Raw genomic sequence first — 115,343 nt, forward strand, 5'->3', positions numbered from 1 at the left:
CAAACATTTTTTTGTTTCGAATATCTGGCTCAACAACTATTCTATTAATTGCTGAATTTGTAAAAACAAAATCCATAATTGTTCGAAACATAAACCATGTAAAGTTGGGTATTCTAGGTTCTTTAGGTGGTGCAACTATTATATGTACTCCACAATCAGACTCTTCTGTTTTATAAAAATTATTGATAACATCTAATCTCGGATTGTATCTTTCTAAAACAAATGCTGGCTCATTATTAAACATTCCTACAAAAACATCGTAATGCTCTGGTGTTGTAAGCTGTTTATATTCTTCCTCAACATCTTTCAGTGTTGCATTTTGCATTCCCCAAAAAACAGCATATTCTTTAGTTACCCATTTTTGTAAAAAGATACTATCTTCTTTTACCTGAAAAGGTCGAATAATAACCCTTCCAAAGTCTTTATATTCTTTTGAAAAAACTGCAGTGTTTATTTTTGACATTTCTTAGGCTTTTGCTAATTGTTTATGAACTCTTCGTACCGATTTAAACACAAAGAAGTATAATACTAAGGTTACTAAAAATCCTCCTAAGGCAATTGCAAAAGGCATTCGTAAACCAAAGTTATCTACTATAATTCCAACATTTAAAGAAGCCAATAAAACGCCTAAATTTTGAAAAAAATGTATTTTACTATAGTCTACCGAATACGATTCTGGAGTACTTAATTCAAATAATAAAATATCGAATTTTACGACTCCTTGAAAAATTGCCCATCCATAAATAACACGTCCTAAAACAACGACTGCTTCATTTGGTATTCCTTGTAATACAAGACCTATTAAGCCAATAAATAGTGCATTTATAATTCCTTGATGTCCATGTGATTTCCGTTTATTATTAATCCACAAAGCTACTAGAGCAACAAAACCAGGTATTGCATAAATAGTTCCTGATACGAACCTGCTTTTATAAGCAGAGATACTTTCCCAGTACAACGAAAAAAATGGTCGTATTAAAAAATCACTGAAATAAAGTATTAAGGTTATAAACCCTAATTTTAAAATAAACCCTTTAGGTATAATTTTCTTATCTACATTCTCAGGTTCTTCAGAAATAATTAAATCGGTAGCATACTTTTTACTTTTTAATAAATAAGCACTCATACTCATTTGAATAAAATCTCCTGCGGCCATTATTAAAAAAATACTGCTTGGTGCTATATAATCTACTGTGATTCCTCCTAATACTGCTCCTAAAATTCCTCCCAAGTGTACCACAACAGAAAGTAATCCAATTGTACTTGGGTGTTCTTCTTTGGTTATGATTTTTAAAATGTAAGGGTATACCAATAAATAACTTCCTTTAAATAGTACCATGATTAATGATACCATCCAAAAATTAATATACGACGTTGTATAATAGCAATACAGGGCTAATACACCAGCAATAGCTTGTGTATATATTAAAATGTTTAGTTCTGAAACTTTCTTAGATACATATGCCCAAAACGGAAACGCTATCATTACCATAAAACAAATAGCTGCAAAATAATATCCTACATTTTTGGGATTTGTCATTCCAAAACGAAGCTCAAAAAATTGAGGATAAAATGGATGCAGTAAATAATCGCTTACCACTGCAACCAATGTCATTACTATTAAAAATGTTTTTAGCTTCATCTTTTTATGCTAAAACATTTAATTGAATTTCTTCCTCTTGTGAAACATCAAACTGTTGAAATGCTATTTTTTGCTCAATAGGGTAGTGCTCTATTCCTGTTATTTCTTTAATTATATAAGAATTTCTATAAGCAACCATTCCTAAATCTGGAGTTACAAAACCATGTGTATGTAGTTCTGCATTTTGTACAAAAATTTCATTGTTGTTTTTGTCAACACTATAATTCCTATTTACATCAAAACGACTTTGTTCATCCCATTGAATTCTATCTGAAATTCCTTCAATAAATTCTGGTAAATAGTAACCATATCCTGTAGCTAATACTAAACCTTCGGTTTCGTGTTTAAAATATTTATCTTGTTCTACTTGATGCAATTCTAAACTAATTGAATCTTCTTTTAATTCCGTTTCTTTTAACTCAGTATTTGTACGTAAGGATACTTTTAAAGGCTCTGTTGCAATTACTCTTTTAGCATATAAAGTATCGTGAATTGCTCCTATTAAATCTTGATTTACTCCTTTGTATAAATGTTTTTGATTTTTAATAAGATGATCTCTTTTTTGAGGTGGTAAATTGTAAAAGTAATCCACATACTCAGGAGAAGTCATTTCTAATGTTAACTTAGAATATTCTAGAGGGAAGAAACGTGGAGAACGTGTAATCCAATTTAATTCATACCCCTTTGTATCTATTTCTTGTAATAAATCAAAAAATATTTCGGCAGCACTTTGTCCACTTCCTAAAATAGTAATTTTCTTTTGCTCTTGTAAGTTCTCTTTATTATCTAAATACTTTGATGAGTGTATTGCCTTACCTTTTAACTTTTTACTACACGCTGGAATATATGGTTGAGTTCCTGTTCCTAATACTAATTTTTTTGCTTTGTATATTTTAAGTTCATCTGTTTTTGTACAAACACTTGTTACAATATAAACTCCTTCTTTTTCATCATAATTTATATGCGTAACATTTGTATTAAAATGAACATTCGGTAATTTTTTAATTGCCCATTGACAATATTGATTGTACTCATTTCGCAATAACAAAAAGTTTTCGCGTATATAAAAAGAATAAATTCTTCCTTGTTCTTTTATATAATTTAAAAAACTAAACGGATTTGTTGGATCTGCTAATGTTACTAAATCTGCCATAAAAGGAACTTGCAATGTTGTATCTTCTAACAACATACCTGGATGCCAATCGAACTTCTCTTTTCTATCTAAAAAAACACCATTTAAATCCTCAATAGGTTCAGTTAAACATGCCAATCCTAAATTGAAAGGTCCTACTCCTATAGCTATAAAATCTGCGATTGTACTTTTCATTATAATAATTCTGTTTTAGGTTGATATTTTTTCCCTGTTTCCTCAATCATTTCAATAATATTTAGAAGATTATTTATTGTGTTCTTCGGATTCAACAATGTGAATTTTAAATAAATACTACCATTTAATTTTGTACTTGCTATTGAAGCTTTTCCAGATGCAAACAATGTGTTTTTAATATGTAGATTTACTTTATCATGAGTTGGTTCATGTGCTGCTTCCGAGTTTTTATACCTAAAAACAACAGTACTTAATTCAGGTACATGTGCTAATTCAAAATTTGGATTAACACTCATTTTCTCATGCACTCGCTTCGTTAGATTATGTACTTCTTCTAAATAAGACGTTATTGTTTTTGTTCCTAATGTCTTAAGCGTTAGCCAAACTTTTAGAGCATCAAACCTTCGAGTGGTTTGAATTGATTTTTCAATTAAATTTGGACGTTGTTGATCTTTATTTTCAAGAGGGTTTAAATAATCAGCATAATAAGATACATACTTAAAATGTTGTTTGTTCTTCGCTAAAAAGGCACTACAACTTACCGGTTGAAATAATGTTTTATGAAAATCTATTGTAATAGAATCTGCAATTTCCGATCCTTTAAAATAGTGTTTATGTGTATCTGTAAGCACATAACATCCTCCGTATGCTCCATCTATGTGCAACCACATTTTATGCTCTTTAGCAACCCTACCTATGGTTTCTAACGGATCAAAACTACCATAATCTGTAGTTCCTAACGTAGCTACAACTGCAATAGGAATATTACCTTCTTGTTTTGTTTTTTCTATAGCCAAGACTAATTCATTAGCGTCCATTCGCATTTTAGCATCTGCTTTTATAGGAATTACTGCATCATAGCCCATTCCTAACAAAGCAGCATTTTTTTGTATGCTAAAATGTGCTTTCTCAGAGCAAAAGATTCTAAATTTACTTATCTCATCAGACCAACCATTTTGTTTAATATTGATTCCAAAATTTTCAAATGCATAATCGTCACGAGCCATTAACAATGCCATAAAGTTCGATTGTGTTCCTCCACTTGTAAACACACCATCTGAACTTTCTGGAAATTCAAAAGCATTACAAATCCAACGAATAACTTCTTGCTCTATAAAAGTTGCTGATGTACTCTGATCCCATGTTTCTACCGCAGTATTAATAGTCGTGGCTATCATTTCTGCAACAATTGACGGTAATGTTATTGGGCAATTTAAGTGGGCTACATAATTTGGGTTATGAAAAGCTATTGCTTTCTTTATATACAAATCATTTAACTGCTCTAAAGCATTATCTAATGATTGTATTCCTTCAATATTATCTAGCTTTGCAGCAAGTTTGTCATTTTGTATTTCTACTAACTCATCTCCTTTATAAAATTTTCTATTCGATAAAAATTTTTGAATATAAGTAAGTGTTTTTAGCGTATACTCCTCGTATAATTTTACTGACTCATCATTAAACAAATGGTTATTTAATGACAATTCTTTTAATGAAGGGCTTTCTTTAAGAATCATTATTTTTATTTAGTCTTAATAGTTTCTATATTGCAAAAATATATTCCGCTTCATGAAAAAAATGACGCGATTAGAAATTAAAAAGACGCAAAACGAAAAGAATTTTAGTCTTAAAAATAAAAAAATGGATACAAATATTGGTTTAATTTATGGCTCTGATACTGGTATGACGGAAGAAGTTACGCATACTATTGTTGATGAATGGAATGAAAGTGAAATAGAAGTAATTGAAGTATCGCAAGTAACTAAATCTGACTTTGAGAGGATGGATATTCTCTTTTTAGGATTATCTACTTGGTATGATGGTGATTTACAAAGCGATTGGGAATCTTATTTTGATGAGTTCAAAACCATTGATTTTTCTAACAAAAAAATTGCTTTATTTGGCTTAGGAGATCAATATGGTTATGGTGAATATTTTATTGACGGTGTAGGTATGCTAGCTGAAGTTATTATAGAAAACGGTGGAGAAATAATTGGGCATTGGTCAACAGATGGCTATGATTATACAGAATCAAAAGCTAAAATAGACGGAGAGAATTTATTTTATGGGTTGGCGTTGGATGAAGATAATCAGCCAGAATTAACGCAAGAAAGACTATCGACTTGGTTATCGATATTAAAAGAAAAATTAATAGCTTAAGTTTAATAAAACTTAAGCTATTCTGTATTTTTAACTTTCTGGAGCTAGTTCTACTTCTAGTCCTTCCAATTCGGGTGTCATTTGTATTTGACATCCTAATCGGCTATTATCTTCTACATAAAAGGCTTCAGCTAACATTGCGTCTTCATCATCTCCCATTTCTGGTAATTCATGATCAGATTTCACATAACATTGGCACGATGCACACATTGCCATACCGCCACAAATACCAATTGTACCCTCTGGTGCCAATTCATAAGAACGAACTACTTCCATTAAGTTCATTGCCATATCTGTTGGCGCTTGTATTTCGTGTAAAACACCGTCTCTATCTGTGATTTTTATAGTAATGTCTTGTTCCATATTACAAATTCATTTCTTTACGTAGTGTCTTTGCTCTCTTATCTTCTCCGTCATGAGTCCAACCTGGAGAATTAAAAATATAATTCAACTTATCAGAAAACTTATCTGCTCGCTTTACATCTTTCCAAATAGCACTATATTCGTGGGTAGCGACTTTTATTGGATTATAGGTTTCAATATTAACAGTTAATCCAAAAACTGGTTTATCTACTTCAATCAATTCTTCTGAAAACGTTCCAAACATACGATCCCAGATAATTAACATTCCAGCATGATTACAATCTAAATAACGAATATTTGATGCATGATGTACTCTGTGGTGTGAAGGCGTATTAAATATAAGCTCTATAGGTTTTGGCAATTTATTTACCAATTCTGTATGCACAAAAAACTGATAGATTAAACTAATTCCCATCATGGTAAACATCATTAAAGGATCAAAACCTAGTAATGGAATCCATAACCAAAAAAAGAATTTATGAATACGTTCTCCTACTCCTTGGCGTAATGCCGTTCCTAAATTCATGTGTATTGATGAATGATGCGGAACATGACCTGCCCAAAATAAACGTACTTCATGATTTAATCGGTGAAACCAATAGTAAGCGAAATCATCTGCAAAAAACAATAAAATCCACGCCCACCACTGTCGTTGTACTATTCCTTTTAATGGACTTAATTCATACAAATAGAAAAAAACAATAAAAGCTACAATTTTAGGTATAAATTCTATAATTGCTGAAAATACCATCATCATAAGCGATACTCCTGTATCTTTTCCATGGTACTTTTCTTTCGCTATTTTGTATTCTACCAACATAGAAATAAAAAACACTGGCAATGCAAAATATAGAAGTTTATCTTCTGATAATTGTTGTATGTAATCAGTTATAGTCATTTACTATTTAAAAAGATTATTCAATTTTTTTAACAACTGCCTTTGGTGCTTCTTTCTTAGTTCCATCGAAACCTGTAACTCCACCTACTGTTGTATATTTCATTACATATTTTTTATCTGGAAAAATACGTTGAAACGCACTTTGACACATTAGCGTTGCCTCATGAAATCCACATAAAATTAACTTTAATTTCCCCGGATATGTATTTACATCACCAATTGCATAAACACCTGGGATATTTGTTTGATAATCTAAAGCATTATTTACTTTAATTGCATTTTTTTCTATTTCTAATCCCCAATTTGCAATAGGCCCTAATTTAGGTGCCAATCCAAATAATGGAATAAAATGATCACATGCTAATGTAAATTGTTCTTTATCTTTTGGTGCTACTATAACTCCTGTTACTTTATCTTCTCCTGCAATTCCTTTAACTTCTGCTGGTGTAATTAAATTAATTTTACCTGCATCTTTTAATTCTTGCACTTTATCTACAGAATCTAAAGCTCCTCTAAATTCATTTCTTCTATGAATTAATGTTACTGAAGATGCTACATCTGCTAAAAAAATAGACCAATCTAAGGCCGAATCTCCACCACCTGCAATTACTACATCTTTATCGCGATACAATTCTGGTTCTCGAATCATATATTCTACTCCTTTATCTTCAAAATTTGCGATATTAGGAATAGGTGGTTTACGTGGTTCAAAACTTCCTAATCCACCAGCAATAGCTACTACTGGTGCTTGGTGTTTTGTTCCTTTATTCGTAGTTACAATAAAAGATCCGTCTTCTTGTTTTTCAATAGTATCAGCACGTTCTCCTAAAGTAAACCCTGGTTCAAACTGTTTTATTTGTTCCATCAATTTATCAGTTAAATCTCCTGCTAAAATTTCTGGATATGCTGGAATATCGAATATTGGTTTTTTAGGATATATTTCTGAACATTGACCTCCTGGTTGTGGCAATGCGTCAATTAAATGACATTTTAGCTTTAATAATCCTGCTTCAAAAACGGTGAATAATCCAGTAGGACCTGCACCGATAATGAGTATATCTGTCTTAATCATTTTAAAATAATAAAATCGGGTAAATGTATTACTTGCAACCTTTATATAAACTGATATTTATCAGTTATCCTATATTAATTACTTCTTCAATTTCTGGTGCATACTTTTTTATCGTTGCCTCAACTCCGTTTTTTAACGTCATTTGGTTTACTGAACAACCACTACATGCTCCCTCTAATTGTACCTTTACTGTATTATTTTCAATAGATAATAACTTAATATTTCCGCCATCACTTACTAAAAATGGGCGAATTTCTTCTAAAGCCTTTTCTACATTGTTTTTTGTTTCTGTTGCTGTCATAATCTTTGATTATTTAGTGCTGCAACCACTCATTGTTGTAATACGTACTACTTCTGTTGGTGGTAAATTTGCATTTCTTTTTAATAATTGAGAAATCATTTCTTTAGTTACATCGGTAAATGCTTTTTCTAAAGGTGTATTATCTTGTAAAGCAACTGGATGACCAGCATCTCCTGCTTCACGAATACTTTGAACCAATGGAATTTCTCCTAAGAAACTAGTTTCTATATCTTCAGCCAAATTTTTAGCGCCTCCTTCTCCAAATATATAATATTTGTTATCTGGCAATTCAGCTGGTGTAAAATATGCCATGTTTTCTACAATACCTAAAACTGGCACATTAATATTTTCTTGTTGAAACATTGCTACTCCTTTCTTAGCATCTGCTAAAGCAATGTTTTGTGGTGTACTTACAACTACTGCTCCGTTAATTGGAACTGCTTGTACTATTGATAAGTGCACGTCTCCTGTACCTGGTGGTAAATCGATTAATAGAAAATCTAACTCTCCCCAATCTGCATCAAAAATTAATTGATTTAATGCTTTTGAAGCCATAGGTCCACGCCAAATTACTGCTTGATTTGGATTTGTGAAAAAACCTAGAGATAATAATTTAACTCCGTAATTTTCTACTGGTTTCATTTTAGAACGCCCGTTTACATTTACAGCTAATGGCTTTTCTTGTTCCACATTAAACATTAAATGTTGTGATGGTCCATAAACATCAGCATCTAAAATCCCTACTTTAAATCCCATTTTAGCTAAAGACACAGCCATATTAGAAGTAATTGTAGATTTCCCTACTCCTCCTTTTCCTGATGCTACTGCTATAATGTTTTGAATATTTGGAATTTCTTTTCCTCTAATCTGGTTTGGATTTTCTTTTTGCTGAACCTCAACCTTAACATTCACTTTAACATCAATCTTTTGACCGACATGTTGGTGAATTGCCTTCATTATTTCTACTTCAACTTTCTTTTTTGCTTGTAATGATGGATTTGAAATTGTTACATCTACTATAACCTCTTCACCAAAAGCTACTACGTTTTTTATATTCTCGTTTTCTACTAAACTTTTACCTTCTCCAGGTGCTGTAATAGTTTCTAACGCCTTGTATATATCTTGTTTCTTAAAACTCATTAGAGTAATTAATTATATTAATTCTAAATTACAAAGATACGCTTTAGCCCTCATAAAATAAAGTCTTTAGATTGTGATTATTTATAGATTTATAAGCAATATTTATTTTTAGTATTTTCGCTAATCTATGGATCTTATTAATCAAATAAACTCATTAGCATATCCGCTTGCAATTCCAATATTTGTTCTATTAATTTTAATAGAAATTTACCTTGGTTGGAAAGATCGAAATCAAAATCATGAGCTCAAAGATTCTAGTGTAAATATTATTTCTGGACTAGTATTTTTTGTTATTTCTCTACTAACAAAATCATTAAAACTTTTAGTTTTCTTTTATGTTTATGATAATTTTAGATTGTTTACAATTGAATACAATACATGGATTTCTTGGATTGTTCTATTCTTTTTAGATGATTTTGTTTTTTATTGGGGACATAGAATTTCTCATACAGTATCATTTTACTGGGCAAGTCATGTAGTGCATCATTCTTCTGAGCGTTTTAATTTTTCAACAGCTTTACGAAAAACATGGACCTACGATGTTACAGGTCATTTTCTATTTTGGGTTTGGTTGCCTTTTGTAGGTTTCCATCCTTTGCAAATTTTTGCTATTAAAACTTTAAATTTTATTTACCAATATTGGATTCATACTGAAAAAATAAAAAAACTTCCAAAATGGTTTGAATTTGTTTTTAATACTCCTTCACATCATAGAGTACATCATGGCTCTAATTTAAAATATTTAGATAAAAATCATGCTGGTGTGTTAATTATTTGGGACAAAATATTTGGTACTTTTCAAAAAGAAGAAGAAACGCCTACTTATGGTTTAACTTCAAATATTAAAACTCATAATTTATTTAAAGTTGAGTTTCACGAGTGGAAAAGTATGCTAAAAAGAGTTTTTAATAGTAGTAGTTTAAGTAATGGAATTAAATACTTATTAATGCCTCCAGGTTGGAGTCATGATAAAAGCAGCCTAACTACTAAAGAATTAAGAACTAAAATTAAAAAGGATTTATAATTCTCCTGAAGGATTCCAAAAAATCTTATCGAAATCTTGAATCTGATTTTCTATTACTACTATACCTTCACTTTCTAATAATTGTTGCATAAGGTTTGTACCATCGAAGTGTTGCTTTCCTGTAAGCAATCCTATTCTATTTACAACCCTATGTGCTGGTACATTTTTTGCTCCTGAATTGTTCATTGCCCAACCTACCATTCTTGCAGAACGTGCAGCTCCTAAATAAGTTGCAATTGCTCCATAACTTGTTACTCTTCCATGCGGTATTAAACGTGCAACTTCATATACCTTTTCAAAAAAATTATCTGATTTTTCCATTTATTAAAAGTATAATTTTATTGCTGAATATATTGCTATAAAGCCCGTTATTAATCCTATTAAAATAGTAAAGTATTTAGAATATTCTATTAATTTATTTTCAAATTTTTGTGCAAAAAAAAGGTAACTACTTAAAATAGCAAAAGTTCCTAAAACTGTACCTATTCCAAAAACCGACGTACAGATAAGTCCAGACATTGCCCAGCCATGCATTACAAATGATGAATGCGCTACAGCAAAAAAGGGTATAGCAAACATATTAACTGAAGAAAGAGACAAACCAAAAAAGAATCCATTTTTTATAGGCTTACTTTCTTTTTGCTTTGTTTTAGATATTCCTTTGTATATAAAAGTTACAGAAATTATTGCAAAAACGAATATTGCTATCTTTTTCACCCAAATTATTATCTGAGGATAGTCATTAATAAAAGTAGATAGTAGTACTGCTAACAATACTTGAAGCAATACAATTACTGAAGCTCCAAAGGCAAATTGATATGCTATTTTTCTATTGTTTTCTATACAAATTTTACTCGCAGTGATATTTAACATACTTGGCGGTGTATAACCTATATAGGAGGTTACAAATCCTAAAGCCAAATGTGATAATATCATTTTTGCGAGTTTTATACTTTACTTTAAGTTTGACGAAAATAGTAGGTTTTCCTTTCGGAAAAATAGTTTAAAAAATTCTTTATAAATTTTAAATCAACTAGTATTTTAACTTAAAACGTATATAAGTAATTGGTTTTCCAACTTCTAAATATTGTTTTTCATAAAAAGTTTGTGTTGATGTTACTTCTTCTGGAGCTCCTTCATTTTTATACACATTATGATTTGCATGTATTATTTCATGGCCTTCTCCATGTAACAAACCTAACGTATACCCATGCATAAATTCGCTATCGGTTTTCAAATTCATAATACCATCTTCTTTTAAAATATGATGGTATTTCTTTAAAAAAGTAGCATTCGTCATTCGATGCTTAGTACGTTGGTATTTTATTTGTGGATCTGGGAAAGTAATCCATATTTCATCAACTTCATTTTCTGCAAAAATATAATCAACTAATTCTATTTGCGTTCTAATAAAGGCAACATTTTGCATGTTGTTTTCAATAGCAGTTTTAGCACCACGCCAAAAACGAGCTCCTTTAATATCTATACCAATAAAATTTTTATTTGGATTTTTTTCTGCTAATGCAATTGTGTATTCTCCTTTACCACAACCTAATTCTAAAACAATAGGATTATCGTTTTTAAAAAAAGTATTCCATTTTCCTTTTAAAGGAAAATCACCAGTTACTTCTTCCCTTGATGGTTGAAGTACATTAGCAAACGTTTCATTTTCTTTGAAACGTTTTAATTTGTTTTTGCTTCCCAATGTATATAGAAATTAAGCTCTATCTTCTGTTCCTTCACGTGAAAACCTAGCAGCTTCTTTCATCCAGTAAGCAAATAGCACTACTAATATTGCTAAGAAAAACCAGTTTACTGCATTTGAAGTCCACCATCCTGCACTTCCTTTAGCTACTTCTAAACGTAACCATTTAAAAGGAACGAATAACAACTCAAAAAAATTTCCTATTAATCTAAAAATATTTAATCCTAACATAACTTGATTATCTTTACGTTTGCAAAAATATAAAAAGAAACGATGTTAGCCAATTTTTTCGGTAAATCTAAACCTGTAAATTTTGTAGTGCTTTTTGCACTCTTTTTAATTTACTTTTCTTTAGGTCTATTTTCTAAAGAATTATCTTTTAACCTTTTTAAGGAACTACTTTGGTTTATTGTTGTTTTTTCTGTTTACAATTTTATTATTGCTAAGAATCAATTAACTTTTGATAATTCTTATGCTTTTCTATTTTTTGTAATACTTTTAGGTTTTTTCTCTGATACTTTAACTATTAACAATACTTTTTTTGCTTGCTTAACTGTATTGCTTTTTTTACGTAAAGTATACAGTATACAATCATCAAAAAACACTTTTCATAAATTATTTGATGGTGGTTTATGGCTTGGTATTTCTTTTTTAATTGAGCCTTATACAGCTATATTCATTGTTTTACTGTATTTGTCAATTTATTTACACCAACGTTTTACTTATCAAACCTTATTAATTCCTTTAATTGGTTTTGGTAGCCCTGTTTTTTTATATTATACGTATTGCTTTTGGTACGATAAAACTCAAGATTTTTATCTTCTTTTTAACTGGAACTTTTCTTTCGATTTAGATTTTTATTTACAGACTAAATATTTGTTTCCTGTAATTTTTGTTTCTTTTTTCACCCTATCAGCAATACTACTAAAAAGCCCTAAAGCTTTAGCCGTTCTTAATAGTTTTAGAAAAAATTGGATATTAACTTTAACCCACTTAACAGTTTCTTTATCAATAATATTTTTAATTAAAGATAAAACTGGTAGCGAATTACTATTCTCTTTCTTCCCCATCTCTATAATCTTAGCAAATGGTTTAGAATTATTTCAAAAAAAGTGGTTTGCAGATTTAATAATAATAGCAGCGCTCGCAAGCTCTATAATTGCCAATTTTATTTAAAACTACATTTTAGCTCCAAAAGCTAAATCTCCGGCATCTCCTAAACCAGGAATTATATAACCTTTATCGTTAAGGTTTTTATCAATATCAGCGATCCATAAATCAGTGTCTTTGGGAAAAATTTCTTTAATATAATCTACTCCTTCTGATGAACCTATTACTGATACTATTTTAATTTCTTTAGGCGTTCCGTATTTTTTTATAGCTTCATAAACTGCGACTAAAGAGCGTCCTGTTGCTAACATTGGATCTACCAATAATAATGTTTTACCATCTATTGATGGTGAAGCAAAATACTCTACAACAATTTCAAATTCTTCATCATTATTTGGGTGGTGACGGTATGCAGATATAAAAGCATTTTCAGCGTCATCAAAATAGTTTAACAATCCATTATGCAAAGGTAATCCTGCTCTTAATATTGAACATAAAACAACATCATTAACTGGCAATTTTGTAGGCTTAACACCTAAAGGAGTTTTAACATCCTTATTTTCAAAAGGTAACTTCTTACTTAATTCATACCCTAGAACCTCTCCTATTCTTTCTATATTTCTACGAAAACGCATAGAATCTTTTTGTACGTTAACGTCTCTAATTTCTGCTAAGAACTTATTAAGTATAGAATTTTCTTGGGCTAGGTGATGAATGTGCATATTTTAGTTATTTCCTGCGAAATTACAAAAAAGAAAAACTCCATCTGATGTGATGAAGTTTTTTAATTTTTTTAAAAAATGACATAAGAGAATTTAAGTCCTACTGCTGGATAAATCGTTGTGCTATCTAACCATTTTGGAATATCAAAATCCTTAGCAAAGCCTAATCCAAAATGTACATTTAGTAACCAATTACCTCCCAAAGATCTTTGCATTCCCCAATGAACTTCGTTCATTAATACATTATTCCCTGGTTTTTCTCCAATTGCTTCAGAGAACCTTTTTGTAGTATACTTTGTTTGAAAAGCCCAGTAATTTCCTGAATTATTTGAATTGTTTTTTCCGTCTTTAAATCGTTTTTCTCTATTATAGATGTACTTGAATTCAGATTTAAAATATGCTGATGGTGCTTTATTTATAGTCCAATTAGCTTCCATTCCATTACTTACACGATATGATGCTCCAATACCTGTACTTAAATCTACAGTCCATTTTTTCGCTAGCGGTACTTCATAGGAAATTCCTAACCCTGAAAAATTAAAGTCTGTTTTAAATAATGATTTTAAATTGGTGTTTTCTTGTGAAAACGTTGAAAAAGATACTAAGAAGATTGTTGCAATTGATAGTAGTAATTTGTTCTTCATAACTTAATGTTTAGTTTAAATTTAAGCTACCTCAAAAACAAGTTTTATGCCACTAATTATTTTACAAATATCTTTAACATTTTTATAACCTCTTCTCTATTTTCAATATAGCTCATATGACCATTTGATAAAAATTCAATTGGTGTATTTGTATTTTCTGCTTCGTTAGTTATTGACTTTATATCTATTACAGAGTCTTTTTTTCCATTTATAATCAAACGTTTATTTATTTGCTGTAAAACATTTTCTTTATTCTTTCTTAAGCACATTCCTTTGGTTGCAGCAATATATCCTTGAACTGGCGTTTTTATAGCTTCTTGTTTTATTTGTTCTATTTCTAGAGAAAATTGTTTTCTAGTTTCTTCTACAAATAAATTTGCAATAGACATTTTTACTAAATTAATATAATTAGTTTGAGCTAATTTACATGCTTTTAAACGTAATTCTTTGCGTTCCTCCGAATCTGCTTGCGATGTTGAGTTTAGTAAACATAACCCTTTTACACACTCTAAATATTTCTCTGCAAATGCTAAAGACACATACCCTCCCATTGAATGCCCTATAAATATTGACCTTCGGATTTTTAACTCTTTTAAAACAGCTTTTACTGCATCTGCCATATCCTCCATTGAATGTACATAACCTATACATTCTGAATTTCCATGACCTAATAAATCAATACAAATTATACGATTACTCTTTTTTAACTTCTCTACAATATCATTCCACATTGTAGAGTTTTCGAGAAATCCGTGAAGTAAAACAATCGCACTTCCTTTACCCACATCCGAATACGCTATTTTACTATTTTTATAAATGATAAATTCTTGCATCTTGCAAAAATATGTATCTTTCGCTAGTATTTATTCTAAAAACCATGCTTACCTCTCCATTTCCTCAATTATCTAAAAAAGCAGAAAAAAAAATCACTTTTTTTTTAATTTTTTCTACCATTATAGTTGGTTTCTTTATGATCGTTTTAGATAGTTTTTTAACTAATGAAACTTGCAAACACGGAATCATCTCTTTTGAATTAACTAATAATTTGGATTCTTCTAAAGCTATTATAAGTTCTTGGGATATTCAATCTAAAATTAGTGCTGGTATAAGTTTAGGCTTAGATTTTTTATTTCTAATTCTCTACTCATCATTAATTGCTTTATTAATTCATAAATTAAATAAAAAACTATGGACCAACCGTTCTTTTTATTCAATAGGAGTTGTAATTATTTTTGGTCAGTTTCTAGCTGGTATTTTTGATGCTATTGAAAACATTGGATTAATACAATTACTTTTAGGTAATCTTAGTCAGTTTTGGGTATCATTAGCTTATTATTTTGCTTTTACAAAGTTTATAATCATTAGTATTAGCTTCTTATATATAATAATTAATTTCATATTTCTCTTAATAAAAAAATCAACTAAAAATGAATAAAACTAAAGAGATATTTATCACTGGGTTTGCTCTTTTTTCTCTATTCTTCGGAGCAGGAAATTTATTATTACCGCCTTTATTAGGTTATAATGCAGGTGAAAATTGGTTTTGGGTAATTATTGGTTTTATGGTTACATCTGTTATAATTCCAATTATTGGGATTTTAGCACACTCAAAACTACAAGGAACTTTATACGATTTTGGTAAAAAAGTATCTCCCACTTTTAGTTTAATATATTCTATTATTATTTATATAATTTCTATTGCAATTCCATCGCCTAGAACTGCATCTGCAACACATGAAATTGCTATTCATCCATTTTTTGGCACAAGCCCATTGCTAACAAGTTGTGTTTATTTTTTGTTGGTTTTAGTTTTTGTTTTAAACAGATCTAAAATCTTAAACCTTATTGGTAAATATCTAACACCTTTTATAGTCTTGATTTTAGTTTTAGTAATTGGTATTGGATTATTCTCGAGTGATATGCTTATGAATCCGAGCACATATACTACACCAATTGTTGCAGGATTACTAGAAGGTTATCAAACTTTTGATGCTATTGGAGCTGTAGTAGTAGGTGGTGTAGTTATTATTTCTTTAAAATTGAAAGGACATGATTCTTTTGAAGATAAAAAAGAACTGATAAAAAAAGCTGGAATCATTGCTGGTATAGGTCTTTTTATAATTTATGCTGGATTGATTTCTGTAGGAGCATTTTATGGTTCAGAAATTTTAGTTGATAACACATTAAGTGGCGATATGCAAAGAGCCAATTTACTCCGTGGAATTAGTATTGCAACCTTAGGAAATATTGGGAATGCATTTTTAAGTATTTTGATTGCATTAGCTTGCTTTACAACTGCTGTTGGTATTATAACTGGTACTGCTGATTATTTTAAAGGATTATTTAAAGACTCTCAAAAAGTCTATATTATTACTGCTGTCACAGCGTGTATAATTGGTGTTTTGGTTGGGCAAATGGATTTCCATTCTATAATTGTAATTGCTTTACCAGTCTTAATGTTTATTTACCCAATAACAATCGTATTAATTTTATTAAACGTATTACCTGAAAAATGGACTTCACCAATAGTTTTTAAAACTGTAGTAATAACGACTTTTATATTTAGTATTCCTGATTTTTTAGGATTTGTAATTCCACGAGAGAATTTAGTTGGAGTTAAAAATTTAATTCCCTTTGCGAATGAAAGTTTAGGTTGGGTATTACCAGCAGTTTTGAGTTTTATTGGGATTAACCTAACAAAAAAAACCAGAATCAGAACTTAAAGCTGAATAACAAAAAATGTTTTTAATAACTCATTAACGTTTAAAAATCAAACAATTAACTATTTTTGATGAAAATCAAAAATCATGAAAGCTTTATATTATTTAATCATTTTACTTTTTACAATTCAATTATCTGCACAAAAAAAAGAGCAAGCAATTAAAGATGTTAAACAAGCTGCTTATAATTATATTGATACTTTTTATAAAGCTGATACGACTTTAGCTTATAAAAGTGTCCATAAAGATGTTAGAAAAGTTGGCTGGTGGTTCGATAAAAAGAAAGGGAAGTTTTCTAATAAATCTGAAATGCCTTTTGATAAATTAATTGCTTTAGCTAAACGCTGGAATGCAAAAGGTAATAGAGCCAATGAAAAATCAATTAGAGAAGTTAATATTTTAGAAGTTTCTGATAAAATTGCAGTTGCAAAAGTTACTGCTGTTTGGGGTATTGATTATTTGAATATGGTAAAAACTAAAGATGGTTGGAAGTCTATCAATATCATCTGGCAGTCTAAACCTAAATTCTCTTTAAAAGATTAATCTTTTTCATAAAAAGAATACCCAAACTAATTAAAGTTCGGGTATTTATATTTTTAATTTAAGAAGTAAATTAAAATCTATAACCTAAATTAATACCAACTCTTGGTACTACAGAACGAGATTCTGAAGAAAACATATTTCTACCTAATCCACCATAAACATCAACCACAAATCCTCCTCCAGAAATATATTTAGATCCTATAGCTATACCTAAGGCTCCATCTGTATATTCTTTATATTGTTTTAAGTTACTACCAACTATATCAATTTCTTTTTCTCCGGTATTAATTCCTAAAAAAACTTCACCAAAGTAATTCCAGTTTCTATTATTTGTAAAATAATGACGAAAGTATGGTGTAATCATTCGTTTTTCATTATAGCGAAAATCAGCTGATCTTTTCTCAAAATTAAACAAAGCCGAAACACCAACTGATGATCTTTCACTTGTATAATACTCATAAGAAACCTCTAATGTTTTAAATGCTAATGCATCTAGTAAATCTACTTTTACTTCTTGCTGAGCTTGTGTAAATGAGCTGATAAAAAGTACTGCTCCTAAAAATATTTTTTTCATATTTAACTTTTTATTAATATTTTAAATAGTACTATCAATTATAGTACCACAAACATACATTTTTTGTTGAAATACACACACAAGAAAGTATTACTTTAATTTTAAGAACAGTTACAATCTGTATTGCAATTTTTATCGTTTTTTGTTTTGAAAAAAAACTTCTTTACCAAAAAAAACACTGCTAAACCAACGAATATATATGTAATTATTTCTTGCATCATTTTAATATTTGATATGCTATAAAAGCGGATAAATATGCTAAAGCTCCCATACCAACTAATTGTATCATTGGCCATTTCCAACTTTTAGTTTCTCTTTTTACTATCGCTAAAGTTGCCATACATTGCATTGCAAAGGCATAAAACAATAATAAAGAAATTCCTGTTGCAAAATTAAACTGTTTCTCTCCTGTAAAGGTATTTACCTCAGAAGCCATTTTTTGTTTAATGGTAGATATATCTTCATCATTATTTTCAACACTATAAATAGTAGCCAAAGTTCCTATAAACACTTCTCTTGCTGCAAATGAAGCTATTAATCCAATTCCTATTTTCCAATCATATCCTAAAGGTTTCACTACTGGCTCTATAGTTTTACCCGCTATACCAATATAAGAATTCTCTAATTTTGCCGAAGCTATTTTTTGCGCTAATTCTTGTTCTGACAACTGTTGATTAACTGTATTTTCAGTTATGTTTTTTTCAACATTATCAAATGATGAAGGACCATGCGACGCTAAAAACCATAAAACTATTGATATCGCTAGTATAATTTTACCCGCTCCAAAAACAAAAGCTTTCGTTTTTTCTAATACATCCAGAAATACATTTTTAGCAGATGGTAGCTTATAGTTTGGCATTTCTATAACAAAAAACGAATTACTTTTAATTTTTAATGTCTTATGTAAAATAAATGCAGCAATAATTGCAGCCCCAAAACCAAGAACATACAGGCCTAGCAACGTTATTCCTTGTAAACTTATAAAACCTAAAACTTTAGTATCTGGGATAATTAAAGCTATTAAAATAGCATATACTGGTAAACGTGCCGAACATGTAGTAAACGGTGTTACCAAAATTGTAATTAATCGTTCTTTCCAACTAGAAATAGTACGAGTTGCCATAATTGCTGGTATTGCACATGCTGTACCCGAAATTAAAGGTATTACACTTTTACCACTCATACCAAAGCGCCTCATAATTTTATCCATTAAAAAGACAACTCTACTCATATAACCCGTTTCCTCTAAAAGAGCAATGAATAAAAATAAGATTGCTATTTGTGGAATAAATATAACAACCCCTCCAATTCCAGGAATAATACCATCGGTTAATAAATCTGTAAACATCCCTTCAGGAAGTTTAGATTTTGTAAACTCTGCAATGTTAGCAAACAGTCCATCAATAAAATCCATTGGTGTTGATGCCCAATCAAAAACAGATTGAAAAATCAATAGTAATAATCCAAAGAAAAAAACATAACCAAATATTTTATGAGTAAAAATGCTATCTAATTTAGATCTTAAATCTGTTGCTTGAGATGCATCTACTTTATACGTTTTCTTTAAAATTGAATTTATTTTTTGATATCGATAAATTGTTTCTTTATGCTGATACTTTTTTTGTTTAGACACATCATGTCCAAACATTTGAAGCTTCTCATTTTCTTCACTAGAAAGCAAAGATGTATATTGTTTGGTATACATCAACCACAACTCATAAACTGAAAAATTTGTGCTTTTTTCTGACAACTCATTAAAATAATCAACATCTATTTTAGATGAGATTTCATTAAAATTAGAATAGGTTGTGATCGTTTTATAATTTACTATTTCTTCCTTTAAATCATTAACGCCTTCATTATTTCTTGCAGACATTAAAATCACTTTAGTGTGCAATTCTTTTTGCAAACTATCAATGTCTATTGAAATTCCTTTTCGTTGTAATTGATCTGCCATGTTCAAGGCTAAAATTACTGGAATTCCTAAATCTTGTATTTGAGTAAAAAGTAGTAAGTTTCTCTTTAAGTTTTCAACATCGGCAACTACAACAATTACATCTGGTTTATCTTCTTCTGTTGTAGTTAATAACGTTTTTAAAACAATACTTTCGTCTATTGATGTTGGATTGATACTATACGTTCCTGGTAAATCAGTAATTATTGCAGAAGTGCCATTTGGCAACTTACATAGTCCTTGTTTTTTATCAACAGTTACCCCTGGATAATTCCCAACTTTTTGGCTTAAACCTGTTAGCTGATTAAATAACGATGTTTTCCCTGTATTTGGATTACCTATTAATGCTACTTTAGTACGTTTGCTCATCAGTTAAATTTTAGTAATTATAATTTGACAAGCTGTTTCTTTACGTATCGCCAAATGACTTCCATTCACACAAATGTAAATTGGATCTTTTAAAGGTGCAATTTGTAATAATTCCACCTCTGTTCCTGGTAAACAACCCATTTCTAATAATTTTAATGGAATAATATCTAAGCATTCTTCTGATATAATTCCTCTTTCTCCGATTTGTAAAGTTGCTATTGAATTCAAATGACAAGTATAAATTGACTCGCAAAGGTACTAAAATAGAACGATTCTAAACAATAGAACTTTAATAATCTCTTGTTCCAATTATTGATTGCGCTATATATTTGAAATCTTATATTTGTCCTATGACTTTCGACCAAATAATAGGGCAAGAACATATTAAAAAGCATTTACAACAATCTGTAAAAAATAACAGAATACCGCATGCTCAACTTTTTGTTGGCAAAGAAGGTGCTGGTACTTTACCAATTGCAATTGCATATGCTCAATATTTATTATGCAATTCATCTGCTAATCCTGATGCCTGTAATTTAAAATGTAGTAAACTACAACATCCAGATTTACATTTTGCTTTCCCTGTAACCACAAACGATTCAGTAAAAAAACATCCCGTAAGTAATTTATTTTTGAATGACTGGAGAAGTTTTATAGAAGAACAACCTTACGGAAGTTTATTTAACTGGCTACAACATATTGGTGTTGAAAACAAACAAGGTCAAATAGGAGTAGATGAAGCTGAAGATGTTGTAAAAAAATTACAATTAAAATCTTACGAAGGAGGTTTTAAAGTAATGATTATTTGGATGGCTGAAAAAATGAATATTGCTGCCTCAAATAAATTATTAAAGCTTATAGAAGAACCACCAAGTAAAACTATTTTCTTGTTAGTTACAGAAGATGAAGAACAAATTATAAACACCATAAAATCCCGTTGTCAAGCATTACACTTCCCTGTATTAAGTAACTCTGACATTGCAAATACTTTAATTAAAAACGAAAACATTTCGGAGAATGAGGCTACTAAAATAGCACATCAGTCTGAAGGAAATTACAATAAGGCTCTTCATATTTTAAATAACAATTCTAATGATTTAATTTTTGAAGAATGGTTTATTACTTGGATTCGTGCAGCTTTTAAGGCCAAAGGTAATGCAGCGGTAATTCAAGATTTAATAGGTTGGTCTGAAACTATTGCTAAATCGGGAAGAGAAACACAAAAACAATTTTTACAATATTGTTTACAGTTTTTTAGACAAGCTTTATTATTAAATTATGGAACTCCAGATTTAGTTTTTCTTGAAACAAAAACCAATAATTTCAAATTAGAAAAATTTGCTCCTTTTATAAATAGTGCAAATATTTTAACTATTGAAAAAGAAATTAGTGATGCCTTATATCATATTGAACGAAATGGTAATGCTAAAATTATTTTATTAGATTTATCAATCAAATTAACTCGACTTTTACACACAAAAGAAGAAAAAATTAAAGCATAATTATGAAAACAACTTATATTATCACAATTATTCTTTTCGGAATACTTTTTGCTGCCTGTAAACAAGAAAAAAAAGAATCTTTAAAAAATTATATGATTGGTAGTTGGCAAACTGAATATCTAAAAATTGAAATGCCGACTATTAATAAAACTGATAGCACTTCTGTTTTTGAAGATAATTTTAACAAACCTAATACAGGTAGAGCGCAATCAGCTTATAAAAATGATGGAACATTTAAAGCTTGGTTTAAACAACCTGATGGAAAAAAAGTTGGAGAAACAAATGGAAGATGGAAAACTAGAAATGATAGTTTATACGTGGATTATCCTTATTTAGGTAAACAAGTTCAAGTTTGGTACAAGATAAAAAAAACAACGGAAGGCTTTGAAGGAAAAGTAATTTATGATTGGGATAACGATGGAGAGTTTGACGATACTTTGATTATGAAAACTAAAAGAATAAAACTATAAAATTGCTGAACATAAATAACATATCCTTACGTATTAGAATTTTCTTGTCAATGATACTCTTAGTATTATTGGCTTCTGTCTTAATTGTTTTAGTTACAATTTACCAATATGGCGAACAAACTAAAGATTATAATACTCATCGTTTTGGTAGAAAAGAAACTACCATAAAGCAAGCTATTGAAATTGAATTAAAACGTAGAACAACATATCCTGTAACCACAGAAAACCTATCTAAAATTTTTCAAGATAGAATTTATGAAATGGCTGCCGTACATAAACTTACAATTACAATGTATGCAGTGGATGGGCGTTTTTTAAAATCATCAAAACCTTATAATTTTGAAAAGGTAGAAGACGCTCCTTTATCAAATGAAATAACTACAGAATTAGCCAATAATTCTGACCATAAAATTTTAAAAAGTAGAAGCGGAAAAGGAATTACTTATCAATCTTCATATACCTATATAAATGATTTACGATTTAAACGTATAGGAATACTTGAAATACAAATAGCACAAAATAACGATGAACAAAAAAAGGAATTACAAGAATTTATTTCTCGTCTTTCACTAGTTTATCTCCTTATGTTTCTTGTTGCAATTGCATTAGCATATTTCTTATCAAGTTATATTACTCGATCAATTCAAACAATTTCTGAAAAAATTAAAGAGACTCGTTTAAACAAGCGAAACGAAAAAATCACATTAAACTCTGCTAGTTCTGAAATTAACTCTTTAGTTGATTCTTATAATAACATGATAGATCAATTAGAGGAAAGTGCTGTAAAACTTGCAATGAGTGAACGTGAGCAAGCTTGGAGAGAAATGGCTAAACAAGTAGCTCATGAAATTAAGAATCCGCTAACACCTATGCGTCTTTCTGTTCAGAGTTTTGACAGAAGGTTTAATCCAGAAGATCCTAAGATTAAAGAAAAAATGTCTGAGTATAGTGAAACTCTTATTCAGCAAATTGATGTAATGAGTTCTATTGCTTCAGCTTTTTCTGATTTTGCAAAAATGCCAACACAACGTCGTGAAAAACTTGATGTGGTTGACGTTGTAAAACACTCGTTAGATATTTTTACTGAAGATTATATACATTATATTCCAAAAGAAACAGAATTGTTTGCCAACCTTGACAAAACTCAATTAATTAGAATTGTAACAAATTTGGTTAAAAACGCAACACAAGCAATAAAAGAAAATGAGCAAGCACCTAGAATAGAAGTAAAAGTTACTTCAGAAGGTAATAATGTGAAAATTTCAGTTTCCGACAACGGAAAAGGAATTACAAACAAGAATAAAGAATTAATTTTCGAACCTAAATTCACCACTAAAACTAGTGGAATGGGGTTAGGTTTACCGATGATAAAAAATATAATTGAAGCATATGACGGTTCTATTACTTTTACCTCAACAGAAGGTATTGGAACTGTTTTTAATGTAATTTTACCAAAAACATAATCAAATGAATTTCGAAAACATCTTAGTTACCATTTCTAATGGATTAGCAACTATAACCATTAACCGTCCAAAAAAACTAAATGCTTTAAATAAAATAACTATTGAAGAATTACATACAGCTTTTGAAGCATTAGAAGATGATTCGGATGTAAAAACAATTATGATTACTGGAAGTGGAGAAAAAGCTTTTGTAGCTGGTGCAGATATTTCTGAATTTGCTCATTTCTCAGTAAAAGAAGGTGCTGAATTAGCTAGAAAAGGACAAGAATCTTTATTTGATTTTGTAGAAAACCTTTCAACTCCTGTTATAGCAGCTGTTAATGGTTTTGCTTTAGGAGGAGGATTAGAATTAGCTATGGCATGTCACTTTAGAGTAGCTTCAGATAATGCTAAGATGGGCTTACCTGAAGTATCTTTAGGAGTTATTCCTGGTTATGGAGGAACACAACGTTTACCACAACTAGTGGGTAAAGGAAAAGCTATGGAAATGGTAATGACTGCTGGGATGATTTCTGCAGAAGAAGCAAAGGATTCTGGACTAGTAAATCATGTTACAACTCTAGAAGAACTAATGCCATTAGCAGAGAAATTGGCTGGTAAAATAATGAGAAATTCATCAGTAGCAATTAGCGCAGCAATTAAAGCTGTAAATGATAATTTTAAAGATGGAATCAATGGTTTTGAAACAGAAATTTCTGAATTTGGAAACTGCTTTGGCACCGATGATTTTAAAGAAGGTACTACTGCTTTTTTAGAAAAAAGAAAACCTAACTTTCCAGGAGTATAAAACATGACATTAAAAAAAACTCTTTTTATAATTCTATTTCTTTTTACCTATAGTTTTTTTGCCCAAAAAGCTATTGATAGCATCTATAAAAAGAATTTAACAACGCTCTCTGATTCTATAAAAAAAGAGAGCCGCACTAGAAAAAGAGTTGATTTAATGGGAGAAATGTTACTCCTTGCTGAAGAACAAAAAGATACCTTTAGAATAATTCAACTCTTACATGGTATTGCTAGACAAAGTCAATTTATAAATGAGCATTATACGTCTATCAAATCTTTTAAAAAAGAATTAGATTTATACAATAAATATCAATTTAGTAAGCAAGAAAAAGAAGCAATTCTATCCGCAAAAATAACTCCAATAGAAATACAAGTACAACTAGGAAATAGCTACTCTGCTATAGGTGAAACAAAAATAGGCTTAGATTATTATTCTTTAGGAGAAAACATAGCTAAAAAAGAAAATTTAGATTTTTACAAAGCTGTAATACCGGTATTAATTGGCGGAATGAATTATGCAGCTGGTGAATACAACGAGGCATTAAAACAATATAAAAAAGGGTTAAAACTTTTAAAAACAGCTAAAGACATTGATGAGTTAAATAGAAACTTTAATAGTTCACTAACCATTATAAGCATAAGTGATTCTTATGTTAAACTTAAAAAATTAGATTCTGCTAATTTCTATTTAAATAAAGGGATAGAAAGAAACTTAGATACCATAAATAATGTTATTAGGCTAAATTATTTATCACAAAAAAGTAAAATACTAATTGCTGAAAACAAAAATGAAGAGGCCCTATTAGTATTACAAAAATTAAAAGACCTAAGTCATAAACACGATGCCAATTCAGGAGAAATTTATTATTATAAAGAATTAGCAGAAGCTTATAGTAATTTAAAAAATTACGATGAGGCTATTGCTATAATGCTTAAAGGTATTGATCAGATAAAAAATAAAACCAAAGAATTTAAATTAGTAGAAGACTATAAAAAGTTAGCCAAAATTTACAAAAAAGCTGGAAATATTGAAAAATCAAATGAGTACTTTGAAAAATATATTCTAAATCAAACAGCTTTAGAAAAAAACAGAAAACATATTGTAGATTCTTTTCACAAGAAAAAAATTTCAGATTTAGAAACAGAAAAACAAAAAAATACAACTTCATTTTTACTAATAGGCGGTTCCTTAGTTTTAGCTATTTTACTTCTATTTTTATTTATCTTCTCAAAGAGAAAAACAAAAACTACTAAAAGTTTTAATGAATTATTAAATAAAATAGAATCTTTAGAGAAGCAACAAATTCTTGTAGACACCAAAGACATTCAATTAGAAGAAAAAAATGCTACATCTGATATTAATAAAGAAACCTTCGATGAAATTTTAATTGGTTTACAAAAAATAGAAGAACAGCATTATTATTTAAAACAAGAATGTAATTCTTACAATGTTGCTAAAAAAATAAAAACAAACACTTCTTACTTATCTAAAGTAATAAACGCACATCATCAAAAAAACTTTAATACCTATATAAACGATTTAAGAATTAATTATGTTATTTTGAAGCTAAAGGAAAGTAACAGGTTTAGATCGTATTCAATTCAATCAATTTCAGAAGAAATAGGTTATAAAAGTCCAGATTCTTTTACTAAATATTTTAAAAGAAGAACAGGTTTATTACCTTCTGTTTATATTAAAAAACTAAATTCTATTACCTAAAATAGTTTCTATAAAACTTAACAAAATATAATTTCAACCCCTAAATTTATAAATTTAGGGGTTTTTCATTTTTCTAAGCAGTTAAAAACATAGATGTATTTAATTACTTGTAAATCAAACGATTACATCATTAAAAACTACCCTATTTTTCTAAAAACAGGTATAGTCTCCTTGTAATAAGTCTTTTAAAGTTAAATCTTTGCTTCAGTAATCAAACTGAATTAAAAATGAAAACAACAACAAAAACAACTATTATAATAATCTTATTCTTATGCCTAGGTGTAATATTTGGCTATACGGTAACTTCATCTATAAAAGGTTATAATAGATCAGAGGATGTTTTTCAAGCCTTAAAGGATAATTGTGACTGTAAAGAAATTAACCAAATTATTTATGCTAAGGGAATTCAATATGGAGAAAATGGATTTTCAACAGAAAAAGGAGAATACCAATTAGTAGGCTGTAAATTTAAATCTGTAGAAACAGAAGTCAAAAGAATTCAAGCGTTGTTAAATTCTAAAGTAAAAGATTTTAATAAAATAGACTTATTAGAACTAGAATTTATTAACCAAAACAAAAGTAAAGTAGTCTTAATAAAAAAAGGAATCATTCAATAAAATTCAATCATCATGATAATTATAATAACAACAATAATATTAGAAGTCGCTCAGTTTATTTTAAACACACTATTAGCAATATTTTAAATGTATAAAACAGTTTTTAATGAATACCTATTTTGTTTTAAAATTAATTAAACATTTCCATTCCATTCATTATAAAACTGTTCTAAAAACAACTCCATAAATTCATGTCTTTTTTGTGCTATATTTTTACCAGTAGTCGTATTCATTTTATCTTTTAACAACAATAGTTTTTCATAAAAATGATTTAGTGTTGGAGCTGTAGATTTTTTGTATTCTTCTTTGGTCATATTTAATTTAGGAAGAATCTCCGGATTGTATAATTCTCTGTTTTTATACCCTCCATAATTAAAACATCTAGCTATTCCTATTGCACCAATAGCATCTAATCTATCTGCATCTTGAATAACTTCTAATTCTGGTGATTTAAATTTCTGCTCAAAATTACCTCCCTTAAAAGATATATTTTGAATAATCTTTTCAACATGAACTATTCCTTCTTCATTTACATTTTGAGACTCTAAAAATGTTCGTGCTTTTTTAGGCCCTATAGTTTCATCACCATTATAAAACTTACTATCAGCTATATCGTGTAACAAAGCACCCAAAGCAACTATGAATCCATCTACAATTTCTGTTTTTGCAATTAATAATGCATTTTTATAAACTCTCTCTACATGAAAATAATCATGTCCTCCTTCAGCTCCTTTTAGTGTTTCTTTTACAAACTCAATCGTATTCTGTATAATTTGCTCTCTATTCATAACCCAAAAATAAAAAACCTGTATTTAAATAAATACAGGTTTTAAAATTATATTTTATTCTTATTTAAACTGTAACAGCTTTTTCTATTAATTTATTAGCTACTAAATATTCAGCTATTTGAATCGTATTTGTAGCAGCTCCTTTTCGTAAATTATCAGACACAATCCACATATTTAAAGTGTTAGGTTGTGATAAATCTCTACGAATTCTACCTACAAAAACTTCATCTTTTCCTTCAGAATAAAAAGGCATAGGATACACATTATTCTCTACATCATCTTGTACAACAACCCCATCCGTTTCTGATAAAATTGTACGTATATCTTCTACTTCAAAATGAGTATCAAACTCAACATTTACAGCTTCACTATGACCTCCAGCTACAGGAATTCTAACAGATGTAGCTGTAATTCCAATACTAGGATCGCTTAAAATTTTATGTGTTTCACGAACCAATTTTAATTCTTCTTTAGTATAACCTGCTTCTTCAAAAACATCACAATGAGGCAACGCATTTTTATGAATTTGATATGGATAAGCCATTTCTCCTTCTATTCCATTAGTTTCATTTTCTAGTTGCTTTACTGCCTTAACACCAGTTCCACTAATTGATTGATATGTAGAAATTACCAAACGTTTAATACCATACTTTTTATGTAATGGTGCCAAAGCTAAAACCATTTGAATGGTAGAACAATTAGGATTTGCTATAATTTTATCATTTGTTGTTAATTCCGAAGCGTTGATTTCAGGAACCACTAATTTTTTAGTAGGATCCATTCTCCAAGCTGATGAATTATCAATTACAGTTGTACCCACTTCTGCAAATTTGGGAGCCCATTCTAACGAAGTGTTTCCACCTGCAGAAAACAAAGCTACATCTGGTTTCATAGAAACTGCAGTTTCCAATCCAACAATGGTATAATTTGTTCCTTTAAATTCAATTTCTTTTCCAACTGAACGTTCTGATGCTACAGGAATTAATTCTGTTACAGGGAAATTACGCTCTGCTAACACTTGTAACATTACATTTCCTACCATTCCGGTAGCTCCCACTACTGCTACTCTCATTTTTTATTATTATTTACGGTAAGTTGCCAATAACCAACATCTACCCATTTATTAAACTTATATCCAACTTCTTTAAAATGCGCTACTTTTGTAAATCCAAATTTTTCGTGTAACGCTACACTTGCTTTGTTTGGTAATGAAATCCCACCAATTAATACATGATAACCTTGATTAATTAAAACCTTAATTAATTTACTGTATAACTGAGTTCCTATTCCTTTTCCGCCAACGTTTTCATTTAAATAAATTGACACCTCAGCTGTCATATTATATGCACTTCGAATATTCCAAAAATTACCATGTGCATAACCAATAATTTGATTATCCTCTTCAAAAACAAACCAAGGAAACTTCTTTATTATATTTTCTATTTTGTTTTTAAAATATACTACAGAAACTGGAACTTCTACAAACGTAGCAATATGACTTTCTACATAATAATTGTAGATATTTGTAATTGCTTCAGCATCTTTTATGGTTACACTTCGTATCATTTCTTTGAAACACTTATACAAAGGTTCAAAAAAATGAGATTAGTTGTATCTGTTTTTCCTTTAAATTTTTAGAAAAGTTTGAATTCCTATCAATTTGATACTAAATGTATTATTTTAAACATAAAAAATAAAAATTGTGTACTTTTGCAGCGATTTTTAGAAAAATCATAACATATTTTGTTTAACTAAAGAAGTATAGCATGCAACTGTACAATAAGTTAAGCGCAAGTGAACGCGCTGCATTAATTGACGAAGCCGGAAAGGATCGTTTAACTATTTCATTCTATCAATATCATAAGATAGAAAACCCACAATTATTTAGAAATAAATTATTCCTAGAATGGGACGCATTAGAAGTCTTAGGACGCACCTATGTTTCTTTTGAAGGAATCAATGCTCAAATATCTGCACCTGCGGAAAATTTTCTAAAACTGAAAGAGCAATTAGATGCTATTTCTTTTTTAAAAGACATTCGTTTAAATGTTGCTGTTGAACACGATAATAAATCATTTTTAAAACTGAAAGTAAAAGTCAGAGACAAAATTGTTGCTGATGGTTTAAACGATGATACTTTTGATGTTACTGATAAAGGGGTACATTTAAATGCAAAAGACTTCAACGAAATGTTAGCTGACCCAAACACAATTTGTGTTGATATGCGAAATCATTACGAAAGTGAGATAGGTCATTTTGAAGGCGCTGTAACTCCAGATGTAGATACATTTAGAGATTCTTTAGATATTATTGAAGAAGATTTAAAAGACAATAAAGAAGATAAAAACTTATTAATGTATTGTACTGGTGGAATCCGTTGTGAGAAAGCATCAGCATATTATAAACATAAAGGATTTAAAAACGTTTTTCAATTAGAAGGCGGAATTATAGAATACACACGTCAGGTGAAATCTGAAGGAGTAGAAAATAAATTTATTGGAAAGAATTTTGTTTTTGACCATAGAAGAGCAGAACGTATTACAGATGATGTGATTTCTAATTGTCATCAATGTGGTGAACCTTGTGATGAACATGTAAATTGTGAAAATCAAGCATGTCATTTATTATTTATTCAATGTACATCTTGTCAAGAAAAAATGAGTACTTGTTGTTCAGAAGAATGTAAAGAAGTAGCAGCATTGCCTTTTGAAGAGCAAAAAGAATTACGAAGAGGAAAAGGCAATAGTAATAAGATTTTCAAAAAAGGAAGATCTGAAGCATTAAAGTTTAAAAAATAAGCAAATGCAAAAGATCGAATTAATGGCACCAGCTGGTAACTTTGAATCGTTACAAGCTGCCTTAGATAATGGATGTGATTCTGTATATTTTGGTGTAGAACAATTAAATATGCGAGCTAGAGCATCAATCAACTTTACACTTGATGATTTAGAAGAAATCTCGCAAAGATGCAAAGAGAAAAATGTTCGTACATATTTAACTTTAAATACAATTGTGTATGATCATGATTTATCAATTGTAAAAACCTTAATCAATAGGGCAAAAGAAGCAAATATTACTGCAGTAATTGCAATGGATCAAGCTGTAATTTCTATGGCAAGAGCAGCGCAAATGGAGGTACATATATCTACCCAAATCAACATTACAAACATAGAGACTGTAAAGTTTTATGCGATGTTTGCTGATACTGTTGTACTCAGTAGAGAATTAAGTTTACGTCAAGTAAAAAAGATTACTGAACAAATAGAAAAAGAAGAAATAAAAGGTCCTGCTGGGCGATTGTTAGAAGTTGAGATATTTGGACATGGTGCTTTATGTATGGCTGTTTCAGGCAAATGCTATATGAGTTTACACTCTCACAATTCTTCAGCAAATAGAGGTGCTTGTAAACAAAATTGTCGAAAAAAATATACCGTAATAGATCAAGAATCTGGCTTTGAAATGGAGCTAGATAATGAATATATTATGTCTCCTAAAGACTTATGTACCATTGATTTTCTAGATCAAGTTGCCGATGCAGGTATTAAGGTATTAAAGATTGAAGGAAGAGGAAGAGCTCCTGAATATGTGGCTAAAGTTATTAAATGCTATAGAGATGCTATTGATAGCTTAGCGAATGGAACTTATGACAAAGAGAAAGTAATTTCTTGGATGCTAGAGCTTGAAAAGGTATACAATCGTGGTTTTTGGAATGGTTATTATTTAGGGCAAAAACTAGGAGAATGGAGTAAAGAACCTGGTTCTCATGCTACACAGAAAAAAGTGTATTTAGGTAAAGGTGTTCACTACTTTCAAAAAGCTCAAATTGGTGAATTTAAAATTGAAGCTTACGATGTAGCTGTAGGTGATACTATTTTAATTACGGGTCCAACTACTGGAGCTCAAGAAATGGAATTAAAACAAATGTTTGTAAATGATGCTCCTGCTAAAAAAGCTACTAAAGGAGATGAAGTTACAATGAAATTAGATTTTAAAATCCGTTCTTCAGATAAGTTATATAAAATTGTAAAAACTGAATTTGCTCAAGTTTAATGGTAGTAGTAACCTTACAAAGAAAAAAATGTATTGGCTGTAATTACTGTGTAGAAGTAGCTCCAGCTCAATTTCAGATGTCAAAAAAAGATGGTAAATCTGTATTATTACATTCCTCTGAAAAAAAAGGTTTTTTTACTATAAAAACCCATGATGACTCTATTTTTGATGCATCTTATGAAGCAAAAAAGGCTTGTCCTGTTAAGATTATAGAAGTAAAACAATTATAAATACTTCTTATTATATACCAAAGCTCTCTTTTGAGAGCTTTTTTGTTTTAAATAATGTAATTTTATACTAAATATTTTAGATGTCAGGAGAAAAGAACTTAACTACCTTAATTAAAGAAATGAAACCTTTTGTTAATGAAGGTGAATATGTATTTACCACAGTTAAAAACACCTCTAACATTAATCAAGATATTATTATTGGTCAATTTAGGGAACAAGAAGGAATAACACTAATTCTTGAAAAACCTATCGCTGATGAATTAGAGTTACCTTATACTTTTATTGCTTCTTGGGTTACTTTAAAAATACATTCGGCATTAGAGGCTGTTGGTTTAACAGCTGCTTTTTCAACAGAGCTTGCAAAAAACAATATAAGTTGTAATGTTATTGCAGGTTTTTATCATGATCATATTTTTGTTTCTAAAGAAGATGAAATTAAAACTATTGAAGTATTAACAAAATTCTCAAATAGTTTATAGTACTACAAAATGGAATTACAACCACCATATCGTAAAATTATTCATGTAGATATGGATGCTTTTTATGCATCAGTAGAGCAATTAGACAATTCTGATCTAAGAAACAAACCTGTTGCTGTTGGTGGTAGTGAGATTAGAGGAGTAGTTTCTGCTGCAAGTTATGAAGCAAGAAAATATGGTGTACGTTCTGCAATGAGTGGAATGCTTGCTAAAAAAAAGTGTCCAAACTTAATATTTGTTCCCCCAAGATTTGACCGATATAAAGAGATATCTTCTAAAATTAGAAAAATATTTTATGATTATACTGATTTGGTTGAACCTCTTTCTTTAGATGAAGCATATTTAGATGTTACTGAGAACAAAAAAGGGATCTTATCGGCTAGTATAATTGCTGAAGAAATACGACAACGTATTTGGGATGAATTAGAATTAAGAGCTTCTGCTGGAATATCAATTAATAAATTCATAGCCAAAGTAGCTTCGGACATAAACAAACCTAACGGGCAAAAAACCATCAACCCGGAAGAAGTAATTCTTTTTTTAGAAGAATTATCAATAAATAAATTTTACGGTGTTGGAAAAGTAACTGCAGCTAAAATGCACAACCTAGGTATATTTACTGGCTTAGATTTAAAGAAAAAATCATTAGAAGAACTCTCAAAACTATTTGGAAAATCCGGAGTACATTATTATAATATTGTTAGAGGTATTCATAATAGTCAGGTAAAACCAAACAGAGTTAGAAAATCGATAGCTGCTGAACGTACTTTTAATGAAAATTTATCTTCAGAAGTCTTTATGCTTGAACGTTTAGATAAGATTGCGGATGAGCTTGAACGCAGAATGAAAACATCGAACACCAAAGGAAAAACTATAACCTTAAAAATTAAATATAGTGACTTTACGCAACAAACTCGTAGCAAAACGACCAATTATTACATTTATCAAAAAAGAGATTTTTACCCTATTATCAAAGAATTATTGTTTCAAGAAAACTTAAAAAACTCTGTACGTTTACTAGGAATTTCCTTTAGTAACTTAAATACTGAAAAAAAAGAACCTATATGGGTTCAACTACAATTCAATTTTTAAATTATAGGTAACTTTAAAGATACTTTTGTTCCTACCGATTTACCTTTACTATCAACCAAATCTTCGTAATCTAAAAAATAATTATTTTGATACTGATTTGCAAAATTCTTAAGTCTCTCTTTTGTTAAGTCAATTCCTATAGAATCTCTATTTAAAGATTTACTTTTCTTAATTTTTAAGGCAGCATCTCTTCCTATTCCGTTATCTGATATTTCAATTTGAATAAATTCATCTGATATTTTTTCAGCAGATAATTCTACCTTTTTACTTCCTTTTTTTGAGGATAATCCATGCCAAATAGAATTTTCTAAAAAGGGTTGTAATATTAATGGTGGTATTTTAATTCTCTCAAGCTCTAAATTAGAGCTAATATTCTCTTCATAATTTATTTCGTTCGAAAACCGAATATTTTCAATACTCATATATAAATTCATCGTTTTCAATTCTTCTCCAAGAGTAACTTCTTTTACTCTAGAAGATTCTAATATACTTCGAATTAACTTTGAAAATTTATTTAAGTAATAAACCGCATTTTTCTGTTCATTATTAATTATATAAAGTTTTATAGAATTTAAGGCATTAAATACAAAATGAGGGTTCATTTGAATCCTCAAAGCTTCTTGTTCTAAAAGTAAGATTTGCTTATCGTTTTTTAACAAACGTTGTCTGTATATTGAGTATAATAAAACTCCAAATAAGGCTATAGACACTAAGGCTATAATTAAAATATTACGATTTCTAGTTAGCTTTAATTTACCAATCTCATTTTGTTTAGCAAGGTCTTTAATTCTATTACTTTTAACCTCATTATCATATTTACTAATCAAACTATTAACATAACGAATGTTTTTAGTATTGAACGTTTTTTTCTCTAATTCAATCGACTTCTTGTAATACGCTAATGCCTTTTCATATTTCCCCTGCTTCTGATACAACTCAGATAAATGATCATATGACATCGTTAAACTAGATGGAATATTATTCTTCATCGCTATTCTAAGCGCCTTGTTTATATAAACTTTGGCTTCATTTAACTTATCTAACTTTAAAAGAACACACCCTAAAGTATTGTAGACTTCTGATAAATAATATCTATTTCCTATATTTTCAGCTACTTCTATAACTTCAGTAATATATTTATAGGCTTCATTATACTTAGTTTGCTTTATCAAAATACCACTTATACTATTATGGCAAATTACTCTTCCTAACCTATCTTTATTTAATGTATTATATTTTAATGATTTTTGATAATTTTCAAGAGCTAAATCTAAATCTCCTATGTGTTTATAAGCATAACCAATATTTTGATGGTTAATTGCTAACCCTCTTTTATCATCTAAATCTTTTTGAATAGCAATAGACTTACTAAACTTCTCTAACGCCTTTTCATATTGTTTTAAAGCTAAATAGATATTCCCAATACTATTAATTGAGATACTATTACTGATCTTAACATCTTTACCTGGGTTTTTTATTTTAGAAATAATTTCTAAAGCAGATTGATGATAGTTTAAGGCCATTCTAATTTTATCTTGCCTTCTATAAACTACACCTAATTGATTTAATGTAACTATCTCTGCCTCTAGACTCTTTATTTTTTTTGACAGTTCTAAAGCCTCTTTATATTTCTTTATAGCTTTATTATACTCTGTAACGTTTCTATGAGATCGGCCTTGGACATTTTTCGCAAATATTTCTCCTAATTTATATTTACTCTTTTTACTTTCATTTAAAAGGTAACTTAACTCTTCATTAGTAAACCTAACTCTTCTAAAATGCTTTTGAAGTTCAAAATAATTTGTTTCTTTTTTTTCAAGTGCATTAATTATCAAGCTATCTACATTTTTTTGTGACAAGCAAATGATACTAAACAGAAAAAACAATACTAATGTGAAAAAATTCTTCATTTTAAAATTTTTCTAATAAATCAGATTTTCTTTGACGTGACACAGGTATTTTATGATTATTTTCTATAATCACATAGCCATCTGACTTCAAAAATTCTTTAATTTTATTTAAGTTTATTATAAATGAATTGTGAATTCTAAAAAAGTGCTCCTCAGGTAATAGTAAATTTATTTCTTTCAACTTTTTGGTTACAACAATTTTTTTGTTGTTTGTAGTATGAATTGAACAGTAGTTACCATCAGATTCAACAAATAAAATTTCAAATTGTTCTAAAAAAATAAGTTTACCATCTGTATTTATAGTTATTTTTCTTCTGTTAAATTTTTTATTAAAACTTGAAAGTATTTTTTCAAACTTATCACTACTATTATTTTGTGAATAATGTTTTTTAATTCTATTTAAAGTTTCTTCTAAATCGTCTGTATCTATAGGTTTTAACAAATAATCTATAGCCTGATTTTTTAATGCTTTTATTGCATACTCATTATAAGCTGTAGTTATAACAACAGCGAAATCTGTTTTATTTAACTTTTCAAGTAATTGAAACCCATCCATAGTTGGCATTTCTATATCTAAAAAAAGACAGTCTATTGAATTTTCATTAATATATTTTATAGCCTTATCTGCTTCAGTAAATGTTTGTATAATTTCTAAATCATCATTAAAATTAGATAATTCCCAAAGAAGGCTTTTAATAGCTTTTGGTTCATCATCAATAATAACTGCTTTTAACATATAGTGGGATTTGTAACCAAATGTAACTGATATAATTGTAAAATTAAAATTACCAAATACAATTTAAAGCCCTATAGAGGTTTGTTTTTCTCCTAAAAAAACAAAAGAACAACCATTTACACACAATTTCATGCTATTTATACATATGTTATTTTATAAAATATATTTTCGTCTCATATTTGCACTATAATACACAAGGGGAATCATTATGATAAATTAGGGGATTAATCAATAATGATATTAAACTAAAAAGCATCACTTTAATAAAGAGATGCTTTTTTATTTTATATAAGACTTATATATGTATAAAAAAAGCTCAAACAAATTTGTTTGAGCTTTTTCTTATTTATCAAGTTGTTTCTTAAGCCTCGAAAGGAGTTATAGAAACATAAGACTTGTTGTCTCTTTTCTTTCTAAACTCAACTACACCATCAACTTTAGCATGTAAAGTATGATCTTTACCCATGTAAACGTTTTCACCTGGATTGTGAGTTGTTCCTCTTTGACGAACAATAATGTTACCTGCAATAGCAGCTTGTCCTCCAAAAATCTTTACTCCTAGTCGTTTCGATTCTGATTCTCTACCATTCTTCGAACTACCAACACCTTTTTTATGAGCCATCTCTGTAAGTTTTTAAAGTTATTATTTACTTAATGCTTCAATTAATTCAGCTTTCTTTAAAGATGTGTATCCAGTGATACCTTTTTCTTTAGCTAAAGCTTTTAATTCAGCAACAGTCATTGAACTAATATCCTTAGATTCAGACTTAACTTCTGCCTTAGGAGCTTCTTTCTTTGCAGATGCTTTTACACCTGATGCAGAAATACCTTCGATTTGAATCTCAGTTAAATACTGTCTGTGTCCATTTTTCTTTTTGTAACCTTTTCTTCTTTTCTTTTTGAAAACGATTACTTTATCACCTTTTAAGTGACCTAATACTTTTGCAGTTACTCCTGCACCTGCTATAGCTGGGGCGCCAATAGTTACGTTACCTTTATCTTCAATAAGCATTACATTATCAAAAGTTACTTTTGATCCTTCTGCCTCTTGTAAACGGTGTACGTATACTTTTTGGTCTTTTGCTACTTTAAATTGCTGCCCTGCTATCTCTACGATTGCGTACATACTTTTTGTTTTGCGTTATACTTTATTCACATCTTCTTAATGAAAATGCGGGTGCAAATATACGTTTTTTAACAGAAAAAACAACCTATAATACAGAAAATTAATCTTTTACTTATAAAAAAATAACTATTTTTATTTTTTAGTGTAACGAAAGACTTAAATTCACGTCACATATGTCAAAATCAGTCAAAAACTAATATATAAATCAATGAAAAAAAGTATTTTATCTCTTGCTTCTGCTATGTTATTTGCATTTTCTGCAAATGCGCAGAAAGTAGAGTTTGAAGAGTATGATTTAAACAACGGCATGCATGTAATCTTGCATCAAGATAAATCAGCTCCAGTAGTTATTACTTCGGTAATGTATCATGTAGGTGCAAAAGACGAGCAACCAAACCGTACAGGAATGGCTCACTTTTTTGAACATTTATTATTTGAAGGAACAAAAAACATAAAGAAAGGTGATTGGTTTAAAATTGTTTCTTCAAATGGAGGAAAAAATAATGCCAACACAACAGATGACAGAACTTATTATTATGAAGTTTTTCCTTCTAATAACTTAGAATTAGGTTTATGGATGGAGTCTGAAAGATTATTATCTCCTGTTATTGGTCAAGAAGGAGTTGACACACAAAATGAAGTTGTAAAAGAAGAAAAGCGTTTACGTGTAGACAATCAACCTTACTCTCGTTTTTTAGAAAATGTTAAGAAAAACATGTTCAAAAAACACCCTTATAAAGGAACAACTATTGGTAAAATGAAGCATTTAGATGATGCAACATTAGAAGAGTTTATTGCTTTTAATAAAAAATTCTATGTACCTAACAACGCTACATTAGTTGTTGCTGGTGATATTGATATAAAACAAGCAAAAACTTGGATTAAAGAATATTTTGAAAGAATCCCTAAAGGAGAAGACATCAAAAGAGAGTTTCAAAAAGAAGATCCTATTACGAATCAGATAGAGGCTAAAGCTTATGATCCTAATATTCAAATTCCAGCTATTATGGAAGCATATAGAACTCCGTCAATGAAAACACGTGATTCTAGAGTGTTAGACATGGTTTCTTCATATTTAAGCAGTGGTAAAAGTTCAGTTTTATATAAGAAGTTAGTTGATCAAAAGAAAATGGCTTTACAAGCAGGAGCTATTAATTTAAGTCAAGAAGATTACGGTACTTACATTATTTATGCATTACCATTAGGTAAAACTTCTTTAGCTAGTTTAGTTAAAGAAATAGATGAAGAAGTTGTAAGATTACAAACCGATTTAATTTCAGAAAAAGATTACCAAAAACTTCAAAATAAATTTGAAAACAATTTTGTAAACTCTAACTCTAGTGTTGAGGGAATTGCAAATTCATTAGCTCGTTATAATGTTTTATACGGAGACACTAATTTAATTAATACAGAAATAGATATTTATCGTTCTATTACTCGTGAAGAAATTAGAGAAGTAGCTAAGAAGTACTTACAAACAAATAAGCGTTTGTTAATGGAATATTTGCCTGAAAGTAAAAAATAACATCAAAAGACAATATAAAAGAATTATGAAGACACAAATTTTATCATTAGTCGCGATTTTAGCAATGTCTTTTGCTGTAAATGCACAACGCGATTTAAACAAACAGCCAAAACCAGGGCCAGCTCCTAAAGTAAAATTAGGAAAAGTAGAGAAGTTTAAACTTCCTAATGGTTTAGAGGTTATTATGGTAGAAAACCATAAGCTACCAAGAGCATCAGCTAATTTAACAATTGACAATAAACCAGTAGTAGAAGGTGCAAAAACAGGTTTAGCTGATCTAATGGGAGGTTTATTAGGTAACGGGACAACAACCGTTTCTAAAAACGATTTTAATGAAAAAGTAGATTATTTAGGTGCTTTTGTTAATTATAGTAAGGACGGAGCTTACGCTTCTTCTTTAAAAAAATACTTTCCTGAGATTTTAGGTTTATTAGCAGATGGTGTTAAAAACCCTGTTTTTTCTCAGGAAGAATTTGACAAACAAGTAGAACGTACTTTAGACGGATTAAAATCTAACGAAAAAAGTGTGACTGCTATTGCTCGTAGAGTAGAAGATGCTCTTACCTATGGAAAACAACACCCATATGGAGAATTCACAACAAAAGAATCTGTAAAAAACATCACTTTACAAGATGTAAAAGACAATTATAATACATATTACCGTCCTAACAATTCTTATTTAGTTATTGTTGGAGACATTAATCCTAAAGAAACAAAAAAGTTAGTTAAAAAACTTTTTTCTGATTGGAAGTCTGGTAATGTGCCAAATGTAGCATTACAAAAACCTACAAATCCTGCAACTGCAGAAATTAACTTTATTAACATGCCTAATGCTGTTCAATCAGAAATAGCAGTAGTTAATAATATTGATTTAAAGTTAGGTGATAAAGATTATTACGCTGCTTTATTAGCAAACAACATCTTAGGTGGTGGTGGAACTGCACGTTTATTCATGAATTTACGTGAAGATAAAGGATACACTTACGGGTCATATTCTAGCTTAAGACAAAGTAGAAATGCAGCAACTTTTAGAGCAAGTGCAGCTGTAAGAAATATGGTTACTGACAGTGCAATGGTTGAAATTCAAAAAGAAATCAATAAAATTCGTTATCAGAAAGCATCAGCAGATGAACTTAAAAATGCGAAAGCTAAATATGTAGGTAACTTTGTAATGGATGTTCAAAAACCAAGAACGGCTGCAAGATTTGCATTAAATATTGCTCGTTATAATTTACCTGAAAATTTTTATGAAAACTATTTATCTAATATTAACGCTGTTACTTTAGATGATGTTCAAAATGCAGCGATTAAACATTTTAAAGGAGATAAAGCTCGTATTTTTATTACTGGTAAAGGAATAGATGTTTTAAAAAATTTAGAAAAAAATTCTGATTATAAAATTAACTACTTTGACAAAAAAGGAAATGCTACCTCAAAACCAAAAATGAGTTTACCAATTCCTGCTGGTACAACAGCAACAACTGTGGTTGATAATTATTTCAAAGCAATTGGAGGTAAAGATAAAGTAGCTGCAGTAAAATCAGTAATGATTTCTTCTGACGCTAAAATACAAGGGATGCAAATAAATTTAGTTCAAAAAAATGCAGCGCCTAACAAGTCACTAGTATTAGTTTCTATGGCGGGTAATGTAATGCAAAAAGTAGTTTTTGATGGGGCTAAAGGATATCAAGAAGCTCAAGGTCAGAAAAAAGAAGTCTCTGGTGAAGAATTAATAGAAGCTAAAAAACAAGCTGCTCCATTTGAAGACTTAGCATACAAAAAAGGAAAACTAGAAAGGATTGAACCTATTGATGGTAAAAATGCTTACGTAATTAAACATGGTAAATCTGAAATTTTTTATGACATGACTTCTGGATTAAAAATAAAAGAAGTCAAAACAGCTAAAGGGCCTCAAGGAGAAATGAAAGTTCCAACAACTTTTTCTGATTATAAAGAAATCAAAGGAATTAAGTTTCCACATAAAGTTACCCGAACAAATGGCCCTATGAAAATGGAGTTTATTGTAAAAGAAGTAAAAATTAACGAAGGAGTATCTGATACTGATTTTCAGTAGATAGAATACCTTTTCTAATTACTAAAGAGCCAAAACTTACGTTTTGGCTCTTTTTATTTTGCTTTATTCACCAGCCATACACCAAGTAAAATAACACCTCCAGCTAATAATTGAATTACATTTAATTTTTCTCCATCTATAATCCCCCACATAACAGCTACGATAGGGATTAAATACGTTACGGAAGATGCAAAAATAGGTGATGAAAGATGTACCATTTTATTAAACAATACTTTTGCTATTCCTGTACCAACAACAGATAATATTGTAATATACCCTAATGCATTTGTTGTTTGAGAATTTATTTCAAAAGTTGAGAAAAAACCAGAAAATAACAAAACTAATAAAGCTGGTATTATTAATAATAAAAAATTCCCTGTTGTTATTGCCAATGCATCTAAATCAGATAAATACTTCTTTACTATATTTACATTAAAGGCATATCCGATAGAAGAAATTATAACCAGTGTAGCATACCAATAGTTCTGATTTGGATTCAAATCTGCTCCTTTTAATATTAAAATAAGCGTACCGATTAATCCAATTAATATTCCAATAAATTGTTTTTTCTTAAAGGTAAAACCAAAAACTAAAGCTCCAAAAATAAAAGTATTAAATGGTGTTAATGAATTTAAAATTGCTGAAATAGAACTATCAATTCCCTGTATAGCAAAGGCAAATAAAAAGGATGGGAAAAAAGTTCCCAACAAAGCAGTATATAAAATATAAATCCAATGTTTTTTTTGAATTCTTTGAATACTTTTAAATCCAATCATCAATAAAAAAACAGCGGTAATTAACATTCGTAATGCCCCTAATTGAATTGGTGTTAAACCAATAAGTGCTTTTTTTATTAAAATAAAAGAACTTCCCCAAACAAGTGAAAGTATAACTAAATACAACCATTTACGTTGCTTATTACTCATTTTCAATTCATTTAATGGCAAAAATCGACTATTTTCATTTATTTTTTTGATTTTATTAATAACTTTGCCAAATAACCTAATAAATAGAAATGATGAAAATTCAAAAAATAATTTTAGCCTTAACTTTTGTTAGCTTTTTAGCTGTCGGATGTAAAAACGAAGCAAAAAAAGAAGAAACTAACAAAACTCCTAAAACTGAAGTAGCTGCGAATGCTAAAGAACTTTCTTTAAACATTTCTGGAATGACTTGTGAAATAGGATGTGCTAAAAAAATAGCTTCTGATTTATCTAAAAAAGACGGTGTCTTAGATGCCAAAGTTATATTTAATGATAGCATTGCTACTGTAAAATATGATGCCAACATTACTAATAAAGCTGACTTAATTGCTTTTGTAGAAGGAATTGGAAGTGGAGATATGTATAAAGCTTCTGAAACAACTAAGGAAGCTTGTGCTGAAAATTGCAAGAAAGAAGGTTGTTCTAAAAAAGAAGGTCATAAAGACGAAAGTGACAAAAAAGCTTGCGCTACTGATTGTAAAAAAGAATGCTGTGGTGAAACTAAAAAAGCATAATTCTTTTTTAAACTTATAAAATCAAGCTCCTCAAATGAGGGGCTTTTTTTATGGATTACATTATCTTTGTAAAAACTTTTCTTCTAATGAAAAAACACTTTCCTCTTCTAGTAAAAATATCATTAATCTCGGTATATCTTATTTTTTTAGCAGGTTCGGTTGTTCGTATGACAGGGTCTGGAATGGGCTGTCCTGATTGGCCAAAATGTTTTGGTTATTATATTCCTCCTACTTCTGAAGAACAAATAACTTGGCAACCTAATACAGAGTATGAAGAAGGAATGATTATTATAAAAAGTGAAATTTTATTCGTTGCTGAAAATGATATAAAAACAACTAATAAATTCAACAGCAATAATTGGGTTAAATACACAAAGCACAGTTATGCAAAGTTTAATAAATACCATACTTGGACTGAATATATAAACAGATTGTCTTCTGCATTAGCAGGAATACCTTTCTTGCTTTTAATCTTTACTTCGCTTTCTTTTTGGAAAGAAAAAAAACAAATTACGCTATTAGCTTTTGGTGCATTTCTTTTAATGCTTTTTGAAGCCTGGCTGGGAAAAACTGTGGTTGACACAAACTTAAAACCCACTATTATAACTATTCATATGGTTGCTGGGTTAATTATTATTGCCCTGCTATTATGGCTATTACATATAGTTTCTGATCGCAAAAAAACAACATATAAATACAATTCTCTATTTAGCAAACTAGTAATTGTAGCTGCTGTTTTTTCATTAATTCAAATTGCAATGGGGACTCAAGTTCGTCAGTTTATAGACGAACAAGTAAAATTATTTGGATTCGAAAACAAACAGTTTAGCTTATTAAAACCTAGCTTTAAATTTTATTTCCACCGTTCATTTACTATCGCTATTGTATTGGTAAACCTTGGAATATTTTATTTAAATCAAATTAAAAACTTAGGTTTTAAGCTTATCAATTGGGTTATCTTCTTAATCTTTTTAGAAACTATTACAGGTATTTTAATGTACTATGCAGAATTCCCTTTAGGTACTCAAGCTATACATTTACTAGCAGGAGCTATTTTATTTGGGTTACAGTTTTATTTATGGCTACAGAGTAGGAAGCTTTAATTTATGAACCAAGAAGAAAGGAATAAAGAAAAACGAAGAATGACTTCTTTAACTACTGAAGAATGGTTAGGCTTTTTCTTTGTGCCCATTAATATCTCAAGAGGAGAAATAAGTATTTTTCCCACAAATGATTTTAATAATACTGAAGAAGATCGGTTTAAAAAATTTAATTTCGATAAAAAACTAAAACAGTCTTATACTGCGAGAGTTCTAGACATCATTTTTTATACTATTATTTTTATAGTACTTCGCTCCCTTTTTTAATCTTTCCACTCTAAAGTTTCCATCATATGAATCATATCATTTTTAATATATTCAACTGCTGGTAAAATAGAATCGTAATTAGGTTTAGTATAAAAAAACAAAGAGCCTTTTAAAAAATGCTTAGAACTATCTGTTGCATGAAACTGTACTTGAGAAGCAGCATTCCCCATTATTTGATACACACTCCCATATACTTTTTTATCGGGATTAGAATACTCTATTGGAGCTGTAATTTGATCTGCTTTAATAGCATGTTCAAAAACTAATTTCTCAGATTCTATTAACAACTCTCTTAAATTATTATCCACAGGACGATACGTAATATCAACCGAAGCTTTCAATTTAGGGTATCGTACTTTTAACCAGTTTTGAGGCAAGTTTTTAATTGCAGTGTTTTTTGCCACATCAAAACGATACGGTCTACTATTATTTAATCTATTATAACCCAATTCTGGATATTCTAAACTTAAATACCCTTTAGGTTTTGGCAAAGTTTCATCACCACAACTTACTAATAATACCAATAAAACTAGCACTAAAAATTTATGCATTCCGTGTTGCTTTTATTTGTTTTATACGTTTCTTATCAATCACTTCAATAGTAAACGTATACTTACTAAAATTTATTTTCTCTCCTTTCTTAGGAAACTTACCTGATATTTCTAAAATGAAGCCAGCTATCGTTTCACTTTCTCCTTTTGCATCTTCAAATTTATCAACATCCTCATCTTCTAAAACCCTGCAAAAATCTTTAATCGTTATTTTTCCTTCAAAAATATAATTGTTTTCATCTAGTTTAGAATAAGTCAAATCATCATCATCAAATTCATCGTTTATATCCCCTACAATTTCCTCAATTACATCTTCTAATGTAACAATTCCACTCGTTCCCCCATACTCATCAACAACAATAGCTAAGTGCTTTTTTTGTTCTTGAAATTCACTTAATAAATCATCAAGTTTTTTATTTTCAGGAACAAAAAAAGGTGCTCTAATTAACTTTTGCCATTTAAATGTTTTTTTATTCAAATGTTCTAATAAATCTTTTGCATATAAAACTCCTCTAATATTATCTATATTCTCATGGTATACAGGATTTCTTGAATACCCATTCTTTAAAATTATTTTTAAAACATCTTCATATGAAGCGTCGTCAGGTATAGCACAAACATCTGTTCGTGGCTTCATGATTTGTACAGTTTCTGTATTCCCAAAATTTACAATTCCTTCTAGTATTTTTTGCTCATCTTTAGTTGTTGCTCCTTCAGATGTTAACTCTAATGCTTGTGACAACCGTTCTACTGAAAGATTATTGTTTTTGTTTCCTAATTTATTTTCAACAACACTTGTTAATTTAATTAAAGGAGTACTTAACGGAGTTAAAACAACATTTAAAAATTGTAATGGTCTTCCCATAAAACTAGCAAACTGCATTGATTTTCTACTTGCGTATACTTTTGGCAACACTTCACCAAATAACAAAATTAAAAACGTTACAAAAACTACTTCTACAAAAAATTTCACTCCTCCAGAAAGTCCTTTAAAAAACACCTCTCCTAAAGACGCAAATATTAAAACAATTAGAATATTAATAAAGTTATTTGTTATTAAAATAGTTCCTAATAGTTTTTTTGGCTTTTTAAGAAGCTTCACTACTATATTTTCACTTTTTGAAGTAGAATTTAACTCATCAAGTTCTGTTTGTGATATAGAAAAAAAAGCAATTTCTGTACCTGAAATTAAAGCTGAACAAACTAACAAAAAGAGTAGTAATACACAGTTAAGAGTTGTTAATAAATCGACACTTGATAATACTAAAAATAAATGTTCGGGTTCTGGATCCAATTTTTAAATTTTAATTAAACTAAAATGGTAAATCATCATCTTCTTGTGGAGCCACATTTGGAGCTTTGATATTCTCTTGAGTTGGATTTACATTTGGTGGTGCATCATTAGGATCCTTTTTGGTTGATAAAAAAGTCATGTCTTGCACCTGTATTTCTGTGGTATACCTCTTCTGACCATCTACTTCGTATTGACGTGTTTTAATACGTCCTTCACAATACACACGATCTCCTTTTGTTAAATATTTTTCACAAATTTCTGCTAATTTATTACGCACTACAATATTATGCCATTCAACATTTGTAATTCTCTCTCCCGTTTGACGATTCGTATATGTTTCATTAGTGGCCAAAGGAAAACGCCCTACAGAATTACCTCCTTCAAAGTAATGCATTTTTATTTCATCTCCTAAATGACCTATTAAAATAACCTTATTAATTGTTCCTGCCATAGCTAAAAAATTTGTGTAAAATCAAATATACAAAATTTACTATTTCATATTTAGATATTCATTTAAAAACTTATCTATCAATATAGGTGTTGGGTACTTTTTAATCTCATTCCACTCTATAGTTTTCTGACTCACTTTCTTTGTTTTTATAATCCAAAATTTCGTAAATAAATGCTGATGTGATAATTTATGTACAATATCTTCATTGTTAAATAATGACATTGTTGTTTTATTTGGAAACAAAGTTAAAAACTGTTCATCTTCCACTAATTCTTTTTCTGAAACAGCTTTTTTAGTCTCAATAAGAGGAAACTCATACAAACCTTGCCAAATTCCTTTCCCTATTCTTTCATTAAATAATGTTTTCTGATTTTCAGTAACAATTACTAAATAATTAAAATAACGTTTTTTAATTTTAAGCTTTTTTTCTTTTACTGGTAGTTCTTTTACTAAGTTTTTTTCTAAAGCTACACAACTTTCTGACAATGGACATGCATTACATAATGGATTTTGAGGCTTACAATGTAAAGCTCCAAAATCCATAATTGCTTGATTATATGTTCCTGGTTGAGATGCATCAATTAGAGTTCCTGCTAACTCCTTAAATTCTTTTATTCCCTTAGTACTATTAATTGCTGTATTTATTCCAAAAAAACGAGACAAAACTCTATATACATTTCCATCAACAACAGCTACTGGTTCGTCATAACAAATAGAAGCAATGGCAGAAGCTGTATAATCCCCTACTCCTTTAAGTTTTAATAACTCTTTATAGTTATTTGGAAAAATACCATTAAGTTCATCACTTATATATTTCGATGTAAAATGTAAGTTTCTTGCTCTTGAATAATACCCCAATCCTTGCCATAATTTTAACACTGTACTTTCTTTAGATTCTGCTAAATCAAATACCGTTGGAAATGCTTCTACAAACTTTAAAAAATACGGTAAACCTTGAGCTACTCGAGTTTGCTGAAGCATAATTTCACTTAACCAAACCTTGTATGGGCTCTTAGTTTTTCGCCAAGGCAAGTCTCTTTTATTTTGTAAATACCAGTATATTAATTGGTTAGATAAAATCATTTGTGTAAATTGGGTAGACGAAAATAGTGCATTTTATTTAGATTTTTTTATTCTTATTTTTTTCGGAATAGATTAATTATCATATATTTGCACCCTCATTTTTAAAAATAAATTCAAAATATATATAGAATGACAAAAGCAGATATCGTATCTAAAATTTCAGATAAGAGTGGAATTGAAAAAGCAGATGTTTTAGCAACTGTTGAAGCATTTATGGACGAAGTAAAAGATGCATTAGAGAGTGGAGATAATGTATATTTAAGAGGTTTTGGTAGCTTTATCATCAAAACTAGAGCAGAAAAAACTGGTAGAAACATTTCTAAAAACACTACCATTAAAATACCTGCACATAACATTCCAGCTTTCAAACCTTCAAAAGTATTTACAGAGGGTGTTAAGACTAAAGTATCTGTAAAAGAATAAAACAATATTAACCAAAACCTTTAAAATAGAGGTTTTATAAAACATTTTAACTATGCCAAGTGGTAAGAAAAGAAAGAGAGCAAAGATCTCTACGCACAAAAGAAAGAAAAGAGCAAGAGCAAATCGTCATAAGAAAAAGTAAGCTAACGCTTACTTTTTCGTTGCTTTTATAGCTTACGTTCATTGACATTAATTAAGGTTTAACACCTTAAATGGTATATAATATATACCTGTTTACAAATTTAACCCGTCTACGTTAATTCGTTGGCACAAAACCATATTCAGAATGAAAACAGAATTAATAATTCGTTCAAATTCTTCTGATATTGATTTCGCCTTATTAAGAGATGGTAGACTTATTGAATTAAATAAAGAAACAAGCGATAATAAATTTTCAGTTGGTGACATTTTCCTTGCTAAAATAGGAAAAGTAATGACTGGATTGAATGCTTCTTTTGTAAATGTTGGGTATCCTAAAGATGGTTTTTTACACTATCATGATTTAGGACCACAAGTACAATCTTTGAATAAATTCATTAAGAAAGTAAGCACAGGTAATTATAAAGAATTCACTTTAAAAAACTTCCGTTTTGATGATGACATCAACAAGGACGGAAGTATTAATGATGTACTAAAATCAGGTCAAAATTTATTAGTACAAATTGTAAAAGAACCAATTTCTACCAAAGGTCCGCGTATTAGTTCGGAACTATCAATAGCTGGTAGATTTTTAGTTTTAGTTCCTTTTTCAAATAGAGTATCTGTATCTCAAAAAATAGCAGATCCAAAAGAGAAAGAACGTTTAAAGAAATTAGCAAAAAGTATCAAGCCAAAAGGGTTTGGACTTATTTTACGTACTGTTGCCCAAGGAAAGAAGGTAGCAGAACTAGATAAAGATTTACAAAATTCACTTGATCGTTGGAAAACAATGTGTAATAGCATTGCTAATCAAAACACACCAACGAAAATATTAAGTGAGTTAAACAGAGCATCTTCTATATTAAGAGATGTAATGAACGATTCTTTTACAAGTATAGTAACCAATGATGAAACCTTAAAGGTTGAAATTAAAGAATATTTACAAGAAATATATCCAGAAAAGGAAAACATTGTAAAACTTCACAAATCTGACACACCAATTTTTGAGAAATTTGGTATTGAACGTCAAATAAAAACATCATTTGGTAAAACAGTTTCTATGAGCAAGGGAGCCTATTTAGTTATAGAGCATACCGAAGCATTACATGTTATTGATGTAAATAGTGGAAATCGCTCAAATAAGGCTTTAAGCCAAGAGGAAACTGCTTTAGAAGTCAATTTAATAGCCGCTAGTGAAATAGCTCGTCAATTACAGTTACGAGATATGGGTGGAATTATTGTTGTTGACTTTATTGATATGAAAACTGCTGAAAACAGACAGAAATTGTATCAACATTTAAAAGACGCAATGTCTTTAGATCGTACTAAACATAAAATTTTACCTCCGAGTAAATTTGGTTTAGTACAAATTACAAGACAACGTGTACGACCTGAATTACACATAAAAACACGTGAACCAAATCCAAATAAAAACGGAGAGGTTGAAGCTCCTATTGTTTTAGTAGACAAAATAGAAGCTGAATTAGAACGCTTAGTTAATAGCGGTAAAAACTATAAAGAAATCACATTAAATGTACATCCTTTTATAGCTGCTTATTTAACAAAAGGCGTAAACTCTATTCGTTTTAAATGGTTTGTGCAACACAAAAAGTGGATTAAAATATTACCTAGAGATGCTTATCAATACCTACAATACAAGTTCTTTTTAAAAAAGAAAAAAAGTAAGTAAGGCAATCTTATTATGAAATAAAACCTCATTCTTAAAAAAGAATGAGGTTTTTTTATATCCTAAAACCAAAACCCAAGATTAAACAACCAGTATTTCTTACTATGATCTGGAGACCAAGTATACTTTAATTCAACTGGCCCTATAAGTGTTTCTACACTGTATCCCAAAGCATAACCTGACTTTGTATTATCAAACAAACTTCCTCGTTCAAAAACATTTTCTTCAACACGAGCATAGTTTGCAATAAAAGTAGCATAATGTTTATAATTATTAAAAACCTTATATCTAAAATTAAACTCCGACCTTAAAAAAGATTGATCATTTAATGCTCCAGTATCATACCCATAAAAAGGAGTAAAATTGTTTATATAGTTTTGATTGTATCCTCCTAAACGGAAATCAAACATTTGAGAAGATTTTTTACCTAATGTAAACCCAGCTTCAGAAATATATTGAAAAGTTAATTTCTTATAAAAAGTAGTTGCAAAACCTAACGTTCCTTTTACTTGTGAAAACTGGCGAAAAGGGTCGCTCCCTACTGCTAATTTTGAAAGTCTATGGTTTCTATCCGACCAAACAAACCACTTAAAACCTATGTCTGCATAAAAGCCTTCAGTAGGAAACATTCTTTTATTGTATGTATCTAATTTTAAAAAAGAGTAACCACTTACATAATTACTAAAATCAAAAACAGTTTCTTGTCCACTTGTTAAAATGTTCTCTGAACTTACTTTAATGTTTTTATGTTCTAAACCTACCCCTATAGCAAATTTTTTATCCATGGTGGTTTGCAAATAAAAAGCATTACTAAAATCTGCATACCTAATATTAATTAAATTATTATCAAATAAGAAATCGCTATTAAAAGTATTATATCTGGACTTAAAGCCATAACTAGGTGCTAAACCATTATCTACAAAATATTGAAAATCGTATCTTATCTTATCTCCAATACCAAGATCTACTGATAATTCATCGTTTTGTAAGAATAGTTTTTTATAATTATAATTTAACAAAACTGCTGATTTATAAAGTAAGTCATAATGCAAACCAAATCGTAAATAAGACTGTATTTCTTCTTCTTTTACTGTAAGTACTAATCTTTTTCCTTGAAAGGATTTTTCAAAGTGATAATCTACTCTTTTAAAATTTTTAGATGCAGTTAGTGTATTAATTTTCTTAGAAATATCTTTATACGAAACACTATCTCCTTCCGTTAATTGCAATTTTCCTAAAATATTATTTATAGTATAATTCTTATTCCCTTTAATAATAACTCTATCTATCTGGAACTTTTCTTTACTTAGTTTTAGAACTGGTCTTTTCTTTTTATGTAATTGAAGTTTTGCAATACTATCAAAAACTACCTTATATGTTTTTGCTTTTTCAATTCCTTTTCCTATAATTTCTCCTTTTTTATCAAAAGAGATCACACTGTATTCTAGGATATCTGGACGTAAAAAAACATTTACTAATCGTGTTTGTTCATCAGACTTTTTATACATCTGAAAATTGACAATTTGCATTAATAAAGATGCTATTGAAGATAATTCTTCTCTTTTTAATAACTGCCCTTGTACACTTACACCTATAATTAAATCTAAGTTTTTCTTCCTCATTATGTCCACAGGGAAATTATTTACTACACCACCATCAACCAACAGTTTTCCATTTATTTCTACAGGATTTAATAAAGATGGAAAAGCTGCACTAGCTCTTAACGCCAATGGTAAAGATCCTTTTTCTAAAATCTCCTCTCCGCCTGTTTCAATATTCGTTGCAATACAGTAAAAAGGTATAGGAAGTTTAGAGAAATCATTTATCTCATCAACTGGAGCTAATAATTCTGTTAAATAATTAAGTACATTTTGCCCTTTTGACAAACCTAACGGCAAACCAATACTACCCCCTTTAATTGGTAATGTAATTGCATATTTCTCACCGTGTTCTTTACTAAAAAGTGCTTTTTCTCTTCTTGAGATTTTATCTTGAAGTAATGTTACAAAATCTGTATTAAGAACTATTTCTTCTATTTGATTCGCAGAATATCCAGAAGCATACAAACCACCAACGATTGCCCCCATACTAGTACCACCAATATAATCTACCTGCAAACCAGACTTTTCTAGTTCCTTAAGAACTCCAATATGTGCAAATCCTTTAGCTCCACCACCACTTAGCACTAAACCTATTTTAGGTTGATTTTGCGATAGCATTAGCGTTGGTAAAAATAATAACAGTAACAATTTTCTCATTCTTTTTCTTTTTGATAGTATTGATAAATCTTTTGCGCTCTAGAAAAACCAACTATTTCTTTTAATTCATCTAAAGTAGCTTCTTTTACTCGTTTTGCTGACTTAAATTTACGTAAAAGATTGGTTATAGTCTGTTTACCTATGTCAGGAATTTGCTCAAGTTCTGATTGAATAGCACTTTTACTTCTTTTATTTCTATGAAAAGTAATTCCAAATCTATGCGCTTCATTTCGTAAATATTGAATTATTTTTAAGCTTTCAGATTTTTTATCTAAGTACAACGGAACACTATCTCCTGGATAATAAATTTCTTCTAATCGTTTAGCAATTCCTATAATGGCAATTTTCCCTCGCAGACCTAAAACATCTAAACTTTTTAATGCTGACGATAATTGTCCTTTTCCTCCATCAATTACAATCAATTGAGGCAACGATTGTTCTTCTTCTAACAATCTCTTATACCTACGATAAACAACCTCTTCCATAGAAGCAAAATCATCTGGTCCTTCTACAGTTTTTATATTGTAATGACGGTATTCTTTTTTACTTGGTTTTCCATCTTTAAAAACTACACAAGCTGCAACTGGGTGTGTTCCTTGAATGTTTGAATTATCAAAACATTCTATATGACGCGGCTCAACATGCAAACGCAAATCTTTTTGCATTTGTGCCATAATTCGTTTCACATGGCGATCTGGATCAACAATTTTTATTTGCTTAAACTGTTCTTGTCTATAATACTTTGCATTGCGCTCAGACAATTCAACAATTCGTTTTTTATCTCCTAATTTTGGTACTGTAACTTTTATATGCTCTCCTAAGTCGACCTTAAAAGGCACATATACTTCTCTTGATAATGAATTAAATCTATTACGTGTTTCTACAACGAATAACTCTAACAATTCTTTATCTGTCTCATCTAATTTCTTTTTTATTTCTGTGGTGTACGACTGAACAATAGATCCATTCATAACTTTAAAGAAATTGGCATATCCATGTGTCTCATCAGAAATAATAGAAAACACATCTACATTATTTATCGATGGATTTACAATGGTAGATTTAGCTTGATAATTTTGTAATGAAGCTAGTTTATCTTTTATTTTTTGCGCTTCTTCAAATTTCATTTCCGAAGCAAAATCAAGCATTATATTTTGTAATCGTTCTAAGCTCTCTTTAAAATTTCCTTTTATAATATTTCTAATTGCTCTAATATCCTCAAGATAACCATCTTCATGTTGATATCCTTCACAAGGTCCTTTACAATTCCCTAAATGATATTCTAAACAGACTTTATACTTCCCCGAATCAATTTTTTCTTGACTTAAATCGTAATTACAAGTACGTAAGGGATACAACTCTTTAATTAAACCTAAAAGAGCATGCACTGTTTTCATGTTAGTATAAGGGCCAAAGTATTCTGAGCCATCTTTAACAACTCTTCGCGTAGAAAACACTCGTGGAAAACGTTCTTTTTTTATACAAATCCACGGATACGATTTATCATCTTTTAACAGAACATTATAACGTGGTTTATATTTCTTAATTAAGTTATTTTCAAGTAATAAAGCATCCGTTTCTGTATCAACTACTACATGTTCTATTCTTACAATTTTTCTTACTAAAATTCTAGTTTTACCATTTTCATGATTCTTTGTAAAATAAGACGAAACTCGTTTCTTTAAATTTTTAGCTTTTCCAACATAAATAATTACGTCATCTTTATCAAAATATTGATAAACTCCGGGCGAAGCAGGCAGTATTTTTACTTGAAGTTCTAATGAAGTTGGCATACAACGAAAATACAATTTTATAAAGATATTTACGCTGCTATACGTACTTTTACATCAATATTCATTTACGATACAATGCAACAACCTATTTCGTTTTATAAACAAGAAATAAATAGCTTAAATACAACGCTTACCAAACTTAAAAAGCAATTATTAACAACGCGTCTTTTAAGGCTTTTTGCTTTTTTAAGTATTTCTTTATCTATCTATATTGCACTAACCAGTACAAAGACTTTATTTATTGGTAGTGCTCTAGGAATAATTTGCTTTATTTATTTAATACTAAAGCATTCTCAATTAAAGGCAGAAAAAAAACTTACAGAAGCTAAACTAAATATTAACAAAAATGAGATTGAAGTTTTAAATGGTAAATATTCTCATTTAGATACAGGAAAGGAATTCACCAATCCTGAACATTATTTTAGTAATGATATAGATTTATTTGGTATAGGTTCTTTTTTCCAATATTTAAACAGAACTGCTACCGCTGAAGGGAAAAAATTATTAGCTTCTATTTTAACGAATAATGATATTGTTACTATTGAAGAAAAACAACACGTAATTAAAGAACTTTCTTTAAAAGCTAAATGGCGACAACATTTTACAGCAGTAGCTAGTTTAATACAAACAAAAACTTCTATACCTGTTATTGTAAACTGGGTACAATCTTATCAGCAAAAACTACCTTCTTTTTTAGCACTTTTTTCTTATGTTTTTTCTACTGTATCGCTAATTTTAATTGGCTTACTTGTTTTTAACATTATTCCTTTTTCTGTTGTTCTTATTTGGTTTTTTATAGGTTTGTCAATTACTGCTTCTTTCATAAAAAAAATCCAGCAATTATCTACAGAAACAACAAAAGCTAAAGAAACATTTAATCAGTATTATCAATTATTAGAACAAATAGAAAATGAAGAATTTACAAATTCAACATTAAAAAGAAAACAAGAAAAAATTCAATTAAAAGAGAAAAAGGTTTCTACGATATTTAAAGAATTTTCAAAAAAACTAGATGCTTTTGATCAGCGAAACAATATTATAATTGCAATAATAGGAAATGGTCTTTTCTTATGGGATATTCGTAATTCTATTCAAATAGAAAAATGGATTTCCACTTATAAAGATACAGTTGAAGAATGGTTTAATGTTGTTTCTTTTTTTGATGCTCAAAACTCATTAGCAAATTTTGTTTTTAATAAATATGATTATGTTTTTCCAGTAATTGAGCAAGAAAAAACAATCTTAGATGCTATAAACTTAGGGCATCCTTTATTAAATCCTTCGAAAAGAATAGATAATGATTTTACAATAAATAATGAAGAGTTTTTTATTGTTACTGGAGCTAATATGGCTGGTAAAAGTACTTTTTTAAGAACTATTTCATTATCCATTGTTATGTCTAATTGTGGACTTCCAGTCTGTGCAAATGAATTTAATTACAGTCCTATAAAATTAATTACAAGCATGCGAACTTCAGATTCTTTAAACGAAGATGAATCTTATTTTTATGCTGAATTAAAACGTTTAAAATTTATTGTAAACGAGATTAAAAACGAGAATTATTTTATCATTTTAGATGAAATTTTAAAAGGGACCAATAGTAAAGACAAAGCCATTGGATCTAAAAAGTTTGTGGAAAAATTAAACAATTCTAATTCTACTGGAATTATAGCTACTCACGATGTAAGTTTATGTGATTTGGCTACTGAGTATACTACTATTAAAAATTATTATTTTGATGCTGAAATTCTAAACGATGAACTTCATTTTGATTATAAAATGAAAAATGGAATATGTAAAAACATGAACGCTTCTTTTTTACTTAATAAAATGGAAATTGTATAAACATTACTTTATCATACGTTAGTTTTTATAAAACTATGATAAATGACAGTAAAAACTTGATTCATTAATCCATATCTTTACAGTATGAGTAAACTTGTTGACAATTTTGGCAGACAAATCAGCTATGTTCGATTAGCTGTAACCGATCGTTGTAACCTTCGGTGTCAATATTGTATGCCTGCTCAAGGAATAGATATTGTTCCTAGAAAAGAGCTTTTAACCTACAAAGAAATGTACCGAATTATTCGTGTACTTACCGAGTTGGGTGTAAATAAAGTTCGTTTAACTGGTGGCGAGCCTTTTGCTCGTAAAGATTTTATGTCTTTTTTAGAAATGTTATCGTACAATGATTTGTTAGATGCTATTAACATTACTACAAATGGTGCATTGGTTTCTAAACATATACAAACGCTAGAAAAATTTAAGAAAATAAAAAACATCAATTTAAGTATTGATAGTTTACATGCCGATAAGTTTGCAAAAATTACACGTCGTGATGTTTTTCCAGAAGTATATAAAACCTTTGAATTATTAGAAAAAAGTTCGCTGAATTTAAAACTAAACGTTGTAGTACAATCGGGTTTTAATACTGATGAAATTAATGATTTTGTTGCTTTAACTAAAAACAAAAATATAGCTGTTCGTTTTATAGAAGAAATGCCTTTTAACGGAAAAGGACAGCGAGACACTCAAGAAAATTGGAATTACACTAAAATTTTAGATCAAATAAAATCTGAATACGATGTAAAAACAGTTGTTTCAGAAAAATCATCGACATCTCGTAATTTCTCTATCGAAAATCATCAAGGAACCGTAGGAATTATCCCTGCTTTTACTAGAACTATTTGTAACGATTGTAACCGAATAAGAATTACCTCAACAGGTACTTTTAAAAACTGCTTGTTTGATGACGGTGTTTTTAACTTACGTGATTTTATTAGAAATGGTGCTAGTAACGAAGATTTAAAAGAATTGTTTTTATCGCTTATCAAAGAAAAACCAGAAAACGGTTTTGTTGCTGAGGCAAATCGTAAAAAAGGAAATGTGAGTGAAAGTATGAGTACTATTGGTGGGTAGATAAAAACATTATTTCAAATTGAAATACCTTTAAACATGATAACAACTCAAGAAGCAAAACATATCATATTACAAAACACTCAAAATTTTGGTATAGAAGATATTCCTTTTATGCAATCTGCTGGGCGTGTTTTAAAAGAAGATATTGTTGCCGATAGAGATTTTCCTCCTTTCAATCGTGTTGCCATGGATGGAATTGCAATTAATTACTCCCTTTTTAAAAATGGGCAACGTAAATTTAAAATTGAAGGAATACAACCCGCTGGCAGCAAACAATTATCGATGCAGCAAAAAGATAATTGTATAGAGGTTATGACTGGCGCAGTATTACCTAACAATTGCGATACCGTAATTCGATATGAAGATGTCGACATAATCGACGGAATTGCAACCATTAATGTGGAAACCATCAACGATTGTCAAAACATTCATCAAAAAGGAAAAGATAAAAAACAAGGAGTTGTTTTAATTACTAAAAACACTATTATTTCTCCTGCTGAAATTGGAGTGATTGCAACTGTAGGAAAAGCAACTATAAAAGTTGCCAAACAACCAAAAGTGCTAATTATTTCTACTGGAGATGAATTGGTTGATGTGCATGAAACACCTTTAGATTATCAGATAAGAAGATCTAATGTATATACGTTAGTTTCCTTATTAGATAAATTAAATATTTCTTCAGAAACTAGACATATACCAGATAATAAAGAAGTTTTAAAAGAAAAGATAGATAGCTATTTACAAGAATATGATGCCCTATTATTTAGTGGCGCAGTAAGTAAAGGTAAATTCGATTTTTTACCTGAGGTATTAACTGAATTAAAAGTAGAAAAACTATTTCATAAAGTAGCACAACGCCCAGGAAAACCTTTTTGGTTTGGCTTTGCAGATGCTTTAGATATGAGTGAGAAAAATGTTTACCAAAATTCAAAAAATAAAAAAAATACAGTTGTTTTCGCTTTTCCAGGAAACCCAGTATCCACCTTTGTAAACTGTATGGTTTATTTTTACCCGTGGTATAAAAAATCTGTAGAAGTTCAAGAAAATATACAAAATGCAATACTTTCTGAGGATGTAAATTTTAAACCCAATCTAACCTATTTCTTACAAGTTAAACTAAGTTACCGTTTTGGTCATTTAATTGCAACGCCAATAAAAGGAAATGGTTCTGGTGATTTAGTTAGTCTTACAGAAGCTGATGGATTTATAGAAATTCCAAAAACAGAAGAAATAGAATTTACAAAAGGAAGTGTTTTTCCAGTAATAACTTATCGGGATTTTTAATTATTAATGTTTAGTTTTGAGTTAAAAATTAGAAATGAAAGAAAACCAGTTAAAAGACCTTATTAACTCTTTAGAATTTGAAGACACCAATGAAGATGCATACTTAGGTATCTTTTATCAGCGTGAAGATACTTTTATTAGAGCTAATTCTAAAGGTGTTTTAAAATTAGTTACTTCATTATTAAAGAGTTTAAAAGACTTTGATTTTCATTTATCAAAAGAAGATCATTTCTCTATAATAAAATTAGACAAAGGTAATTGGTTTGATAAAGAAGGAATTATTATCGATTGTATTGAACCTACAAATGAAACAAGAAATGAAATTAATAGAGTCTATAAAAATGAGGATACATCTAAATGGTATGACAGTATTACATCATTCTTTTTTGCGCTCTTTTTTATTTTCTTAATCATATCTTTTTTTACTGGTGTGTTTACCACCTTAAAATGGTCTTACAATTTAATTTTTTAATGTAATGAATAAATTCACCCACATAAACGAACAAAACCAACCTAAAATGGTAAATGTTTCTGATAAAAAAATCACGAAACGCACCGCTATTGCAAAAGCAACTATGTATTTAGGTTCGGAAATTATTTCTCATTTTAATAATGAAGAATTAATTACTAAAAAAGGTCCTGTTTTTCAAACAGCAATTATTGCTGGTATACAAGCCGTAAAAAAAACTTCTGATATTATTCCAATGTGTCACCCATTATTAATTAATGGAGTAGACATTGCTATTAATATTATAGATGCACAACATATAGAAGTGTTTTGTGAGGTTACTATTGAAGGAAAAACAGGTGTAGAAATGGAAGCTTTAACAGGAGCTTCAGCAACTTGTTTAACTATTTACGATATGTGCAAAGCTATCAGTCAAGAAATGGTAATTAAAGAAGTTAAATTATTAGAAAAAACAGGTGGTAAATCTGATATTAAAAATGGGTAAAAAACATCAAAAACACGCAAATATTACAAAAAAGCATAATGATACTTATGCTACGAATGAAGTTGCTATTCTAGGAACTAAATGTGGTGTTATTGCAGATTTAGTATATAACGTTTCAGCTAATTTAAACACTTATAATCTAGGGTATTTTGATGCTTCTCATGCTAAAGATATTGAAAAAAATAAATTATCAGAATACACCTTTCATCATGAAGGAAACCTACAAATAAATACTGTTTCTACTATTAATAAATTTGAGCAAAGATTACAGTTTGTAAATCATGATTTTGTTTTTATTAATGGTAATCACTACCAAGGAGCGAAACAAATTTTAATTTTAGACGATGAAAAAGAAGCATCTATAAAAAAGAGGTTAGATCAAATAACAAGTATTCAATTTATAATAAAATTAAATTCTAATACTCCTTATTTTGATTGTTTAGTAGAAAAGTTTCCTCATATAGAAAATATCACAAGCTATTCTATCAATGATATTGATAAGATTACTAATCATATTCATAATTTAATAAAAGAGAACATAGCACCAGTTAAAGGTTTAGTATTAACAGGCGGTAAAAGTACACGTATGGGTACTGATAAATCCGAATTAAACTACTATGCAAAGCCTCAAAAACAATTTGCTAAAGAATTATTAGAATCGAATAGTTTAGAAACTTATTTTTCGGTACAAGCTGTTTCTGAAGAGAATGATGAAATTCATGATACTTTTTTAAATCTTGGCCCTTTTGGAGGTATTTGTTCTGCTTTTCAGAAAGATCCAAATTCGGCTTGGTTAGTATTGGCTACAGATGTTCCTTTTGTAAATGATGAATTAATTCAATTATTGTTAGAGAAAAGGAATCCAAGTAAGGTTGCAACTGCAATTAAAGGAAAAAACAAAGACTTTCCTGAGCCTTTAATTACCATATATGAGCCTAAAGCATATTCGAAATTATTACAATATTTAGCGCAAGGGTATTCTTGTCCTCGTAAAATGTTGATTAATTCTGATGTAGAAATTGTAGAAGTTGATGATACTTTAATTAGAAACATCAATACTCCTGAAGAATTTGAACTTGCTAAAAAAGAGATTAATGAGTAAAACATTACATATATTTTCCACTAAAGAATCCTTAACTATTTTCAATAATTCAACTATAGAAGGTGATACTTTATTATTTAATGAAAAACTTACTGAAGGTCCTTTAGTAAAAGATGTTTTTTCTGATTCATTTTGGTCAAAACGTTATTCTTATTTTGAAAATACTTATCAAACATCTAGAGTAAATTATTTTGATACTACTATAAAACCTATACTACAACTAGAAGATTTAAGTGATTATAAAGAAGTAGTATTGTGGTTAGATTATACCAAGTTTTCGCAAGTAAACTTAATAGCTTTAGGTAGTTTCTTTACACAACATTTTTCAAAAACCATTCAATACTTTCTCGTTTGTTCTGGGATTCATAAAGGAAAAACAGAACTACAAGGATTAACTAATTATACTTCATCAGAATTTCCTATTCTTTATAATTATAAAGTAAAAATTACTTTACCAAATTTAGAATATCTACAAAATTGTTGGGAAGCTTATGCAGCAAAAGACAACAATTTCAAGTATAATGAATTTACGAACAAGTTTAGATACTTACAAGATGCTATAGCTGGAGAATAAAATATACAAATAAAGAAAACTCTAAACCATTAACTCTTCATCTTGACGCTTTCTAAACTCTGTAGGTGTGGTATTAGTTAACTTTTTAAAAGCATGATAAAAAGTAGCTTTACTATTGAATCCTACATCGATAGCTATAGCAAAAATGGTATCAGGTTTTTCAACAAGTAATTTCTTTTTTGCTTCATTAATTCTGAAGCTATTAATGTAATCTGAAAAGCTAATATTCTTATTTTCATTAATGGCTTGAGAGATATGTGGAACAGATGTACCTAATTTTTCAGACAAGGTGTTAATTTTAAGCTCTGAAAACAGAAACAACTTATCTTTAATAACTAACTTATCAACTTTTTTAAACAACTCCTCAGAGTTGTTTAACGAAGAATTCTTATACTTTTCTTTAATATTTTTAGGTAAATCATGATAATCACCTGTAAAAGCAAATACTGGAAAATACATTAACGAATATACAAACACAAAGAAATAAACGGTATATACAATAGGCTCTATCATAAAAATAATATCTAAACTACCTATTCCTAATAACACCAATATTACCTGAACCATTAATGAAAAAATCACAGCAAAATTGATGAAAAACAAAAGATTAATCCATTTAAAATAAACTTCTCGTTTTGTGTTTAGTGCTACTATGAGCGGGGTTGTTTTAAACAAAATATATGCTCTGTAAATAAAGAATATGTTTAATAAGCAAGAAACAATATAATCGTAAATAGCATAAATTATAACTGGTTTATAAGGTTTATGTAACAACATATTCATTGTTTCACGACTACCAATTATTTCTACCAAATAAATAAAAAACCAAACTTTAAAAACTCCGTAGATAACAACAGTCAACATAATAGGTTTAAATCCTATTCTCCTATCTATAACTGATGCACAGAAATAATAAAATGAAATTCCAACAAACGTAAAAGAGATAAAAGAAATAAAACTTACATAAAGTGGAACTTCATAATGATTACTATCAATATAATTACCTACAGAAACTAAAGTATAAAGAAATACTACTAAAGCTAAACTATATTTGGCAACATTATTTTTCCCAAAACTATTTTTAGTTTGTATAATAAAAAAAGTTAAAAAACACCCCAAAAGAATGCTAATAATTGGAAAGGCTTTTATTATGCTCATATGCTTATTAAATTCATCTACAAAAATACATTTCTATATATAAATTCATCTACTATTATAAAATTACAAAAAAACCCCATTAACCATTCATTAACAACAATTTAAAATACGCTTAAGTTTATCTAATATTATAAAGTTAAACTTCCAACTCGTGGTAAAGCGTTAATTTTGTACCTAAATTTTTTATTATTATATTTATAACCTATTCTTACACAAGATCTCTCCCTTTCTTATCTATCTATTGAATAAAAATCAATTAAAACAACAAAAAATGAGAAGACTTTTTCTTTTTCTATTATTTTTTAGCATAATTTTTTCTTACGCTCAAAAAAAGAAAAACTACAATATTGGTATCTTATTAGATAACAAAACCATTGAAGTAGATCCATTATTACAAGAATTAAAAAATCAAATTAAAATTATTGTCGGAGAAGATGCTGTTATTAATTTTCCTACCAACAGCTTATTAGTTAACAACTACAATTCAGAAAAAGCGAAACAAAATTATAATACATTATTAAATAATTCAACCGATATTATTTTAGCTTTTGGTGTTGTAAATAGCAAAATAATAGAAGCGCAAAAAACCTATAAAAAACCTACTATTTTATTTGGTGCAGTTAATAGGGATTTTAATTCTATTGACATAACAAAGGTTACTTCAGGTATTAAGAATTTTACGTATTTAATAAATTCTCAATCGTATTTAGAAGATTTAAAAAAGTTAAAAAGACTCACCAACTTTAAAAAAGTTGGTATTATTATAGAAGCCCCTTTTGTAAACATACTCCCCCTTAAAGAAACTTTCGATAAAGAATTAAAAGAAGTAAATGCTACTTATAAACTTATTCCTTTTAAAAATGTAAATGATATTACTTCTAACCTTGATGGAATAGATGCAGTATATATTGCTGGTGGATTTTTCTTAACGGAGAATGAAACAAAAAAAATAGCAAACGTTTTTATTGAGAAAAAACTCCCCTCTTTTACTATAAATAGTATTAACGATGTTCAGAGTGGAATTATGGCAACAAATCAATCAGAAGATAATTTTGATCAATTTCTAAGAAGAGTAGCATTAACAATAGAAAGTTATATAAATGGTACATCATTAGCAAGCATGCCAGTCTATATAGAATACAGTCCACGATTAACTATTAATTATAACACTGCAAATGCAATTGGAATTCCAATAAAATACAGCTTATTAAACGACACCGATTTTGTTGGAGAATTCCAAGATATTAATGCTAAAAAGCACTACAACTTGCTTTCAGTTATGAAACAGGTTTTAGGAAATAACTTATCATTAAAAGCTAATAAGAAAAATATTGATTTAAGCCAGCAGAATGTAGAAACAGCTAAAAGCAATTACTTACCCAAAGTAACAGCTACAGCAAGTGGAACTTATATTGATCCAAAGATTGCTTCAAATGCAAATCCTGAATTTTCAACTAGTGGAAATATTACATTACAACAAACTATTTTTTCTCCAGCTGCAAGTGCAAATATTACCATTCAAAAAAATCTAAAAAAAGCAGAAGAAGAAAATTATAATGCACAGGAATTAACCACCGTTTTTAATGCATCAAATGCATATTTTAATGCTTTAATATTAAAAACAAATGCGCAAATAAGGATGCGGAATTTAGATTTAACTAAGAAAAATCTGCAAATAGCTAAAGAGAATTTTGATGCAGGGCAATCAGATAAGTCAGATGTTTTACGTTTTCGTAGTGAGTTAGCTCAAAACACACAAGTAATGGTACAGGCTATAAATCAACTAGAACAAGGTTTTATAGGCTTAAATCAACTACTAAACAATCCGCTAGAAATGCGAATTGAAATAGATGATGCTAAGTTAAATGAAGGAATCTATAAAGATTATAATTATACCCAATTAACTGCATTATTAGACAACCCAACAACCCGGGAACCATTTATATCTTTTTTAATAGAAGAAGCAAAAAAGAATGCTCCAGAATTAAAATCGTTAGATTATAATTTAAAAGCAACGGAACGAAATATTAAATTAAGTGGGAGTAATCGGTTTATACCAACAGTAGCATTACAAGGCCAATACAATCATACGTTTGGTAGAAATGGTATTGGAAGCACACTTCCAGCTGGTGCAGCTTTTATTAATGGAAATTACAATGCAGGTTTAAATTTATCAATTCCTATTTTCAATCAAAATCAAAACAACATTAATAAGCAAACAGCTATAATTCAAAAAGATCAAATAGAGATAAATCGCCAAAACAGCGAATTAAATATCGCTGCTAACGTAAGAAACAGCGTCTTAAATTTAGTCAATGAAATTTCAAACATTGAACTTTCAAAAGTATCTGAACAAACCGCAAAAGAATCATTAGAATTAACGCAATCATCATATCAAGAAGGAGCAGTAAACTTTGTGCAATTAATAGATGCTCAAAACAATTATTTAAACGCACAATTATCAAAAGCAAATGCTGTATATAATTTCTTAATTAACGCAGTACAATTAGAACGTAACATTGGCTATTACTTCTTACTGCATTCTCAAACTGAAAACAATGATTTTACGCAACGTTTTCAAGATTATTTATTAAATAAACAATAACAACTCAACCATAAAAACATCATCAAAATGAAATATAATATCAAATTTTTAATCATAGTTTTTTCAGTGATACTGTTTACATCATGTGGTGAAGAAAAAAAAGAAACAGTAAAACTATTACGTCCAGTAAAATATCAAACAGTAGGGTTTTTTGGTGGCGATAAAATTCGTTCATTTAGTGGAACTTCACGTACCGATAAAATTATAAAGTTAAGTTTTAGGAACTCTGGAATTATTACAAAATTTAATATTAAAATAGGCCAAAAAGTACGCAAAGGGCAGCAATTAGCAACCCTAGACAATGTACAAGCTCGTTTAAATTACCAAAGCGCTTTATCCTCATTAAACAGTGCAGAATCAGCAATGAATACTGCAAAATTAAGTTTAGATAGAACACGTAAACTTTTTGAAAAAGGATCTACAGCTTTAAGCAATTACGAATCAGCAAAAAACTCATATAATTCAGCAAAAAACTCGTATAGTTCAGCTAAACAAAGCGTAGCTCTACAACAAGAACAAATACGTTTTGGCTACTTAGTAGTTCCAGCAAATGGAATCATATCTTCTGTTGAAGCGGAGATTGATGAAAATGTAACTCCAGGACAAACAATTGCAACACTTAACGCTGGTACAGATATGGAAATTTTTCTTGGTTTGCCAGAAAGTGTCATTAATGGAATAACGCAAAACATGCCAGTAGATGTTTCCTTCTCTTCGTTACAAGGAAAAATATTTAAAGGGAAAGTTACTGAAATATCACCAGCCTTAGATTCTAATACCGCTACTTACCCAATACGAATTGTACTTACAAATCCTTCCGAAGAAGTAAAAAGTGGTATGGCAGCAAATGTTATTTTTCATTTTGAAAATGATAAAAAAAGTACAAATAAAGAGCTAGTAGTACCCGCAAACGCAGTAGGAGAAGACAGTAATGGTAAGTTTGTTTTTTTAATTAACGAAGACGGTGGAAATACCAAAGTAAGCAAGCAACTGGTAACCATTGGCGATTTAACTCCTGATGGTTTTATTATAAAGTCAGGATTATTAGAAGGTCAAAAAATTGCCACAGCTGGTCTACAAACATTACTTAACGGACAAGAAGTAAAACTTCAATAAGAAAAATTCATATAAAATTAACCTTCCGTTATACGGAAAAGAAAAACTAGTTTAAACAATGAATTTAGCACAATTTTCTATAGATAAAAACCGAATTACTTTTATGGTATTAGCTACCATAATTCTAATGGGATTGGTAATGTATTCTGGGTTATCGCGTGACAGTATGCCTCCATATACAGTAAGAGTTGCAACTGTTGTTTCTGTATTTCCAGGGGCAAGCCCTGAACGTGTTGAACAATTAGTAAGCGATAAAGTTGAAAAAATAGTCCAAGAATTACCTGAACTTAAAGAAGTTAATAGCACATCAAGAACCGGGTTATCGGTAGTTTCAGTAGTTTTAAAAGATGAAGTTAGTCAAAAAAAAATGCAAGCAGTATGGGATCGTTTGCGTAGAAAGTTAAACTCAATGGAAGACCTCCCACAAGGAGTAAACCCAAACTTAAATGACGATGGTATTGGTGATGTGTATGGTATTGTTGTTGGCTTAACTTCAGATGGGTATAGTTATGCAGAAATGAAAGATTATGCCGATGATATTAAAGATGATTTAATAAAATTACCCGATGCAGCAAAAGTAACTTTAGGAGGTATACAAGAAGAACGCGTTTTCATTGAGTTTGATAATACTCGATTAAAAAGCTATGGTTTATCATCATCTAAATTACAGCAAATAATTTCAACAACTAACATCTTAAGTTCTGGAGGGCAAATAAATGTAGGTGACGAGCGTATTATTTTAGAACCTACAGGGAATTTTAATTCCGTTGAAGACATACGAGAAATGCTAATTCCTGTAGGAACTAGTGGTTCTCAATTGGTAAAGTTAGGAGACATTACCACCATAAAAAAAGCCTATATAGATCCTCCTACTCAAATTGTAAAAGTTGATGGAAAAAGTGCGGTTTCGCTACACGTTAATCTTAAAAAAGGAGCCAATGTTATAAAGTTAGGGGAAGCTGTAAATGGTATTGTAAGCCAATGGAAAGCAAAATTACCTGTTGGCTTAGAGTTAACCAGAGTATCTTCATTAGACAATTACATTGATAATAAAATAAATAATTTTATTTCTAACTTATTACAATCTATTGGAATTGTATTAGCAGTAATGTTAATTTTTCTTGGAATTAGAACAGGGTTGGTAATTGCAAGTTTAATTCCTATTGTAACCATAATGACATTAATGATTATGGGAGTTATTGGCATGGGACTTAATCAAGTTACTTTAGCTGCCTTAATCATGGCATTAGGAATGCTGGTAGACAATGCTATTGTTGTCGCCGAAACTATTATGGTTAAAATGGAGCAAGGAGTTGATCGGAAAAAAGCTGCAGTAGATGCCTTTTCAGAATTATGGATGCCTTTATTAATTTCAACTTTAACAACCTCAGCAGCGTTTTTAGCTTTTTATATGTCTCCAACAACAATGGGAGATATAGTAGGACCAATCTTTGTGGTAATTACCATTGCACTAATGTCGTCTTGGATTATTGCTTTAACCGTAATAACAATGTTTTGCTATTTATTCTTAAAAGTTGAGCCTAAAGGAGTAAAAAAACCAGGGTTTATAGATAGAGTTATAAATAAATTAAAAAGTTATTACAAAGATTTAATTTTAATTGCTTTAACTAATAAATGGAAAGTAATTATCGGAATTTTTATTGCCTTTTTTATGTCTCTTTATGGTTTTACTAAAGTAGATTTTGTTTTCTTTCCAGATAGTGATCGAAATATGATTACTATTGATGTAAACCTTCCTTTAGGAACAAAAATAGAACGCACAAAAGAAGTAGTAGGAAAAATTGAGCAGTACATGCTCGACTCTTTAAAAACTTCAGAAAATAATCCTTTAGGAATTACAGATTGGTCATCATACGTAGGCCAAGGCCCAGAATCATATGATTTAGGATATTCACAAGATGAAGCAAACTCAAGTTATGCACACATCTTAGTAAATACAAGTTCCTTTAACGAAAATAATATGATGATTAAAAAATTAGATCGTTATACGTTTGAAAACTTCCCAAATGCCGATATTAAAGTTGGAGCATTAGGTGCTGGAGGTGGAGGAACTCCTATAGAGATTAAAGTATCTGGTTCTAACCCTGATGAGTTAGCTAAAATTTCGGAAACAATTAAAACAAAATTGTCTAGTACTTCAGGAACTAAAAACGTAAAAGATGATTGGGGACCAAAAAGCAAAAAATTTCTAATAAAAATAGATCAAAACCGAGCGCAAAATGCTGGGGTTTCAAGTCAAGATATTGCTACTTCATTGAAAACCGTTTTAGATGGATTTAATACTGGTGAATATCGTGAAGACAACAAATCCATTCCTATTCTAATGCGAAGTGGCGATAGTCAACAACAAACATTAGCATCTTTAGAAACATTAAATATTTTTGCGCAAAATTCAGGTAAAAGTGTGCCTTTATTACAAGTTGCGAATATCATTCCACAATGGCAATATTCAAAAATAAAACGTCTGGATTTACGAAGAACTATTAATATTTCTTCAAAACTTCGTGAAGATGGAAATGCGACCACAGTAATGGAAGAAGTGACTCCATGGTTAAATGAACAAATAAAAAATTGGCCTCAAGGTTACACATATGAATTAGGTGGTGATGCAAAACAATCGGCAGAGAGTATGGGATCGGTTATTGCCTATTTACCACTTTCTGGATTTATTATAATTTTATTATTAATTATTCAATTTAATTCATTTAGAAAAATGACAATGGTCGTTTTAACCATTCCTTTAGGTATTATTGGGGTTGTTATTGGTTTATTAACTTTTCAAGAGCCATTTGGTTTTATGCCTTTTTTAGGTGTTATTTCGCTAGCAGGAATTGTAATTAACAACGCTATTGTTCTTATTGATAGAATGGAAGTAGAACAAAGTTTAGGGAAAAACGATCAAGATGCTGTAATTGCTGCCTGTTTACAACGTTTTCGACCTATTTTACTTGCTACTTTTACCACAGTATTAGGTTTAATACCATTATATCTTTCAGGAGGAGAAATGTGGGAAGGAATGGCTGTTAGTATTATGGTTGGATTATTATTTGGAACTGTAATTACTTTATTATTTATTCCATCGTTATATAGTGCTTTATTTAAAGTGAATTATAAAAACTATGAGTTTAACGAAGCATCATTAGACGAATAATTTTTCGTCTAACATTATTAATAAAACATAGATTCTATATATGAAAGACCTCTATAAAACTTTATATGAACATCGCTTTGAAGCTTTTTTCTTTAGTTTACTTGCTATTCTATTTGGATCGTTATTATTTCCTGTTCAATTTTTTCAAGAAAAATTAATGCCCATTTTATTTTTAACCAATATTGCTGCTGGAGTTCTATTAATATCTAAAAAGAAAAACCTTTTTTGGTTTTTTGTTGTGCTTTTTACTGGACTTCTTTTTGTTTTAGGGTTAAGTTTAATACAACAAAAAACTACAGATTCTTATATGTACACCCGTTTAGGTTTCTATTTTTTGTTTTACTCAACTGTAACCATTGCTATCATTAAACAAGTATGGAATGCAAAAGAGGTAAATAAAAACGTAATCATTGGATTAATGAGCGGTTACATTTCTCTTGGATTGATTGCTTTTTTTATTTTTATTTCTGTTGAAGTTTCTAACCCAGGATCATTTGGAGGAATTTTACTAGATGTTTCTACATTAGATGAAAAAATTGATTCCTTATTATATTATGCTTACATAACTCTTTTAACAATAGGCTATGGAGAAATAATACCATTAACGCCTGTAGCTCAAAAAGCATCAATATTAACAGGTTTAATGGGGCAATTCTATATCGTAATTATTACAGCTGTAGTCGTTGAAAAATACATCCGTCATTCAATGAAAAAATAAGTCTCCCTAGATATATTCATATTGTCAAAATAAAAAGCCTCAACGTAAAGTTGAGGCTTTTTTAAGTACTCGAGGCGGGAATCGAACCCGCACTTCCGAAAAAACTGGATTTTGAATCCAGCGCGTCTACCAATTCCGCCACTCGAGCATTATAAGTATGCTGCAAATCTATAAAATATTTTTTTTAATTCATTTAAAAATAACTTTTAAACTCTCAAAATAGTTATACTTTTGCCTCAACAACAACATTAACTATAAACACCTTTTTGTAAATGGCTATAAATCAATTAAGCCCGAAAATTTTTGCCTGTTCTCAAAGTACAGAATTAGCAGAAGAAATTGCTAGAAAATACGGAGCAGAATTAGGAAACGTAAAAACTACACATTTTAGTGATGGTGAATTTCAACCAGCTTTTGAAGAATCAGTAAGAGGACGAAGAGTTTTTCTTATTGGATCTACTTTTCCTAGTGCAGATAATTTAATGGAAATGTTATTAATGTGTGATGCTGCTAAACGTGCTTCTGCAAGACATATTACGGCCGTTATGCCATATTTTGGATGGGCTCGTCAAGACAGAAAAGATAAACCTCGTGTGGCTATTGGTGCAAAATTAGTAGCTAAGTTATTGGAGTCGGCAGGTGCTACAAGAATTATGACCATGGATTTACATGCTGATCAAATTCAAGGTTTCTTTGAAAAGCCAGTAGATCATTTATTTGCTTCTACAATTTTCCTTCCATATGTAAAAAGCTTACAATTAGACAATCTTACTGTTGCTTCTCCAGACATGGGAGGATCAAAAAGAGCGTATGCATATTCTAAATATTTAGAAAGCGATGTAGTAATTTGTTATAAGCAACGTCAAAAAGCCAATGTAATTTCTCATATGGAGTTAATTGGTAATGTTGAAGGAAAAAATGTGATTCTTGTTGATGACATGATCGATACAGGAGGAACACTTACCAAAGCTGCAGATTTAATGATGGAACGTGGAGCTTTAAGTGTACGTGCAATTTGTACCCACCCAATACTTTCGGGGAATGCTTATGAAAAAATTCAAAATTCTAAGCTAACCGAGTTAATTGTTTCAGATACAATACCTTTAAAAAAGAGTGTATCTAAAATAAAAGTTGTAACTTGCGCCGCTTTGTTTGCTGATGTGATGCATAAAGTTCAAGACAATACATCTATTAGCGATCAATTTTTAATGTAAATAAATTTAATAAATAAAAGTAATGAAATCAATTACAATCAACGGATCTCAAAGAGAAAGCGTAGGTAAAAAAGCAACAAAAGCCTTACGTAATGCTGGAAAGGTTCCTTGCGTATTATACGGAGGAGACAAGCCTGTTCACTTTTCAGCGGAAGCAAAAACGTTCAAGCCATTAGTATTTACTCCAGATGTATTTACTGCTACGATTGAATTAGATGGAACAAAATACAATGCTGTATTACAAGACATCCAATTTCACCCAGTAAACGATAGTATTTTACACGTAGATTTTTACCAATTGTTCGAAGATAAAGCGGTAACTATGGATATTCCTGTACGTTTAGTAGGTACAGCTAAAGGTACTATGTTAGGTGGTGCTTTACGTCATAACTTACGTAAATTAAAAGTAAAAGCTATACCAGCTAACTTACCTGATTTTATCGAAGCTAATATTACTGAATTAGAAATTGGTAATAAATTATATGTTACTGAATTAAAGAATGATAAATATTCTTTATTACACCCTGATAACACAGTGGTTGCTCAAGTACGTATGTCTCGTAATGCTGCTAAAGCTGCAACAGAAGAAGAAGCTGAAGCATAAGCAGTTTTTATTCTATAATAATATAAAAGCGTTACCGTTGTGTAGCGCTTTTTTTTATTTTTGACACATGTTTTTAAATTCTTATTTTTCTAAATTAAAAAACTTTTTTAGAACACAGTCGACAAATACAGAAAATAATACGATGAAGAAATTTTTAATTGTAGGTTTAGGTAATATTGGTGATAAATACCACAATACACGTCATAATATAGGTTTTAAAATAGTTGATGCTTTTGTTAAAGAACATGATGCTAGTTTTGAAACTGAAAAATTGGGAGATATTGCAAAACTAAAAATTAAAGGAAAAACCGTTATTGTATTAAAGCCTAGTACTTATATGAATTTAAGTGGAAAAGCTGTACAATATTGGATGAAACAAGAAAATATTCAAGTAGAAAATTTACTGGTAATCACCGATGATTTAAATATTGATTTCGGAAAACTTCGTATTAAAGGAAAAGGTAGTTCTGGTGGTCATAACGGGTTAAAAGACATCCAAGATAAATTTAATACTGGTGCTTATCCTCGTTTTCGTTTTGGCGTAGGAGCTGATTATGGCAGAGGACGCCAAGTAGATTATGTTTTAGGAGAATGGTCTAAAGATGAAGAAAGCGAAATGATTGAACGTATTCCTACTTCAGTTAAAGCAGTTACTTCTTTTATAACTGCTGGAATGGCAAATACCATGAATGAGTTTAACGGAAAGTAATAAACTATTTAATTCCAAGTATTTTATTAAATATTCTTACTTCACACTTATAAAACCTACTAAACATTTTAAATATTTTTTTCATAATACTACTATATTTATACTAATAAGTAACGAAATAAGAGTAAATGTTACAAGTAGACTTCCTATTATTTAATTATCTGAAGCAAACCACTCTGCAAAACTAGTGTCAGTTTCTTGTAATTTAATAGCATGAAGCTTAATATTTTCTGGAAGTCTGTTTTTAATTTTTTTAGCAAAATCAATAACCATCATTTCACTAGTTGGTTGATAGTCTACCAAAATTACATGATGATCTCTATCTTTTAACTCTTTAGCCAATTCAACATGTGGTGTATTTTTATTAAATACCGTGGCATGATCAAAAACATCAACAATTTCTTCTTTTACAATCTTTTTAAGATCCGTAAAATCAATTACCATTCCGTATTTCACATTCGATTTATCGGTAATTGGCTGTCCCATTACAGTTACAGAAAGTTTGTAACTATGTCCGTGAACATTTTTACACTTCCCATCATAACCATACAAAGCATGTCCGGTTTCAAAAGTAAACTGTTTGGTAATTCTTATGTTGCTCACTATCTTTTAAATTTTTTATTACTTCTGTGTTTGTTATAAAAATACACTATTGCTACACCTGCTGCTAAAATGGCAAATAAATAATCTCCACCCATAATTTTATATTTTTTATTCGCCGAAAGTACGAATTTGTTTTACAACTTTAGTTAATAACCATACGAAACCTACCGAAATAACAATTCCTATTAAAACTGAAAGTATAGGATGATGATATATCCATTTACCCAATTCATAACCTATTTTATATCCCTTAGTGCCCTCCATATTTTGAATTAAAAACATCATTTATTTTTTAAATTTAGCTAGAGCTTGTTTCGTAAAGTCCGACAACACTAATTTTCCAGACGTTTCTGCTCTCTCAATTAATAATTTCCCCCAATGGTTAGTACCAATCCATAAAGTTTTTTTCATTTCTCCTAAGGCTTCTGGATTGTAAGAAGCTAATTTCTCAGTAAAAAGATCTAATTCTTTATCTAAATCCACAATCGATTCAAAAATACGTGCATATAAACCTTTCTCCTTTGCCCAATATGCATTTTTCCAACTAGTTGCATCCAACGTTAATTCAGCTAAACCACTAACATTAATTTTACGTTCTACAGCCGGGGCAATCACAAACGGACCAATACCTATTGTAAACTCAGAAAGTTTAATAGAAGCGTGTTCTGTAGCCAATACATAATCGCAGGCTGCTGCCAATCCAACACCTCCTCCTACTGTTTTACCTTGCACACGTCCAACAATTAATTTTGAACAACGACGCATTGCATTTATAACATTTGCGAAGCCTGAAAAAAAGTTTTTCCCATCTTCTAAGTTATCAATAGCTACTAATTCATCAAAAGAAGCTCCTGCACAAAAAGCTCGCTCTCCTTCAGATTTTAAAACAATAATAGCCACCTCGTCATTCACTGATATTTTATCAAACTCATTAGCTAACCGTTCCAATAATTCACTTGGAAACGAATTACTTGCTGGGTGTCCAAATTCAATTGTTGCTATTTTATTTTCAATATGTGTATATAAACTTCCGTTTTCTCTAGTTGTTGTCATTTTTATTCTTTGTTCAAAAATAATCTTAATTTTAGTTTTTAAAAAATTATGAAAGATCTAAACCTGTTTTTTAATAAAACTGAAGGTATTCCTGAAAAAAAGATTTTAGAAGAATTACTTCTTTTGTATACTTCAATTTTTGAAGATGCATTGATTGATTTTTTTATAGAAAGAATTCAAACTAAAGAAAGAATTTTTTCCATAATAGCATATCATAATACTATTCCTGTGGGGTTTAAAATTGGATATCAATACGATGCTAATACTTTTTACAGTTGGGTTGGTGGTGTATTACCTAAGTATCAAAAAAAAGGAATTGCTAGTAAACTGGCTAAGTTACAAGAGTATTGGGCTATTAATAATGGTTTTAATAAATTAAGAACAAAGTCTATGAATAAGTTTAAACCAATGTTAATTCTTAATTTAAAAAATGGTTTTGATATTATAGAAGTTTACACAAATGAAAAAGGACAAACTAAAATTGTTTTTGAAAAACCTATTTAAGCTTTCTTTATCAAAGCAGAAAACTTGCTTCTAAATTTTACTATTAATGGAATTCCTCTTGCTACTATCCATGCATAAAAAGCCATCCAAATAGCATATAATTTGTAATCTATAGAATCAAAAAACAACAATACAGGAATAAAAATAAGAGTTGTTGAGAGTAATAATACATTTCGTAAGTATTTCATTTCTCCCATTCCTTTAAACATTCCATCGTAAATAAATGCAATAGAACAAATAGGTTGCATGAGTAATATAATCCAAAAGGTATTATAAAATTGTTTTAGCACTGCTGGTTCTTTTGTAAATATCTCCCCTATAAAATCGTAAAAAACAAAACCTACAAGAGCTAAAAAGCCTCCGAAAACAAATCCATAAATAATTAAATTGTTCCCTAATTTAACCAAGGTTCTATATTCCTTTGCGCCTAATAACTTGCCTGATAAAATATTTCCTGCCGATGAATACCCATCAATCATAAAAGCGCCCATTAACCACAAGTTAAGCCCTATAGTATAGGCTGCAATATATTCTTTACCATAAGAGGCTGCATACGATGTTGCAAAATACAAGGCAACATTTAAGGCAATGGTTCGAACAAATAAATTTAAAATCATTACAACAAAACGAGAGATTTCTTTATTAAATGGTAGTTTAAATTTTAGTGATATTTCTGTTTTAGTAAGCAATAAATAAGCAGCTATAATTGCCATCATAATTTGTGCAATAATACTTGCGTAAGCTGCTCCTTCAATATTCATTGCGGGGATATACCCTTCAATACCATAAACCAATATAATATCTAATACAATATTTACTATAGTTCCTACAATAGCAATAAGCATTGGATAATACGTATTTTGCAATCCTCTAAACGTGCCAAAAACAGCAATTACAAATAGGGTAAAAGGAAAACCAAAAACACGTATTTTATAATAGTCTACTGAGTATTCTAAGATTGTTTCAGAAGCATTATAAAATTGAAATATTTCACTTGCAAATGGATAACTGATTCCCAAAATAACTAAACTAGTTATGGTTACCAAAACAATAGCTTGAGCTGGTAAATCTTTTACCTCACTTAACTTATTAGCACCTATATATTGTGAAATTATTGATGATATCCCACTTCGTGTTTGTCCAAACACCCAAATTAACATAGACAAAAACGCTCCAACAATACCAATTGCAGCAATACTTTCTGTTGCATTTTCATTAATATTTCCAACAATTGCCAAGTCGGTTGTAGACAATAATGGCTCTGCAACTCCTGCTATTAGAGCTGGTATTGCTAATTTATTTATTCTCTTAAAACTTATATCCTGACTCATACTAACATATTCGCAACAAAAAAACGGTTATTCTGTTATATTAAGAAACAAATTACTTAAAATTAAATATTAATTATCTTTGCAATCTTGTGAGCAAAAAACACCACCAACATTAAAAAAAGATTTTTATGAAACATATATTAGTTCCTATTGGTTCCTCAGACAATTCAATAAACACCTTACAATATGCAATAAATTTTGCTGAAGCTATGAATGCAAAAATATTTGTAATGCGTGCTTACAAACTTTTATCTAAAGCTGGCGCTTTTGTAAATGCTGATGATACTATGCAACGAGAAACTAATTTGTATTTACGAACTATGATTAACTCTGTTAATAGAAAAAATGTCGCTATAAAAATGATTACTGCTAAAGGAGATGTTTTAGAGAGCATTACTTCTATAAACAGAGAATTAAATATCGATTTAATTATCATGGGGCCTAAAAGTAACTCTATTAAAGATGAAGTTTTTTTAGGAAATACTTCAGGACGTGTTTTAAAGCAAACTGACATCCCTATGCTAATTGTTCCTGAAAACTATGCATTCTCTCCTTTCAAAAAGGTACTAACAGCTTTTAAATCGGGAATTATAAATAAAGAAGGTGTTTTAGAACCATTGCAAAAAGTTTTAACATCGTTCTCAGCAATTTCAAATTTACTACTAGTAAAAACTCCTTCTTATACAGATAAAGATTTAAAATTAGATACTGAATTAGAAGCAATAAAAACTGAATTAACCACTACTGAAAACGCAACTACTTTTCAAGGTGTTTTAGAGCATTTTCAATCTCATAATCCAGATTTATTATGTGTATTTAGAAGAAATAGAGGTTTTTTCCAAAAACTTTGGGAAAGCAACACCATTCTAAAAAAAGAATTCCATTGTAATATTCCTGTACTTGTTTTAAGAGGGAAATTATAATCTATGAAAAAAGAAAATTTTGTTCTTGAGCAAAAACTTAAAAGGCTTAAAATATCTTACACTAACGAAAACGGAAAAATTATTATAGGAAAATCTAAAGTTGATTACTTTACGCTTTTAGGTCTTATTATATTACCTCTAATAAGTTTCTTAGTAATTTTATATTTTGTTATTAATTATTCTTTTTTTAGTGGAAAAATAATAACCTTCTTATTCCTAATGGGAGGATCATTTTTATTTTACTCAAAACGTTATATTTCAAAGAAAAAAAATAATTCAGCTCTTAAAAGGTTAAGTGATAATGCTATTTTTTTCGAAGACAATACTTTTCAAAAAAGGTTTGACCTTAATAACACTAGAGAGTTTAAGTATAGCATGAATGAAATTTCTGAAGACACTTATGAAGGTATTTTACTTTTAGTAGATACAGATAATAATCAACATAAAATTTTAGCTTTTGATGATGAAAATGAACAATATTTGCATAACGACTTAAAATGGTTTATTGATTATTTTTCAAAATACATTAAAATAAAAAAGGAAGTTTAAAACTTCCTTTTTTATTTTATTTCTTTACCAACATTCGCTTAATTTCATTCAACTTCATTAATGCTTCAATAGGTGTAAGCGTATCAATATTTGTAGCTAGAATTTCTTCTCGAATATCTTCTAACAAAGGATCATCTAATTGAAAAAAGCTCATTTGCATTTCTTCATGCTGTGTTTCTTTTAACGTTTCTTTTACCTCTTTGTGCGCATGATTTTCTTCTAATTGCTTTAATATTTTCTGCGCTCTATGTATTACCATATTTGGCATTCCTGCCAATTTTGCTACATGAATACCAAAACTATGATTACTACCTCCTGCAACTAATTTGCGTAAGAAAATAATACTACTATCTAATTCTTTTACAGATACATTAAAGTTTTTAATACGTTCAAAAGTAGTAGTCATTTCATTTAACTCATGATAGTGCGTAGCAAACAATGTTTTTCCTTTTGCTGGATGTTCATGTAAATATTCGGCAATAGCCCAAGCAATAGAAATACCGTCATAGGTAGAAGTTCCACGCCCAATTTCATCTAATAAAACCAAACTACGATCAGAAATATTATTTAAAATAGACGCAGTTTCATTCATCTCAACCATAAAGGTAGATTCTCCCATTGAGATATTATCACTGGCACCTACTCTAGTAAAAATTTTATCTACAATACCAATTCTAGCATTTTGAGCTGGAATATAACTTCCCATTTGAGCTAATAAAACAATCAATGCTGTTTGACGTAATATTGCCGATTTACCCGACATATTAGGACCAGTAATCATAATTATTTGTTGCTGATTACAATTTAAAACAACATCATTTGCAATGTACTCTTCACCTATTGGCAATTGTTTCTCAATTACTGGATGACGACCATTTTTTATTTCAAGATCTGTAGTATTATCCATTAAAGGACGTACATAATTATTATCCATTGCCAAGGTTGCAAACGATAATAACACATCTATTTTAGCAATGTTCTGTGCGTTTTGTTGTACAGGTTTTACAAAATCAATAATAAACTGAACTAGTTTTGCAAAAATCTCAACTTCAATTTGTTGTATTTTTTCTTCAGCACCTAATATTTTTGCTTCGTATTCTTTTAACTCTTCAGTAATATAACGTTCGGCATTTACCAACGTTTGTTTACGAATCCATTCTTCAGGCACTTTATCTTTATGCGTGTTTCGAACTTCAATATAATATCCAAAAACATTATTAAATGCAATTTTTAAACTCGTAATTCCTGTTCTTTCAGTTTCACGAGCCAACATGCTATCTAAATATTCTTTACCAGAATTAGATATATTTCTTAACTCATCTAATTCACTAGAAACACCGCTAGCAATTGCATTTCCTTTATTAATATTTACAGGCGCTTCTTCTAAAACAGTTTCAATAATTTTATCAATCAACAACTTACAATCGTGTAATTGATTTCCTATTTCTTTAACTGTTTTATTTTTACTTTTCTCAGCAGCTTCTTTTATTGGTAAAATTGCCTTTAACGAGTTTTTTAATAAAATTACCTCTCGTGGCGATACTTTACCTGTTGCTACCTTCGATATTAAACGCTCAATATCTGAAACTTGTTTTAACTGATATGAAACAGTTTCAAGAAAAGCATCACTATCAATTAAAAACTTTACTATTTCATGACGTTGCTTAATTTGCTCCAAATCTTTTAATGGTAAGGCTAGCCAACGTTTTAACAACCTTCCTCCCATTGGAGAAATTGTTTTATCTATAACATCTAATAAAGAAACTGAGTTTACAGAATTACCGCCATACAATTCTAAGTTTTTCACTGTAAAACGGTCCATCCAAACATAATTATCTTCAGCAATTCTACTAATAGATTGTATGTGCTCTATTTTATTATGTTGTGTTTCCGATAAATAATACATCGCAGCACCTCCAGCAACAATACCATATTCTAATTCTTCAACACCAAATCCTTTTAAATTTTTAACTTTAAAATGATTGCTTAATAATTCACTTCCATATTCTTTTTGAAAAACCCAATCATCTAAATAAAAAGTATGAAAACGATTCGTAAATAATTCTAAAAATCGCTGTTTGTATTTTTTCTCAACTAAAACTTCACTAGGTGTAAAGTTTTGTAAAAGCTTGTCTATATATTCTTCGTTTCCTTGTGCAATTAGAAACTCACCCGTAGAAACATCTAAAAAAGAAACACCTAATAACTTTTTACCAAAGTGTACTGCAGCTAAAAAATTATTTGATTTTGATTGTAGCACTTCATCATTTAAAGCAACACCTGGAGTAACCAATTCGGTAACCCCACGCTTTACAATGGTTTTAGTCATTTTAGGGTCTTCTAACTGATCGCAAATTGCAACACGTAAACCAGATTTTACCAATTTTGGTAAATACGTATTTAACGAATGATGTGGAAAACCCGCCAAAGCAGTTTCACTTTCGCTTCCTGCTCCTCTTTTTGTTAGAATTATCCCTAAAACTTTCGATGCTTTTACTGCATCTTCTCCAAAGGTTTCATAAAAATCACCTACCCTAAAAAGTAACATAGCATCCGGATATTTAATTTTAATTCCATTGTATTGTTTCATTAATGGAGTCACCTTTTTTGCCTTTGCTTTTGCCAAGTTTCTAGATTTTTTCAATTAGTTTTGCGAAGATAAATATTCGATTTTAAAGTTAACATTTTTTATGAGAAAACTAAAGAATAATGAGTTAGGTAGAATTTCGGTTGACGAGTTTAAACAAACCAAAAAAACACCAATTATTGTTGTATTAGATAATATTAGAAGTTTAAACAACATAGGCTCTGTTTTTAGAACTTCGGATGCTTTTTTAATTGAAAAAATTTATTTGTGTGGTATTACCGCTACACCTCCTAACAAAGAAATTCATAAAACGGCTTTGGGAGCTACCGAATCTGTTGCTTGGGAGTATGTAGAAAACACTATTGATTTAATTGAATCATTAAAAAAAGACAAGGTGAAGGTTTTAGCCATTGAACAAGCTGAAAACAGCACTATGTTAAATGAATTTACACCTGAAGCAAACCAAAAATATGCTGTGGTAATGGGAAATGAGGTAAAAGGTGTACAACAAGAAGTTGTTTCAGCTTCCAATTTTTGTATTGAAATCCCACAATTAGGCACCAAACATTCTTTAAATATTTCTGTGAGTTGCGGAGTTGTTCTTTGGGACTTATTTAATAAAGTTTCTTCGTAACCAACGCGTCATTACGAGAGGGAATCTTCTCATTCAAAACTCATAATTAGCAGATTGCTTCATATTTCGCAATGACGACTAATAATACATAAGGTTTTCGTAAATTCATCATATGAAAAATCCATCTGTTTACTTTTTAACAAATAAAAACAATACAGTTATTTATATCGGAGTCACTTCAAACCTAAATAAAAGAATCTACGAACATAAAAATGGGAAATATGAAGGATTTTCTTACAAATACAATTGTAACAAACTTATCTATTACGAACAATTTTCTACAATGAACGATGCTATAAGTAGAGAAAAGCAATTAAAATCTGGAAATAGAAAAAAGAAAGAGGATTTAATAAATAAAGAAAATCCTAATTGGTTAGATTTATCTGAAAATTGGTTATTTAATATTTAACGTCATTACGAGGAAGAATGACGAAGTAATCTCACTATTCAAAACTCTCAGATAATAGATTGCTTCACTCTCGTTCGCAATGACGAAGTGAACTCAAAAACAACAAATTACTTCACTAAAATTCGCAATGACAAGTGTAACCTCAAGGAAGAATAAATAAAAACTAGTTTTTTTGTTTGTCATTCTGCTTGAAACCCCTTAATTTAGAGACTTTAATTATCCCCCCACAAAAAGTAATCTAAACATTCTTATAATATGGAAAACAAAGACTCTCAGAAAACAACAATAAAATTAAACCGTGGAGGCGGAGATGCCGGTGGATTAACTACTAACGGTGGTGGAAATACCGGAACTGACACTGGTGGTGGTGATGGTGGTACTACTGGTGGAAATGGATAAAACTATTTAAAATAAAACTCTTAATTCTTTTATTTAGATTAAGGGTTTTATGTTTTTTTACTTCAATACTTAACAATGAGATTCCTTTTCTTTTTTATTTACTTTATAAATCTCACTTATAGTCAAGAAATTGATTCTATTCCTAAGAATGATAAACTAAAAATACTCGAAATTGGTTTATCTGCCTTTTTTGAAAATGATACTGCTACTTTAAAAAAATCACACAAAAATCTTTTATCTCTTTACAAAAAAGAGGCAAATTCTATATTATTAGCGAAACACTATCAATATAAAGCAATGTTTTTTGAATTAAAATATAAAAAAGACAGTGCATATTATTATTACCATCAATCTAAAAACATTTCTAAAAAAACAGGTGACTCTTTAGAAGTTGGTAGGCGTTTGTTAAGTATGGCTATATTACAAAGAGAGGCAAAAGATTATTTAGGTTCAGAAATTAACTCTATAGAAGCCTTACAATATTTAGAGCCCATTAAACCAAATAAATATTTAATTTCTCTATATAATTTACTAGGCCTAACATCTAGTGAATTAAAAAAGAAAGAAGCTGAAACTTATTATAAAAAAGCTTTAAAAATAAACAAATCACTTCTTGTCAACAATAGGAAAGCACTTGATTTCTTATACATAACAAATAATTTAGGTCTCTTATATCAGAATAAAAAAAAGCATAAAAAAGCCATTTCTTACTTCAAAAAAGGGTTAGCTTTTGATAGTATTAAAAAAAAACACCCTAGACAATATGCTTTATTATTAGAAAATTTAGCTTTTAGTAATTATTCTTTAGAGAAAAAAGAAAAAGTTTTTCAACAATACAATGAAGTATTAGCTATTAAAAAAAGGTTAAATAACCTTAGTGGAGCAAGCACAACACACATAAACATTTCTAATTACTACAAAGACCTTAAACAAAATAAAAAAGCTGAATACCATTCTAAAGAAGCTTTAAAATATGCCAAACAAACTCAAAATAATAATCGTTGGCTAGAAGCTTTAAAAAATCTTTCAGACCTTACAATAGGTAAACAATCAAAACAATACTTAGAAGAATATATTATACTTAATGACAGTTTATTTCAAAAAGAACGTCTGTTAAAAAATCAATTTGCAAAAATTAGATACGAAACCAGTAAAAAAGAAAAAGAAAATACGGTTTTAAAATCTGAAAACGAGAAAAAACAAGCGCAAATAGCCTACCATAAACAACAGCAAACCATTGGTTGGTTAGCGGCTGCCAGTGTATTATTATTATTAATTTTAAGTATTACTTTCTTTTTACAAAGAAGAAGAAAGCTTTTATACCAAGCACAATTAGAGGCTGCTGAAGCTAGGGAAAACGAACGCCAACAAATTGCAAAATCTTTACACGATGAAGTTGCTGGAGATTTACGCATGCTCCATAACAAATTAGAGAAATCTAATTTAGTAGAAGAAGCCCAAAAACTAAATAATGTAAAAGAAAACGTTCGTAATTTATCACATCAATTAAGTAGTGTAAGTTTTGACGAAGTTTCTTTTAAAGACCAAATAATTAATTTAGTAAGCGATTATTTTGAACTCGATTTTAAAATATCGGTTAATGGATTGCATGAATGTGAATGGCAATATATAAATGATGCTATAAAACGTTTACTCTATTTAGGCATTAGAGAAAGCATACAAAACTGTAAAAAATATGCGCAGGCGAGTAAAATAATTATTAACCTTACTGTACAGAAAAATTATGTACTTTTGAATATTACTGATAATGGCATCGGTTTTGATACTAAAATCAGTAAAAAAGGAATAGGTTTACGCAACCTTCAGGAACGTGTTGAAGACTTAAATGGGACTTTAAACATTAGTAGTGAAATAGGTAGCGGTACCAAAACTAATATTCAAATACCCTTAAATGCCTGGACTAACAAAAATACTCCTAGTTGATGATCATCAATTAATAATTGAAGGAATACTCTCTTACTTAAAAGATATTGACAATTTAGAAATAGAAACAGCTAATTCTTGCGACGAAGCTTTTTCAAAAATAAAAACAAGTCTTAATAGTAATCCTTTTCATATTGTTTTTACCGATTTAAGCTTCGATAACCATCATGAAAATAACACACTCGATGGTGGAGAATCTTTGATAAAAGCACTTCAACAAGAAAAAATTAATATTAAAATGGGAGTTATTACTGGACACTCAGAAACCAATAGAGTGTTTAATGTAATTCATAACTTAAATCCATCAGCATACATATTAAAAGGAAATTGTAGCACAGATGAGTTAACCTTTGCTATTCAAAAAATAGTAAAAGGCGAAATATATTATACCCATGAAATTCACCAAAAACTCTTAAAAAGAGCTTTAATAGAAATTCAAATGGATGAAGTAGCAATTCAAATTTTAAAGGAATTACCAAAGCACGCTAAGATTGGTAATTTAGAAGGGCTCATTAAAAAAAGAGATGGCTCTGCAATAAAAGTACGTTCAATAGAAAGTAAATTAGCAAAGCTTCGTACCGATTTACAAGCGAATAACAATACCGATTTAGTACTGAAAGCTAAGGAATTAGGTATATTAGATTAAATTTTGCGGAAATCCACATTTTTTACTGCGGAAATCCATTTTTATAGTTAAGACACTAGCAATATCTTTGTATCAGAATTAAACTACTCTTGGGGAAAATTCTGAAAAAAGGAAAAAAAACAAACCTTTCGGATTCTAATCTGAAAGGTTTGTTTTTTTGTATAAAATCCGATTTTAATTAACTGCGGAAAACCACACTTTTTTTTTCGTTAATCCCTTTTACTATAACAAAAACCTCTTGTATATTTGTAACATCGAATTTCAACTCATATTGAAAAGCGATATTTAAGGGGAAAAACTAAACCTTCTAGAGTTAATCTAGAAGGTTTTTTTATGCTAACAACTTTGCTAATTTAGAAATATCAATTTTACGCACTCTTGCGGAAATCCACATTAATTATTGCAGTAATCCCTTTTTAATAAACAAAATCCTAAAGTACATTTGTAGCATCTAATTTCGTCTCATAACGAAAAAACGATATTTAAAGGGGAAAAACTAAACCTTCTAGAATTTATCTAGAAGGTTTTTTTATGCAAACAACTTTACTATTTTAGAAATATCAATTTTTATGCACTCTTGCGGAAATCCACATTAATTATTGCAGCAATCCCTTTTTAATAAACAAAGTCCTAAAGTACATTTGTAGCATCTAATTTCGTCTCATAACGAAAAACGATATTTAAAGGGGAAAAACTAAACCTTCTAGAATTTATCTAGAAGGTTTTTTTATACTAATAATTTTGCTAATTTAAAAATATCAATTTTACGCACTCTTGCGGAAATCCACATTAATTATTGCAGCAATCCCTTTTTAATAAACAAAATCCTAAAGTACATTTGTAGCATCTAATTTCGTCTCATAACGAAAAAACGATATTTAAAGGGGAAAAACTAAACCTTCTAGAATTTATCTAGAAGGTTTTTTTATGCAAACAACTTTACTATTTTAGAAATATCAATTTTTATGCACTCTTGCGGAAATCCACATTAATTATTGCAGCAATCCCTTTTTAATAAACAAAATCCTAAAGTACATTTGTAGCATCTAATTTCGTCTCATAACGAAAAAACGATATTTAAAGGGGAAAAACTAAACCTTCTAGAATTTATCTAGAAGGTTTTTTTATGCTAATAACTCATGGAATATTCAACTATCTTTTTCTTGCGGAAATTCACCTTTTTTTTTACAGTAATCCCTTTTATTATAACAAAAACCTCTTGTATATTTGTAACATCGAATTTCAACTCATATTGAAAAGCGATATTTAAGGGGAAAAACTAAACCTTTCAGATCTATCTGAAAGGTTTTTTTTATTTAAACAATTTACTATCAAACATATAACTTCGGAAAATTGCATTTTACACTGCGGTTATCCCCTTTTTAAAACAAAACATCTATCATACATTTGTAATGTTCTTTTGAACAAAACATTAAGGGGAATTATTAAAACCAGTAAAAAATGGGGAAATTTTTACAAACAAAGACTGCAGAAGTTCTAAAAGGATTTTTATCAACTTTATCAGAATTCGGTAAAGGAGCTAGTTATGCTTTAAGACACTAGTAGTAATTAACTAAGGGATAAAAACCTTCTTGATAAAATTATCAAGGAGGTTTTTTATTTGCCTAATTTTAAATTGTAAATTGCTGTTTTAATTTATTCATTAATAGTTTTAAATGGCAAAATATATTCTTGCATTAGATCAAGGTACCACTAGTTCTCGTTCGGTATTAATAAACGAATTAGGAGAAATTGTTGCAATGAATCAACAAGAGTTTACACAAATTTTCCCACAACCGGGTTGGGTAGAACACGATGCTGAAGAAATTTTAAAAACTCAACTTTCTACATTAAAAAAAGTAATTCAAAAAGCAAATATTCATCCTTCAGAAATTGCTGGTATTGGTATTACCAACCAAAGAGAAACTACTGTAGTATGGAATAAAATTACGGGAAAACCTATATACAATGCTATTGTTTGGCAAGACAAACGAACCGCTAATATTTGTGAGCAATTAAAAGAGAAAAACTTAGAAAGTCATGTTCGAAAAACTACAGGATTAGTTATTGATAGTTATTTTTCTGCTACAAAAATTAATTGGATTTTAAACAATGTAGAAGGTGCTAAACTTGAAGCCGAAAAAGGAAACTTACTTTTTGGAACTATTGATACTTGGCTACTTTGGAATTTAACAAAAGGTGAAATACATGCTACCGATTATAGTAATGCTTCACGTACCATGTTATATGATATTAAAAATTTGTGTTGGGATAAAAAGCTGTTATCAGCATTAAGTATCCCTAACTCAATGCTTCCTCAAGTAAAACCCTCTTCACATTATTTTGGAAACTACGAATTGGAAGGACACCTAATTCCTATTGCAGGAATTGCAGGCGATCAGCAAGCTGCACTTTTCGGGCAAGCTTGTTTTAATAAAGGTGAAGCAAAAAACACTTACGGTACTGGTTGTTTTATGTTAATGAATACTGGTGAAAACCTTGAGTTTTCTAAAAACGGTTTATTAACTACAATTGCCTGGGGCTTAGACAATAAAATACATTATGCTCTAGAAGGTAGCGTATTTGTTGCCGGATCTGCTATTCAATGGCTACGTGATGGTTTACAAATAATTAATAACGCTAAAGAAAGTGAAGCCTTAGCTAAAAGTATAGATGGAGAAAACCCTGTATATGTAGTCCCTGCTTTTGCTGGTTTAGGAGCTCCATATTGGGATATGTACGCTCGGGGAGCAGTTTTTGGTTTAACTCGCGACACTGGTAAAAACCACCTAATAAAAGCAACTTTAGATGCTCTTGCTTACCAAACTAAAGATATTTTAGATGTCATGCAAAAAGATAGTGAGGTTAAATTAACATCTTTAAAAGTAGATGGTGGTGCTTGCGCTAATGACTATTTAATGCAATTTCAATCAGATATCTTAAACACTAAAGTTGAACGACCTGAAATTATTGAAACTACTGTTATGGGTGCCGCTTATTTAGCAGGTATTTGTGTTGGACTTTGGAAACAAGAAGATATTTTAAATAGAAGAAAAATTAACAATACCTTTTCTCCTAATTTTACTTTAGAAAAAAGAGAAAAACTTTATAAAAAGTGGCAAAAAGCTGTAGAACGCACTAAAGACTGGATAGATTAAAAACGAATAAATGGCAAAATTTTACGATAAAATTACTTCAAGAATTCAGAAGTTTATAGAAGCACAAAAAGTTTTTTTTGTAGCAACTGCACCTAAAAATGGACGTATTAATTTATCCCCTAAAGGAATGGATTCTTTTCGTGTGTTAAACGAAAACCGAGTTGCTTGGCTAAGTGTTACTGGTAGTGGAAATGAAACCTCAGCACACTTATTAGACAATAATAGAATAACTATTATGTTTTGTGCATTTGAAGGCGCTCCTAATATTTTACGCATATACGGAAAAGCGAAAGAAATATTACCAAACGATACTGAATGGAATTCTTTAATTACTCAATTTCCTAACCTTACTGGAACACGACAAATATTTGATATTACTATTGAAAGTGTTCAAACTTCATGTGGTATGTCTATTCCTTTTTATGAATATAAAGAAGAACGAAATCAATTATTAGACTGGGCAGAAGAAAAAGGACAAGATAATATTGAACAATACTGGAAAGACAGAAACCAAACTAGTATTGATGGCTTAGATACTAAGTTTAAAACTTAAGTTTATTATTGATAACTACAATGAAAAAAATTACCATAGCACTAATTATTCTTTTGATGTCAACTACTCTTTTATCTCAAACACCTAAAAAATCTATTATGAAGTTTATGGGAAAGGAGAGCCCTTATTTCTTTTACATGGTTACACTCAATCATCTAAATCTTGGAAAGAGTATGTTAAAGATTATGAAAGTAAATATGAAGTCTATTTAATTGATTTAACTGGACACGGAAAATCAGAACCTTTTAAGCAAGAAATGTCTATAAAATCTGTTGCTCAAGACCTCAATTCTTTAATTCGACACCTAGGTTTAAAACAAATTAAAGCCATTGGGTTTAGTTTTGGTGGAGATATTCTCTATCAATTAGCTTTAATTAATCCATCGATACTAAAATCTATGATAACAATAGGTGCAGTAGGAACATGGACAATTCATGATTTCCCTGAGTATTTAAAAGCTTTTACTTTTGAAAACAGAAATAATTTTCCTTGGCTCAAGACATCTCATGAAGGAGATGAGCAGATAAAAGGAATGATGAATCAGTTTAAAAACTATACAGTTAGGTTAAGTAATAAAGAATTACAAAGTATAAAACCTGAGGTATTAATTATAATAGGTGACGACGATGAAGGTATGGATTTTGAAGAAGTTGTTCGTGTTAAAAAAAACCTACCTAAATCTGACCTTTGGATATTACCAAATGTATCGCATGGAGCTCATGAAGGTGAAACAAAAAATGACTTCATAATAAAATCTAAAGCTTTTTTTTCTAAAAAACAAAACCAATAAGGGTTCTTCATTCTTTCATTACATCTAAGTTTTTCAATATTATTCCAAAATATTCAAACCCTGATAAAAATCATGTTTTAAACAAATAGATACTACTATTTTTGGAGTAAAGTAAATAAAATGATACAATTGATTAATATTCCTTTAGTTTCTTGGACAAACGGCACAATTATGATAGCCATTTTTGGACTTGTTTGTTTAGGATTAGTTGCTACTCTTTTAATCCTTATAAATAGTGGTAAGAAAAAGGAGTAAAGTAGATTGTATCTTTAGTTTTTAATAGTTGATTTAGAAGAAGTGCTCTTATTGATGTGTTGGTGGTTTAACTCAAGAGCATTTCTTCTTATTTAAAAGCATTTAAGCCTGTAATATCTAAGCCAGTAATTAATAAATGAACATCATGTGTTCCTTCATAAGTAATTACACTTTCTAAATTCATAGCGTGTCTCATTATAGAATATTCTCCTGATATTCCCATAGCTCCTAAAATTTGTCTTGCTTCTCTAGCTATTTTTATAGCCATGTCTACATTATTTCTTTTAGCCATTGATATTTGCGCAGAAGTTGCACGACCTTCATTTTTTAAAACTCCCAATCGCCATGTTAATAACTGTGCTTTGGTTATTTCTGTAATCATCTCAGCTAATTTTTTTTGTTGCAACTGAAATTGACCTATTGGTTTACCAAATTGTGTACGCTCTTTAGCATAGCGCAAAGCAGTATCATAACAATCCATAGCGGCACCAATAGCACCCCAAGCAATACCATAACGAGCAGAATCTAAACATAACAAAGGTGCTCCTAATCCTGATTTATTGGGTAATAAATTTTCTTTTGGCACTTTAACATTATCAAAAATAAGCTCTCCTGTAATAGAAGCTCTTAACGACCATTTGTTATGTGTTTCTGGTGTAGAAAAACCTTCCATTCCTCTTTCCACAATTAAACCATGAATACGACCTTCTTCATTTTTTGCCCAAACCACGGCTACATCACAAATAGGTGCATTCGAAATCCACATTTTTGCACCATTCAATAAATAATGGTCTCCCATATCCTTAAACTTGGTTTCCATTCCTCCAGGATTAGATCCATGGTTTGGCTCAGTTAATCCAAAACTTCCCATCCATTCACCAGAAGCTAGTTTTGGCAAGTATTTTTTTCGCTGGGTTTCATTTCCATAATTAAAAATAGGGCCCATTACTAAAGAAGATTGTACCGAGGCAGCAGATCGAATACCACTATCACCACGTTCTAATTCTTGCATAATTAATCCATAGGATATCTGGTCTAATCCAGCACCTCCATATGCTTCAGGTATATACGAACCAAAAGCACCAACTTCTGCTAAACCATTTATTAGTTGAGTTGGAAATTTTGCTTCTTGAGCAGCATCTTCAATAATTGGAGATAAATTTTTCTTTACCCATTCACGGGCGGTATCACGAACAAGTTTATGTTCATCTGTTAACAAATCATCAGCTTGATAATAATCAGGAGCTTGAAATAAATCGGGTTTCATAAGTTTCTTTTAAAGTTAATTACTCACTTTTTATATGTTGATGATTGATAAATTGATTATCCTGGTTTTTATTTAAAAGTATTGACTCAAAAATACTCAAAAAAATGGTTTTTAGTATAGGTTTATGTATGTTTGTAATAGATGAAATTTACACTAGGAGAGCAAGAACGTTTAAAAAGCAAAAAGTTATTAGGTAAACTATACGAAGAAGGAAAATCTATAAAAGTATTCCCACTTCGAATGGTATATATACAAACCGAGCATACTTCAAAATTCCCTGTTCAAGTAGGAGTGTCTGTTCCTAAAAGAAATTTCAAAAAAGCTGTTGATAGAAATAGAATAAAGCGCTTATTACGGGAGACTTATCGGAAAGAAAAATATACAGTTTACGATGGGGTAGATAAACCTTATGTGTTTATGATTTCTTATATTGCAAGAGATGAATGGAAATATGTCGATCTTGAGCATAAAATGAAGAAATTACTAACGCTTTTTATAGCAGAAACCACCAAAGATGAAAAATAAAAAAATACTTTTTTTTGGTTCACTCGTTATTATCTCACTTTTATTCTCGTTTCAATCTCGTTTTTTTGAGATTGCAAAACAAATAGAGATATACAATAACTTATTTAAGGAATTAAATATTAATTATATCGATGAAATTAATCCTGGAGATTTAACCGATAAAGCAATTAAAAATACCTTAAAAAATTTAGACCCATATACCAATTTTTACAACGAGCAAGACGTTGAAGATGCACGTATTCGTAGAGAAGGAGAATACGGTGGTATTGGAATTTCAACTTTTTACACAAAACAAGGAATTGTTATTGCTGAAGTTTATAAAGATTTTTCTGCAGACAAAGCAGGTTTAAAAACTGGAGATATTATTACCAATGTAAATGGACAAAAATTATCTGAATTAGAAAAAAGTCAATACTCACAATTATTAAAAGGAACACCTAACAAAGAGCTTTCATTAATTATTAATAGAAATAACAAGGCTCAAGATATTACTTTAAAACTAGATAAAGTTATTGTAAACCCAGTCCCTTTTTACGATATGATTGATGATGAAACTGGTTATATTATTTTAACTCGATTTACAAATCAAAAAGCTACTGAAGGTGTTTCCAAAGCTTTTAACAAGTTAAAAGAAAGAGGAATGAAAAAATTAGTGTTCGATTTACGTAGCAATCCAGGTGGTTCTCTATTCGATGCTGTAAATATTACTAATTTATTTATTCCAAAAGGATTAAAAGTTGTAGACACTCGTGGAAAAATCAAAAAAAACAGTAGAACTTATAAAACAAACAGAGAACCTTTAGATGCTCAAATTCCAATTATTGTTTTAATAAACGACCGTTCAGCATCAGCTTCAGAAATTGTATCTGGTGCGTTACAAGATTACGATCGTGCAGTAATTATGGGCGAACGTTCTTTTGGTAAAGGTTTAGTTCAAAGGTATTTTACCTTAAATTACGGAACTCAAATGAAAGCAACAATTTCTAAATACTATACTCCAAGTGGACGTTGTATTCAAGAATTAGATTATGCTAATAGAGATTCTAAAACTGGAGAAGTTCCAAAATTTTCTGATGGTACCGTAAATACATTTACTACAAAAAACGGTCGTACAGTATACGATGGAGGTGGTGTAACTCCTGATGTAAAAATAGATTTATCAAAAAAATCTGAAGAGACAAAAAAACTCTTAAAGTCGAAAGCAATATTTAATTTCGCTACAGATTTCACCAATAAAAACCCTAATTTTTCTACCGAAAACTACAGCTTTAAATCTGCTGACTTTAATACGTTTAAAAACTACTTACTTAGAAAAGACACTTCTTTTGTAACTGAGAGCGAAAAACTTTTCAAAAAAGCATATGCTTCAGTAAATAATAATAAAACATTTTCTGCTGAATACAACACTATTCTTCAACAATTGAAAAAAGAAAAAGTTCAAAAAATAGCCTTAAATGAAGATGTTTTATCTACTAAAATACAAAACGAAATAGTAAAAAGATATTCTTATCAAGAAGGAATGTTTAAACATCAACTTAAAAATGATGCAACTATAAATAAAGCAGTTAACTTATTAAAGAATCAGAAAAAATACGATGCTATTTTAACCAAATAACATCCGTAACATAATTTGTATCTTTGCCTTTTAAAAAAATATATGTCTAAACCTAATCATAAAGAACGTACCAGAGCACAAGAATCTACCAATGCCATTGAAAAGTTATACATTTCGATGCGTCATTTATTTAGTCGTGGATTTTATAAGCCAATGGGAGTTTCTGGAGAAACACTACGTAAATCCTTATTGCAATTACGCCCTGAGATTTACGGATCAATTGCTGAAAATAAAACCGAATTAAATGGTTTGGTTTATATTATTGAGCGATTACCAGAAGGGATTGAAGAATGTCAATTCATCTATTTAACTGCAGATGAAGGCTATAGAAATTCAAAATTCAAAGCAATAGTTCCTCCTAAAAGAAGAAGAAATTGCTATCGTATTGATAAGGATCAAATGAATATTGAAATTACGCGTGGCCGTTCAGAAATTTATGATATTCTTACCCATCTTACTTTCTTATTTATAGAGTCTCATAAAATTAAAGACCGTGTAATTATTAATAACGGAGAAAGTTTTATTAGAGAATGGGTGCAATTAGAAGACATTGTTTTAAATAATAAAACAATTAGCGATGAAGAAAAAGATGTAATTGTTGTACATCTAGGAAACATTTTAGGAAGAACTTACGACGAAGTGTATGATGCGTATAACACTTTTGCAACCAAAGAAAATCCTAATAGATTTTTTCATTTAATTTATTGGTTAGGAAAACTAGCAATAAATGAAGAAATATACGAGCAAAAACGATCAGTAAAATTTAGTTCTGTATTAATAGAAGAAATTGGACACCATTTTTATGGTGAAATATGGGCTAACAACATAAAAGAAGTTCTTTTAGAGAATAGTTTAATAGAACGTCCTATACATATTATTAGTGCAAACATGCACAGTGTAATGAATAGTATTTATGCTCAAAATGCTTTGCCAAATGAGGTGAAAAAGCATAAAGGTTTTGAGCTTTTTGAAGTATTAAGTAATGCAAACAGTCAACCTTTACAAAAGGCTGTTAAAAACCATGCTTCAGAAAACGGATTAATCTACATTAAAGATACATCAGGTACTAATATTAATGTTCAAGTTATTGATACAGAAAAAATAGACTTTGATACAACATCTTTTGAAAAAATAAATTCAACTGGAGAAAAACCAGTAATTATTGTAATGGATTATGCATTTGGAGAACAAGCATATGAAACTATGGACGAATTGTTAAAACCATATAAAACAGGAAATAAATCTATTCATTTAGATGTAGTTTCAGTTTCAATAATGGGTAAAGCAGGTATTTTAGAAGGTGGTAAAGGAGATATTATGATTCCTTCTTCACATATTTTTGAAGGTACTGCAGATAATTATCCTTTTAAAAATGAATTAACCAAAGAAGATTTAGAAGGTTTTGGAGTTCAAGTTTTTGATGGAGCCATGGTAAGTGTACTGGGGACTTCATTACAAAACAAAGACTTATTGAAATTCTTCCACGATTCTACTTGGAATGTTATTGGTTTAGAAATGGAAGGAGCGCATTATCAAAAAGCAATACAATCGGCTTCTAAAATTAGAGGAAATGTTAGAGAAGATATAAAAGTACGATATGCGTATTATGCTTCAGATAATCCGCTAGAAACTGGAGCAACTCTTGCTTCTGGAGGTTTGGGTATGAGTGGAGTAACACCAACCTATGCAATAACGCAAAAAATACTAGAACAAATATTTTAAACAATTAAAAGGCTATTTTTTTAAATAGCCTTTTTTCTTATTTTATATTTGCAAATACAACACAACAACACACAAAATGAATATTCTAATTTTAGGATCAGGTGGTAGAGAGCACGCCTTTGCAAAGAAGCTTTCTGAAAGTACTAAAATCAATAACTTATTTGTAGCGCCTGGTAACGCAGGAACTAGTAGTATAGCTACAAACATTCACATTAATCCAACCAATTTTCAACAAGTAAAAGAAACGGTTTTACAACAGGCTATTAATATGGTTGTGGTAGGACCAGAAGCTCCTTTAGTAGAAGGAATTCACGATTTCTTTTTAGCAGATAACGATCTAAAAAATATTCCAGTAATTGGCCCTAAAAAAGACGGCGCTTTGTTAGAGGGAAGTAAAGATTTTTCAAAGCAGTTTATGATAAAACATAACATTCCTACTGCTAAATATGAATCATTTACAACAGAAACTTTAGCACAAGGAAAAAAGTTTTTAGAAACTTTAGCACCTCCTTATGTTTTAAAAGCCGATGGTTTAGCAGCTGGTAAAGGTGTTTTAATTTTAAACAATTTAGAAGAAGCAAAAGTTGAACTTGAAGAAATGCTTTCCAATCAAAAATTTGGAGCAGCATCTTCAACTGTAGTTATTGAAGAATTTTTAAAAGGAATAGAGCTTTCTGTTTTTGTTTTAACAGATGGAAAAAATTATAAAATATTACCTTCTGCAAAAGATTATAAACGTATTGGTGAAGGTGATACGGGTCTAAATACCGGCGGAATGGGGGCTATTTCTCCAGTTCCTTTTGCTACCGATGACTTTTTACAGAAAGTAGAAGAACTAGTCGTAAAACCAACAATAAACGGCTTACAAAAAGACGGGATTGATTACCGTGGATTTATCTTTATTGGTTTAATGAATGATAACGGAAATCCTTCAGTTGTTGAATACAATGTTCGTATGGGAGATCCTGAAACGGAAGTTGTATTACCTAGAATAGAATCTGATTTAGTAGATTTATTCGAAGGAGTTGCGAATCAAACTTTAAATGAAAAATCTTATGAGGTAACACCACAAACTGCTACCACTGTAATGTTAGTTTCTGGAGGATATCCTGAAGCTTATGAAAAAGGGAAAGCGATAACGGGATTTAATACAGTTGAAGATTCTATTGTTTTTCATGCAGGAACTACAGAAAAAGATGGTAATGTGGTAACTAATGGAGGTAGAGTAATGGCAGTTACTTCTTTTGGAGACTCTATTGAAGAAGCTCTTCAAAAATCATACAAAAGCATTGACAAAATAACTTTCGATAAAATAAACTATCGTAAAGATATTGGGTTCGATTTAATATAAATTACAAAAAAGAAGGAGTTGATAAATCAACTCCTTCTTTTTTACATTGCTTTTTCTAAGGTAAACGAAAACTCAGAACCTTTACCAAAATCACTTTTTAATAAAATGGTTTCGTTATGCGCTTCTATAATATGCTTTACAATAGATAATCCTAAACCAGAACCTCCTTGTTCTCTTGAACGACTTTGATCTACACGATAAAAACGCTCAAATAAACGAGAAACATGTTCTTGTTTTATACCCTCACCATTGTCAGAAATTTTAATAATAAACTTATTTGGATTGTATGCTTCAATACTTACAGTAGTAGCCCCACCAACTTTACCATATTTTATAGAGTTTACTATCAAATTAATTAGCACTTGCTCAATGCGTTCAACATCTCCTTTAACAAAATGCGGAAACTCATAAATTCGATCAAACACTAAAACAATGTTTCGCTTTTTAGCTTTCATTTCAAATAAATCAAAAACATTTTGAATAAGTTCTAGAATATTAAAAGTTTCAATATTCATTTTCATTCCTTCAGTTTCTAATTTAGCAATCATATCTAAATCTTTAATAATAGAAGTTAACCTTTCAACTCCTTTATTGGCTCTACTTAAATATTTTGTACGTATTTCTTCATCTTCAGCAGCACCCTCTATTAAAGTTAAAATATAACCTTGAACAGTAAAAAGTGGTGTTTTTAATTCGTGTGCTACATTCCCTAAAAAGTCTCTACGAAAAGAATCTCTTTGTGTTAATAATGCAATTTCCTCACTTTTTCCTTCTACATATTTTTGTACACTTTTTGTAAGGGCTTCAACATCGGTAGTTACTTTTTTTCTTTCTAAGTCATTTACATCTAAAATAGAAATGTCTTCATATAGTTTTTTAACTCGCTGATATATAAAATATTCTGCCCTATACTGAATAATAAAAAATGATATCACAAACATTACAAGACCAAAAACAATAACCGCACCTATACCTAATAAATTAATTAAAAGAAAATACGATAACAAAGCTATTATTACAGATATTGAAGTAGAATACAACGCCGACCAAAGTGCGTATTTATATGTTTTTTTAATTTTTTTCATTATAAAAAAATAGATTGCTTTGTTAGCAATCTATATAAATATTTTAAGTTTTAATTTATTTTTCTGAGCCTTCTAAAACAAATTTATATCCAACTCCTTTTACTGTTTTAAAAAAATCGTCGCCAATTTTTTCTCTAAGTTTTCTAATGTGTACATCAATAGTACGTCCACCAACAACAACTTCATTTCCCCAAACGCTATCTAAAATAACTTCTCTTTTAAAAACTTTTCCAGGCTTCGAAGTTAACAAAGAAAACAATTCAAATTCTTTTCTAGGTAAGGCAATTTTTTTATCACCTTTAAACACAACATACTCATCTCTATTAATAACAATATCACCAATTTTTGTTGTGGTATCAACTTCACCTTCTGTTTTTAAACGTCTTAATAAAGATTTCACCTTACTCACCAAAACCTTTGGTTTAACTGGCTTCGTTATATAATCATCGGCACCAGCATCAAAACCTGCAACTTGCGAATAATCTTCACCTCTTGCTGTTAAAAAAGAGATAATTACATCTTCTAACGGTTTTATATTTCTAATCTTTTCACACGCTTCAATACCATCCATTTCAGGCATCATAATATCTAATAATATTAAATGTGGATGTATTTTTTTTGCTGTCTTAACAGCTTCTATTCCGTTATTCGCTGTAAAAACTTGATATCCTTCAGATTTTAAGTTATAACCTACTATCTCTAAAATATCAGGTTCATCATCAACTAGTAAAATTTTAATATCATTCGTATTCATAGATCATTTTATATTGTGTTATCCAAAAGTAACCATAAAATTATAAATCGTTCGCTCTCTTACTTAACTTAACATTCATTTAATCTTTAATAAACATTCGCTTAAATAAGCAGTAAAACACAAATTCTTCTTTTCTTTTTGTTCGGTTTTTGTACGTTTTTTTTATCTTTACCTACCTATCCTATTCAAAATCCTATTATTTTATTTTAAGCTTCTATTAATACACGGATTATATACTTAAAAATATGCTAGATAAAATTAATCTCCAAAATATCTTGTTTTTAGATATTGAAACGGTTCCTGAAGTTGAATTATTTTCTGAATTATCTGAAGAAAAAAAAGAATTATTCGCTTTAAAAACACAGTATCAGCGTAAGGATGAAATTAGAGCAGAAGATTTTTATCATCGCGCAGGTATTTGGGCTGAGTTTGGAAAAATAATCTGTATTTCAGTCGGGTATTTTGTAAACAAAAAAGAAGATAGTCAGTTAAGGGTAACTTCTTTTTTTGGTGATGATGAAACCAAAATTTTAAATGATTTTAAAAATTTACTCGACCAACATTTTAACCTCAACAAACATTTACTCTGCGCACATAATGGAAAAGAATTCGATTTTCCATACATAGCACGTAGAATGATAATTAACCGAGTTCCGCTACCGAAAAAACTAAACTTATTTGGTAAAAAACCTTGGGAAGTACCACATTTAGACACCCTAGACTTATGGAAGTTTGGCGATTATAAACATTATACATCGTTAAAATTATTAACGGCTATTTTAGACATTCCTTCACCCAAACAAGATATTGATGGTAGCGAAGTAGCCAACGTGTATTATAAAGAAAAAAACCTACCTCGTATTGTTGATTATTGCGAACGTGATACAGTAGCTGTAGCTCAACTACTATTACGTTTTTTAAACAAGCCTATTTTAGAAACTAAAAATATTGTTACTATATAATCCAAGAGTCTATAGAAAATCAGTGATTAACATGTTGTGTCTTTTGTTATATTTGTTTAAAAGATTGTAAGAATTTCACCACATTATATTCGGTGTATTAAAAATACATGTACAAAATAAACTAGAAGTTAATATGAAAAAATGAAGATATATATAATAAATTTAACGCTTCTAATTTTACTGAATTTCAACGTAAGTGCTCAAACAAAGGCATCAAATAACAATAAAATTCACAAAAGCTATATAACAACGTTTGGGACTCCAAAGTTAATTAAAAACACTACTACTTTTTATAATAAAAAGGGGACTGAAATTAAACAATCTACAATTAGTTTTTCTAAAAATTTAGATACAATTATAGAGAAAAGATTTAAAGATTTTAAATTACAAGCTCAATTAGTTTTTATTTTTAATAGAAATAGAAATTTGATTTACAGATCCTTTAAAAATAAAGTACCCCTAGTAGGCTGGCAATTTAAATCAACAAAATATAAATTCGATAAAACTGGTTTAATTTCTAGAGAAACAAGAGGGAAGAATGGCAATTTAATAGACTTTGATGTTATTGAAAATGATTCTTTAAAAAACAAAATATCTTTAAAAACATATAATTCATATGGAGAGTTAATAGGATACGAAAAAACAAAATATAACTATAAAGAGAATACAAAAAAATGGAGTGTTTATAATCGTTCTGGAAAAAAAACAACTGAAAAAACTTCTTATATATATAATGAGAAAAAAAGCTTAAATGATTATAATAAATTTGGTGATAATATTTTTTACCCAAGAAATTGGTATACTAATGATAATACCTATTATCAAATTGAAATCAAATACGACAAACTAGGAAACTGGATTGAAAAAAAGACTTATGAGGTTAAAAAAATCAATGGAGTGTTTAAAAACAAAAAAAAGTATCGAAAAAACAAACGAAAGATAAAATATCAAAAATAAACCTACATAGTCAAGCCATTCAACAGTATAAAATACGACTCCTCCAATTATATGCTATAGACTATTATTAAAAAGTAAGTTAATTATTTTAATTTGAACTAAAATTAAAAAGATGAAAACAACAACATTTCTAACATTTGTAGGTGATCAATGTGGAAAGGCAGAAGAGGCAATAAAATTTTACACCGCTATTTTTCCAAATTCAGAAATTAAAAATCTAACAAAATACTCAGAAGGAGAAGCAGGAGGAACACCAGAACTTATAAAACATGGGGTCTTTACATTAAATGGCACTAAGTATATGATTTCCGAAAACAATTATAATCATGCATGGTCAATTACACCAGGAGTATCAATTTTAATTGAATCTAACTCAGAAAATGAGATTCAAACTTTATTCGAAACACTATCTTCAAAAGGAGGCAAAATAATGATTCCTCTAGACAGCTACGATTCGGGAGATTATGGGTTTGGTAAAAAATTCGGATGGTGCGAAGATAAATATGGAGTTTCTTGGCAACTTATTCTTTTAGACTAAATTCGAAAAAAATTAATAAAGCGTAGATACTCAAAACATCTAATAAAATTATGAGAAAAATAAACATAGAAAAATTATCTCAGTACGCAATAATCTTAATTGCATTATCAGCACTTTTTGTTTCAATATGGCAAATAAATATATCTCATAAACACAATAAGCTTTCTGTAGAACCATATCTTGATTATCATCTTGACCAATCCAACGCTACATTAACTGTTAAGTTTTCAAATCAAGGTTTCGGACCTGCAATTGTTAAAAAAATAACATATATCTATAAAAATAAAACATACAATTCTTTAGAAGATTTTTTAAACGATTCTGGTGAAATTAGTAACAGACTGGAAAGTTTTCAATATGGAGCTAACACAATTATAGCAAGTGGAGAAAGAAAGTTATTAGTAAAATTAAAAGGCTCGAAAATTAGAGGAGTAAGAGTAAACATTATTTATAAAACTGTTTATAAAGACCAAAAAGAATTCAGCTTTAAATTTTAATCATCAGAAATACTATTGCTTAAAAAGTTATAATATGGTAATAGTGTTTTTAATAACAATAAGTACTAACCATAATACTTTATAAAGTTAACTACAAGTACCACTAATTACCATAGCTCTCTCAGGTTTTCTATACACTCATCTCCGCTACTTTAGTCAAATTCGGCGTTTTCTCAACGAAGGCTTCTAACACTTTAAAAAAGTTTAGAATATCAACTTTTTTGTTATTAGCATTAATTGTAACTAGTCTTATAAATGTTTCATTATCAAAAGAACCAAAACCTACCACGGTAATTTGTTCTTCATATAAAGCAGTACAAAGAGCAGTTGGGTCTATATTTTTGTAATTAAAACAAATAGAAATAGAATCATCAAAACTATATAATTTGTAATCAGAATTGTTTCTAATATAGTCTAAAGCAATCGTTGCCAAATCAAATTGTTGATCAACAATTTTCTCTAAACCTTTAGTTCCAATTGATTTCCAAAGTGTCCAAAACTTTAAAGCATCATTTCTTCTTCCACATTGAAAAGAAGTTTTACCTAAGTTAAAATCGTCACCATCAGTTTGGTATAAATAATCAGCATCATTACTAAAAGAATCATACAAATGCTTTTTATCATTCACTAAAATAATAGAGCATGTTAAAGGAGTTCCTAACATTTTATGAGCATTGTAACTAAAAGAATTAGATCTTTCAACACCTTTTATCAAATGTTTATATTTCTCGCTAAAAATTACAGACCCACAATATGCACCATCAACATGAAGCCACATATTATACTTTTCAGAAATATCAGCAATTTTATCAATCGGGTCAAAAGCACCTAAAACGGTGGTTCCAGCAGTTGCATTTACATAGGTAGGAATTCCACCATTTTGTATGTCTACTTTTATCTGAGCTTCTAAATCTTCGGCAATCATTCTTCCTTTAGCATCCGCAGAAATATAACGAATATTGTTTTTCCCAATTCCAGCAAAAGTTGCGTTCTTAGCATTAGAATAATGAGATTCTTTAGAAGTATACACAATCAAAGGTTTAGACATTCCGTTAGCTCTACATTCAGGATCTTTGGCATCACGTCCCATAATTAAAGCCATATAATTACTCATAGAACCTCCAGTAGGAAATGTACCATTACTATTAGAACCATAACCAACTAAATTACAAGATTGCCTAATAATTTCTTGCTCAATACCAACTTGCGGACCCGCAACTTTGTATGTATACATGCTGTTATTTAGTAAAACAGCCAATAAATCTCCTAAAACGGCTTTGCTTTGTCTACCTCCAAAAAGTTGATTAAAAAATAACTTTGTAGCAGTTTTGGGAGTAGAAACCAATACTTCTTCAAGTAACGTTTTAAATGCATCATCAATCATTGGAGATTGATTTAACGAAAGATCAATTGAATTATATAATTCATTTGCTTCAATTCGTTCAGCTACCGGATTTTTTTCTTCTTCGTTAAGTAAAGCTTCAACTAATTCGTTGAATAAGATTAAATCCTTTTTTATACTAGACATACAATTTTTTTCTTATTATTTTAATACTGAGTCTGCAACCGTGTCATATCCTAACACTCTATTGATAAAAATTTTAGATTTTTCATCAAAAACGCTACAGTTTCTAATTGGTTTTGCATATAAATGAAGAGACATACTTCTTTTATTAGCAATATTTTTTAAACGATGAAAACCCATAAAATCTTTCATATAGGTAACATCATTGGGTTTAGATATAGAACTTCTAACAGGGTTTAACTCACCAGCTTCATTTTGTTTATAAATGGTTTCTTTAAATTCACCATCAATAACCTTTACCCAACATTCTTCTCCACCATGATCATGAATAGGTGTTTCATGACCTTTACACCAACAAATTAAAATGAGTTCGTATTTTTCATTCTCTACAATACAATTTCTAGTATAGCAATCGTTAGACCATGAAGAGTGTTCTTCAAAATCGCTTGCTTGAAATTTAATTGAATGTATTATGTGATTGTAAGTCGTCCTCTCTCCTTCTGAAAGTGCTGTTATAAAATCATCTAATGTTTGAAGTGTTGTTGAACTTGATTCTTTAGAATTCAAAATATTGTTTCGCTTTTTTTTGTTCATTTAATGTACAAATCCAAGGTCCATTCCCTAAATCCAACTAAATAAATTGGAATCATTATATGAAAAACCCCAATGCTGCTAATATAATCATATTAATAGGTTTTAATTGATTTTTTAACAATTTTCAACCAATTACAAATGAAAAACAAAATATATCGCCTTATTTGACTAATTTAGAAAATCTTAAAAACTCATTCTTCTGTGATTTTTTTAGAGAATTTAGAAATACAAATTACTTGAAAACTAATCACAAAAAGCAATCACATGCAAAACCAAGATTTTATAATTAAAATAGCAGTTTTAGCTGTTTACGTTGGAATATTATTTTTAATAGGAATATTCGCTTCCAAAAGAATAAAGAGCATGAGCGATTATTATGTTGGTGGAAAAAAAATGGGCTTTTGGGCAGTTGCTTTTTCGGCAAGAGCAACAGGTGAATCTGGTTGGTTATTAATAGGGCTTACAGGAATGGGAGCAATGGCAGGATATTCTGCTTATTGGGTTGTTATAGGAGAATTATTAGGTGTTTTTGTTTCCTGGCAATTTATGGCAAAACGCTTCAAAAAAAGATCAGATGCATATGGAGCCATTACAATTCCAGATTATTTAAATAGTCATTTCAAATCATCAACAAACACACTTCGAATCATAGCAGCTTCTATTTTAGTTGTTTTCATTGTTATATATGTAGCATCTCAAATAGATGTTACAGGAGTTGCATTTAAATCTATGCTTGGGATTGATTATAAATTAGGAGCAATCATTGGTTTTTTAATTGTACTCGCTTATATCTTTATTGGTGGCTTTGTCGCAGCAGTTTGGTCAGATTTATTTCAAGGATTACTCATGTTTTTTGGTCTAGTTTTATTGCCAGTAGTTGTTTGGTTCTCTATGGATCATGGAGCAGGAGTTACAGCAGGATTAAATGCCATAGATCCTACCCTAACAAACATTATGGGAAGAAGTTCAGACGGATGGATGAATCTTTTTACAATATTAGGATTCTCTATGATTGGATTAGGTTTCCTTGGATCTCCACAAGTATATGTTCGTTTTATGTCAATTAAAGATGAGAATGAAATAGACAAAGGAAAATGGGTAGCAACAACATTTACGCTACTTACAGATGCAGCGGCAGTAACCATTGGTATTTTAGCAAGAATCTATTTTACTGCTGAAGGACAAGATCCAGAAGCAGTTCTAGGAAACAATGGAGAAGACGTTTTAAGTATGATTACAGAAAGCTTTTTACCAACAGTTTTGGTTGCCCTCTTTGTTGCCATTGTTTTATCAGCAATAATGTCTACCATAGATTCACTTTTAATACTAGCATCAAGTGCAATAACACGTGATTTTTATCAGAAAATATTTAGACCAGACATCAAAGACGAAAGTCTAACTAAAATTTCGAGAATAGCAACAGTTATCATGGCATTTACAGCTTTAATAATTGCCATGATTATGAATTATGTTTCTCCAGATAGACAAATTTTTTGGGTCATCATTTTTGGTTGGTCAGGAATAGCCGCTACATTTTGCCCAGTAATTATTCTCACACTCTTTTGGAAAGGCTATTCAGAAAAAGGAGCCATAGCTTCAATGATTTCAGGTTTTATAGCAGTTATTCTTTTTAATTTTGTATTTAAAGAAATGGAGAATATTGGAGAATATTTTGTAGCTATAGATGTCTTATTTCCTTCGTTTGTAGTTGCAATGCTTGTTGGTATACTAGTTTCAAAGAAATACCCTCCAAAAACAGAAGCAGTAACAATGATTGAGAAAATTGATTCGGAATAAAATTTATAAATAAACCACTTAACAGTAATTCTAAACCAAACAATGATAGGGTTCTTAATGAGAAAATTATTTTTTAGAAATTTAGTTTCACCTCTTACCGAAATTGAATTAATCGAAAGTGGGTTTTCTATAAAAAAGCCTTTTAACACAAAACCTAAATTATTCAATTGGGAAGAAATTAAAAGCATTCGATTTACAGAAAATTATAATACAATAACTATTCAAAAATTAGATGAAAAAATCGTGGTGAAAAACGATAATATTGGTTGGTACGAATTAATTCAAAATATACCCTCAAAATTTAAAGAGTTCGATTTTAAATACACAGTGGAGTTAATCAATTCTCTAAAACCTTGTGGAATTTGTGGTATTATAGCAGTAAGAGAAAATAATTGCATCGTTTGTGAAACGATAACTTGGAATAAAAAAATGACCAAAAACGAAATTGAGTATATAAAATCAAAACAATTGGATTTTTTCTCTGACAGGATAAAAAACGGAATTGAAATAAAAAAAATTGCAGAACCAGAACATGGTTTTAAAGCTAACAAAAATTGGAGATTATACATCTAAACTCGAAAAAATTAACCTTTAACACGTTCAGCACAATACCATTAAAAAATATCAGATCCAAACTGTATGAAAATATTAAAGAAAATATTAAAATGGGTTTTATATATTTTGTTAATACCTATTTCTTATCTAGTTATCTCACTAATTTTGACTTCAATAACAATTGATCCAAAAGTAGAAAATAAGACTTCAAACAAAACAATATATTTAAGTACAAACGGAGTACATTTAGATATAGTAATACCAAAGAAAAATTTAGATAGTTTATTATTAGCAGGAATAAAAACAAACAAAACTGATAACTATTTATCTTTTGGCTGGGGAGATGAAAACTTTTATATCAATACACCAACTTGGGGAGATTTAACTTTCAATAACGCATTCAAAGCAATGTTTTTAAAAAGTACAACATTAATGCACGTAACTCGGTACCAAAATAAGCATTCGGATTGGAAAAAAATAAAAGTAACAGATTCTCAATTACAAAAACTAAGCAGCTATTTATTGAATACTTTTGAGACAAATAAAAACGGAATGAAAATCATACTTAAAAATAAAGGTTACTCTTTCAATGATGATTTCTATAAATCTAAAGGTAGTTATTCCTGTTTTAAAACTTGCAATAGTTGGGTGAATATCGGATTTAAGAAAAGTGGATTAAAATCTTGCCTTTGGACACCTTTTGACTTTGGGTTAATCAAGAAATATGAATAAACCCGTATACTATACTCTATAAATTAACTGCTAGTAAAAGTTATACTACAAGTAAAAAACAATCACTCCAAACAGGAAAAACACCTTTGTAACTATTCCAAAGAAGTAGTAAATTGAACACACAAAAATTGTGAAAGCAATAATCCCTTTATTCCTTTTATTTTTTAAAACACGAAGCAATACATTTTTAACAAATACTCGTTAAGAAAAGCAATGTGCCATACCAATATTTAGCACGTAATTTATATCAAAACAAGTTACCATAATATGAAAAAAGCAACTCTAGTAATCGTTTTTTTATTGCTTATAACAAGCAAAAGTATAGCGCAAAAGGCAATACCAAACAAAACAGAAAACAACCAAATAAATTCAAAATTATGGAACAAAGCTTCAATGAATCATTTCATTAACTATATAGAAATAGAAATTAAAGGTTTGTTAGGAGACAACAATTTTAAAAGTCCATTAATAAATAGTTGGGTTGAGCAAATTGTAGATAAATCTCAAAAAAAACTAAAGAGTATGAAAAAAGGAAGGTATAAGTATATCGCAGATGTAATAATACTTCCTAAAGGTTCAGGCTATAAAAAAAACACTGCATTTTGGTGGCAACCCAAAATAGATAAAACCATAACAGTAAAAGTAAACACAGAATTACTACATTGTTTATTAGTAATATATTGTGTTAGAGTTTAAATCATTAATAGCTAATTTAAACAAATAACAAACCCATTTTTATTCAAACACCAATACTCTATAAACTGCTTGTAATACTAACACAGAAGTAGTACATTGAGCACGCAAAAAAACAGAAAAAGAAAAACTATGATACATTTAATTTGGTCAATTATCAATTTAACTATTGTTTTCTTCTTTATATATCTGATAATCGGATTTATAAAAAAAGGAAAGCAAATTTTTAAGCCTCAATTTAAAATTGTATCAATCTTAATAATGCTTATAGGGGTTCTTCAAATAATTTCAGCTTCAAATTCAAAGAAAAACTCAAACAAAATATCAATAACAAAAAATTATAACAAACAGAGTAACATAAAACGAAAACAAGTAATACTCGAAAATAATTTAACTTTTGATATAAATATGCAAGTAAAATATTCGGTTGACCAAAATGACTATATCCCAGTAGAAAGCAATAGCTCTTTAACTGGGTTTGTAACCGGTTATGAGTGGAAATTCAAATCAATTAACACAAAAAAATTGGACTCGAATGGTAAAGCGGAATTTATAGCCAATGGAATTTTAGATTGGAATCTTTTTGGAATTACTGTATATGGTCAAAATAAAATATTTACCGGAATAATAGAATAAAAGCCGTTTACAAAAGTCTATAACTATAATTACTTGCTTAGTTTTCTACATAGAAAAACCACTAAGTTTTTTAATTGCTTCCTATCACATTCACTATTATCAAAAAATGTCCTTATTTAGACCTTGGAATTCTAATTGAAGGAAATTCTTAAAAAAGATTCGATGTAAATATTTTACGAAAAAACATCGTTCAAAGTAAACCCTCAGTTCGAATGAACAGAGGGTTTAAATTTTATGGTAAAATTAATTTATTTTATCGACTGCTCAATCCAAGCAGTACCACTAACAACAACCTTATTTTCTCCATCCATCATCGTACCAGATGCGCTTCCAACTCCCTCGTAAATATTTCCTTCAAAAACCTGATCAGGCATTAAACTCTTAACAACCGCTGAGATTCCGTATTCTGGAATTTCAACTAAAACTTCAGTAAAATAAGTCACACCACCAATCATCTTAGATTTTGTTGGAGTCATTTTCGAATCAACAAAATATGAAGCACCGTCTTTTTGCAATTGTACAGTAGCCTTTCCAGAAGTTGCAGTATTCAAAACCGGTTTGGTAGTTGAAAAATTAGAAAGACAAACACCATTGTCAAGTTGTATATCTTGTAAAATCCATTTAACAGGTTTTTGTTTCGAACCAAACTTACCCCATTCATGATCCATCCAAGTAGTTCCAGTAACTTCATGAGTTTCAGTATTCGTACTATCAGCTATATCAGTTATAACAATAGTTCCAGAAGCTTTCAATCGTGTTAACGAAAAGTAAAAATTACAATTATACAATTGCGGATCAGGAATGTTCGGTTCAACTCCATTACCCCAAACCATAAGAGGAAGACCTTCTTGAGAAAATGTCAAATCGAAAGATATTTTTTTACCTTTATCTTCTATTACAGCAGTAACAGACATATTTTGTGTAGGATCAGCTTGTGGAGCTTTCATTGATACATTTTTCAATTTTACAAACCAAGGCTTAGTCACATCAGTTTCAGCCCATTCACTTAAAATTAAGTCTTCAGTCTGTGTTTGATGATAATGTATCTGATTTTTCAGGTCAGTAAGCATTACTTCAGTAAAGCCCCCAGGATAGAGCGCCGCAGCATTAATTTCAAATCCAAAAGCTCTTCCTCCAGAAGCATTCAATGTTCCAATATGCCACCACCACTCAGTAGGGCAACCTTTCTCATTCAAAATACTTAGAGGAGTATGCGCATACATATCTCTTGGTAATTCAACCGTTAAACCCTTTTGGGCAGTAGAAATATTACCATCCTCAGAGTTACTACGACTAAGACCTTTCAAAGGTTCTTTTATTTGGCTTTTTACACTCATAATAATTGTTTTAATTGGTTTTACTACTCTTTTAAAATTAACTTTTCGGGTTCCCACTTTTGTAATCAAAAACTAATTATAGCAATCCAAGCAATATTTTTTTGTTAGATTACATTACAAAGTTGCAGAAAGAACAATCTCAATTGTAAAAAAATGTAATGAAATAGACTTGTTAGAGCTTAAAAGCTAGAAAAGCAAGAACGAAATGAAAAATGATATAACAAAACATAAGGCATTAAACATAATCAGATTATAATCAACCTGTTGTAAAATAAAAAATTCATTTCTAAGTAATATACGAGAGGTTAATCAGCTATGCAGAAATAAAAACGGTTTATAACAAAACCTATAAATAATAAGGCTATAGGAGTTAAACCCTCGCAGATTTTCAATGCAATTCATATCTACTAAATAAGGAGTAAAACAAACAATAACTACAAGCAAAAAACAATCGCTCCAAACAGGAAAAACACCTTTGTAACTATTCCAAAGAAGTAGTACATTAGGCTCACAAAAATTGAAAAAGCAATAGTCCCCTTATTCCTTTTATTTTTTTAAATACGAAGCTACATTATTTACGGATGTCCGTAAATAAATTCTATGTACTATGTTAACTTTAGCACATAAAAAAGTGAATTTATAAAGGAAAGAAGACTGATTAAAAATAAAATATCTATTTATAGCATTTGAAATTTAAAAATCACTCTTTTATAACAAGCTAAATAACTAATGAAAAAACATACAGCCAAAATCACCACTAAAAGTATTGAACGAAGTGGATTACCTTCAGATTTCAGAAAAGCAATAGCAGAATATATCTGGAATGGATTTGATGCTAATGCAACAGTAATAGAAATGAACTGTGATTCTAATGATGTTGGTTATATTAATTCTTTTTCTATTTCCGATAATGGTTCTGGTATTAATCTTGGTAAAATTGGAGATACTTTTGGTCAGTTTATGGATTCTCAAAAAACTAAGACTCTCGATCAAAATGGTTTTATAAAAGGAAAAGCAGGTAAAGGTCGTTTTTCTTTTACTAATTTTTGTAATAAAGCAATTTGGGAAACTACATTTAAAAGCCAAAATTCCGATTTCTTAAAATATAATATTATAATTTCTAAAGAAAAATTACAGGATTTTCAAACATCTGATAAATTAATCTCTTTAAATAAAAATACTGGAACAAAAGTTCACTTCGAATCTTTTCATTCATTAACTGGAGATTTAATAGAAAGTAAAGAGTTTATAGATTATTTAGCAAGTGAATTTGGTTGGTTTCTTTTCCTAAATAAAGAGTCTGATTACAAAATAAAAATTAATGGAATTATCCTTAATTACTGGAATACAATTGGAGATTTTAGAGAATTTGAGGAAACTATAAATGGACAAATTTTTAAAATTAACTACATAAGATGGAATAAGAATATTGGAGATAAATATTTTTATTACTTTTTAAATAATGAACAAGAAGAAGTCGCAAGAAAACATACTTCTTTTAACAATAAAGCGGTTGATTTTCATCATTCTGTTTATATAATATCTGAATACTTTGATAATTTTCAGCTAACAAAATCTGATCAACCAGCTCTAGGATTAAACGGAAACAATCAAAGTGACATCACATTTAAAAATTTAATTAGATTATTAAATGATTTTATATCTAAAGAAGAAAAATTATTCATTCGAGATAAAAAAGCTGAAAAACTAATTGATGATTATAATACAAAGAAAATATTCCCAGTTTTTAAGAATAATTCTTATGCTCAAATTAGAAAAAAAGATTTAGAAAATGTTGTAAAAGAAATTTATTGTATTCAACCAAAAATATTTCAAGGATTAAAACAAACCCAAAGTAAAACTTTAGTTGGTTTTTTAAACTTACTTTTAGATACTGAGCAACGAGAAAATATTTTAGAAATTCTAGAAAACATAATTGATTTATCAGACGAAGAGAAAATAGAGCTTTCAAATACTCTTAAAAAAACTAAGATTTCAAGTATTGTAGAATTAGTCAATTTGTTAGAAGGACGTTTTAATGTTGTAAATATTATAAAGCAAATGGTTTTTGAATTAGAAAAATTCACTAACGAAAGAGACCACATTCAAAAAGTAATTGAAAATAATTATTGGCTATTTGGAGAACAATACCATTTAGTTTCTGCTGACAAAAATTTTGAAACATCCCTAAATAATTATTTAGATTTTATAGAATCTGGCAAGAAAAATAAAGAAAAATTAAAATCAAAAGACAAACTTAAAAGACCAGATATATTCATTGCAAGACAAGTTGAAAAAACTGACCCAAATAGTGACGAATATACCATCGAAGAAAATATTATTGTTGAACTCAAAAGACCTAGCGTAAAAATTGGAAAACCACAGTTTGACCAAATTGAAGAATATATTAGGTTTATAATAAATGAACCTAAATTCATTAGTGAATTACGAACTTGGAAATTAATACTTGTTGGAAAAAAAGTAGATAATTGGATTAAAGACAAATATGAATCCAACAAAGGGAAAGGAAAGAGATTTTTAGTTGAGGCTATTCGTAATTACGAAATTTATGCGATGACTTGGGATGATTTATTTAAAATATTTGACATTCGTCATAAACACTTAATTAATAAACTTGAATTTAAAAATTCAGTTATTGAGGATTTAGAAAGTAAGGGTGTCTTTTTGGATAAAAACAAACCAACAGAACTACTAAGAAAGATTGTGAATGAATAAAAATCAGTTATCAAAAAAATAAAAGTATAATCATCAATAAAGTTAATAACTTATACAAAACAAGAATCAAAAATTAAAATGAAAGCGCCTATAAATCAACAAAAAATCTTCACTAATGAACAAGAAAATATTTTATCAAGACCTACAAATCAATTATTAAATGATTTTGGAGCTGGTAAAGCCTCTCCTGGTTCAGGAAGTGCTGCTGCATTACTTGGTTTATTATCTTCTAAAATGATACACACAGTTTGTAGTATAAGTTTAACTAAACAAGAATGTTATGAGCATCATACTCAGTTTAAATTTATTTCTAAACAAGTAGAAGAAAATATAGTTCCAAAACTAAAAGAACTTTTCGAAAAAGATGCTAAAGATTTTGAAAAAGTAGTAAACCTTAGAATTGCTAGAGATAAATCTACTAATAGGACTGAAAAATCAAACTATTCTAGACAATCATTAGATCTTCTTCAAATTGCAACAGACTATACATTTGAAGTAGCTAATACAGCTTTAACTTTAATGGAATATGGTGTTCGAATTTTTAATAATGGTTGGCATGCTATTAGGGGTGATTCTGGTGTATCTATTAGTGCTGCTATGTCTGCTGTAATGTCTTCTATTTTTATTATTAATTTAAACTTAAAGACCTTAAAAAGACGTAAATATGCAAAGGAAAATTTTAAAAAAGTTCAAGAATTACAAACAAAACTTGATAATCTACAAACTAAAGCATTTTCTTGTGTTAGTTTAATAAGTCATGAATCACTAGATTCTATACAATTAGAATTAAGAAGTGATAAAAATAACTAATTCAACCATTATTAAAAACTAAGAAAAACATCATTCCTTCCTCCAATTTCAAAAGAAAGCACAAACCGATACTCTTCTTTTTTCTAAACAAACACCTCAACTACAAAAACACATACACCAACCACCCCGCTACAAACCGTTAATTCCAAAACACCACCGTTAATTACACCAAAGCATCCGTTTATGCATTAGCCTCATACAAAAGCACACATTTATACTAACTTCAGTCAAGTATAAATTCAAAGTAAAACACAAAAAAAACACAAAATGGTTAAGAGTTTTACTTAAAAAAAAGTAAAAAGATGAGCAAGCAATATGAAACAGGAAATGCAAAAAACTTAGCAAACTTACAAAAACTAATAGAGCACATAAGTCTCTATACAGCCTACAATCCACCGGTAGACAATTTAAAAATAGACAATCTAAACATACTCTTTACAAACACATTAAATGTGTTAATAGAAGTAGAAGAAAAACGAAGTGCAAAGAAAAATGCAATCCATATACGACAAGAAAAATACCGAAGCTTAAGGTCAATAACAACAAGAATCATCAATCAATTAGAAATCTTAAATCTGTCAGACGGAGTATTAGCACAAGCAAAGTATTTTAAAAAATTAATCTGTGGTACAAAAAGTAAAAAGAAGCCAACAAACGAAGTAGTCATAGAAGAAAAGAAAACAATATCAACCTCACGTCAATCATACACACAGTTAGCCGATAATTTCTCAAAACTAATACAGTTGCTAACAATAATACCAACCTACAATCCAAATATAGAAGAGTTAAAGATAGTCAACCTCACCCTATACCATACCACATTAATAGAAAGTACAAAAAAAGTAGACCAAACAGAAGCAGCGCTAAATGCAAAACTAATAGAAAGAAATAATATCTTATACAAAAGCGAAACAAGCTTGCATACAATAGCACAAAATGTAAAAAAGTATGTAAAAAGTGTCTATGGAGCATCATCACCAGAATACACAAACATCTCAAAAATAAAATTTACCGTAACATAATAGCAAACTAGCAACCAAATTGGCGGTAAAGCCATCCCAATTGTACAAACAGCTAACCCAAACTATAAAACTGCCATCCCAATTTGCGGTAATGCCATCCCAATTGTACAAACTGCTAACCCAAACTATAAAACAGCCATCCCAATTTGCGGTAAAGCCATCCCAATTGTACAAACTGCTAACCCAAACTATAAAACAGCCATCCCAATTTACGGTAATGCCATCCCAATTATACAAACAGCAAACCCAAACTATAAACAGCAAACAAAAACCAACAAAAAATAAACAACAATGAAAGAACCAATAAAAAACAGGCAAACAAAAAAGTATAGCAAAGGTACAATCGTAACACATTGGCTAACGGCACTATTAATACTAATACTGTATCCAATGGGAAAATACATGGAAGAACTTAAAGTCTCAGAAAAAATGGGACTCATAAAAATCCACGCCCTAGTAGGAATACTTGTATTAATCTTAACAATAATGAGAACAATTTACTATTTCAAACACGAAAGACCAGCAGAAATAGAAACAGGATCAAAAATCAATAATAAGCTAGTCATTTGGGTGCACAATGCATTTTATGACCTCCTACTAGGAATAGCTATAACAGGTATTGCAACAATGGTCATAGGAGGCTATGCAGAAGCAATAAAAACAGAAGATATAAATCAAATAAGAGCAGCGAGTCAAATACCAGCATTAAAAGCACACGGAATAATGGCAACAATAATGATGCTTCTATTAATAATGCACATCATAGGGTTTATCAAACACCTACTACTAAAAAAAGAAAACACATTAAAAAGAATCATCTAAAACAAAGAAAACATGAACAATACAATAACAGTATTAATCCTAGTATTAATGGGAGCACAGTTTGGAATCGCATTAACAGCAAGTATAATCGTACATCCAATATTGCGAAAGGCAAAAAAAGAAACAGCAATAGAAGTATTTAAACCCTTTTTTAATAAAACACATAGATGTGTATTAATACTATCAATAATTACAACACTAATAGCATTAATGTATTCTACAGGTTCAGGAAATTGGTGGTGGTTTGGAATCGCAATGCTAATGCATTTAAACGGTCCATATACACTATACTTTATGATGCCAACAAACAGACGATTAATGAACAAAAATGTAGATCCATTATCAGAACAAACAGAAAGAGACATACAAAAATGGGGAGGACTACATTTAGTAAGAACAATACTAAACGGCTTAATCTTTATAGCATTTATAGTATTAGCAGTCTACACAAAATAAAAGCAAAAAATAACACCAGAGAACACAATCAATAAAACCTAGTCATTAAAAAGTTACTCAAAAAAGATAGTATAAAGTAAAAACAGTCAAGCATAAAAAACGTGTCGTACAGCTAATAAGAAAACAGTAACTTTTTATGCGCTATGTTAAAAACAAAAAAAAGAAATTCAATACTACTCCCCTTCCAACTTCATAGAAAGTTCAAACCAACGTTCTTCCTTAACTTCTAAATCATCGGTTAGTTGTTGAAGTTCAATAGATTTATCATTAATTTCTTCAGGAGAAAACTCAGCGTTCATAAATTTACCTTCAATAACGCTCTTTTTCTTTTGCAACCTGTCAATGTCTTTTTCCAACAAGCCCCATTCGCGTTTCTCATTAAAACTTAAAACACCCTTTTTAGCAGTTTTTACAGGCGCAATAACTTCTTTCTTTACCTCATTAACTTCTTTCGGTTTAGAGTCTTCATAAGCTCTAAAATCAGAGTAATTACCAGGAAAGTTATCAATCTGTCCTTCACCTCTAAACACAAATAAATTGTCAACAATCTTATCCATAAAATAACGGTCGTGGGAAACCACCATTAAATTCCCAGGATAGTCTAATAAAAAGTTTTCTAAAACATTCAGCGTAACAACATCCAAGTCGTTGGTAGGCTCATCTAAAATTAAAAAATTCGGATTCTGAATTAACACTGCACATAAGTACAAACGCTTTTGCTCACCACCACTTAATTTTTCAACAAAATCGTGCTGCTTTTTTTTGTCAAACAAAAAACGTTCAAGCAATTGCCCAGCAGAAATCTTACGCCCTTTACTTAACGGAATATATTCACCAAATTCTTTAATAACTTCAATAACTTTTTGCCCTTCTTTAATAACAATACCTTTTTGGGTATAATACCCAAACTTTACGGTTTCGCCAATAATAACTTTACCGCCATCCAATTCAATAGAACCCGTTAGCATATTTAAAAAAGAAGATTTACCAGTACCATTTTTACCAATAATACCAATACGCTCACCACGTTTAAACACATAATCAAAACCATCTAAGATAACTTTGTCATCAAACGATTTTTTCATTTTATGAAGCTCCACAATTTTACTACCCAAACGCTCCATGTTAATTTCTAACTGAACTTCATGATCATTTCTACGCTTGTGAGCTTTCTCTTTAATTTGGAAAAAATCATCAATACGAGATTTCGACTTCGTAGTACGCGCTTTAGGCTGACGGCGCATCCAATCCAATTCCTTTTTAAACAAACTTTTAGCCTTACCTAAGTTGGTAGCTTCTAAAGCTAAACGCTCTTCTTTATTTTGTAAATAGTACGAGTAATTACCTTTGTATTTATAAAGTTTACCATTTTCTAATTCAATAATTTCATTACAAACACGCTCTAAAAAGTAACGGTCGTGCGTAACCATAAATAAGGTAATCTTTTCTTTAGCAAAAAAGGCCTCTAACCACTCAATCATTTCTAAATCTAAATGGTTGGTAGGCTCATCTAAAATTAACAAATCAGGCTTTTGAATCAAAACAATAGCCAAGGCTAAACGTTTCTTTTGTCCACCAGAAAGTAAGCCAACTTTTTGCTGTAAATTATCTAATTTTAACTTTGATAAAATTTGCTTGTATTGAGTTTCAAAATCCCAAGCATTATGCTGCTCCATTAACTCAAAAGCATCTTGATACGCTTCAGCATCACCAGGGTTTTCTAAAGCCTTTTCATATTGTCTAATAATAGACAAAACCTTATTATCAGTAGAAGAAATAGTTTCTTCAATAGTTAACTCAGTATTTAATTGATCGTCTTGAGATAAATACGCAATATCAATACCTTTTCTACTAACAACCTGTCCAGTATCAGACTCATCAATACCAGCAACAATGTTTAAAATAGAAGTTTTTCCGCTACCATTTTTGGCAACAAAAGCAATCTTTTGGTCTTTGTTAATTCCAAAAGAAAGGTCTTCAAACAATACTTTTTCACCGTAAGCTTTTGATATGTTTTCTACAGAAAGGTAATTCATTTGCTAAAATTTATGCAAAGAAACAAAAAACCCGAGCAAAAGCTCGGGTTTTCTTTAGTTAATAAATATCCCTTATTAATTCTTTATTAACTTGGTTTTATACGATTTTTCACCATCGTTAACTTCTAAAATATACATACCAGTATTTAAATTAGAAATACGAATATTCGAAGAAATTAAACGACCAGATTGTACAACTTTACCAATCGTGTTAACAATCTTATAATCCATATTTCCATTGGTAGAAGGAAGTTTAACTTGAATAAAATTCACTGCCGGGTTAGGATACACTAACATCTTAGAAATGGCAGAGTCATCAGCCTCACCATCAAAATCAAAAGCAAAATTACCAGAACCAATAGTAATAGAATAATCTTCAACTTCACCACTAGAAAAAGAACCACAAGAATTAGGTTCTCTATTATAACGCATCGCAACGCGCATTCTTGTTTTTCCAGACTTCGCCGAATG

Annotated in this window: 116 protein-coding genes and 1 tRNA gene (2 of these 117 only partly in view); 68 read left to right on the forward strand and 49 right to left on the reverse strand. The window is 29.6% G+C overall.

Translation table 11 applies throughout. The features are described 5' to 3' along the window. The 4 genes in view from Q0881_RS00730 to Q0881_RS00745 are tightly spaced (at most 4 nt apart) and all read right to left on the reverse strand, a layout consistent with a single transcriptional unit that may run on beyond the window. On the reverse strand, positions 1-463 hold the 5' end (the start) of the coding sequence (locus tag Q0881_RS00730) for a GNAT family N-acetyltransferase (RefSeq protein WP_299156019.1). It extends 1,955 nt beyond the left edge of the window; 463 of the gene's 2,418 nt are visible here — the first part of the coding sequence; its start codon is at positions 461-463; its stop codon lies beyond the left edge, outside the window. A 3-nt stretch (positions 464-466) separates the two neighbouring features. Then, positions 467-1,642, reverse strand: a complete 1,176-nt coding sequence (locus Q0881_RS00735) for an MFS transporter (protein ID WP_299156021.1) — start codon at positions 1,640-1,642, stop codon at positions 467-469. A gap of 4 nt (positions 1,643-1,646) precedes the next feature. After that, entirely contained in the window at positions 1,647-2,969 is a 1,323-nt protein-coding gene (locus Q0881_RS00740) for a lysine N(6)-hydroxylase/L-ornithine N(5)-oxygenase family protein (protein WP_299156023.1), read from the reverse strand. Beyond that, on the reverse strand, positions 2,969-4,486 hold the full coding sequence (locus Q0881_RS00745) for an aspartate aminotransferase family protein (RefSeq protein ID WP_299156025.1): 1,518 nt from the start codon (positions 4,484-4,486) through the stop codon (positions 2,969-2,971). Before Q0881_RS00745 ends, Q0881_RS00740 begins: the two co-directional genes overlap by 1 nt. Before the next feature lie 52 nt (positions 4,487-4,538). Here Q0881_RS00745 and Q0881_RS00750 point away from each other — a divergent pair, with 52 nt between their 5' ends. After that, positions 4,539-5,129, forward strand: coding sequence for a flavodoxin (locus Q0881_RS00750; RefSeq protein WP_299156027.1), 591 nt, complete (start codon positions 4,539-4,541; stop codon positions 5,127-5,129). Positions 5,130-5,159: 30 nt separating this feature from the next. Here the strand turns inward: Q0881_RS00750 and Q0881_RS00755 are convergent, their stop codons facing one another. The 5 genes from Q0881_RS00755 to Q0881_RS00775 form a co-directional block, all read right to left on the reverse strand. Then, the gene (locus tag Q0881_RS00755; RefSeq protein WP_299156029.1) at positions 5,160-5,492 is read right to left on the reverse strand and encodes a 2Fe-2S iron-sulfur cluster-binding protein; all 333 of its coding nucleotides are present in this window, start codon (positions 5,490-5,492) and stop codon (positions 5,160-5,162) included. Position 5,493: 1 nt separating this feature from the next. Continuing rightward, positions 5,494-6,390 carry a sterol desaturase family protein gene (locus Q0881_RS00760; RefSeq protein ID WP_299156031.1) on the reverse strand — a complete coding sequence of 299 codons (897 nt, stop codon included), beginning with the start codon at positions 6,388-6,390 and terminating at the stop codon, positions 5,494-5,496. Positions 6,391-6,406: 16 nt separating this feature from the next. Further along, on the reverse strand, positions 6,407-7,462 hold the full coding sequence (locus Q0881_RS00765) for an NAD(P)/FAD-dependent oxidoreductase (RefSeq protein WP_299156033.1): 1,056 nt from the start codon (positions 7,460-7,462) through the stop codon (positions 6,407-6,409). Between the two features lie 64 nt (positions 7,463-7,526). Further along, entirely contained in the window at positions 7,527-7,763 is a 237-nt protein-coding gene (locus tag Q0881_RS00770) for a NifU family protein (RefSeq protein ID WP_299156035.1), read from the reverse strand. A gap of 9 nt (positions 7,764-7,772) precedes the next feature. Then, entirely contained in the window at positions 7,773-8,903 is a 1,131-nt protein-coding gene (locus Q0881_RS00775) for an Mrp/NBP35 family ATP-binding protein (protein ID WP_299156037.1), read from the reverse strand. Positions 8,904-9,030: 127 nt separating this feature from the next. Here Q0881_RS00775 and Q0881_RS00780 point away from each other — a divergent pair, with 127 nt between their 5' ends. Beyond that, positions 9,031-9,927 (forward strand): sterol desaturase family protein, encoded by an 897-nt coding sequence (locus Q0881_RS00780; RefSeq protein ID WP_299156038.1) that lies wholly within the window; start codon positions 9,031-9,033, stop codon positions 9,925-9,927. Here the strand turns inward: Q0881_RS00780 and Q0881_RS00785 are convergent. From Q0881_RS00785 to Q0881_RS00800, 4 genes are all read right to left on the reverse strand, one after another. After that, the gene (locus Q0881_RS00785; protein ID WP_299156040.1) at positions 9,922-10,248 is read right to left on the reverse strand and encodes an MGMT family protein; all 327 of its coding nucleotides are present in this window, start codon (positions 10,246-10,248) and stop codon (positions 9,922-9,924) included. The genes Q0881_RS00780 and Q0881_RS00785 overlap by 6 nt on opposite strands. Before the next feature lie 3 nt (positions 10,249-10,251). Further along, positions 10,252-10,863 (reverse strand): hypothetical protein, encoded by a 612-nt coding sequence (locus tag Q0881_RS00790; RefSeq protein WP_299156042.1) that lies wholly within the window; start codon positions 10,861-10,863, stop codon positions 10,252-10,254. A gap of 97 nt (positions 10,864-10,960) precedes the next feature. Then, positions 10,961-11,632 (reverse strand): tRNA (guanosine(46)-N7)-methyltransferase TrmB, encoded by a 672-nt coding sequence (gene trmB, locus Q0881_RS00795; protein WP_299156044.1) that lies wholly within the window; start codon positions 11,630-11,632, stop codon positions 10,961-10,963. Between the two features lie 12 nt (positions 11,633-11,644). Next, the gene (locus tag Q0881_RS00800) at positions 11,645-11,863 is read right to left on the reverse strand and encodes a hypothetical protein (protein ID WP_299156046.1); all 219 of its coding nucleotides are present in this window, start codon (positions 11,861-11,863) and stop codon (positions 11,645-11,647) included. A 42-nt stretch (positions 11,864-11,905) separates the two neighbouring features. Between Q0881_RS00800 and Q0881_RS00805 the strand changes: the two genes are divergently transcribed. Further along, positions 11,906-12,808: a DUF6427 family protein gene (locus tag Q0881_RS00805; protein ID WP_299156047.1), complete on the forward strand. Its 903-nt coding sequence runs from the start codon at positions 11,906-11,908 to the stop codon at positions 12,806-12,808. A 2-nt stretch (positions 12,809-12,810) separates the two neighbouring features. Here the strand turns inward: Q0881_RS00805 and upp are convergent, their stop codons facing one another. From upp to Q0881_RS00820, 3 genes are all read right to left on the reverse strand, one after another. Next, positions 12,811-13,464: a uracil phosphoribosyltransferase gene (gene upp / locus Q0881_RS00810; RefSeq protein ID WP_299156049.1), complete on the reverse strand. Its 654-nt coding sequence runs from the start codon at positions 13,462-13,464 to the stop codon at positions 12,811-12,813. A gap of 71 nt (positions 13,465-13,535) precedes the next feature. Further along, positions 13,536-14,108 carry a hypothetical protein gene (locus tag Q0881_RS00815; RefSeq protein ID WP_299156051.1) on the reverse strand — a complete coding sequence of 191 codons (573 nt, stop codon included), beginning with the start codon at positions 14,106-14,108 and terminating at the stop codon, positions 13,536-13,538. Between the two features lie 56 nt (positions 14,109-14,164). Continuing rightward, positions 14,165-14,941, reverse strand: a complete 777-nt coding sequence (locus Q0881_RS00820) for an alpha/beta hydrolase (protein WP_299156054.1) — start codon at positions 14,939-14,941, stop codon at positions 14,165-14,167. An 11-nt stretch (positions 14,942-14,952) separates the two neighbouring features. Between Q0881_RS00820 and Q0881_RS00825 the strand changes: the two genes are divergently transcribed. From Q0881_RS00825 to Q0881_RS00835, 3 genes are all read left to right on the forward strand, one after another. Then, positions 14,953-15,543: a hypothetical protein gene (locus Q0881_RS00825; protein ID WP_299156056.1), complete on the forward strand. Its 591-nt coding sequence runs from the start codon at positions 14,953-14,955 to the stop codon at positions 15,541-15,543. Next, entirely contained in the window at positions 15,536-16,831 is a 1,296-nt protein-coding gene (brnQ, locus tag Q0881_RS00830; protein WP_299156057.1) for a branched-chain amino acid transport system II carrier protein, read from the forward strand. The genes Q0881_RS00825 and brnQ overlap by 8 nt, the downstream gene beginning before the upstream one ends. An 84-nt stretch (positions 16,832-16,915) precedes the next feature. Continuing rightward, entirely contained in the window at positions 16,916-17,371 is a 456-nt protein-coding gene (locus tag Q0881_RS00835) for a nuclear transport factor 2 family protein (protein WP_299156059.1), read from the forward strand. A 70-nt stretch (positions 17,372-17,441) separates the two neighbouring features. On the opposite strand, the gene Q0881_RS00840 is transcribed toward Q0881_RS00835, so the two are convergent. The 4 genes from Q0881_RS00840 to Q0881_RS00855 form a co-directional block, all read right to left on the reverse strand. After that, positions 17,442-17,945 carry a DUF3575 domain-containing protein gene (locus tag Q0881_RS00840; RefSeq protein ID WP_299156061.1) on the reverse strand — a complete coding sequence of 168 codons (504 nt, stop codon included), beginning with the start codon at positions 17,943-17,945 and terminating at the stop codon, positions 17,442-17,444. A 101-nt stretch (positions 17,946-18,046) separates the two neighbouring features. After that, positions 18,047-18,166 carry a FeoB-associated Cys-rich membrane protein gene (locus tag Q0881_RS00845; RefSeq protein ID WP_299156063.1) on the reverse strand — a complete coding sequence of 40 codons (120 nt, stop codon included), beginning with the start codon at positions 18,164-18,166 and terminating at the stop codon, positions 18,047-18,049. Then, complete coding sequence (gene feoB, locus Q0881_RS00850) at positions 18,163-20,268, reverse strand: ferrous iron transport protein B (RefSeq protein ID WP_299156065.1); 2,106 nt, start codon at positions 20,266-20,268, stop codon at positions 18,163-18,165. Before feoB ends, Q0881_RS00845 begins: the two co-directional genes overlap by 4 nt. A gap of 3 nt (positions 20,269-20,271) precedes the next feature. Beyond that, positions 20,272-20,496 carry a FeoA family protein gene (locus Q0881_RS00855; protein ID WP_299156067.1) on the reverse strand — a complete coding sequence of 75 codons (225 nt, stop codon included), beginning with the start codon at positions 20,494-20,496 and terminating at the stop codon, positions 20,272-20,274. A 122-nt stretch (positions 20,497-20,618) separates the two neighbouring features. Between Q0881_RS00855 and Q0881_RS00860 the strand changes: the two genes are divergently transcribed. The 6 genes from Q0881_RS00860 (at position 20,619) to Q0881_RS00885 (ending at position 26,826) form a co-directional block, all read left to right on the forward strand. Next, a complete protein-coding gene (locus Q0881_RS00860) occupies positions 20,619-21,770 on the forward strand; it encodes a DNA polymerase III subunit delta' (protein WP_299156068.1) in 1,152 nt (383 codons plus the stop codon). 2 nt (positions 21,771-21,772) lie between these two features. Beyond that, positions 21,773-22,240 carry a hypothetical protein gene (locus Q0881_RS00865; RefSeq protein ID WP_299156070.1) on the forward strand — a complete coding sequence of 156 codons (468 nt, stop codon included), beginning with the start codon at positions 21,773-21,775 and terminating at the stop codon, positions 22,238-22,240. Positions 22,241-22,290: 50 nt separating this feature from the next. Then, positions 22,291-23,703: an ATP-binding protein gene (locus Q0881_RS00870; RefSeq protein WP_299156072.1), complete on the forward strand. Its 1,413-nt coding sequence runs from the start codon at positions 22,291-22,293 to the stop codon at positions 23,701-23,703. A 4-nt stretch (positions 23,704-23,707) separates the two neighbouring features. Continuing rightward, a complete protein-coding gene (locus Q0881_RS00875) occupies positions 23,708-24,490 on the forward strand; it encodes an enoyl-CoA hydratase-related protein (protein ID WP_299156074.1) in 783 nt (260 codons plus the stop codon). A 3-nt stretch (positions 24,491-24,493) separates the two neighbouring features. Further along, the gene (locus Q0881_RS00880) at positions 24,494-26,209 is read left to right on the forward strand and encodes a helix-turn-helix domain-containing protein (RefSeq protein WP_299156076.1); all 1,716 of its coding nucleotides are present in this window, start codon (positions 24,494-24,496) and stop codon (positions 26,207-26,209) included. Positions 26,210-26,436: 227 nt separating this feature from the next. Then, complete coding sequence (locus tag Q0881_RS00885; RefSeq protein WP_299156078.1) at positions 26,437-26,826, forward strand: hypothetical protein; 390 nt, start codon at positions 26,437-26,439, stop codon at positions 26,824-26,826. 134 nt (positions 26,827-26,960) lie between these two features. Here the strand turns inward: Q0881_RS00885 and Q0881_RS00890 are convergent, their stop codons facing one another. From Q0881_RS00890 to Q0881_RS00900, 3 genes are all read right to left on the reverse strand, one after another. Continuing rightward, positions 26,961-27,614: an HD domain-containing protein gene (locus Q0881_RS00890; protein ID WP_299156080.1), complete on the reverse strand. Its 654-nt coding sequence runs from the start codon at positions 27,612-27,614 to the stop codon at positions 26,961-26,963. A gap of 64 nt (positions 27,615-27,678) precedes the next feature. Further along, a complete protein-coding gene (locus Q0881_RS00895; protein ID WP_299156082.1) occupies positions 27,679-28,686 on the reverse strand; it encodes an aspartate-semialdehyde dehydrogenase in 1,008 nt (335 codons plus the stop codon). Then, positions 28,683-29,180: a GNAT family N-acetyltransferase gene (locus tag Q0881_RS00900; protein WP_299156084.1), complete on the reverse strand. Its 498-nt coding sequence runs from the start codon at positions 29,178-29,180 to the stop codon at positions 28,683-28,685. The genes Q0881_RS00895 and Q0881_RS00900 overlap by 4 nt, the downstream gene beginning before the upstream one ends. Positions 29,181-29,380: 200 nt before the next feature. Between Q0881_RS00900 and Q0881_RS00905 the strand changes: the two genes are divergently transcribed. The 5 genes from Q0881_RS00905 (at position 29,381) to dinB (ending at position 33,465) form a co-directional block, all read left to right on the forward strand. Next, positions 29,381-30,412 (forward strand): rhodanese-related sulfurtransferase, encoded by a 1,032-nt coding sequence (locus tag Q0881_RS00905; protein ID WP_299156086.1) that lies wholly within the window; start codon positions 29,381-29,383, stop codon positions 30,410-30,412. A 4-nt stretch (positions 30,413-30,416) separates the two neighbouring features. Next, entirely contained in the window at positions 30,417-31,664 is a 1,248-nt protein-coding gene (locus tag Q0881_RS00910) for a peptidase U32 family protein (protein ID WP_299156087.1), read from the forward strand. Then, positions 31,664-31,894 carry a ferredoxin gene (locus Q0881_RS00915; RefSeq protein WP_299156089.1) on the forward strand — a complete coding sequence of 77 codons (231 nt, stop codon included), beginning with the start codon at positions 31,664-31,666 and terminating at the stop codon, positions 31,892-31,894. The genes Q0881_RS00910 and Q0881_RS00915 overlap by 1 nt, the downstream gene beginning before the upstream one ends. Positions 31,895-31,974: 80 nt before the next feature. Then, a complete protein-coding gene (locus tag Q0881_RS00920; RefSeq protein ID WP_299156091.1) occupies positions 31,975-32,373 on the forward strand; it encodes an ACT domain-containing protein in 399 nt (132 codons plus the stop codon). Positions 32,374-32,382: 9 nt separating this feature from the next. Continuing rightward, positions 32,383-33,465 carry a DNA polymerase IV gene (dinB, locus tag Q0881_RS00925; protein WP_299156092.1) on the forward strand — a complete coding sequence of 361 codons (1,083 nt, stop codon included), beginning with the start codon at positions 32,383-32,385 and terminating at the stop codon, positions 33,463-33,465. Here the strand turns inward: dinB and Q0881_RS00930 are convergent. The 4 genes from Q0881_RS00930 to rplU all read right to left on the reverse strand — a co-directional run bounded on the left by Q0881_RS00930 (position 33,462) and on the right by rplU (position 37,237). Then, a complete protein-coding gene (locus tag Q0881_RS00930; protein WP_299156094.1) occupies positions 33,462-35,375 on the reverse strand; it encodes a tetratricopeptide repeat protein in 1,914 nt (637 codons plus the stop codon). The genes dinB and Q0881_RS00930 overlap by 4 nt on opposite strands. 1 nt (position 35,376) lies before the next feature. Then, complete coding sequence (locus Q0881_RS00935; RefSeq protein WP_299156095.1) at positions 35,377-36,111, reverse strand: LytTR family DNA-binding domain-containing protein; 735 nt, start codon at positions 36,109-36,111, stop codon at positions 35,377-35,379. Positions 36,112-36,472: 361 nt separating this feature from the next. Continuing rightward, on the reverse strand, positions 36,473-36,733 hold the full coding sequence (gene rpmA, locus Q0881_RS00940; protein WP_135543708.1) for a 50S ribosomal protein L27: 261 nt from the start codon (positions 36,731-36,733) through the stop codon (positions 36,473-36,475). A 21-nt stretch (positions 36,734-36,754) separates the two neighbouring features. Then, positions 36,755-37,237, reverse strand: coding sequence for a 50S ribosomal protein L21 (gene rplU / locus Q0881_RS00945; protein ID WP_299156098.1), 483 nt, complete (start codon positions 37,235-37,237; stop codon positions 36,755-36,757). Positions 37,238-37,445: 208 nt separating this feature from the next. Between rplU and Q0881_RS00950 the strand changes: the two genes are divergently transcribed. Beyond that, entirely contained in the window at positions 37,446-38,762 is a 1,317-nt protein-coding gene (locus Q0881_RS00950; protein WP_299156099.1) for a pitrilysin family protein, read from the forward strand. A gap of 25 nt (positions 38,763-38,787) precedes the next feature. After that, complete coding sequence (locus tag Q0881_RS00955) at positions 38,788-40,836, forward strand: insulinase family protein (protein ID WP_299156101.1); 2,049 nt, start codon at positions 38,788-38,790, stop codon at positions 40,834-40,836. A 53-nt stretch (positions 40,837-40,889) separates the two neighbouring features. On the opposite strand, the gene Q0881_RS00960 is transcribed toward Q0881_RS00955, so the two are convergent. Continuing rightward, positions 40,890-41,762: an EamA family transporter gene (locus Q0881_RS00960; RefSeq protein WP_299156102.1), complete on the reverse strand. Its 873-nt coding sequence runs from the start codon at positions 41,760-41,762 to the stop codon at positions 40,890-40,892. 89 nt (positions 41,763-41,851) lie between these two features. Between Q0881_RS00960 and Q0881_RS00965 the strand changes: the two genes are divergently transcribed. From Q0881_RS00965 to Q0881_RS00975, 3 genes are all read left to right on the forward strand, one after another. Then, positions 41,852-42,334: a heavy metal-associated domain-containing protein gene (locus Q0881_RS00965; protein WP_299156104.1), complete on the forward strand. Its 483-nt coding sequence runs from the start codon at positions 41,852-41,854 to the stop codon at positions 42,332-42,334. 86 nt (positions 42,335-42,420) lie between these two features. Next, positions 42,421-43,437 (forward strand): COX15/CtaA family protein, encoded by a 1,017-nt coding sequence (locus Q0881_RS00970; RefSeq protein WP_299156105.1) that lies wholly within the window; start codon positions 42,421-42,423, stop codon positions 43,435-43,437. A gap of 3 nt (positions 43,438-43,440) precedes the next feature. Beyond that, positions 43,441-43,701, forward strand: coding sequence for a hypothetical protein (locus tag Q0881_RS00975; protein ID WP_299156106.1), 261 nt, complete (start codon positions 43,441-43,443; stop codon positions 43,699-43,701). Here Q0881_RS00975 and gldD read toward each other — a convergent pair. The 4 genes from gldD to mutY are packed head-to-tail and all read right to left on the reverse strand — an operon-like array spanning position 43,698 to position 47,080. Beyond that, positions 43,698-44,252 (reverse strand): gliding motility lipoprotein GldD, encoded by a 555-nt coding sequence (gene gldD / locus Q0881_RS00980; protein ID WP_299156108.1) that lies wholly within the window; start codon positions 44,250-44,252, stop codon positions 43,698-43,700. The two genes, Q0881_RS00975 and gldD, sit on opposite strands and share 4 nt — an antisense overlap. Continuing rightward, positions 44,245-45,546: a gliding motility-associated protein GldE gene (gene gldE, locus Q0881_RS00985; RefSeq protein ID WP_299156109.1), complete on the reverse strand. Its 1,302-nt coding sequence runs from the start codon at positions 45,544-45,546 to the stop codon at positions 44,245-44,247. The genes gldD and gldE overlap by 8 nt, the downstream gene beginning before the upstream one ends. A 19-nt stretch (positions 45,547-45,565) precedes the next feature. After that, positions 45,566-45,997 (reverse strand): single-stranded DNA-binding protein, encoded by a 432-nt coding sequence (gene ssb, locus Q0881_RS00990; RefSeq protein ID WP_299156111.1) that lies wholly within the window; start codon positions 45,995-45,997, stop codon positions 45,566-45,568. Positions 45,998-46,036: 39 nt separating this feature from the next. Further along, positions 46,037-47,080, reverse strand: coding sequence for an A/G-specific adenine glycosylase (gene mutY, locus Q0881_RS00995; protein ID WP_299156112.1), 1,044 nt, complete (start codon positions 47,078-47,080; stop codon positions 46,037-46,039). Between the two features lie 129 nt (positions 47,081-47,209). Between mutY and Q0881_RS01000 the strand changes: the two genes are divergently transcribed. Further along, complete coding sequence (locus tag Q0881_RS01000) at positions 47,210-47,503, forward strand: HU family DNA-binding protein (protein ID WP_218771765.1); 294 nt, start codon at positions 47,210-47,212, stop codon at positions 47,501-47,503. 286 nt (positions 47,504-47,789) lie between these two features. Then, positions 47,790-49,331, forward strand: a complete 1,542-nt coding sequence (locus Q0881_RS01005) for a ribonuclease E/G (protein WP_299156116.1) — start codon at positions 47,790-47,792, stop codon at positions 49,329-49,331. A gap of 59 nt (positions 49,332-49,390) precedes the next feature. On the opposite strand, the gene Q0881_RS01010 is transcribed toward Q0881_RS01005, so the two are convergent. Beyond that, a complete protein-coding gene (locus Q0881_RS01010; protein WP_299156117.1) occupies positions 49,391-51,586 on the reverse strand; it encodes a patatin-like phospholipase family protein in 2,196 nt (731 codons plus the stop codon). Further along, a complete protein-coding gene (gene uvrC, locus Q0881_RS01015) occupies positions 51,583-53,379 on the reverse strand; it encodes an excinuclease ABC subunit UvrC (RefSeq protein WP_299156119.1) in 1,797 nt (598 codons plus the stop codon). Before uvrC ends, Q0881_RS01010 begins: the two co-directional genes overlap by 4 nt. Before the next feature lie 75 nt (positions 53,380-53,454). On the opposite strand from uvrC, the gene Q0881_RS01020 reads away from it, so the two are divergent. From Q0881_RS01020 to Q0881_RS01050, 7 genes are all read left to right on the forward strand, one after another. Next, positions 53,455-55,224 carry a DNA mismatch repair protein MutS gene (locus tag Q0881_RS01020; protein ID WP_299156121.1) on the forward strand — a complete coding sequence of 590 codons (1,770 nt, stop codon included), beginning with the start codon at positions 53,455-53,457 and terminating at the stop codon, positions 55,222-55,224. 84 nt (positions 55,225-55,308) lie between these two features. Beyond that, positions 55,309-56,301: a GTP 3',8-cyclase MoaA gene (moaA, locus tag Q0881_RS01025; RefSeq protein ID WP_299156122.1), complete on the forward strand. Its 993-nt coding sequence runs from the start codon at positions 55,309-55,311 to the stop codon at positions 56,299-56,301. Between the two features lie 36 nt (positions 56,302-56,337). Then, positions 56,338-57,585, forward strand: coding sequence for a molybdopterin molybdotransferase MoeA (locus Q0881_RS01030; RefSeq protein ID WP_299156123.1), 1,248 nt, complete (start codon positions 56,338-56,340; stop codon positions 57,583-57,585). Positions 57,586-57,619: 34 nt separating this feature from the next. After that, positions 57,620-58,057 (forward strand): hypothetical protein, encoded by a 438-nt coding sequence (locus tag Q0881_RS01035; RefSeq protein ID WP_299156124.1) that lies wholly within the window; start codon positions 57,620-57,622, stop codon positions 58,055-58,057. Between the two features lie 4 nt (positions 58,058-58,061). Then, positions 58,062-58,538 carry a cyclic pyranopterin monophosphate synthase MoaC gene (gene moaC / locus Q0881_RS01040; protein WP_299156126.1) on the forward strand — a complete coding sequence of 159 codons (477 nt, stop codon included), beginning with the start codon at positions 58,062-58,064 and terminating at the stop codon, positions 58,536-58,538. Continuing rightward, positions 58,531-59,640 (forward strand): NTP transferase domain-containing protein, encoded by a 1,110-nt coding sequence (locus Q0881_RS01045; protein WP_299156128.1) that lies wholly within the window; start codon positions 58,531-58,533, stop codon positions 59,638-59,640. Before moaC ends, Q0881_RS01045 begins: the two co-directional genes overlap by 8 nt. Next, positions 59,633-60,214: a hypothetical protein gene (locus Q0881_RS01050; protein ID WP_299156130.1), complete on the forward strand. Its 582-nt coding sequence runs from the start codon at positions 59,633-59,635 to the stop codon at positions 60,212-60,214. The genes Q0881_RS01045 and Q0881_RS01050 overlap by 8 nt, the downstream gene beginning before the upstream one ends. A gap of 21 nt (positions 60,215-60,235) precedes the next feature. On the opposite strand, the gene Q0881_RS01055 is transcribed toward Q0881_RS01050, so the two are convergent. Beyond that, entirely contained in the window at positions 60,236-61,372 is a 1,137-nt protein-coding gene (locus Q0881_RS01055) for a helix-turn-helix domain-containing protein (RefSeq protein WP_299156131.1), read from the reverse strand. 271 nt (positions 61,373-61,643) lie between these two features. On the opposite strand from Q0881_RS01055, the gene Q0881_RS01060 reads away from it, so the two are divergent. Genes Q0881_RS01060 through Q0881_RS01075 form a run of 4 tightly spaced genes read left to right on the forward strand, consistent with a single transcriptional unit; the run spans position 61,644 to position 68,983 of the window. After that, the gene (locus Q0881_RS01060; protein WP_299156133.1) at positions 61,644-63,977 is read left to right on the forward strand and encodes a TolC family protein; all 2,334 of its coding nucleotides are present in this window, start codon (positions 61,644-61,646) and stop codon (positions 63,975-63,977) included. A 27-nt stretch (positions 63,978-64,004) separates the two neighbouring features. Next, positions 64,005-65,093, forward strand: a complete 1,089-nt coding sequence (locus tag Q0881_RS01065) for an efflux RND transporter periplasmic adaptor subunit (RefSeq protein WP_299156134.1) — start codon at positions 64,005-64,007, stop codon at positions 65,091-65,093. Positions 65,094-65,151: 58 nt separating this feature from the next. Then, the gene (locus Q0881_RS01070) at positions 65,152-68,265 is read left to right on the forward strand and encodes an efflux RND transporter permease subunit (RefSeq protein WP_299156136.1); all 3,114 of its coding nucleotides are present in this window, start codon (positions 65,152-65,154) and stop codon (positions 68,263-68,265) included. Positions 68,266-68,305: 40 nt separating this feature from the next. Continuing rightward, positions 68,306-68,983, forward strand: coding sequence for an ion channel (locus Q0881_RS01075; RefSeq protein ID WP_299156137.1), 678 nt, complete (start codon positions 68,306-68,308; stop codon positions 68,981-68,983). 66 nt (positions 68,984-69,049) lie between these two features. On the opposite strand, the gene Q0881_RS01080 is transcribed toward Q0881_RS01075, so the two are convergent. After that, a tRNA-Leu gene (locus tag Q0881_RS01080) sits at positions 69,050-69,131 on the reverse strand. 124 nt (positions 69,132-69,255) lie between these two features. Here Q0881_RS01080 and Q0881_RS01085 point away from each other — a divergent pair. The 3 genes from Q0881_RS01085 to pth all read left to right on the forward strand — a co-directional run bounded on the left by Q0881_RS01085 (position 69,256) and on the right by pth (position 71,510). Continuing rightward, entirely contained in the window at positions 69,256-70,197 is a 942-nt protein-coding gene (locus tag Q0881_RS01085; RefSeq protein WP_299156139.1) for a ribose-phosphate pyrophosphokinase, read from the forward strand. A 22-nt stretch (positions 70,198-70,219) separates the two neighbouring features. After that, complete coding sequence (locus Q0881_RS01090; RefSeq protein WP_299156141.1) at positions 70,220-70,801, forward strand: 50S ribosomal protein L25/general stress protein Ctc; 582 nt, start codon at positions 70,220-70,222, stop codon at positions 70,799-70,801. A 142-nt stretch (positions 70,802-70,943) separates the two neighbouring features. Then, positions 70,944-71,510 carry an aminoacyl-tRNA hydrolase gene (gene pth, locus Q0881_RS01095; protein ID WP_299156142.1) on the forward strand — a complete coding sequence of 189 codons (567 nt, stop codon included), beginning with the start codon at positions 70,944-70,946 and terminating at the stop codon, positions 71,508-71,510. Positions 71,511-71,663: 153 nt separating this feature from the next. On the opposite strand, the gene Q0881_RS01100 is transcribed toward pth, so the two are convergent. The 3 genes from Q0881_RS01100 to Q0881_RS01110 all read right to left on the reverse strand — a co-directional run bounded on the left by Q0881_RS01100 (position 71,664) and on the right by Q0881_RS01110 (position 73,166). Beyond that, entirely contained in the window at positions 71,664-72,113 is a 450-nt protein-coding gene (locus Q0881_RS01100) for a 6-carboxytetrahydropterin synthase (RefSeq protein WP_299156144.1), read from the reverse strand. A 108-nt stretch (positions 72,114-72,221) separates the two neighbouring features. Beyond that, positions 72,222-72,398: a hypothetical protein gene (locus Q0881_RS01105; protein ID WP_299156145.1), complete on the reverse strand. Its 177-nt coding sequence runs from the start codon at positions 72,396-72,398 to the stop codon at positions 72,222-72,224. After that, positions 72,399-73,166: an enoyl-CoA hydratase/isomerase family protein gene (locus Q0881_RS01110; protein ID WP_299156147.1), complete on the reverse strand. Its 768-nt coding sequence runs from the start codon at positions 73,164-73,166 to the stop codon at positions 72,399-72,401. A gap of 48 nt (positions 73,167-73,214) precedes the next feature. Here Q0881_RS01110 and Q0881_RS01115 point away from each other — a divergent pair, with 48 nt between their 5' ends. After that, positions 73,215-73,670 (forward strand): GNAT family N-acetyltransferase, encoded by a 456-nt coding sequence (locus tag Q0881_RS01115; protein WP_299156148.1) that lies wholly within the window; start codon positions 73,215-73,217, stop codon positions 73,668-73,670. Here the strand turns inward: Q0881_RS01115 and Q0881_RS01120 are convergent. Next, a complete protein-coding gene (locus Q0881_RS01120; protein WP_299156149.1) occupies positions 73,667-75,001 on the reverse strand; it encodes an MATE family efflux transporter in 1,335 nt (444 codons plus the stop codon). The two genes, Q0881_RS01115 and Q0881_RS01120, sit on opposite strands and share 4 nt — an antisense overlap. 128 nt (positions 75,002-75,129) lie before the next feature. On the opposite strand from Q0881_RS01120, the gene Q0881_RS01125 reads away from it, so the two are divergent. Together Q0881_RS01125 and Q0881_RS01130 are read left to right on the forward strand one after the other, a co-directional pair. Beyond that, positions 75,130-75,924, forward strand: a complete 795-nt coding sequence (locus Q0881_RS01125) for a universal stress protein (RefSeq protein ID WP_299156150.1) — start codon at positions 75,130-75,132, stop codon at positions 75,922-75,924. 3 nt (positions 75,925-75,927) lie between these two features. Next, a complete protein-coding gene (locus tag Q0881_RS01130) occupies positions 75,928-76,473 on the forward strand; it encodes a hypothetical protein (RefSeq protein WP_299156152.1) in 546 nt (181 codons plus the stop codon). 16 nt (positions 76,474-76,489) lie between these two features. Here the strand turns inward: Q0881_RS01130 and mutS are convergent, their stop codons facing one another. Next, positions 76,490-79,099: a DNA mismatch repair protein MutS gene (mutS, locus tag Q0881_RS01135; protein WP_299156153.1), complete on the reverse strand. Its 2,610-nt coding sequence runs from the start codon at positions 79,097-79,099 to the stop codon at positions 76,490-76,492. Between the two features lie 64 nt (positions 79,100-79,163). Between mutS and Q0881_RS01140 the strand changes: the two genes are divergently transcribed. The 9 genes from Q0881_RS01140 to Q0881_RS01180 all read left to right on the forward strand — a co-directional run bounded on the left by Q0881_RS01140 (position 79,164) and on the right by Q0881_RS01180 (position 87,848). Beyond that, entirely contained in the window at positions 79,164-79,694 is a 531-nt protein-coding gene (locus Q0881_RS01140) for an RNA methyltransferase (RefSeq protein WP_299156154.1), read from the forward strand. Positions 79,695-79,806: 112 nt separating this feature from the next. Next, positions 79,807-80,103 carry a GIY-YIG nuclease family protein gene (locus Q0881_RS01145; protein WP_299156156.1) on the forward strand — a complete coding sequence of 99 codons (297 nt, stop codon included), beginning with the start codon at positions 79,807-79,809 and terminating at the stop codon, positions 80,101-80,103. 255 nt (positions 80,104-80,358) lie between these two features. Continuing rightward, complete coding sequence (locus Q0881_RS01150; RefSeq protein ID WP_299156157.1) at positions 80,359-80,502, forward strand: hypothetical protein; 144 nt, start codon at positions 80,359-80,361, stop codon at positions 80,500-80,502. A gap of 75 nt (positions 80,503-80,577) precedes the next feature. Further along, a complete protein-coding gene (locus Q0881_RS01155; RefSeq protein ID WP_299156159.1) occupies positions 80,578-82,446 on the forward strand; it encodes a tetratricopeptide repeat-containing sensor histidine kinase in 1,869 nt (622 codons plus the stop codon). After that, positions 82,415-83,092, forward strand: coding sequence for a response regulator (locus Q0881_RS01160; RefSeq protein ID WP_299156160.1), 678 nt, complete (start codon positions 82,415-82,417; stop codon positions 83,090-83,092). The genes Q0881_RS01155 and Q0881_RS01160 overlap by 32 nt, the downstream gene beginning before the upstream one ends. 1,676 nt (positions 83,093-84,768) lie before the next feature. Next, a complete protein-coding gene (gene glpK, locus Q0881_RS01165) occupies positions 84,769-86,250 on the forward strand; it encodes a glycerol kinase GlpK (RefSeq protein ID WP_299156162.1) in 1,482 nt (493 codons plus the stop codon). 10 nt (positions 86,251-86,260) lie between these two features. Beyond that, complete coding sequence (locus Q0881_RS01170) at positions 86,261-86,803, forward strand: pyridoxamine 5'-phosphate oxidase family protein (protein WP_299156164.1); 543 nt, start codon at positions 86,261-86,263, stop codon at positions 86,801-86,803. 91 nt (positions 86,804-86,894) lie between these two features. Continuing rightward, entirely contained in the window at positions 86,895-87,593 is a 699-nt protein-coding gene (locus Q0881_RS01175; RefSeq protein ID WP_299157006.1) for an alpha/beta hydrolase, read from the forward strand. 120 nt (positions 87,594-87,713) lie between these two features. Next, the gene (locus tag Q0881_RS01180) at positions 87,714-87,848 is read left to right on the forward strand and encodes a hypothetical protein (protein WP_299157017.1); all 135 of its coding nucleotides are present in this window, start codon (positions 87,714-87,716) and stop codon (positions 87,846-87,848) included. Between the two features lie 88 nt (positions 87,849-87,936). Here the strand turns inward: Q0881_RS01180 and Q0881_RS01185 are convergent, their stop codons facing one another. Beyond that, positions 87,937-89,115, reverse strand: coding sequence for an acyl-CoA dehydrogenase family protein (locus Q0881_RS01185; protein ID WP_299156166.1), 1,179 nt, complete (start codon positions 89,113-89,115; stop codon positions 87,937-87,939). Between the two features lie 141 nt (positions 89,116-89,256). Here Q0881_RS01185 and rnpA point away from each other — a divergent pair, with 141 nt between their 5' ends. The 4 genes from rnpA (at position 89,257) to purD (ending at position 94,328) form a co-directional block, all read left to right on the forward strand. After that, the gene (gene rnpA / locus Q0881_RS01190) at positions 89,257-89,640 is read left to right on the forward strand and encodes a ribonuclease P protein component (protein ID WP_299156168.1); all 384 of its coding nucleotides are present in this window, start codon (positions 89,257-89,259) and stop codon (positions 89,638-89,640) included. Next, a complete protein-coding gene (locus Q0881_RS01195; protein ID WP_299156170.1) occupies positions 89,630-91,255 on the forward strand; it encodes a S41 family peptidase in 1,626 nt (541 codons plus the stop codon). Before rnpA ends, Q0881_RS01195 begins: the two co-directional genes overlap by 11 nt. A gap of 42 nt (positions 91,256-91,297) precedes the next feature. Continuing rightward, complete coding sequence (locus Q0881_RS01200) at positions 91,298-92,977, forward strand: hypothetical protein (protein ID WP_299156172.1); 1,680 nt, start codon at positions 91,298-91,300, stop codon at positions 92,975-92,977. 76 nt (positions 92,978-93,053) lie between these two features. Continuing rightward, positions 93,054-94,328 (forward strand): phosphoribosylamine--glycine ligase, encoded by a 1,275-nt coding sequence (gene purD, locus Q0881_RS01205; protein WP_299156174.1) that lies wholly within the window; start codon positions 93,054-93,056, stop codon positions 94,326-94,328. A gap of 41 nt (positions 94,329-94,369) precedes the next feature. On the opposite strand, the gene Q0881_RS01210 is transcribed toward purD, so the two are convergent. Together Q0881_RS01210 and Q0881_RS01215 are read right to left on the reverse strand one after the other, a co-directional pair. After that, the gene (locus tag Q0881_RS01210) at positions 94,370-95,413 is read right to left on the reverse strand and encodes an ATP-binding protein (RefSeq protein WP_299156175.1); all 1,044 of its coding nucleotides are present in this window, start codon (positions 95,411-95,413) and stop codon (positions 94,370-94,372) included. 55 nt (positions 95,414-95,468) lie between these two features. Beyond that, the gene (locus Q0881_RS01215; RefSeq protein WP_299156177.1) at positions 95,469-96,167 is read right to left on the reverse strand and encodes a response regulator transcription factor; all 699 of its coding nucleotides are present in this window, start codon (positions 96,165-96,167) and stop codon (positions 95,469-95,471) included. A gap of 245 nt (positions 96,168-96,412) precedes the next feature. On the opposite strand from Q0881_RS01215, the gene Q0881_RS01220 reads away from it, so the two are divergent. From Q0881_RS01220 to Q0881_RS01235, 4 genes are all read left to right on the forward strand, one after another. Further along, entirely contained in the window at positions 96,413-97,129 is a 717-nt protein-coding gene (locus Q0881_RS01220) for a 3'-5' exonuclease (RefSeq protein ID WP_299156179.1), read from the forward strand. Between the two features lie 141 nt (positions 97,130-97,270). Then, positions 97,271-98,086, forward strand: a complete 816-nt coding sequence (locus Q0881_RS01225; protein WP_299156181.1) for a hypothetical protein — start codon at positions 97,271-97,273, stop codon at positions 98,084-98,086. A 112-nt stretch (positions 98,087-98,198) separates the two neighbouring features. Continuing rightward, positions 98,199-98,624 carry a VOC family protein gene (locus Q0881_RS01230; RefSeq protein ID WP_299156182.1) on the forward strand — a complete coding sequence of 142 codons (426 nt, stop codon included), beginning with the start codon at positions 98,199-98,201 and terminating at the stop codon, positions 98,622-98,624. Between the two features lie 50 nt (positions 98,625-98,674). After that, complete coding sequence (locus Q0881_RS01235) at positions 98,675-99,121, forward strand: hypothetical protein (RefSeq protein WP_299156184.1); 447 nt, start codon at positions 98,675-98,677, stop codon at positions 99,119-99,121. Positions 99,122-99,251: 130 nt separating this feature from the next. Here Q0881_RS01235 and Q0881_RS01240 read toward each other — a convergent pair whose 3' ends face one another. Together Q0881_RS01240 and Q0881_RS01245 are read right to left on the reverse strand one after the other, a co-directional pair. Next, complete coding sequence (locus Q0881_RS01240) at positions 99,252-100,649, reverse strand: aminotransferase class V-fold PLP-dependent enzyme (protein ID WP_299156186.1); 1,398 nt, start codon at positions 100,647-100,649, stop codon at positions 99,252-99,254. 15 nt (positions 100,650-100,664) lie between these two features. Further along, on the reverse strand, positions 100,665-101,240 hold the full coding sequence (locus Q0881_RS01245) for a cysteine dioxygenase family protein (protein ID WP_299156187.1): 576 nt from the start codon (positions 101,238-101,240) through the stop codon (positions 100,665-100,667). A gap of 264 nt (positions 101,241-101,504) precedes the next feature. On the opposite strand from Q0881_RS01245, the gene Q0881_RS01250 reads away from it, so the two are divergent. The 5 genes from Q0881_RS01250 to Q0881_RS01270 all read left to right on the forward strand — a co-directional run bounded on the left by Q0881_RS01250 (position 101,505) and on the right by Q0881_RS01270 (position 105,653). Then, on the forward strand, positions 101,505-103,037 hold the full coding sequence (locus Q0881_RS01250) for a sodium/proline symporter (RefSeq protein WP_299156188.1): 1,533 nt from the start codon (positions 101,505-101,507) through the stop codon (positions 103,035-103,037). Positions 103,038-103,094: 57 nt separating this feature from the next. After that, positions 103,095-103,610, forward strand: a complete 516-nt coding sequence (locus tag Q0881_RS01255; RefSeq protein ID WP_299156189.1) for a hypothetical protein — start codon at positions 103,095-103,097, stop codon at positions 103,608-103,610. A gap of 66 nt (positions 103,611-103,676) precedes the next feature. After that, positions 103,677-104,324 (forward strand): DUF2459 domain-containing protein, encoded by a 648-nt coding sequence (locus Q0881_RS01260; RefSeq protein ID WP_299156191.1) that lies wholly within the window; start codon positions 103,677-103,679, stop codon positions 104,322-104,324. Positions 104,325-104,591: 267 nt separating this feature from the next. Next, on the forward strand, positions 104,592-105,020 hold the full coding sequence (locus Q0881_RS01265; protein WP_299156193.1) for a dynein light chain Tctex-type family protein: 429 nt from the start codon (positions 104,592-104,594) through the stop codon (positions 105,018-105,020). 129 nt (positions 105,021-105,149) lie between these two features. Beyond that, entirely contained in the window at positions 105,150-105,653 is a 504-nt protein-coding gene (locus tag Q0881_RS01270; protein WP_299156194.1) for a hypothetical protein, read from the forward strand. Between the two features lie 248 nt (positions 105,654-105,901). Here the strand turns inward: Q0881_RS01270 and Q0881_RS01275 are convergent, their stop codons facing one another. Then, positions 105,902-106,990 (reverse strand): lipocalin-like domain-containing protein, encoded by a 1,089-nt coding sequence (locus Q0881_RS01275; protein ID WP_299156196.1) that lies wholly within the window; start codon positions 106,988-106,990, stop codon positions 105,902-105,904. A 729-nt stretch (positions 106,991-107,719) separates the two neighbouring features. Here Q0881_RS01275 and Q0881_RS01280 point away from each other — a divergent pair. The 5 genes from Q0881_RS01280 to Q0881_RS01300 all read left to right on the forward strand — a co-directional run bounded on the left by Q0881_RS01280 (position 107,720) and on the right by Q0881_RS01300 (position 112,836). Continuing rightward, positions 107,720-109,726 (forward strand): ATP-binding protein, encoded by a 2,007-nt coding sequence (locus Q0881_RS01280; RefSeq protein ID WP_299156197.1) that lies wholly within the window; start codon positions 107,720-107,722, stop codon positions 109,724-109,726. A gap of 78 nt (positions 109,727-109,804) precedes the next feature. Continuing rightward, positions 109,805-110,536 (forward strand): cyclodeaminase/cyclohydrolase family protein, encoded by a 732-nt coding sequence (locus Q0881_RS01285; protein ID WP_299156199.1) that lies wholly within the window; start codon positions 109,805-109,807, stop codon positions 110,534-110,536. A 302-nt stretch (positions 110,537-110,838) separates the two neighbouring features. Further along, on the forward strand, positions 110,839-111,558 hold the full coding sequence (locus tag Q0881_RS01290) for a hypothetical protein (RefSeq protein ID WP_299156200.1): 720 nt from the start codon (positions 110,839-110,841) through the stop codon (positions 111,556-111,558). 291 nt (positions 111,559-111,849) lie between these two features. Next, on the forward strand, positions 111,850-112,380 hold the full coding sequence (locus tag Q0881_RS01295; RefSeq protein WP_299156202.1) for a cytochrome b/b6 domain-containing protein: 531 nt from the start codon (positions 111,850-111,852) through the stop codon (positions 112,378-112,380). Between the two features lie 12 nt (positions 112,381-112,392). Continuing rightward, the gene (locus Q0881_RS01300) at positions 112,393-112,836 is read left to right on the forward strand and encodes a DUF1772 domain-containing protein (protein WP_299156204.1); all 444 of its coding nucleotides are present in this window, start codon (positions 112,393-112,395) and stop codon (positions 112,834-112,836) included. 173 nt (positions 112,837-113,009) lie between these two features. Here the strand turns inward: Q0881_RS01300 and Q0881_RS01305 are convergent, their stop codons facing one another. Beyond that, entirely contained in the window at positions 113,010-114,872 is a 1,863-nt protein-coding gene (locus tag Q0881_RS01305; RefSeq protein WP_299156206.1) for an ABC-F family ATP-binding cassette domain-containing protein, read from the reverse strand. 75 nt (positions 114,873-114,947) lie between these two features. Next, positions 114,948-115,343 carry the 3' portion of a M4 family metallopeptidase gene (locus tag Q0881_RS01310; RefSeq protein ID WP_299156208.1) on the reverse strand. The gene runs 3,615 nt beyond the window's last position, so the window shows 396 of its 4,011 coding nt (coding positions 3,616-4,011); the start codon falls outside the window, past its right edge — the gene reads right to left on this strand; it ends in the stop codon at positions 114,948-114,950.

It is taken from the genome of uncultured Tenacibaculum sp., assembly GCF_947494125.1.
GTDB lineage: Bacteria > Bacteroidota > Bacteroidia > Flavobacteriales > Flavobacteriaceae > Polaribacter.

What these genes read in the sequence shown, in the direction of transcription:
- Q0881_RS01215 (WP_299156177.1), bottom strand. Translation starts at nt 96,167, where the DNA reads ATGAATACGAATGATATTAAAATTTTACTAGTTGATGATGAACCTGAT.
- Q0881_RS01020 (WP_299156121.1), top strand. Translation starts at nt 53,455, where the DNA reads ATGCAACAACCTATTTCGTTTTATAAACAAGAAATAAATAGCTTAAAT.
- rpmA (WP_135543708.1), bottom strand. Translation starts at nt 36,733, where the DNA reads ATGGCTCATAAAAAAGGTGTTGGTAGTTCGAAGAATGGTAGAGAATCA.
- Q0881_RS00755 (WP_299156029.1), bottom strand. Translation starts at nt 5,492, where the DNA reads ATGGAACAAGACATTACTATAAAAATCACAGATAGAGACGGTGTTTTA.
- Q0881_RS00885 (WP_299156078.1), top strand. Translation starts at nt 26,437, where the DNA reads ATGAAAACAACAACAAAAACAACTATTATAATAATCTTATTCTTATGC.
- Q0881_RS00890 (WP_299156080.1), bottom strand. Translation starts at nt 27,614, where the DNA reads ATGAATAGAGAGCAAATTATACAGAATACGATTGAGTTTGTAAAAGAA.
- Q0881_RS01245 (WP_299156187.1), bottom strand. Translation starts at nt 101,240, where the DNA reads ATGAACAAAAAAAAGCGAAACAATATTTTGAATTCTAAAGAATCAAGT.
- Q0881_RS01120 (WP_299156149.1), bottom strand. Translation starts at nt 75,001, where the DNA reads ATGAGTCAGGATATAAGTTTTAAGAGAATAAATAAATTAGCAATACCA.
- Q0881_RS01090 (WP_299156141.1), top strand. Translation starts at nt 70,220, where the DNA reads ATGAAATCAATTACAATCAACGGATCTCAAAGAGAAAGCGTAGGTAAA.
- Q0881_RS00895 (WP_299156082.1), bottom strand. Translation starts at nt 28,686, where the DNA reads ATGAGAGTAGCAGTAGTGGGAGCTACCGGAATGGTAGGAAATGTAATG.
- glpK (WP_299156162.1), top strand. Translation starts at nt 84,769, where the DNA reads ATGGCAAAATATATTCTTGCATTAGATCAAGGTACCACTAGTTCTCGT.
- pth (WP_299156142.1), top strand. Translation starts at nt 70,944, where the DNA reads ATGAAGAAATTTTTAATTGTAGGTTTAGGTAATATTGGTGATAAATAC.
- Q0881_RS00820 (WP_299156054.1), bottom strand. Translation starts at nt 14,941, where the DNA reads ATGCAAGAATTTATCATTTATAAAAATAGTAAAATAGCGTATTCGGAT.
- Q0881_RS00920 (WP_299156091.1), top strand. Translation starts at nt 31,975, where the DNA reads ATGTCAGGAGAAAAGAACTTAACTACCTTAATTAAAGAAATGAAACCT.
- Q0881_RS00785 (WP_299156040.1), bottom strand. Translation starts at nt 10,248, where the DNA reads ATGGAAAAATCAGATAATTTTTTTGAAAAGGTATATGAAGTTGCACGT.
- Q0881_RS00900 (WP_299156084.1), bottom strand. Translation starts at nt 29,180, where the DNA reads ATGATACGAAGTGTAACCATAAAAGATGCTGAAGCAATTACAAATATC.
- Q0881_RS01305 (WP_299156206.1), bottom strand. Translation starts at nt 114,872, where the DNA reads ATGAATTACCTTTCTGTAGAAAACATATCAAAAGCTTACGGTGAAAAA.
- Q0881_RS00805 (WP_299156047.1), top strand. Translation starts at nt 11,906, where the DNA reads ATGTTAGCCAATTTTTTCGGTAAATCTAAACCTGTAAATTTTGTAGTG.
- rnpA (WP_299156168.1), top strand. Translation starts at nt 89,257, where the DNA reads ATGAAATTTACACTAGGAGAGCAAGAACGTTTAAAAAGCAAAAAGTTA.
- Q0881_RS00790 (WP_299156042.1), bottom strand. Translation starts at nt 10,863, where the DNA reads ATGATATTATCACATTTGGCTTTAGGATTTGTAACCTCCTATATAGGT.
- Q0881_RS00880 (WP_299156076.1), top strand. Translation starts at nt 24,494, where the DNA reads ATGACATTAAAAAAAACTCTTTTTATAATTCTATTTCTTTTTACCTAT.
- Q0881_RS00770 (WP_299156035.1), bottom strand. Translation starts at nt 7,763, where the DNA reads ATGACAGCAACAGAAACAAAAAACAATGTAGAAAAGGCTTTAGAAGAA.
- rplU (WP_299156098.1), bottom strand. Translation starts at nt 37,237, where the DNA reads ATGTACGCAATCGTAGAGATAGCAGGGCAGCAATTTAAAGTAGCAAAA.
- moaC (WP_299156126.1), top strand. Translation starts at nt 58,062, where the DNA reads ATGAATAAATTCACCCACATAAACGAACAAAACCAACCTAAAATGGTA.
- Q0881_RS01285 (WP_299156199.1), top strand. Translation starts at nt 109,805, where the DNA reads ATGAAAGCGCCTATAAATCAACAAAAAATCTTCACTAATGAACAAGAA.
- Q0881_RS01150 (WP_299156157.1), top strand. Translation starts at nt 80,359, where the DNA reads ATGGAAAACAAAGACTCTCAGAAAACAACAATAAAATTAAACCGTGGA.
- Q0881_RS00875 (WP_299156074.1), top strand. Translation starts at nt 23,708, where the DNA reads ATGAATTTCGAAAACATCTTAGTTACCATTTCTAATGGATTAGCAACT.
- Q0881_RS01065 (WP_299156134.1), top strand. Translation starts at nt 64,005, where the DNA reads ATGAAATATAATATCAAATTTTTAATCATAGTTTTTTCAGTGATACTG.
- Q0881_RS00860 (WP_299156068.1), top strand. Translation starts at nt 20,619, where the DNA reads ATGACTTTCGACCAAATAATAGGGCAAGAACATATTAAAAAGCATTTA.
- Q0881_RS01300 (WP_299156204.1), top strand. Translation starts at nt 112,393, where the DNA reads ATGAACAATACAATAACAGTATTAATCCTAGTATTAATGGGAGCACAG.
- Q0881_RS01225 (WP_299156181.1), top strand. Translation starts at nt 97,271, where the DNA reads ATGAAGATATATATAATAAATTTAACGCTTCTAATTTTACTGAATTTC.
- Q0881_RS01145 (WP_299156156.1), top strand. Translation starts at nt 79,807, where the DNA reads ATGAAAAATCCATCTGTTTACTTTTTAACAAATAAAAACAATACAGTT.
- Q0881_RS01290 (WP_299156200.1), top strand. Translation starts at nt 110,839, where the DNA reads ATGAGCAAGCAATATGAAACAGGAAATGCAAAAAACTTAGCAAACTTA.
- Q0881_RS01185 (WP_299156166.1), bottom strand. Translation starts at nt 89,115, where the DNA reads ATGAAACCCGATTTATTTCAAGCTCCTGATTATTATCAAGCTGATGAT.
- Q0881_RS00915 (WP_299156089.1), top strand. Translation starts at nt 31,664, where the DNA reads ATGGTAGTAGTAACCTTACAAAGAAAAAAATGTATTGGCTGTAATTAC.
- moaA (WP_299156122.1), top strand. Translation starts at nt 55,309, where the DNA reads ATGAGTAAACTTGTTGACAATTTTGGCAGACAAATCAGCTATGTTCGA.
- Q0881_RS01275 (WP_299156196.1), bottom strand. Translation starts at nt 106,990, where the DNA reads ATGAGTGTAAAAAGCCAAATAAAAGAACCTTTGAAAGGTCTTAGTCGT.
- ssb (WP_299156111.1), bottom strand. Translation starts at nt 45,997, where the DNA reads ATGGCAGGAACAATTAATAAGGTTATTTTAATAGGTCATTTAGGAGAT.
- dinB (WP_299156092.1), top strand. Translation starts at nt 32,383, where the DNA reads ATGGAATTACAACCACCATATCGTAAAATTATTCATGTAGATATGGAT.
- Q0881_RS01010 (WP_299156117.1), bottom strand. Translation starts at nt 51,586, where the DNA reads ATGAGAAAATTGTTACTGTTATTATTTTTACCAACGCTAATGCTATCG.
- Q0881_RS01170 (WP_299156164.1), top strand. Translation starts at nt 86,261, where the DNA reads ATGGCAAAATTTTACGATAAAATTACTTCAAGAATTCAGAAGTTTATA.
- Q0881_RS01200 (WP_299156172.1), top strand. Translation starts at nt 91,298, where the DNA reads ATGTCTAAACCTAATCATAAAGAACGTACCAGAGCACAAGAATCTACC.
- Q0881_RS00840 (WP_299156061.1), bottom strand. Translation starts at nt 17,945, where the DNA reads ATGAAAAAAATATTTTTAGGAGCAGTACTTTTTATCAGCTCATTTACA.
- purD (WP_299156174.1), top strand. Translation starts at nt 93,054, where the DNA reads ATGAATATTCTAATTTTAGGATCAGGTGGTAGAGAGCACGCCTTTGCA.
- uvrC (WP_299156119.1), bottom strand. Translation starts at nt 53,379, where the DNA reads ATGCCAACTTCATTAGAACTTCAAGTAAAAATACTGCCTGCTTCGCCC.
- mutY (WP_299156112.1), bottom strand. Translation starts at nt 47,080, where the DNA reads ATGATTTTATCTAACCAATTAATATACTGGTATTTACAAAATAAAAGA.
- Q0881_RS01260 (WP_299156191.1), top strand. Translation starts at nt 103,677, where the DNA reads ATGAAAATATTAAAGAAAATATTAAAATGGGTTTTATATATTTTGTTA.
- Q0881_RS01085 (WP_299156139.1), top strand. Translation starts at nt 69,256, where the DNA reads ATGGCTATAAATCAATTAAGCCCGAAAATTTTTGCCTGTTCTCAAAGT.
- Q0881_RS00930 (WP_299156094.1), bottom strand. Translation starts at nt 35,375, where the DNA reads ATGAAGAATTTTTTCACATTAGTATTGTTTTTTCTGTTTAGTATCATT.
- Q0881_RS00775 (WP_299156037.1), bottom strand. Translation starts at nt 8,903, where the DNA reads ATGAGTTTTAAGAAACAAGATATATACAAGGCGTTAGAAACTATTACA.
- Q0881_RS00865 (WP_299156070.1), top strand. Translation starts at nt 21,773, where the DNA reads ATGAAAACAACTTATATTATCACAATTATTCTTTTCGGAATACTTTTT.
- Q0881_RS01140 (WP_299156154.1), top strand. Translation starts at nt 79,164, where the DNA reads ATGAGAAAACTAAAGAATAATGAGTTAGGTAGAATTTCGGTTGACGAG.
- Q0881_RS00740 (WP_299156023.1), bottom strand. Translation starts at nt 2,969, where the DNA reads ATGAAAAGTACAATCGCAGATTTTATAGCTATAGGAGTAGGACCTTTC.
- Q0881_RS00765 (WP_299156033.1), bottom strand. Translation starts at nt 7,462, where the DNA reads ATGATTAAGACAGATATACTCATTATCGGTGCAGGTCCTACTGGATTA.
- Q0881_RS00815 (WP_299156051.1), bottom strand. Translation starts at nt 14,108, where the DNA reads ATGAAGAACAAATTACTACTATCAATTGCAACAATCTTCTTAGTATCT.
- gldD (WP_299156108.1), bottom strand. Translation starts at nt 44,252, where the DNA reads ATGCATAAATTTTTAGTGCTAGTTTTATTGGTATTATTAGTAAGTTGT.
- Q0881_RS01070 (WP_299156136.1), top strand. Translation starts at nt 65,152, where the DNA reads ATGAATTTAGCACAATTTTCTATAGATAAAAACCGAATTACTTTTATG.
- Q0881_RS00835 (WP_299156059.1), top strand. Translation starts at nt 16,916, where the DNA reads ATGAAAGCTTTATATTATTTAATCATTTTACTTTTTACAATTCAATTA.
- Q0881_RS01280 (WP_299156197.1), top strand. Translation starts at nt 107,720, where the DNA reads ATGAAAAAACATACAGCCAAAATCACCACTAAAAGTATTGAACGAAGT.
- Q0881_RS01125 (WP_299156150.1), top strand. Translation starts at nt 75,130, where the DNA reads ATGAAACATATATTAGTTCCTATTGGTTCCTCAGACAATTCAATAAAC.
- Q0881_RS01155 (WP_299156159.1), top strand. Translation starts at nt 80,578, where the DNA reads ATGAGATTCCTTTTCTTTTTTATTTACTTTATAAATCTCACTTATAGT.
- upp (WP_299156049.1), bottom strand. Translation starts at nt 13,464, where the DNA reads ATGCACATTCATCACCTAGCCCAAGAAAATTCTATACTTAATAAGTTC.
- Q0881_RS00970 (WP_299156105.1), top strand. Translation starts at nt 42,421, where the DNA reads ATGAAAAAACACTTTCCTCTTCTAGTAAAAATATCATTAATCTCGGTA.
- brnQ (WP_299156057.1), top strand. Translation starts at nt 15,536, where the DNA reads ATGAATAAAACTAAAGAGATATTTATCACTGGGTTTGCTCTTTTTTCT.
- Q0881_RS01180 (WP_299157017.1), top strand. Translation starts at nt 87,714, where the DNA reads ATGATACAATTGATTAATATTCCTTTAGTTTCTTGGACAAACGGCACA.
- Q0881_RS01035 (WP_299156124.1), top strand. Translation starts at nt 57,620, where the DNA reads ATGAAAGAAAACCAGTTAAAAGACCTTATTAACTCTTTAGAATTTGAA.
- feoB (WP_299156065.1), bottom strand. Translation starts at nt 20,268, where the DNA reads ATGAGCAAACGTACTAAAGTAGCATTAATAGGTAATCCAAATACAGGG.
- Q0881_RS01230 (WP_299156182.1), top strand. Translation starts at nt 98,199, where the DNA reads ATGAAAACAACAACATTTCTAACATTTGTAGGTGATCAATGTGGAAAG.
- Q0881_RS01050 (WP_299156130.1), top strand. Translation starts at nt 59,633, where the DNA reads ATGAGTAAAACATTACATATATTTTCCACTAAAGAATCCTTAACTATT.
- Q0881_RS01160 (WP_299156160.1), top strand. Translation starts at nt 82,415, where the DNA reads ATGCCTGGACTAACAAAAATACTCCTAGTTGATGATCATCAATTAATA.
- Q0881_RS01045 (WP_299156128.1), top strand. Translation starts at nt 58,531, where the DNA reads ATGGGTAAAAAACATCAAAAACACGCAAATATTACAAAAAAGCATAAT.
- Q0881_RS01235 (WP_299156184.1), top strand. Translation starts at nt 98,675, where the DNA reads ATGAGAAAAATAAACATAGAAAAATTATCTCAGTACGCAATAATCTTA.
- Q0881_RS01210 (WP_299156175.1), bottom strand. Translation starts at nt 95,413, where the DNA reads ATGAAAAAAATTAAAAAAACATATAAATACGCACTTTGGTCGGCGTTG.
- Q0881_RS00910 (WP_299156087.1), top strand. Translation starts at nt 30,417, where the DNA reads ATGCAAAAGATCGAATTAATGGCACCAGCTGGTAACTTTGAATCGTTA.
- Q0881_RS00905 (WP_299156086.1), top strand. Translation starts at nt 29,381, where the DNA reads ATGCAACTGTACAATAAGTTAAGCGCAAGTGAACGCGCTGCATTAATT.
- Q0881_RS01055 (WP_299156131.1), bottom strand. Translation starts at nt 61,372, where the DNA reads ATGAGCATAATAAAAGCCTTTCCAATTATTAGCATTCTTTTGGGGTGT.
- Q0881_RS01265 (WP_299156193.1), top strand. Translation starts at nt 104,592, where the DNA reads ATGAAAAAAGCAACTCTAGTAATCGTTTTTTTATTGCTTATAACAAGC.
- Q0881_RS01110 (WP_299156147.1), bottom strand. Translation starts at nt 73,166, where the DNA reads ATGACAACAACTAGAGAAAACGGAAGTTTATATACACATATTGAAAAT.
- Q0881_RS01005 (WP_299156116.1), top strand. Translation starts at nt 47,790, where the DNA reads ATGAAAACAGAATTAATAATTCGTTCAAATTCTTCTGATATTGATTTC.
- Q0881_RS01220 (WP_299156179.1), top strand. Translation starts at nt 96,413, where the DNA reads ATGCTAGATAAAATTAATCTCCAAAATATCTTGTTTTTAGATATTGAA.
- Q0881_RS01105 (WP_299156145.1), bottom strand. Translation starts at nt 72,398, where the DNA reads ATGATGTTTTTAATTCAAAATATGGAGGGCACTAAGGGATATAAAATA.
- Q0881_RS00735 (WP_299156021.1), bottom strand. Translation starts at nt 1,642, where the DNA reads ATGAAGCTAAAAACATTTTTAATAGTAATGACATTGGTTGCAGTGGTA.
- Q0881_RS01115 (WP_299156148.1), top strand. Translation starts at nt 73,215, where the DNA reads ATGAAAGATCTAAACCTGTTTTTTAATAAAACTGAAGGTATTCCTGAA.
- Q0881_RS01030 (WP_299156123.1), top strand. Translation starts at nt 56,338, where the DNA reads ATGATAACAACTCAAGAAGCAAAACATATCATATTACAAAACACTCAA.
- Q0881_RS00760 (WP_299156031.1), bottom strand. Translation starts at nt 6,390, where the DNA reads ATGACTATAACTGATTACATACAACAATTATCAGAAGATAAACTTCTA.
- Q0881_RS01270 (WP_299156194.1), top strand. Translation starts at nt 105,150, where the DNA reads ATGATACATTTAATTTGGTCAATTATCAATTTAACTATTGTTTTCTTC.
- Q0881_RS00870 (WP_299156072.1), top strand. Translation starts at nt 22,291, where the DNA reads ATGATACTCTTAGTATTATTGGCTTCTGTCTTAATTGTTTTAGTTACA.
- Q0881_RS01130 (WP_299156152.1), top strand. Translation starts at nt 75,928, where the DNA reads ATGAAAAAAGAAAATTTTGTTCTTGAGCAAAAACTTAAAAGGCTTAAA.
- Q0881_RS00975 (WP_299156106.1), top strand. Translation starts at nt 43,441, where the DNA reads ATGAACCAAGAAGAAAGGAATAAAGAAAAACGAAGAATGACTTCTTTA.
- Q0881_RS01000 (WP_218771765.1), top strand. Translation starts at nt 47,210, where the DNA reads ATGACAAAAGCAGATATCGTATCTAAAATTTCAGATAAGAGTGGAATT.
- Q0881_RS00825 (WP_299156056.1), top strand. Translation starts at nt 14,953, where the DNA reads ATGTATCTTTCGCTAGTATTTATTCTAAAAACCATGCTTACCTCTCCA.
- Q0881_RS00745 (WP_299156025.1), bottom strand. Translation starts at nt 4,486, where the DNA reads ATGATTCTTAAAGAAAGCCCTTCATTAAAAGAATTGTCATTAAATAAC.
- Q0881_RS00800 (WP_299156046.1), bottom strand. Translation starts at nt 11,863, where the DNA reads ATGTTAGGATTAAATATTTTTAGATTAATAGGAAATTTTTTTGAGTTG.
- Q0881_RS00950 (WP_299156099.1), top strand. Translation starts at nt 37,446, where the DNA reads ATGAAAAAAAGTATTTTATCTCTTGCTTCTGCTATGTTATTTGCATTT.
- Q0881_RS01195 (WP_299156170.1), top strand. Translation starts at nt 89,630, where the DNA reads ATGAAAAATAAAAAAATACTTTTTTTTGGTTCACTCGTTATTATCTCA.
- Q0881_RS01060 (WP_299156133.1), top strand. Translation starts at nt 61,644, where the DNA reads ATGAGAAGACTTTTTCTTTTTCTATTATTTTTTAGCATAATTTTTTCT.
- Q0881_RS00960 (WP_299156102.1), bottom strand. Translation starts at nt 41,762, where the DNA reads ATGAGTAATAAGCAACGTAAATGGTTGTATTTAGTTATACTTTCACTT.
- Q0881_RS00845 (WP_299156063.1), bottom strand. Translation starts at nt 18,166, where the DNA reads ATGATGCAAGAAATAATTACATATATATTCGTTGGTTTAGCAGTGTTT.
- Q0881_RS00955 (WP_299156101.1), top strand. Translation starts at nt 38,788, where the DNA reads ATGAAGACACAAATTTTATCATTAGTCGCGATTTTAGCAATGTCTTTT.
- Q0881_RS01295 (WP_299156202.1), top strand. Translation starts at nt 111,850, where the DNA reads ATGAAAGAACCAATAAAAAACAGGCAAACAAAAAAGTATAGCAAAGGT.
- Q0881_RS01240 (WP_299156186.1), bottom strand. Translation starts at nt 100,649, where the DNA reads ATGTCTAGTATAAAAAAGGATTTAATCTTATTCAACGAATTAGTTGAA.
- Q0881_RS01255 (WP_299156189.1), top strand. Translation starts at nt 103,095, where the DNA reads ATGAGAAAATTATTTTTTAGAAATTTAGTTTCACCTCTTACCGAAATT.
- Q0881_RS00780 (WP_299156038.1), top strand. Translation starts at nt 9,031, where the DNA reads ATGGATCTTATTAATCAAATAAACTCATTAGCATATCCGCTTGCAATT.
- Q0881_RS01075 (WP_299156137.1), top strand. Translation starts at nt 68,306, where the DNA reads ATGAAAGACCTCTATAAAACTTTATATGAACATCGCTTTGAAGCTTTT.
- Q0881_RS01250 (WP_299156188.1), top strand. Translation starts at nt 101,505, where the DNA reads ATGCAAAACCAAGATTTTATAATTAAAATAGCAGTTTTAGCTGTTTAC.
- Q0881_RS00750 (WP_299156027.1), top strand. Translation starts at nt 4,539, where the DNA reads ATGAAAAAAATGACGCGATTAGAAATTAAAAAGACGCAAAACGAAAAG.
- Q0881_RS00965 (WP_299156104.1), top strand. Translation starts at nt 41,852, where the DNA reads ATGATGAAAATTCAAAAAATAATTTTAGCCTTAACTTTTGTTAGCTTT.
- Q0881_RS00935 (WP_299156095.1), bottom strand. Translation starts at nt 36,111, where the DNA reads ATGTTAAAAGCAGTTATTATTGATGATGAACCAAAAGCTATTAAAAGC.